Annotated in this window: 100 protein-coding genes and 2 pseudogenes (1 of these 102 cut by a window edge); 58 read left to right on the top strand and 44 right to left on the bottom strand. The window is 71.5% G+C overall.

The features are described 5' to 3' along the window. The 4 genes from poxB to ACWGJB_RS32320 all read left to right on the top strand — a co-directional run. Positions 1–1,569, top strand: partial view of a ubiquinone-dependent pyruvate dehydrogenase gene (poxB, locus tag ACWGJB_RS32335; protein ID WP_453383591.1) — the 3' portion only. Its footprint begins 255 nt before the window's first position; only the last 1,569 of its 1,824 coding nucleotides appear in the window; its start codon lies off the left edge, out of view; its stop codon occupies positions 1,567–1,569. A 211-nt stretch (positions 1,570–1,780) separates the two neighbouring features. Then, the gene (locus ACWGJB_RS32330; protein ID WP_453383590.1) at positions 1,781–2,251 is read left to right on the top strand and encodes an MEKHLA domain-containing protein; all 471 of its coding nucleotides are present in this window, start codon (positions 1,781–1,783) and stop codon (positions 2,249–2,251) included. A gap of 140 nt (positions 2,252–2,391) precedes the next feature. Beyond that, entirely contained in the window at positions 2,392–2,844 is a 453-nt protein-coding gene (locus ACWGJB_RS32325) for a MarR family winged helix-turn-helix transcriptional regulator (protein ID WP_453383589.1), read from the top strand. Between the two features lie 129 nt (positions 2,845–2,973). Then, complete coding sequence (locus tag ACWGJB_RS32320; RefSeq protein ID WP_453383588.1) at positions 2,974–4,194, top strand: low temperature requirement protein A; 1,221 nt, start codon at positions 2,974–2,976, stop codon at positions 4,192–4,194. A gap of 22 nt (positions 4,195–4,216) precedes the next feature. On the opposite strand, the gene ACWGJB_RS32315 is transcribed toward ACWGJB_RS32320, so the two are convergent. The 4 genes from ACWGJB_RS32315 to ACWGJB_RS32300 all read right to left on the bottom strand — a co-directional run bounded on the left by ACWGJB_RS32315 (position 4,217) and on the right by ACWGJB_RS32300 (position 10,351). Further along, positions 4,217–5,749, bottom strand: a complete 1,533-nt coding sequence (locus ACWGJB_RS32315) for a GMC family oxidoreductase (RefSeq protein ID WP_453383587.1) — start codon at positions 5,747–5,749, stop codon at positions 4,217–4,219. A gap of 75 nt (positions 5,750–5,824) precedes the next feature. Further along, positions 5,825–6,703: an LLM class F420-dependent oxidoreductase gene (locus tag ACWGJB_RS32310; RefSeq protein WP_453383586.1), complete on the bottom strand. Its 879-nt coding sequence runs from the start codon at positions 6,701–6,703 to the stop codon at positions 5,825–5,827. A 94-nt stretch (positions 6,704–6,797) separates the two neighbouring features. Then, the gene (locus ACWGJB_RS32305; protein ID WP_453383585.1) at positions 6,798–7,337 is read right to left on the bottom strand and encodes an HdeD family acid-resistance protein; all 540 of its coding nucleotides are present in this window, start codon (positions 7,335–7,337) and stop codon (positions 6,798–6,800) included. A gap of 140 nt (positions 7,338–7,477) precedes the next feature. After that, positions 7,478–10,351 (bottom strand): AAA family ATPase, encoded by a 2,874-nt coding sequence (locus tag ACWGJB_RS32300; RefSeq protein ID WP_453383584.1) that lies wholly within the window; start codon positions 10,349–10,351, stop codon positions 7,478–7,480. Positions 10,352–10,434: 83 nt separating this feature from the next. Here ACWGJB_RS32300 and ACWGJB_RS32295 point away from each other — a divergent pair, with 83 nt between their 5' ends. Continuing rightward, a complete protein-coding gene (locus ACWGJB_RS32295) occupies positions 10,435–10,884 on the top strand; it encodes a MarR family winged helix-turn-helix transcriptional regulator (protein WP_453383583.1) in 450 nt (149 codons plus the stop codon). A gap of 72 nt (positions 10,885–10,956) precedes the next feature. On the opposite strand, the gene ACWGJB_RS32290 is transcribed toward ACWGJB_RS32295, so the two are convergent. The 7 genes from ACWGJB_RS32290 to ACWGJB_RS32260 form a co-directional block, all read right to left on the bottom strand. After that, positions 10,957–11,553 carry a cysteine hydrolase family protein gene (locus ACWGJB_RS32290; protein WP_453383582.1) on the bottom strand — a complete coding sequence of 199 codons (597 nt, stop codon included), beginning with the start codon at positions 11,551–11,553 and terminating at the stop codon, positions 10,957–10,959. Between the two features lie 71 nt (positions 11,554–11,624). Continuing rightward, a complete protein-coding gene (locus ACWGJB_RS32285) occupies positions 11,625–13,064 on the bottom strand; it encodes an MFS transporter (RefSeq protein ID WP_453383581.1) in 1,440 nt (479 codons plus the stop codon). 185 nt (positions 13,065–13,249) lie between these two features. Further along, on the bottom strand, positions 13,250–14,167 hold the full coding sequence (locus ACWGJB_RS32280) for an NADP-dependent oxidoreductase (protein ID WP_453383580.1): 918 nt from the start codon (positions 14,165–14,167) through the stop codon (positions 13,250–13,252). A gap of 328 nt (positions 14,168–14,495) precedes the next feature. Then, positions 14,496–15,119 (bottom strand): DedA family protein, encoded by a 624-nt coding sequence (locus ACWGJB_RS32275; RefSeq protein ID WP_453383637.1) that lies wholly within the window; start codon positions 15,117–15,119, stop codon positions 14,496–14,498. A gap of 161 nt (positions 15,120–15,280) precedes the next feature. Next, positions 15,281–16,387 carry an NAD(P)/FAD-dependent oxidoreductase gene (locus ACWGJB_RS32270; RefSeq protein WP_453383579.1) on the bottom strand — a complete coding sequence of 369 codons (1,107 nt, stop codon included), beginning with the start codon at positions 16,385–16,387 and terminating at the stop codon, positions 15,281–15,283. 166 nt (positions 16,388–16,553) lie between these two features. Beyond that, positions 16,554–18,083 (bottom strand): glutamate decarboxylase, encoded by a 1,530-nt coding sequence (locus ACWGJB_RS32265; protein ID WP_453383578.1) that lies wholly within the window; start codon positions 18,081–18,083, stop codon positions 16,554–16,556. Between the two features lie 300 nt (positions 18,084–18,383). Continuing rightward, positions 18,384–18,980: a TetR/AcrR family transcriptional regulator gene (locus ACWGJB_RS32260; protein ID WP_453383577.1), complete on the bottom strand. Its 597-nt coding sequence runs from the start codon at positions 18,978–18,980 to the stop codon at positions 18,384–18,386. Positions 18,981–19,076: 96 nt separating this feature from the next. On the opposite strand from ACWGJB_RS32260, the gene ACWGJB_RS32255 reads away from it, so the two are divergent. Beyond that, positions 19,077–21,290, top strand: coding sequence for an MMPL family transporter (locus ACWGJB_RS32255; RefSeq protein WP_453383576.1), 2,214 nt, complete (start codon positions 19,077–19,079; stop codon positions 21,288–21,290). A 64-nt stretch (positions 21,291–21,354) separates the two neighbouring features. Here the strand turns inward: ACWGJB_RS32255 and ACWGJB_RS32250 are convergent, their stop codons facing one another. Further along, positions 21,355–21,819 (bottom strand): hypothetical protein, encoded by a 465-nt coding sequence (locus tag ACWGJB_RS32250; protein WP_453383575.1) that lies wholly within the window; start codon positions 21,817–21,819, stop codon positions 21,355–21,357. A gap of 534 nt (positions 21,820–22,353) precedes the next feature. Between ACWGJB_RS32250 and ACWGJB_RS32245 the strand changes: the two genes are divergently transcribed. After that, a complete protein-coding gene (locus ACWGJB_RS32245; RefSeq protein ID WP_453383636.1) occupies positions 22,354–23,322 on the top strand; it encodes a D-2-hydroxyacid dehydrogenase family protein in 969 nt (322 codons plus the stop codon). Positions 23,323–23,392: 70 nt separating this feature from the next. Here the strand turns inward: ACWGJB_RS32245 and dhaK are convergent, their stop codons facing one another. The 4 genes from dhaK to ACWGJB_RS32225 form a co-directional block, all read right to left on the bottom strand. Further along, entirely contained in the window at positions 23,393–24,388 is a 996-nt protein-coding gene (gene dhaK / locus ACWGJB_RS32240) for a dihydroxyacetone kinase subunit DhaK (protein ID WP_453383574.1), read from the bottom strand. A gap of 74 nt (positions 24,389–24,462) precedes the next feature. Further along, positions 24,463–25,119, bottom strand: a complete 657-nt coding sequence (dhaL, locus tag ACWGJB_RS32235; protein ID WP_453383573.1) for a dihydroxyacetone kinase subunit DhaL — start codon at positions 25,117–25,119, stop codon at positions 24,463–24,465. Positions 25,120–25,141: 22 nt separating this feature from the next. Continuing rightward, positions 25,142–26,005: an HAD-IA family hydrolase gene (locus ACWGJB_RS32230; protein ID WP_453383572.1), complete on the bottom strand. Its 864-nt coding sequence runs from the start codon at positions 26,003–26,005 to the stop codon at positions 25,142–25,144. A gap of 2 nt (positions 26,006–26,007) precedes the next feature. Beyond that, positions 26,008–26,868: a class II fructose-bisphosphate aldolase gene (locus ACWGJB_RS32225; protein ID WP_453383571.1), complete on the bottom strand. Its 861-nt coding sequence runs from the start codon at positions 26,866–26,868 to the stop codon at positions 26,008–26,010. A gap of 342 nt (positions 26,869–27,210) precedes the next feature. Here ACWGJB_RS32225 and ACWGJB_RS32220 point away from each other — a divergent pair, with 342 nt between their 5' ends. The 25 genes and pseudogenes from ACWGJB_RS32220 to ACWGJB_RS32100 all read left to right on the top strand — a co-directional run bounded on the left by ACWGJB_RS32220 (position 27,211) and on the right by ACWGJB_RS32100 (position 59,161). Further along, the gene (locus ACWGJB_RS32220; RefSeq protein WP_453383570.1) at positions 27,211–28,728 is read left to right on the top strand and encodes an FG-GAP repeat protein; all 1,518 of its coding nucleotides are present in this window, start codon (positions 27,211–27,213) and stop codon (positions 28,726–28,728) included. Between the two features lie 144 nt (positions 28,729–28,872). After that, on the top strand, positions 28,873–29,235 hold the full coding sequence (locus tag ACWGJB_RS32215) for a signal peptidase I (RefSeq protein WP_453383569.1): 363 nt from the start codon (positions 28,873–28,875) through the stop codon (positions 29,233–29,235). 490 nt (positions 29,236–29,725) lie between these two features. Continuing rightward, positions 29,726–30,040 (top strand): annotated as a pseudogene (locus ACWGJB_RS32210) (hypothetical protein); the annotation flags it as partial. Between the two features lie 25 nt (positions 30,041–30,065). After that, positions 30,066–30,611 carry a TauD/TfdA dioxygenase family protein gene (locus ACWGJB_RS32205; protein WP_453383568.1) on the top strand — a complete coding sequence of 182 codons (546 nt, stop codon included), beginning with the start codon at positions 30,066–30,068 and terminating at the stop codon, positions 30,609–30,611. Positions 30,612–31,564: 953 nt separating this feature from the next. Beyond that, positions 31,565–33,043: a sugar transferase gene (locus tag ACWGJB_RS32200; RefSeq protein ID WP_453383567.1), complete on the top strand. Its 1,479-nt coding sequence runs from the start codon at positions 31,565–31,567 to the stop codon at positions 33,041–33,043. A gap of 82 nt (positions 33,044–33,125) precedes the next feature. Continuing rightward, positions 33,126–34,451, top strand: coding sequence for a nucleotide sugar dehydrogenase (locus ACWGJB_RS32195; RefSeq protein WP_453383566.1), 1,326 nt, complete (start codon positions 33,126–33,128; stop codon positions 34,449–34,451). Beyond that, the gene (locus ACWGJB_RS32190; protein ID WP_453383565.1) at positions 34,441–35,706 is read left to right on the top strand and encodes a glycosyltransferase family 4 protein; all 1,266 of its coding nucleotides are present in this window, start codon (positions 34,441–34,443) and stop codon (positions 35,704–35,706) included. The genes ACWGJB_RS32195 and ACWGJB_RS32190 overlap by 11 nt, the downstream gene beginning before the upstream one ends. Further along, positions 35,703–37,073, top strand: a complete 1,371-nt coding sequence (locus ACWGJB_RS32185) for a Wzz/FepE/Etk N-terminal domain-containing protein (protein ID WP_453383564.1) — start codon at positions 35,703–35,705, stop codon at positions 37,071–37,073. Before ACWGJB_RS32190 ends, ACWGJB_RS32185 begins: the two co-directional genes overlap by 4 nt. Further along, the gene (locus ACWGJB_RS32180; protein WP_453383563.1) at positions 37,070–38,590 is read left to right on the top strand and encodes a Wzz/FepE/Etk N-terminal domain-containing protein; all 1,521 of its coding nucleotides are present in this window, start codon (positions 37,070–37,072) and stop codon (positions 38,588–38,590) included. Before ACWGJB_RS32185 ends, ACWGJB_RS32180 begins: the two co-directional genes overlap by 4 nt. A gap of 3 nt (positions 38,591–38,593) precedes the next feature. Beyond that, the gene (gene asnB, locus ACWGJB_RS32175) at positions 38,594–40,528 is read left to right on the top strand and encodes an asparagine synthase (glutamine-hydrolyzing) (RefSeq protein ID WP_453383562.1); all 1,935 of its coding nucleotides are present in this window, start codon (positions 38,594–38,596) and stop codon (positions 40,526–40,528) included. A gap of 15 nt (positions 40,529–40,543) precedes the next feature. Continuing rightward, positions 40,544–42,730 (top strand): bi-domain-containing oxidoreductase, encoded by a 2,187-nt coding sequence (locus tag ACWGJB_RS32170; protein WP_453383561.1) that lies wholly within the window; start codon positions 40,544–40,546, stop codon positions 42,728–42,730. Beyond that, positions 42,727–44,766 carry an alginate lyase family protein gene (locus ACWGJB_RS32165; RefSeq protein WP_453383560.1) on the top strand — a complete coding sequence of 680 codons (2,040 nt, stop codon included), beginning with the start codon at positions 42,727–42,729 and terminating at the stop codon, positions 44,764–44,766. Before ACWGJB_RS32170 ends, ACWGJB_RS32165 begins: the two co-directional genes overlap by 4 nt. 8 nt (positions 44,767–44,774) lie before the next feature. Beyond that, positions 44,775–46,307, top strand: a complete 1,533-nt coding sequence (locus ACWGJB_RS32160; RefSeq protein ID WP_453383559.1) for a right-handed parallel beta-helix repeat-containing protein — start codon at positions 44,775–44,777, stop codon at positions 46,305–46,307. Between the two features lies 1 nt (position 46,308). Continuing rightward, entirely contained in the window at positions 46,309–47,565 is a 1,257-nt protein-coding gene (locus ACWGJB_RS32155) for an O-antigen ligase domain-containing protein (protein WP_453383558.1), read from the top strand. Between the two features lie 2 nt (positions 47,566–47,567). Further along, positions 47,568–48,809 carry a glycosyltransferase gene (locus ACWGJB_RS32150; RefSeq protein ID WP_453383557.1) on the top strand — a complete coding sequence of 414 codons (1,242 nt, stop codon included), beginning with the start codon at positions 47,568–47,570 and terminating at the stop codon, positions 48,807–48,809. Beyond that, positions 48,806–50,056, top strand: a complete 1,251-nt coding sequence (locus ACWGJB_RS32145) for a class I SAM-dependent methyltransferase (protein ID WP_453383556.1) — start codon at positions 48,806–48,808, stop codon at positions 50,054–50,056. Before ACWGJB_RS32150 ends, ACWGJB_RS32145 begins: the two co-directional genes overlap by 4 nt. Next, positions 50,053–50,847: a sugar phosphate nucleotidyltransferase gene (locus tag ACWGJB_RS32140; protein WP_453383555.1), complete on the top strand. Its 795-nt coding sequence runs from the start codon at positions 50,053–50,055 to the stop codon at positions 50,845–50,847. Before ACWGJB_RS32145 ends, ACWGJB_RS32140 begins: the two co-directional genes overlap by 4 nt. Beyond that, positions 50,844–51,491 carry a PIG-L deacetylase family protein gene (locus ACWGJB_RS32135; RefSeq protein ID WP_453383554.1) on the top strand — a complete coding sequence of 216 codons (648 nt, stop codon included), beginning with the start codon at positions 50,844–50,846 and terminating at the stop codon, positions 51,489–51,491. The genes ACWGJB_RS32140 and ACWGJB_RS32135 overlap by 4 nt, the downstream gene beginning before the upstream one ends. 3 nt (positions 51,492–51,494) lie before the next feature. Further along, positions 51,495–52,520 (top strand): NAD-dependent epimerase/dehydratase family protein, encoded by a 1,026-nt coding sequence (locus ACWGJB_RS32130; protein ID WP_453383553.1) that lies wholly within the window; start codon positions 51,495–51,497, stop codon positions 52,518–52,520. Next, the gene (locus ACWGJB_RS32125; protein ID WP_453383552.1) at positions 52,508–53,791 is read left to right on the top strand and encodes a DUF4910 domain-containing protein; all 1,284 of its coding nucleotides are present in this window, start codon (positions 52,508–52,510) and stop codon (positions 53,789–53,791) included. The genes ACWGJB_RS32130 and ACWGJB_RS32125 overlap by 13 nt, the downstream gene beginning before the upstream one ends. Then, complete coding sequence (locus tag ACWGJB_RS32120; protein WP_453383551.1) at positions 53,788–55,095, top strand: hypothetical protein; 1,308 nt, start codon at positions 53,788–53,790, stop codon at positions 55,093–55,095. Before ACWGJB_RS32125 ends, ACWGJB_RS32120 begins: the two co-directional genes overlap by 4 nt. Beyond that, on the top strand, positions 55,092–56,039 hold the full coding sequence (locus ACWGJB_RS32115) for a glycosyltransferase family 2 protein (protein ID WP_453383550.1): 948 nt from the start codon (positions 55,092–55,094) through the stop codon (positions 56,037–56,039). Before ACWGJB_RS32120 ends, ACWGJB_RS32115 begins: the two co-directional genes overlap by 4 nt. Next, positions 56,036–57,280 (top strand): polysaccharide pyruvyl transferase family protein, encoded by a 1,245-nt coding sequence (locus tag ACWGJB_RS32110; protein ID WP_453383549.1) that lies wholly within the window; start codon positions 56,036–56,038, stop codon positions 57,278–57,280. The genes ACWGJB_RS32115 and ACWGJB_RS32110 overlap by 4 nt, the downstream gene beginning before the upstream one ends. Continuing rightward, complete coding sequence (locus ACWGJB_RS32105; protein ID WP_453383548.1) at positions 57,277–57,828, top strand: dTDP-4-dehydrorhamnose 3,5-epimerase family protein; 552 nt, start codon at positions 57,277–57,279, stop codon at positions 57,826–57,828. Before ACWGJB_RS32110 ends, ACWGJB_RS32105 begins: the two co-directional genes overlap by 4 nt. 7 nt (positions 57,829–57,835) lie before the next feature. Next, a complete protein-coding gene (locus ACWGJB_RS32100) occupies positions 57,836–59,161 on the top strand; it encodes a glutamate-1-semialdehyde 2,1-aminomutase (RefSeq protein WP_453383547.1) in 1,326 nt (441 codons plus the stop codon). A 7-nt stretch (positions 59,162–59,168) separates the two neighbouring features. On the opposite strand, the gene ACWGJB_RS32095 is transcribed toward ACWGJB_RS32100, so the two are convergent. The 8 genes from ACWGJB_RS32095 to xylB all read right to left on the bottom strand — a co-directional run bounded on the left by ACWGJB_RS32095 (position 59,169) and on the right by xylB (position 69,285). Next, on the bottom strand, positions 59,169–59,891 hold the full coding sequence (locus ACWGJB_RS32095) for a phosphatase PAP2 family protein (RefSeq protein WP_453383546.1): 723 nt from the start codon (positions 59,889–59,891) through the stop codon (positions 59,169–59,171). A 231-nt stretch (positions 59,892–60,122) separates the two neighbouring features. Next, on the bottom strand, positions 60,123–61,646 hold the full coding sequence (adh, locus tag ACWGJB_RS32090; RefSeq protein ID WP_453383545.1) for an aldehyde dehydrogenase: 1,524 nt from the start codon (positions 61,644–61,646) through the stop codon (positions 60,123–60,125). Positions 61,647–61,741: 95 nt separating this feature from the next. Then, on the bottom strand, positions 61,742–63,034 hold the full coding sequence (locus ACWGJB_RS32085; protein WP_453383544.1) for a GAF domain-containing protein: 1,293 nt from the start codon (positions 63,032–63,034) through the stop codon (positions 61,742–61,744). Positions 63,035–63,086: 52 nt separating this feature from the next. Next, positions 63,087–63,692, bottom strand: coding sequence for an N-acetylmuramoyl-L-alanine amidase (locus tag ACWGJB_RS32080; protein ID WP_453383543.1), 606 nt, complete (start codon positions 63,690–63,692; stop codon positions 63,087–63,089). A gap of 47 nt (positions 63,693–63,739) precedes the next feature. Beyond that, complete coding sequence (locus ACWGJB_RS32075) at positions 63,740–64,753, bottom strand: acetamidase/formamidase family protein (protein ID WP_453383542.1); 1,014 nt, start codon at positions 64,751–64,753, stop codon at positions 63,740–63,742. Further along, entirely contained in the window at positions 64,750–66,243 is a 1,494-nt protein-coding gene (locus tag ACWGJB_RS32070) for an APC family permease (RefSeq protein ID WP_453383635.1), read from the bottom strand. Before ACWGJB_RS32070 ends, ACWGJB_RS32075 begins: the two co-directional genes overlap by 4 nt. A gap of 333 nt (positions 66,244–66,576) precedes the next feature. After that, positions 66,577–67,785, bottom strand: a complete 1,209-nt coding sequence (locus ACWGJB_RS32065) for an ROK family protein (RefSeq protein WP_453383541.1) — start codon at positions 67,783–67,785, stop codon at positions 66,577–66,579. A gap of 54 nt (positions 67,786–67,839) precedes the next feature. Then, positions 67,840–69,285: a xylulokinase gene (gene xylB, locus ACWGJB_RS32060; RefSeq protein ID WP_453383540.1), complete on the bottom strand. Its 1,446-nt coding sequence runs from the start codon at positions 69,283–69,285 to the stop codon at positions 67,840–67,842. 231 nt (positions 69,286–69,516) lie between these two features. Between xylB and xylA the strand changes: the two genes are divergently transcribed. From xylA to ACWGJB_RS32045, 3 genes are all read left to right on the top strand, one after another. Next, complete coding sequence (xylA, locus tag ACWGJB_RS32055; protein ID WP_360494433.1) at positions 69,517–70,683, top strand: xylose isomerase; 1,167 nt, start codon at positions 69,517–69,519, stop codon at positions 70,681–70,683. A 221-nt stretch (positions 70,684–70,904) separates the two neighbouring features. Then, a complete protein-coding gene (locus tag ACWGJB_RS32050) occupies positions 70,905–71,363 on the top strand; it encodes a hypothetical protein (RefSeq protein WP_453383539.1) in 459 nt (152 codons plus the stop codon). Positions 71,364–71,602: 239 nt separating this feature from the next. Further along, the gene (locus ACWGJB_RS32045; protein WP_181809683.1) at positions 71,603–71,785 is read left to right on the top strand and encodes a hypothetical protein; all 183 of its coding nucleotides are present in this window, start codon (positions 71,603–71,605) and stop codon (positions 71,783–71,785) included. Between the two features lie 54 nt (positions 71,786–71,839). Here ACWGJB_RS32045 and ACWGJB_RS32040 read toward each other — a convergent pair whose 3' ends face one another. From ACWGJB_RS32040 to ACWGJB_RS32030, 3 genes are all read right to left on the bottom strand, one after another. Then, positions 71,840–72,682, bottom strand: a complete 843-nt coding sequence (locus tag ACWGJB_RS32040; RefSeq protein ID WP_453383538.1) for a hypothetical protein — start codon at positions 72,680–72,682, stop codon at positions 71,840–71,842. 134 nt (positions 72,683–72,816) lie between these two features. After that, positions 72,817–73,113: a hypothetical protein gene (locus ACWGJB_RS32035; protein ID WP_453383537.1), complete on the bottom strand. Its 297-nt coding sequence runs from the start codon at positions 73,111–73,113 to the stop codon at positions 72,817–72,819. A 102-nt stretch (positions 73,114–73,215) separates the two neighbouring features. Then, entirely contained in the window at positions 73,216–73,749 is a 534-nt protein-coding gene (locus ACWGJB_RS32030; RefSeq protein ID WP_453383536.1) for a PadR family transcriptional regulator, read from the bottom strand. A 117-nt stretch (positions 73,750–73,866) separates the two neighbouring features. On the opposite strand from ACWGJB_RS32030, the gene ACWGJB_RS32025 reads away from it, so the two are divergent. Continuing rightward, a complete protein-coding gene (locus ACWGJB_RS32025) occupies positions 73,867–74,616 on the top strand; it encodes an alpha/beta fold hydrolase (protein ID WP_453383634.1) in 750 nt (249 codons plus the stop codon). On the opposite strand, the gene ACWGJB_RS32020 is transcribed toward ACWGJB_RS32025, so the two are convergent. Next, entirely contained in the window at positions 74,613–75,212 is a 600-nt protein-coding gene (locus ACWGJB_RS32020) for a class I SAM-dependent methyltransferase (RefSeq protein WP_453383535.1), read from the bottom strand. The two genes, ACWGJB_RS32025 and ACWGJB_RS32020, sit on opposite strands and share 4 nt — an antisense overlap. 150 nt (positions 75,213–75,362) lie before the next feature. Between ACWGJB_RS32020 and ACWGJB_RS32015 the strand changes: the two genes are divergently transcribed. From ACWGJB_RS32015 to ACWGJB_RS31995, 5 genes are all read left to right on the top strand, one after another. Further along, on the top strand, positions 75,363–76,136 hold the full coding sequence (locus ACWGJB_RS32015; RefSeq protein WP_453383534.1) for an MHYT domain-containing protein: 774 nt from the start codon (positions 75,363–75,365) through the stop codon (positions 76,134–76,136). A gap of 86 nt (positions 76,137–76,222) precedes the next feature. Next, entirely contained in the window at positions 76,223–78,727 is a 2,505-nt protein-coding gene (locus ACWGJB_RS32010; RefSeq protein WP_453383533.1) for a sensor histidine kinase, read from the top strand. Next, complete coding sequence (locus tag ACWGJB_RS32005) at positions 78,724–79,161, top strand: roadblock/LC7 domain-containing protein (protein WP_453383532.1); 438 nt, start codon at positions 78,724–78,726, stop codon at positions 79,159–79,161. Before ACWGJB_RS32010 ends, ACWGJB_RS32005 begins: the two co-directional genes overlap by 4 nt. 16 nt (positions 79,162–79,177) lie before the next feature. Further along, entirely contained in the window at positions 79,178–79,591 is a 414-nt protein-coding gene (locus tag ACWGJB_RS32000; protein WP_453383531.1) for a DUF742 domain-containing protein, read from the top strand. Between the two features lie 227 nt (positions 79,592–79,818). Next, on the top strand, positions 79,819–80,424 hold the full coding sequence (locus tag ACWGJB_RS31995) for a GTP-binding protein (RefSeq protein WP_450764251.1): 606 nt from the start codon (positions 79,819–79,821) through the stop codon (positions 80,422–80,424). A 3-nt stretch (positions 80,425–80,427) separates the two neighbouring features. Here the strand turns inward: ACWGJB_RS31995 and ACWGJB_RS31990 are convergent, their stop codons facing one another. Beyond that, a complete protein-coding gene (locus ACWGJB_RS31990; protein ID WP_360494399.1) occupies positions 80,428–80,856 on the bottom strand; it encodes a PPOX class F420-dependent oxidoreductase in 429 nt (142 codons plus the stop codon). A 95-nt stretch (positions 80,857–80,951) separates the two neighbouring features. On the opposite strand from ACWGJB_RS31990, the gene ACWGJB_RS31985 reads away from it, so the two are divergent. Together ACWGJB_RS31985 and ACWGJB_RS31980 are read left to right on the top strand one after the other, a co-directional pair. Next, a complete protein-coding gene (locus tag ACWGJB_RS31985; protein WP_453383530.1) occupies positions 80,952–81,365 on the top strand; it encodes a roadblock/LC7 domain-containing protein in 414 nt (137 codons plus the stop codon). Between the two features lie 126 nt (positions 81,366–81,491). After that, entirely contained in the window at positions 81,492–82,424 is a 933-nt protein-coding gene (locus ACWGJB_RS31980) for a DUF6397 family protein (RefSeq protein WP_453383529.1), read from the top strand. Here ACWGJB_RS31980 and ACWGJB_RS31975 read toward each other — a convergent pair. Both ACWGJB_RS31975 and ACWGJB_RS31970 read right to left on the bottom strand, forming a co-directional pair. After that, positions 82,361–83,227: an acyl-CoA thioesterase gene (locus tag ACWGJB_RS31975; protein WP_360494390.1), complete on the bottom strand. Its 867-nt coding sequence runs from the start codon at positions 83,225–83,227 to the stop codon at positions 82,361–82,363. The genes ACWGJB_RS31980 and ACWGJB_RS31975 overlap by 64 nt on opposite strands. A 34-nt stretch (positions 83,228–83,261) precedes the next feature. Beyond that, positions 83,262–85,775, bottom strand: a complete 2,514-nt coding sequence (locus ACWGJB_RS31970; protein ID WP_453383528.1) for a DUF3516 domain-containing protein — start codon at positions 85,773–85,775, stop codon at positions 83,262–83,264. 145 nt (positions 85,776–85,920) lie between these two features. Here ACWGJB_RS31970 and ACWGJB_RS31965 point away from each other — a divergent pair, with 145 nt between their 5' ends. Beyond that, positions 85,921–86,715: a metal-dependent hydrolase gene (locus ACWGJB_RS31965; protein ID WP_351698647.1), complete on the top strand. Its 795-nt coding sequence runs from the start codon at positions 85,921–85,923 to the stop codon at positions 86,713–86,715. A 17-nt stretch (positions 86,716–86,732) separates the two neighbouring features. Here the strand turns inward: ACWGJB_RS31965 and ACWGJB_RS31960 are convergent, their stop codons facing one another. From ACWGJB_RS31960 to ACWGJB_RS31945, 4 genes are all read right to left on the bottom strand, one after another. Beyond that, the gene (locus ACWGJB_RS31960) at positions 86,733–86,993 is read right to left on the bottom strand and encodes a type B 50S ribosomal protein L31 (protein ID WP_360494384.1); all 261 of its coding nucleotides are present in this window, start codon (positions 86,991–86,993) and stop codon (positions 86,733–86,735) included. Positions 86,994–87,062: 69 nt separating this feature from the next. Then, positions 87,063–87,533: a DUF5709 domain-containing protein gene (locus ACWGJB_RS31955; RefSeq protein ID WP_360494381.1), complete on the bottom strand. Its 471-nt coding sequence runs from the start codon at positions 87,531–87,533 to the stop codon at positions 87,063–87,065. A gap of 195 nt (positions 87,534–87,728) precedes the next feature. Next, entirely contained in the window at positions 87,729–89,510 is a 1,782-nt protein-coding gene (locus tag ACWGJB_RS31950) for an ABC transporter ATP-binding protein (protein WP_453383527.1), read from the bottom strand. After that, positions 89,507–91,390, bottom strand: coding sequence for an ABC transporter transmembrane domain-containing protein (locus tag ACWGJB_RS31945; protein WP_453383526.1), 1,884 nt, complete (start codon positions 91,388–91,390; stop codon positions 89,507–89,509). Before ACWGJB_RS31945 ends, ACWGJB_RS31950 begins: the two co-directional genes overlap by 4 nt. Positions 91,391–91,649: 259 nt before the next feature. Here ACWGJB_RS31945 and ACWGJB_RS31940 point away from each other — a divergent pair, with 259 nt between their 5' ends. Continuing rightward, positions 91,650–92,363 carry a L,D-transpeptidase family protein gene (locus ACWGJB_RS31940; protein ID WP_453383633.1) on the top strand — a complete coding sequence of 238 codons (714 nt, stop codon included), beginning with the start codon at positions 91,650–91,652 and terminating at the stop codon, positions 92,361–92,363. A gap of 24 nt (positions 92,364–92,387) precedes the next feature. Here ACWGJB_RS31940 and ACWGJB_RS31935 read toward each other — a convergent pair whose 3' ends face one another. Together ACWGJB_RS31935 and ACWGJB_RS31930 are read right to left on the bottom strand one after the other, a co-directional pair. Continuing rightward, complete coding sequence (locus tag ACWGJB_RS31935; protein WP_453383525.1) at positions 92,388–94,379, bottom strand: N-acetylmuramoyl-L-alanine amidase; 1,992 nt, start codon at positions 94,377–94,379, stop codon at positions 92,388–92,390. 214 nt (positions 94,380–94,593) lie between these two features. Continuing rightward, entirely contained in the window at positions 94,594–96,114 is a 1,521-nt protein-coding gene (locus ACWGJB_RS31930) for a M1 family metallopeptidase (RefSeq protein WP_453383524.1), read from the bottom strand. Positions 96,115–96,244: 130 nt separating this feature from the next. On the opposite strand from ACWGJB_RS31930, the gene ACWGJB_RS31925 reads away from it, so the two are divergent. Both ACWGJB_RS31925 and ACWGJB_RS31920 read left to right on the top strand, forming a co-directional pair. After that, positions 96,245–97,849: a peptide-N4-asparagine amidase gene (locus tag ACWGJB_RS31925; RefSeq protein WP_453383523.1), complete on the top strand. Its 1,605-nt coding sequence runs from the start codon at positions 96,245–96,247 to the stop codon at positions 97,847–97,849. 186 nt (positions 97,850–98,035) lie between these two features. Next, a complete protein-coding gene (locus ACWGJB_RS31920) occupies positions 98,036–99,418 on the top strand; it encodes a cation:dicarboxylate symporter family transporter (RefSeq protein WP_453383522.1) in 1,383 nt (460 codons plus the stop codon). A gap of 59 nt (positions 99,419–99,477) precedes the next feature. On the opposite strand, the gene ACWGJB_RS31915 is transcribed toward ACWGJB_RS31920, so the two are convergent. Next, positions 99,478–99,930: a MarR family winged helix-turn-helix transcriptional regulator gene (locus ACWGJB_RS31915; protein WP_453383521.1), complete on the bottom strand. Its 453-nt coding sequence runs from the start codon at positions 99,928–99,930 to the stop codon at positions 99,478–99,480. A gap of 95 nt (positions 99,931–100,025) precedes the next feature. Between ACWGJB_RS31915 and ACWGJB_RS31910 the strand changes: the two are divergent. Beyond that, a pseudogene (locus ACWGJB_RS31910) lies at positions 100,026–101,813 on the top strand (ABC transporter ATP-binding protein); the annotation flags it as partial. Positions 101,814–102,047: 234 nt separating this feature from the next. Next, positions 102,048–102,980, top strand: a complete 933-nt coding sequence (mltG, locus tag ACWGJB_RS31905) for an endolytic transglycosylase MltG (RefSeq protein ID WP_453383520.1) — start codon at positions 102,048–102,050, stop codon at positions 102,978–102,980. 82 nt (positions 102,981–103,062) lie between these two features. Here the strand turns inward: mltG and ACWGJB_RS31900 are convergent, their stop codons facing one another. Then, positions 103,063–104,139 (bottom strand): NAD(P)-binding domain-containing protein, encoded by a 1,077-nt coding sequence (locus ACWGJB_RS31900; protein WP_453383519.1) that lies wholly within the window; start codon positions 104,137–104,139, stop codon positions 103,063–103,065. A gap of 85 nt (positions 104,140–104,224) precedes the next feature. Between ACWGJB_RS31900 and ACWGJB_RS31895 the strand changes: the two genes are divergently transcribed. Next, a complete protein-coding gene (locus ACWGJB_RS31895; protein WP_453383518.1) occupies positions 104,225–104,653 on the top strand; it encodes a secondary thiamine-phosphate synthase enzyme YjbQ in 429 nt (142 codons plus the stop codon). Between the two features lie 2 nt (positions 104,654–104,655). On the opposite strand, the gene ACWGJB_RS31890 is transcribed toward ACWGJB_RS31895, so the two are convergent. Continuing rightward, positions 104,656–105,291 (bottom strand): aminotransferase class I/II-fold pyridoxal phosphate-dependent enzyme, encoded by a 636-nt coding sequence (locus ACWGJB_RS31890; protein ID WP_453383517.1) that lies wholly within the window; start codon positions 105,289–105,291, stop codon positions 104,656–104,658. On the opposite strand from ACWGJB_RS31890, the gene ACWGJB_RS31885 reads away from it, so the two are divergent. The 6 genes from ACWGJB_RS31885 (at position 105,277) to ACWGJB_RS31860 (ending at position 110,194) form a co-directional block, all read left to right on the top strand. Next, positions 105,277–105,903 carry a LacI family DNA-binding transcriptional regulator gene (locus tag ACWGJB_RS31885; RefSeq protein WP_453383516.1) on the top strand — a complete coding sequence of 209 codons (627 nt, stop codon included), beginning with the start codon at positions 105,277–105,279 and terminating at the stop codon, positions 105,901–105,903. The genes ACWGJB_RS31890 and ACWGJB_RS31885 overlap by 15 nt on opposite strands. A 701-nt stretch (positions 105,904–106,604) precedes the next feature. Next, positions 106,605–106,934: an ArsR/SmtB family transcription factor gene (locus ACWGJB_RS31880; RefSeq protein WP_453383515.1), complete on the top strand. Its 330-nt coding sequence runs from the start codon at positions 106,605–106,607 to the stop codon at positions 106,932–106,934. Between the two features lie 113 nt (positions 106,935–107,047). Beyond that, complete coding sequence (locus ACWGJB_RS31875) at positions 107,048–108,055, top strand: zinc-dependent alcohol dehydrogenase family protein (protein ID WP_453383514.1); 1,008 nt, start codon at positions 107,048–107,050, stop codon at positions 108,053–108,055. A gap of 53 nt (positions 108,056–108,108) precedes the next feature. Continuing rightward, positions 108,109–109,032, top strand: a complete 924-nt coding sequence (locus ACWGJB_RS31870; RefSeq protein WP_453383513.1) for a LuxR C-terminal-related transcriptional regulator — start codon at positions 108,109–108,111, stop codon at positions 109,030–109,032. 305 nt (positions 109,033–109,337) lie between these two features. Next, the gene (locus tag ACWGJB_RS31865) at positions 109,338–109,991 is read left to right on the top strand and encodes an alpha/beta hydrolase fold domain-containing protein (RefSeq protein WP_453383512.1); all 654 of its coding nucleotides are present in this window, start codon (positions 109,338–109,340) and stop codon (positions 109,989–109,991) included. Next, positions 109,877–110,194, top strand: a complete 318-nt coding sequence (locus ACWGJB_RS31860) for an alpha/beta hydrolase family protein (RefSeq protein ID WP_453383511.1) — start codon at positions 109,877–109,879, stop codon at positions 110,192–110,194. The genes ACWGJB_RS31865 and ACWGJB_RS31860 overlap by 115 nt, the downstream gene beginning before the upstream one ends. Before the next feature lie 468 nt (positions 110,195–110,662). Here ACWGJB_RS31860 and ACWGJB_RS31855 read toward each other — a convergent pair whose 3' ends face one another. From ACWGJB_RS31855 to ACWGJB_RS31840, 4 genes are read right to left on the bottom strand one after another with little or no spacing between them, the layout of a single operon-like run. After that, the gene (locus tag ACWGJB_RS31855) at positions 110,663–110,935 is read right to left on the bottom strand and encodes a hypothetical protein (RefSeq protein WP_453383510.1); all 273 of its coding nucleotides are present in this window, start codon (positions 110,933–110,935) and stop codon (positions 110,663–110,665) included. Between the two features lie 21 nt (positions 110,936–110,956). Continuing rightward, complete coding sequence (locus ACWGJB_RS31850) at positions 110,957–111,409, bottom strand: hypothetical protein (RefSeq protein ID WP_453383509.1); 453 nt, start codon at positions 111,407–111,409, stop codon at positions 110,957–110,959. Further along, positions 111,406–112,410, bottom strand: a complete 1,005-nt coding sequence (locus ACWGJB_RS31845) for a metallophosphoesterase family protein (RefSeq protein WP_453383508.1) — start codon at positions 112,408–112,410, stop codon at positions 111,406–111,408. The genes ACWGJB_RS31850 and ACWGJB_RS31845 overlap by 4 nt, the downstream gene beginning before the upstream one ends. Next, complete coding sequence (locus ACWGJB_RS31840; protein ID WP_360497425.1) at positions 112,410–112,703, bottom strand: plastocyanin/azurin family copper-binding protein; 294 nt, start codon at positions 112,701–112,703, stop codon at positions 112,410–112,412. The genes ACWGJB_RS31845 and ACWGJB_RS31840 overlap by 1 nt, the downstream gene beginning before the upstream one ends. 629 nt (positions 112,704–113,332) lie before the next feature. Here ACWGJB_RS31840 and ACWGJB_RS31835 point away from each other — a divergent pair. Together ACWGJB_RS31835 and ACWGJB_RS31830 are read left to right on the top strand one after the other, a co-directional pair. Next, positions 113,333–113,935, top strand: a complete 603-nt coding sequence (locus tag ACWGJB_RS31835; protein WP_453383507.1) for a sigma-70 family RNA polymerase sigma factor — start codon at positions 113,333–113,335, stop codon at positions 113,933–113,935. A 25-nt stretch (positions 113,936–113,960) separates the two neighbouring features. Further along, the gene (locus tag ACWGJB_RS31830; RefSeq protein ID WP_453383506.1) at positions 113,961–114,749 is read left to right on the top strand and encodes a zf-HC2 domain-containing protein; all 789 of its coding nucleotides are present in this window, start codon (positions 113,961–113,963) and stop codon (positions 114,747–114,749) included. Positions 114,750–114,870: the final 121 nt, after the last annotated feature.

The following is a 114,870-nucleotide window of genomic DNA, read 5'->3' as shown; positions in this document are numbered from 1 at the left end:
GAAGCGCACCGCAGCCGGGTCCCCGTCCTCGCGATCGCCGCACACATCCCCGGCGCGGAGATCGGCACCGGGTACTTCCAGGAGACCCACCCCCAGGAGCTGTTCCGGGAGTGCAGCGACTTCTGCGAACTGGCCTCTACGCCCGAGCAGTTCCCTTACCTCCTCGACATCGCGCTGCGGACCGCCGTCGAGCGCAGCGGGGTGTCCGTCCTGGTGGTCCCGGGCGATGTGCTCCAGCACCGGCTCGACCATCCGCGCAGGGCGGCCACCGTACGGCCCACCACACCGGTGGTGCGCCCCGCCGACGCGGAGATCGAGCAGGCCGCCGCCCTTCTGAACCGGGCCGAGCGGATCACCGTCCTGGCCGGCGCGGGCTGCGCCGGCGCCCACGACCAACTCGTGCGGCTCGCCGGGGCGTTGCGGGCCCCGGTCGTGCACACCCTGCGCGGCAAGGAGTACGTGGAGTACGACAACCCGTACGACGTCGGCATGACCGGACTGCTCGGCTTCACCTCCGGCTACCGCGCGATGGAGGAGTGCGACACGCTCCTGATGCTCGGCACGGACTTCCCGTACCGGCAGTTCCTGCCCGAGCACGCCACCGTCGTGCAGGTGGACGTGCGAGGCGAGCAGATCGGCCGGCGCACCGGGGTCGACCTGGCCCTGGTCGGCACCGTGCGGGACACCGCCGAGGCCCTGCTCCCCAAGCTCGCGCCGAGGACCGACTCCGGGCACCTGGACGCGATGCGCGACCACTACGGCAGCGCCCGCACCCACCTCGACCGGCTCGCCGTCGACGACCGCAACCGCACCCCGATCCACCCGCAGTACCTGACCCGGGTCGTCGACGAACTGGCCGCCGACGACGCGGTGTTCATCCCGGACGTCGGCTCCCCGGTGATCTGGGCGGCGCGCTACCTGACGATGAACGGCCGCCGCCGGCTGATCGGTTCGTTCACCCACGGCAGCATGGCGAACGCGCTGCCCCAGGCGATCGGCGCCCAGTCCGCCTGTCCGGACCGGCAGGTGATCGCGCTGTCCGGGGACGGCGGTCTGGCCATGATGCTCGGCGACCTGATCACCCTGAAGCAGCAGCGGCACCCGGTGAAGATCGTGGTCTTCAACAACGGTGCCCTTGGCTTCGTGGAGCTGGAGATGAAGGCGGAGGGGATGGTGAACTTCGGCACCGACCTCGACAACCCGAACTTCGCGGACGTCGCCGAGTCCCTGGGCATCCACGGCAGCAGGGTGGAGCGCCCGGCCGACCTCGCCGACGCGCTGCGCACCGCGTTCGCCCATCCCGGGCCGGCTCTGGTGGAGGTGATGACCGCCCGGCAGGAACTGTCCGTCCCGCCGACGATCACCATCGACCAGGCCAGGGGCTTCGCCCTGTACGCCGCCCGTACCGTGCTCTCGGGACGCGGCGACGAACTCCTGGAACTGGCCCGCACGAACGTGGTGCGGCACCTGTCCTCCTGGGCGGCGCCGGGGGAGCCGGGGTCCGGGAAATCCGATCAGGCTCATCACGGCCCGCCGGACGCCCTCCAGGAGGACCGGCAGGTGTGGTGACACGGCGGCCGGGCGGCCGGCCTCGAACCGGCGGCCGTCCGGCGCCCGGTGACACCGGCGGAGCCGTGAACAGAGCCCGGTCCACGTCGTTCGGCGTCTCTTTCGGGGCCGGCTCGGTCAGCGGGTCGGCCGTCCCCCCACTGGTCGGTCGCCTTGGCCGCGCTGTGGAACCATCCCGTCGGGAAGCGACGAAAGGCGGTCACCGATGGTCATGAAGTTCCATGAAGAGCACCGGCAGGGCCCGGGCTTCGCACACCTTCTCCTCTCCAGCCATCAGCGGTTGACCGGCACCCCGCTGTGCCCCTCGGTGTTCCCCGACGCCGGGGAAGCGGCCCGCTGGCTCTACGAGTCCGCGTCCTTCGGGCTGCTCGCACACGACGCGGGCGCGGATCCGGTCTTCGTCTATGCGAACAGGACCGCGCAGAAGTGCTTCGAGTACGGCTGGGAGGAGTTCGTCCGGCTCCCGTCCCGGCTGTCCGCCGACCCGGACCGGCAGGGCGACAGGAACGCCCTCGTGCGATCGGTGACGGAGCACGGGTTCGCCTCCGGTTACCGAGGGTTGAGGATCGCCGGGTCTGGCCGCAGATTCTGGATAGAGGACGTCACGATGTGGAACCTCCTCGACTTGGACGGAACCTGCCACGGACAGGCGGCGGTCTTCCGCTCGTGGACGGACATCTGATGGGCCTCCAGGGTTCACACACTCGCCCGGAGGCGTCCGCCGTGCGCGCCGCCGCCGACGAGGTCCGGCCGGCCCCTGAACAGCCCCTGACGTGGTCCGTAAGGTTGAGACTCCTTGCTTGAGCACGCTACTGTGATGTGATGAGTGACGAGGATCCACTGACCGCCCAAGAAGAACGCTTCTGGCGTGCCCTGATGCGCGTCATCGTCGCGCTGCCGCGCTCGCTGGACGACGATCTGCTGCGGTCCACGGGGCTCACACTCACCGAGTACGTCGTCCTGATGAGCCTCTCCGAGGCCGAGAACCAGGAGCTCCGGATGACGGATCTCGCCTCTGCCACCGCCCTGTCGGCGAGCCGCATCACCCGGGTCGTGGAGGCGCTGCAGAACCGCGGCCAGGTCGTCAAGCGGCGCTACGAGGGTGACGCCCGCGGCAATGTCGCGACCCTGACCCCGGAAGGGCTCAAGCGCCTCCAGGACGCCTACCCGGTGCATCTGGCGAGCGCCCGCAAGCGGGTCGTCGACCTCCTCGACGGCAGGTCGGTGCCGGCCATGGTGCGGCAGTTCGAAGCAGTGGTGGAGAAGCTCGACTGACCTTCACGGGCCGGGGCGGCCACGCGCCGGACTGCTAATATACGGCTGTCAAACAGTGCCGGAAGCGCACCTCCAGCCCGTGACCCGGAGAGCAGTCATGCAGCAGCGACCTCGGCCGAGACCCCGGGCATGACCCCGCGACCGGAGAGCCAGGAGCGCTGGGCCCGCCTGCGACGCCAGTTGTGGCGGCCGCCGAGGGTCCACGGGGACCAGCCCCGGCACCGGGTGGTCGGCCCGCTGGAACTCTTCTACGACCTGATCGTCGTCGTCCTGGTCGCCCAGGCCGCCCACCACCTGGCGGCGCATCTCTCCTGGCACGGCCTCGGCGAGTTCGCCGCGGTGTTCGCGCTGGTGTGGATCGCCTGGCTCAACGGCACCCTCCACCACGATTTGCACGGCCACGACGACGCCCGGGGCCGCAGCCTCTTCCTCCTGCAGATCCTCGTCCTCGTCCCGCTGGGGGCCTTCATCCCCAAGGCCGGCGGCGCGGAGGGCGCCCACTTCGCGATCAACGCGGGCATCCTGTTCGCCGTCCTGGCCGCGCTCTGGTTCCTGGCCGGACGCGGCAGCTCCGCCGAGTTCCGCAGACCCACCCGGCTGTACGTGATCGGTACGGCGTCCTGCGCGGTCGTCCTCTTCGCCAGCGCCGGCCTGCCGGCCGACGCCCGCCTGCTGACCTGGGGACTGCTGGCCCTCGCCTTTGTCGCCGGGTTCGCCTGGATGCTCCTCGCGGCCGCTCCGGCCCAGGAAACGGCGCTCGCCCTCACCGACGCGCTCGTCGAGCGGTTCGGGCTGCTCATCATCATCGTGCTCGGCGAGACCGTGACCGGTGTCGTGGACGGGCTGGCGAGCGAGCCGACCACCGTCATGAGCCTCGCCGTCGGGCTCGTGGCGGTGGTGGTCGGATTCGGTGCCTGGTGGACGTACTTCGACTTCGCCGGCCACCGTCCGCCCCGGCGCACCCGCACGGTGACCCTCGGGTGGATGCTGACGCACCTGCCGCTGACGGCGGCGGTGACCGCCATGGGGGCCGCGATGGTCGGCCTGGTCGAGCACGCCCACGGTGACCGCACGCCCGTGGCGACGGCCTGGGTGCTGTGCGGGGGCGTGGCCGTCGTACTGGCCGCGACGATGCTGCTCGCGTCCGGCCTGGAGGCCTGGCGGGACGAGCGGGAGCTCTACCGTCCGCTCGCCGGCACCTGTGCCGCCGTGGCCCTCGCGGCCCTGGGCCTCGGCGCCGCCCGTCCCGCACCGCTCCTGCTCGGGTCGGCGCTCGTTGTCCTCCTGGGCATTCCCTGGGGCCTCGCCGTGGCCCGCCGGCTGGGCCGCGACGAGACACCGGCCCTGTGACCCGCGGGGGCCGACAGCGTCCTCAACCGCCGTACACCCGCCGGGCGATGTGCTCCGCGATCATGATCGTGGTCGCGTTGGTCACGGTCGACGGCACCTCCGGCATGATCGAGGCGTCCACCACCCGCAGTCCGGCCAGCCCCTTGACGGCACCGGTCTCGTCGACGACGGCCCAGCGGTCCTCGGGCCCGCCCATCGGAGCGGTGGACGTCGGATGGCCGTAGGTGGCGATACCGGTCCCGATCGCCGTCGCCAGCTCCTTGTCGCTGCCCACGGCATCGCCCGGTACCAGTTCCGCCGCCACCGCGCCCGCGAGGGGCGCGCTGCCCGCGAGGCGGCGCACCAGCCGCACCGCCTCCAGCATGCGACGCCGGTCCCGGTCCGTCGCCAGGTAGTTGTCGTCGATGACCGGGGCGGCGTACGGATCGCGGTCCGCCAGTCGCACCGAGCCGCGCGACTCCGGCCGGGTGACGGCCGCCGCCAGGACCATCGCCCCGCCGGTCGGGCTGAACGAGCCGTCCAGCAGATGGGTGCCCACGACGGCGATGTCCAGCTCACCGGGGAGCGCCTCCCTGGAGGCGAGCCACAGGTGGGCGGCGAACGCGGACGTCATGTCCTGGTGCCCGGGCGCGAGCGCGAACAGCGAGTGGAAGAACGGGTGGTCCTGGAGCCGGCGCCCGACGGGAAGGTCGGCGACCACGTCGATGCCGAGGTCCCGCAGATCCTCGGCCGGGCCGACGCCGGAGCGCAGCAGGATGGCCGGGCTGCCGTACGCCCCGGCGCTGAGCACCACCTCGCCGGCCCGGTGGACGGTGCCCGACGCGTCGACGACACCGCGCGCCCTGCCGTCCTCGACGAGCACCCTGTCGATCGTGATGTCGCTCAGCACCGTCAGATTGCGGCGGCCGCGCACCTGCGGCGTCAGATACGCCAGCGCGGTGTTCTGGCGCACCCCGTCGACGATGTTGACCGGGTAGGCGCCGGTGCCGTCCTGCCGGTCGCCGTTGAAGTCGTCGTTGCGCCGGAAGCCCAGGCTCGCGGCGCTGTCCACGAACGCCCGCATGGGGGAGGTGAGTTCCTCGTAGGTCCACTGGCGGATCGGGAAGGGGCCGGTCCGCCCGTGGTGGGCGTCGTCGCCGGACGGTGTGTTCTCCAGGTCCCGGAAGGCCGGCAGGACCTCCTCGTAGGACCAGCCCTTGATGCCGTACCGCTCGCCCCAGGCGGCGAAGTCCGCGGCCCGCGCCCGGATCGCCACGCCGGCGTTCACGGCGGAACTGCCGCCCATGGCCCGGCCGCGCGGCGCCGCGATGCGCGGGGCGTGGTCGGTGGCACGCGCGCTGTAGCCCCAGTCGTGGTCGGGGTCGGCCAGCAGGTGCGGGGTCAGCAGTCCCTCGGGGACCCGGTCGGCGGGGTAGTCAGGACCCGCCTCGATCAGCAGGACGGTGCGCCGCGGGTTCTCGCTGAGCCGGGCGGCGAGTACGGCGCCCGCGGAGCCGCCGCCGACGATGACGACATCGGTCTCGTGCCGGCCGGGGTGGTCGTTCGTGGTGGTCATCTGAATCTCCTGGTCCTATATATTGCTTCAGCAAGCAAATAAATGGCTGCAGTGCTCTCGCGGCGTGCCCGGTGGTCAGATCCGCGTCGCTTCCGGTACCACCCGCTCGCCCAGCAGCCGGAGCGCGGCCTGCTGGTCGGCGCCGCGGACCGGTCCGATGACATGGTCGATGCCGATGTGGTCCAGCCGCCGCAACTCCGCGAGCAGCGCCGGGACATGCTCTCCGTGCGCTCCGGGGTCGAGGGGGAGCAGGACCGTCTTCTCGATCTCGGCGTAGTCGCGCCCGACCTCGTCGCAGTGCCGGCGGAGAACGTCGAGTTTGCGCGCGAGGTCCGGGCCGTGGAACAGGTTGCAGGCGTTCCCGTACTCCGCGACCAGTCGCAGCGTCTTCCGCTCGCCGGAGCCGCCGATGAGGATCGGCGGGTGCGGCCGGCGCAGTGTGCGGGGGGAGTTGAGGGTGCGTTCGAGACGGTAGTGGCGGCCCGTGAAGGGCTTCTCGTCGTCGCTCCACATCTGCAGGCAGATCCGGAGGGTCTCCTCCAGCCGCTCGAACCGCTCCGCGACAGGCGGGAACGGCAGGCCGAGTCCGCGCGCCTCGGCGAGGTTGAAGCCCGCGCCGACCCCGATGCCCAGGGCGGCGCGGCCTTCGGAGAGCACGTCGAGCGTGGTGATCATCTTGGCCAGCAGGCCGGGTTCGCGGTAACCGGCCGAGGTCACCAGGGCGAGCAGTTCCGCCCGCTCGGTGGCCGCGGCCAGATAACCCAGCGTCGTGTACGCCTCCAGCATCTCCTGCTCGGCGGCGCCCACGATCCCGATCTGGAAGAGGTGGTCCATGACGGCGATCCTGGTGAAGCCGAACTCCTCGGCGCTACGGGCGAGTTGTGCCACGTGACGTGCGATGCCCGCCGGGCCGCCGGGCTGGGTGAAATCCGCGATGGCGATGCCGAGGTTCATGCGGGCCTTCCGTGCCGTGGGCCGCCAGGGTTGTCGCCATCGAGTATGCCGGGCGCACTATGTGCTTTGTCAAGCAAGGAAATTGGGCGATCGCTCAGCCGCCGAGCGGCTGCGTGCGGTGCCTGCGCCGTACCTCCGACGAGGCGAAGACCGCCGAGATGCCGTGGACGATGCTGAACAGACCGAAGACGGTGGCCAGCGAGACCGCTCCGATGTCCGGGCGCACGAACAGGACGAACCCGAGCGCCACCGACACCAGGCCGGTCAGCAGGAAGAGGGCCCGCTCACCCGCCGTCTCACCGCGCAGGAACGCGAGGGCGACCTCCATGGCACCGGTGGCCATCGCCCACGCGGCGACCCAGAGGGTGAGCACCAGTGCCGTGATGCCCGGCCAGGCCAGGGCGCTGACCCCGGCCACCACCGACAGCACGGCCAGCAGCAGCCGGCCGAGGACGGGACCCACCCGGTCGCTGCTGAAGGCGCGGACCCCGTCCATCACCGCGTACATGAACGCGTAGACGGCGAACAGGACGACGAACGCGCCGACGGTGATGCCCGGCCAGGAGACGGAGACGATGCCTATGACGACGGCCAGCAGGCCGCGCCAGAGCAGCGCGTTGGGCGAACTGAGCATGGAGTCCTCCGTGAACGAGAGTGCCGTGGCGCCGACTTCGCCTCGGCCTGGGAGCGCGTGACGGGCGGAGGCTATCGGCATCGCGGTCCGGTGCCACCCGTCATTCGACTGGTTCCGCTACTGCGACCGCGACGCGTGCGCTACGGCGTCTCGTCGTCCTGTTCCGGGGCGGACATCGCCTCCAGTGCGCCGCGGAGAGCGGCGCGTGAGGAGATGCCCAGCTTGGGATACACCCGGTACAGATGGGAGCCGACCGTGCGATGCGACAGGAACAGCCGCTCGCCGATCTGCTTGTTGCTCAGGCCGGTCGCCGCGAGCTCGGCGATCTGCAGTTCCTGGGCGGTGAGCTGCTCCGGCGCCGCGTCGGGCCGGGCGACGGAGACACCGGTGGCGCGCAGTTCGGCGGCGGCCCGCTGGGCCATCATCTCGGCGCCGATCCGGGCGAACGTCTCCAGGGCCGCGCCCAGTTGGGTCCGTGCCCCGGCCATGTCGTGGGTGCGGCGCAGCCACTGGCCGTACGCGAACTGGATGCGCGCGTGGTCCCAGGGCCAGCGCGCGGTGTCGGGAAGGGCGAGGGCGGCCTCGAACAGGGCGGCGGCCTCCGCGTCGTCGGCGGCCACGGCGGCCGCCCCCGCCGTGATCAGCTCGGTACGCGGCCCGATCCGCGGAATCCCGGCCTTCTGAGCGGCGCGCACATGCGCCCGGGCGTCCTCGACATGGCCGGTGCGGACCGCCGCCTCCACGAAGTCCAGGACCATCCACCGGCCCGGCACGCCGGGGGTGGGGGCACCGGGCGGCCCGAGCTGCGCCGCCTGGACGAGGGCCTCCTCGTAGTCGCCCTGCCCGATGGCCGCGAGATTGCGCGCCGACCGGGCGTAGCCCTCCGTCACGTCCATGCCGCGCGGCGCCGCCCAGGTCGTGGTCTCCTCGCTGCGGACACGGGCGAGATCCGCGTGGCCGCGCAGCGCCGCGCCCGAGGCCAGCACGGCCCTGAGCTGCCGCTCCCAGAACTGGTACCCGTACGCCGAAGCCAGGTCCAGCCCCTCCTGGGCGAGCCGTTCCGCCTCGTCCCACTGCCCGTGGACGTAGGAGTCCTGGCAGAGCAGCAGCAGCGCGGGGATCACCATGCCGATCGCGCCGCCGTCCCGCTCCCGTTCGATCATGCGCAGCAGCAGACACCGGTAGTCGGACAGGGCGTCCAGGGCGACGGCGGCGAAGCCCAGCGGGACGATCTGCCAGGGGGCCGCGTCGACGGGCAGCTCGGCGAACGCGTCCGCGAGCCCCTCCCGGATCGCGTCGGACTTGCGGGTGGGGTCGACATACGCGTCGTAGCACAGCCGGAACGTGCTGACCGCCTCCGGCGGGAACCGGGCCATCGCGGTGTCGAGCAGCTTCCACGGCTCGGGTCTGAGGGTGAAGAGGCTGACCAGCAGCAGGGTGTACAGGATCCCGAGCCGGTCCCAGTCGTCCTTCTCCGCCTCGCAGGCGACGTGGTCGAGGGCCTGTGCCAGCAGCCGGTAGGCGGTGTCGACATCGCCCCCGTCATGGGTGAGCAGATGGGCGGTGGCGGCGAAGACCAGCCCGGTCGGGGTGTCCGGGGTCTGCCCCGCGTCCGCCAACAGCCGGTTCACCTGGTCCAGTTGGCCGGTCATGGTGGCGAGGAAGGCGGCCTCGACCAGACGGCGGGACCGGTCGACCGGATGCGGACTGAGCTCGCCGGCCCGCACGAGCGCCGTGACCGCGGCGGACGCGGCGATCCGCCGCCGGTCGGAGAGCAGCGCCCCGACCGGGGCCGGCAGGTCGGCGGGGGATCCGGTGCCGCGCCGCCAGGCGGTCAGCGCGGCCTCGTCCAGCGCCCGCGCCACCGACTCGTCGGGCGCGGCGGCGGCCGCCGCGAGATGCCAGGCCCGGCGCTCGGGATCGTCGGCCAACGCGGTGGCCAGCGCCTCGTGCGCGGCCCGGCGTTCGCGCGGCGGGGCCAGCTCCATCAGGGCCGTGCCGATCAGCGGGTGGCAGAACGTGAGACCGCAGCCGGCCGCGGGCGCGCGGACCAGACCGGCCCGCTCGGCCGGGACCAGGTCGTCGAGGTCGGCCGAGCCCTGCGCCGCGGCGCGCAGCACAGTGAGCCCGGCATCCGCGTCCAGGGCGGCCAGCAGCATGAGCCTGCGGGTCGGCGCGGGCAGCTCGGCGAGCAGCCCGGCGCAGGTCGCCGCCAGGCGTCGGGACAGCGGGAGGCGGTCGGGCAGCGGGTCCTGGCCGGCGCGCTGCCGTTCGGTGAGCGGTACGGGCAACTCCTGGAGCGCCAGCGGGTTGCCGTCGGCCTCGGCCAGCAGGCGCCGGCGCACCACGGGGGCCAGCCCGGGGGAGTATGCGTCCAGGACGGCGCCCGCCGATCGGGTGTCGAGCGACTCGACCGTGCGCTCGGGCAGCCCGGACCGGCGGAAGAGGTCCTCGGTCCCGGTCCGGGAGGCGGCCAGGAAGACGATCGGGGCATCCGCGATCCGTCGTACGGCGAATCCCAGGACGGCCGCGCTGGCCTCGTCGAACCAGGCCATGTCGTCGGCGATCAGCAGCAGCCCGCGCTCCGCGGTGGTCAGCTCCAGGAGGGCGAGCAGCGCCGTCGCCACCAGGGGTTCCGGAGCCGGGCTCCGGGCCAGATCGAAGACCTGGTGGAGGGCGTCCCGATGGTGCTCGGTCAGCCGGTCGACGTCGTGGCGGACCGGGTAGAGCAGCTGGTGCAGTGCCGAGAACGCGATCTTGGCCTCGGCCTGTGATCCGGCGGCGCGCAGCACCCGCATCCCGTACGCCGTGGCCCGTGCCGCGGCGGCATCCAGCAGGGCCGTCTTTCCCACCCCCGGCTCGCCGTGCAGCAGCAGACCGGAGCTGCCCTGGCCGGGACCGGCGAGCAGCGAGTCGATCAGCGCCAGTTCGGCCTCACGCCCCAGCAGCTGGGCCCCGCTCGACGGCGATCGGCGCGGCTCCTCGGTCTGACGACGCCTTTCGGAGGTGCTCACCGTTTGAATATAGTCCCCGCAAAATGCTTGACGGCGCAAATAGTTGATTAAAATGCCGGGTGAGCGCTGGGTAGGGTGGACCGATGACCAGTGACCCAAGGCCCGAGGCCGAGGTCGCCGCCGAGTTGATGAAGGCGATGACCCGGCTGCGCGCCCGGCTGCGCACCGAGTCGGCCCCCAGTGACATGCGGTGGAGCTGGTCGCAGTTGACCACGCTGGGCCGCATCGTCGAGGAGGGCCCGGTCACCGCCAGCGAGCTGGCGCAGGCCGAGCACGTGCGCCGCCAGTCGATGGCCGAGACGCTCGCGTCGCTGCGTGCCGGGGGCCTGATCGCCAGCAGCAAGGACCCCGGCGACGGCCGTAAGACCCTCATCCACGCCACGACCGAGGGGCGGAATCTGTTCGGGATGATCCCGGTCGCGCGGGCGACCTGGCTCGGCGCGGCGATCGACGCGCATCTGCGGCCGGACGAGCGGGAGACCCTGCTCAAGGCCGCGGCGATCATGAACAGGATCGCGGACAGCGGGCGGTGACGGCCGAGCAGGGGGTTCGGGACATGGCAGAGGTGCCCCTCCGGACGGGAGGGGCACCTCTGCCGTCCGGCCTCAGGCGGACTTGGTCAGTGCCTGCAGCTCGCCGGTCTCGATGACGTGTGCCTGGTTCGGGAAGACCTTCTCCGTCAGGACCCGGTGGACCTCGGGGTCCGGGTCGCCGGTCGCGTCCTTGAGGACGTAGAGCCCGAAGTCGTCGTCGGCCGCCTGCCGAAGGGTGGTCAGCACCACTCCGCCGGTGGACAGTCCGGCGAGCACCAGGGTGTCTATGCCCTGCTTGCGCAGCAGTTCACGGACGTCGGTGGTGCTGGCGAAGGCGCTGATACGGGTCTTGCGCACGGTGATGTCCCGCTCCCGCACCTCGAACGACTCGTGCAGCGCGGCCTCGGGGCTGCCGTCGGCGAGGAACCCGCTCTGCGCGACGGGGGCGAAGGACTTGTTGAGCTCGGGTACGGCGGCGAAGTCCGCCGGGGCGAAGGCGACCCGGACATGGACGACCTGGACGTCGTTGGACCGGGCCCAGGACAGGGCCGCGTGGGCGCGGGAGAGCGCCTGGTCCGGGTCGGGCACGGCGGCGAGGACGGCCGGCTGGAAGTCCATGAGGAACAGGGCCGTGCGGGCGGGGTCGAGGTGCGGGGCGGTGGTGGTCATTACCTGAACTTTCTTGTCTTGCCGGGTGGTTCCGGATGGTCCCGGAGGGTTCGGACGGTTGGGGAGAGTGGTCACGGGGTGGGGTGCCGGTCGGTGTGCGCCAGCTGCCGGTCGAGGACCGTCATCACGAGGACGACGGCCGCGATGCCGACCAGCGCCCAGGAGATGTGCCGCAGGCCGGTGTCGTCGACGTGCGTGTGGAACGCGGTGCCGGTGATGGCCGCCGAGGCGATGGAGCCGATGTATCCGAAGGTGCGCAGCAGTCCGGACGCGGTGCCGACGCTGTCGTGCGGCGCCTCCTGGTACAGGACCGTCTGGTTCGCCACCGTGCCGGCCCCGGAGGTGAGGCCGAACACCGCGGTGATCGCGACCACCACGGCCACGGGCGTGCCGCCGTCCACGAACACGGTGGCCATGGCCCCCACGAGCAGCAGCACCGCGGAGACGACCAGCGGCGCGCGGACCCGGCCGCGCCGGGACACCACGCGGGCGGAGACCGCCGACAGGACACCCATCGGGATGAGGACCAGGCCCGACTGGTAGGCGGTGAGTCCCCGGGAGGCCTCCAACCACTGGGTGAGCCCGTAGAGGATCACGTAAGTACCCAGCAGGGTAAGGCCGTTGCGCAGGTAGGTGCGGGTGAGCGCGAGGTTCGAGGCGAGCAGCCGCACGTTCAGGAACGGGTTGGCGGCGCGCAGTTCCCAGGCCACGAGGACGGCGGCGATCACGACGGACACGCCGAGGGCGGGCCACTCCGGGGCGGGCAGCGAGGACAGGAACACCAGCAGCGCGGTGAGCGCCCCGCCGAAGCCGGCGATGCCGGCCAGGTCGAGACGGGAGACGAGGGCGCGCGCCGAGCGCCCGCGCCGCCGGTCGGTGTCCTGGGGGATCCAGACCGCGGCCATGACGAAGGCGACCACCGCGACGGGGACGTTGATCCAGAACGCCGTCTGCCAGCCGAGCCGGCCGACCAGCAGGCCGCCGATGGCGGGTCCGACGGCGACGGTGGCGGCGCCCGCGATCGCCAGGCCGCCGAGGACGTTGCCGGGCGGCTGCTGCATGCCGGTCGCCTTGGCCCGACGGCGGATCAGCAGCATCGCGGAGGGGTAGCCGGCGGAGGTGCCGGCCCCGATGAGTACCCGGGCCGCGACCAGCGACGGCATGTTCTGGGCGGCCGCGCCGAGGACACCGCCGACGAGGACGAGGAGGATGCCGGCGAAGAACACCCGCCGGGGCCCGAACTCCTCGGCCAGCCGGCCGGCCGCCGGCTGGGCTATCGCGCTGGTCAGATACAGGCTCGATATCAGGATCGCGGTGCCGCCCACGGAGGTGTGCATCGCGGCCGCGATCGCCACCAGGGCCGGTGCGATCACCGAGCTGTTGATCGGGTTGAGTACGGCGCCCATGTACAGCGGGGTCACGAAGGAGGCCCCGAAGGGCTTGCCCGGCGGAGACTTCTCCTGCTGTGCCTTCTCCTGCTGTACGGAGGCGGCGTCGGCGGTGGTTCCCAAGGTGCTGCTCCTCCCGTCCCGCGTGTGCGGCCCACAAAGTTAGGCAGGCTACCTGTCAAACTATAGCAGGCTGCCTGCCTATCTCGGTGGGGGAGGTGACCGGCCGTCCGCCGGTCCCGCGAGTGCGGGCCGGGTCCCGGCGGGGTCGGGGCCCGTCCGGCGGACCAGGTCGCAGGAGACAGGCCCTAGGGCCGGAGCACGATCTTGCCGTGGGTGTGCCGTTGTTCCAGGTCACGGAACGCGTCCCGCACCTGCGCCAGCGGGTAGACGCGGGCGATCGGCACCTCCAGCTCCCCGCGCGCCGCGAGCCGGGCGAGTTCGCCGACCACGACCGCGGACGCCGCCGAACCCTCCCCGTAGGTCCGCGCACCCACCTTGGCCGCGGCCTGCCAGTCCCGGATCGTGTTGATCCGCTCGGGCCGCACACCCAGCGCCACCGCCAGCTCCACATAGCCGTCGCCGAAGGTGTCGATGAAGGCGTCGATCTTCCCGCCCGCGGCCCGCCGGATCCGCTCGGCCACGCCTTCCCCGTACGTGACGGGGACGACGCCACGCTCCGTCAGCCAGGCGTGGTTCCGCTCGCCCGCCAGCCCGATCACCGTCGCGCCCCGCCGCCGCGCCAGCTGCACGGCCAGCGACCCCACGCCGCCCGCCGCACCGGAGACCACGACCGTGTCCACCGGCCCCGGATCCACCGCGAACACACTGGCGTACGCAGTCGTGCCGGCCACGTACAGCGACCCGGCCACGTCCCAGGACAGTCCCCGCGGACGGGAGACCACGTTCACGTCGTCGACCACGACGAACTCCGCGTGGCTCGCCCGGCCGTGGGTGAAGCCCAGGACTTCGTCGCCCACCGCGAAACCGCGCACCTCGGGGCCGACCCCGGTCACCACGCCGGCCAGATCGCTGCCCTGCCCGGAGGGGAACGCCGCCGGCCAGCGTCCGTGCCGTGCGCCTTCGCGGATCATCACCTCACCGGGCTGGATCCCGGCCGCGCGGACCTCGACCAGCAGCTGTCCGGGGCCGGGCTCCGGCCGCTCGACCTCCTCCACCCGCAGCACATCGATCCCGCCGTACGCGTGGAACCGCACCGCCTTCATCGTGTGATCACCGCTCTCCTCCGGTTCGGACAGGCCTCGACGGTCCTGTGCCGCATGCCGCACAGCGACCGTGCCGGCGCATTCAACGGCCCGGAGGCGCAGCTGTCTTCCCGGAAAGGTGATCCGATTCCGACCAGCGCCTCTTCTTCCTGCTGCCAGGCGCTGCCCACCGGCTGAACCGACCGAACGCGGGACCGGCGTACCCGACACGGCCCGGCCGGAGATCGACCGCTCCAACGCCGAGCTGCGCGCCCCGCTCGGCGCCGACCGTTTCACCGGCACCGCCGCGGCCCCGCAATGCCTGGCCCACTGGGAACCCTGAGCCGGGTCACCGGGGGCGCCGCGACCGGCGCGCCTCGGCCAGCGCGGGCAGCAGGGACAGTGCGACGATCACGCCGACCAGCGGTAGCAGATAGCGGTCGATGTGCGAGACCGACGAGCCCAGGGCGAACCCGGCGAGGACGAAGGTCTGCGACCAGAGCACACCACCGACGGCCTGCCAGAGGGTGAACGGCCGCACCGGCACCCCGAGCGCCCCGGCCGCCGGATGCAGCACCGACCGCAGCATCGGCACGAAGCGGCCGATCACCAGCGCCTTGCCGTACCCGTAGCGGGCCAGCAGCCGCTCCGCCCGGGCCGCCCCGGACTTCACCCGCCGACTGGAGGTCCGGGCCAGCAGCGGCCGCCCGCCGTGCCGCCCGATCAGATAGCCCACCTGGCCGCCCGCCACCGCCCCGACGGCCGCACAGACCAGCACCTGCCACAGCTCCAGCCGGGGCGGCTGGTCCGCGGTCGCCGCGCACAGCACGCCGGCCGGGAAGAGCAGGGTGTCACCCGGCAGGAAGAACCCGACGACCAGCAGCCCCGACTCGGCGAAGATCACCACCAGTACGGCCAGCGCACCGAAGGCGGCGAGCAAGGAGGCACTGTCCGTCGGATTGAAGGCGGCGATCACCGTCCTCGCCTCCCCGTCCCGTTCGCCGGTCGCTTTCCCTCAAGTGTCACGTGACGGCCGCCGGGGCGCCCGGACACGGGAGGGCGGCCGCCTCCGCCGGGGTCCACAGGGTGAGCGCGGGGCGGGTGCGGCGGCGCGGATACAACGCCCGGGCGCGGTCAGGCCGAGGGGTAGCCCAGCTGGCGTCTCATGTAGGGGGTCATCAGTGTCTTGGCCTTGGCCATGGCGGTGGCCCGGGTGCCGAGGACCGCGCTCTCGCCGAGCGGCACGGGCAGCACGGTCACCCCGTCGGCCGGGCCGAAGGGCACGATCAGCGGGGTGCGGCGGACGGCCCGGTAGGCGCGCGGCTTCTTGCTGTGCCGTCCCGAACTGCGCAGGTAGGAGAGGATGTTGTGGGCCGCGACCTCGGCCTGGGCAAGCGCGGCCGGGGTGACCTTGAGCTCGCTGACGTCGTTCACGTCACCGACCGCGAACACGTCCGGCCTGCCCTCGACCCGGAGCGTCCGGTCGACCTTGACGTGTCCCGTCCCGGTCAGCCAGTCGCCGTGCCCGGCCAGGCGCAGCCAGAGCGTGTTGGGGGTGGTGCCGGTCGCCCAGAAGGAGAGGTCGGCGGAGAGGACCTCGCCGTGGGCGTCGCGGTAGGTGCCGAAGTCGGTGCCGGGGGACATGAAGGCGTTCAGCCGGACCGTAACGTCGTGGGTCGCCAGCCAGGTCCGGGCCTTGCGGCCGGCGCGTGCGCTGCCCGTGGAGTGCAGCAGCTCCTGCCCGGAGTGCGCGAGGGTGACCCGGGCGTCCGGCCGGGCCAGCCGGATCTCGGCGCTGAGCTCGACACCGGAGGGGCCGCCGCCGACGACCAGGATGTGGTCGGCGGCGGCGATGTTGTGCTGGTGTTCGGCGAAGGACTTCGCGGCCTCGTCGGGGGTGGAGCCGACGAAGCGGGCCGGTTCGGGGTAGTCGGCGCCGGTGGCGACGACCAGCACGTCGTACGGCAGCCGGTCGCCCGTGGCGAGGGTGACCCGGCGTTCGACGGTGTCGATACGGACCGCCTTGCCCACCACCACACGGCCGTTGGCCAGCAGCCTGTCGTACGGGATGAACGGGGCGCCCGTCCACTCCGGGCGCACACCCGCGCGCAGGGAGGCGATGCGGTGGAAGAAGACCTCCTTGCGGTCCACGAGCGTGACATGTGCTGCCGTGTCCAGCTTTTTCGCCAGTCGTATGCCCGCGTAACCGCCGCCGATCACCACTACGTTGCCGTCCCGCACAGTGATTCTCCTGAGGCAGGTGGGGGGGATGGCCGCGAGCCTAACAGTTGAAACATCAAGTGCAGGGTGGGTTCTGTGAGAGTGCTGTAAAGACGCCCGCGACCGGTGCGGTCCGGCTGTCCGGCGGCGTCCGCCCGCCGTCAGGAACCGCCGTCTGGAACCGCCGTCAGGGGGCGGCCGGCACGGTCAGCGGCGGCGCGGGTGCCGGGCGGCCGCCGTGCAGCCGGCGGGTGACCTCGGTCAGGTCGGCGATGAACATGCCCGCGAGTTCGGCCGTGAACCCGGTGCGTACGACGAGACGCAGCACGGAGACGTCCTGGCAGGGCGCGGGGAAGGTGTACGCGGGCAGGTGCCAGCCGCGGGCGCGCATTGCCTGGGAGACGTCGAAGACGGTCAGGCCCTCGGTGCCGGGCGCCAGGCGGAAGGCGAAGGCGGGCAGTTCGGAGCCGTCGGTGACCAGTTCGTAGGGCGGGATGCCCTGGATGCGCATGGCCAGGGCACGGGCCGTCGTACGGTTCTGGGCCGCCAGGTTGCGCAGCCCCTCGAAGCCGTACCGCAGGAAGCTGTAGTACTGCGCGACGACGTGCGCGCCCGGGCGGGAGAAGTTGAGGGTGAAGCTGGGGGAGCGGCCGCCGAGGTAGTCGACCTCGAAGACCAGGTCGTCGGGGAGGGCCTCGGCGTTGCGCCACAGGGCCCAGCCCAGTCCGGGGAAGACGTGCCCGTACTTGTGCCCCGAGGTGTTGATGGAGGCGACGCGTTCGAGCTGGAAGTCCCAGAGCAGTCCCGGGTCGAGGAAGGGGGCCACCATGGCGCCGGACGCGCCGTCGACATGGACGGGGATGTCGGTGCCGGTGGCGGCCTGGTATCCGTCCAGGGCCAGGCAGATGTCCGAGACGGGCTCGTAGGAGCCGTCGAAGGTGGACCCGAGGACGGTGACGACACCGATCGTGTTGTCGTCGCAGTAGGCGGTGAGCGTGTCCGGCGTGAGGTGGTAGCGGCCCGGTTCCATCGGGACGTAACGCGGCTCCACCTCGAAGTAGTTGGCGAACTTCTTCCAGCACACCTGGACGTTCGCGCCCATCACGATGTTCGGGCGCGCGGTGTCCTTGCCCTGGGCCCGCCGGCGGTCCTGCCAGCGGCGCTTGAGCGCGAGGCCGCCGAGCATGGCCGCCTCGCTCGAACCGGTGGTGGAGCAGCCGCGGACCTGCTCCGGGTACGGCGCGTGCCAGAGCCGGGCGAGCATCCGAACGCAGCGCTCCTCCATGGCGGTGATCTGCGGGTACTCCGCGCGGTCCGCGAGGTTCTTCTCCGCGGTCTCCGCCATCAACTGCCGTGCCTGCGGCTCCATCCACGTGGTCACGAAGGTGGCGAGGTTGAGCCGTGCGTTGCCGTCGAGCATGAGCTCGTCGCGCACTCGGCGCCCGACCAGGTCCGGCGAGGACGCGTTCGCGGGCAGTTCGTCGACCGGCAGGAGCAGGTGGTCGACGGGCAGGAGCAGGTGGTCGACGGGCGGGAGTTGCTGGTCGGCGGACGGGAGCGGGCGGTCACCGAGCCCGAGGAGGCGGTTGACGGGCGGGAGCCGGTGGTCGGCGGGGGGGCGGGTGGTTTCGGGTTCAGGTTCGGGTTCGGGTTCGGGTGAAGCGGTCAGGGTGTCGAACTCGGGTGCGGTCATGACGTCGGTATGCGGGATGGGCATGAGTGCCTCGATGCCTTTCTGGTCCGTACGGCCCCGTGCACTCCGAAGCTAGATCGCTTTTCGGTCCGGCATCTGTGCCGATTACACCGATCCAGTGATCGATTTGCGGACTGATGAACTGGATTTTCCCATCCACATACTGGCCGGGTCGGCAGCGTGCCCCGACAGGCCGAACGGCGGTCCCGGCACCGGGACGCGGCCACGGCACGGCCGACCGCCCGCTTCGGACCGCTCCGTCGCACGACGTGGCCGGTCCCTGGCTCGGGATGACCCGGCGGGTCGTTCGCGCCGTGTCGGCGTTCAGGCGCTCGGGTCGGTGACCCGTCGGGGTGCGGGGAGGGCGGTGAGGCCGGCGCGCAGGAAGGACATCGCCGTCTCGATGTCGCGCTCCTGCGGGGCGTGGCACATCACCTCGCAGACGACGGCTGCCGCCGCGGCGGCAGCCATGCGCGGTCCGAAGTCGTCCGGCGCGTCCCCCCGCTCCTCGGCGAGGATGCGGGTGCCCTCCTGGATGACCTCCGTCAGGTGGGTGTTGGCGACGGCCTTGACCTGCGGGTTGAGATCGAGCATGCGGTCGTAGAGATCGTCAAGCTCGCTGTGGTCGGCGGCCTCGGCCCGCAGCCAGCGTTCCAGCGAGTCCACGATCGTGTGCCCCTCCGCGCGCTCCCGCAGCGCCGCGCCGAGCCGGTCGGTGAACGCGTCGAACCGCGAGGTGGCCAGCTCCAGCTTGGAGGGGAAGTACAGCGTGACCGTGCGCGGTGAGACCTCCGCCGCCTCGGCGATGTCGGCGATCGTCGTCGCCTCGAAGCCGCGATCGGCGAACAGCCGGTAGGCCGACCTGAGGATCGCCTCCCGGCGGCGTGCCTTGGAACGCTCTCGCAGACCCTCGCTCATCATGACCGGCACTTTACCATCGGACGCGTATTTACAGTCCACTGTAAAAATGCCGTACGTTGTCACTGGCCGAGTGATCGAGTGAGAGGGAAGGGAAACATGGCGTCACGCCTGTACACCTGGGGGCGATGGGCAGTACGCCGTCGCGGCGGGGTCATCGCGGTCTGGGTGCTTCTGCTCGCCGCCGTCGGTGGTCTCGGAATCACCCTGCACGGCAAGGCGACCACCGAGTTCTCGGTGCCCGGGATCGAGTCGCAGCAGGCCCAGGAGCTGCTGAAGAAGGAGTTCCCGCAGGCCTCGGGCGGCGTGGCCCGGGTGGTCTTCGCGGCCCCAGAGGGCGGGCGGCTCACCGCGCCCGGGACCGAGGCGGCCCTGGATGCGAGCCTGAAGAAGGCGGCACGGGTGCCCGGCGTCCTGGACGTCTCGGACCCGCTCAAGGCCAGGACGGTCGCCGCGGACCTGCGCATCGGCTACGCCGACGTCCGTTTCCGCCAGCAGGCCAGTGACGTGCCGCAGACATCCAAGGACGCCCTGGACCACGCGATGGCCCAGGCCCGCCACGCCGGTCTCACCGTCGAGTTCGGCGGCTCGGCGATGGACGCCAAGACCGAGGTCGGCGGACCGGCCGAGGTGGTCGGCGTCGTGGTCGCCTTCGCCGTACTGGCCCTGGCACTCGGCTCGCTCGTCGCCGCCGGACTGCCGCTGCTGACCGCCCTCGTGGGCGTGGCCATCGGTGTCCTCGGCGTGCAGTTCGTCTCCCGGTGGGTGGAGATGACCAGCACCGCCACCGTGCTCGCCCTGATGATCGGGCTGGCCGTGGGCATCGACTACGCGCTGTTCATCATCTCCCGCCACCGCGAGCAACTCGCCGACCCCGACCAGGAGGTGACGGACTCGATCGCGCGCGCCGTGGCCACGGCCGGCGGCGCGGTCGTCTTCGCGGGGGCGACGGTGATCATCGCGCTGGCCGCTCTCGCGGTCACCGGCATCCCGTTCCTGACCGTCATGGGCCTGGCCGCGGCGGCCACGGTGCTGCTCGCCGTACTCGTCGCCGTCAGCCTGGTACCCGCCGTCCTGAGCCTGTTCGGCGAACGGCTGCGTCCCCGCGCGCGGCGGACCGAGCCCGCCGACGGCCGCCCGGGGCGGCAGCGCATCCCCGGTTCCTGGGGTCTGGCCTGGGGCCGCGCGGTCACCCGCAAGCCCCTGCTCGTCCTCCTGGCCGGTACCGTCGGGCTGCTGGCACTCGCCGTGCCCGCCCGCGATCTGCGCCTCGGCCTGCCCAGCAACGCCTCGCAGCCCGTGGACAGCACCCAGCACAAGAGCTACGACCTGCTGACGGAGGGCTTCGGGCCCGGCTTCAACGCCACGCTGACCGCCGTGGTCGACATGAACGCAATCCCGGCCGCCGACCGCACGTCCACCGTGAAGTCGCTCAGCAAGACCCTCGCCGGTGACCGCGGGGTGGCCGTCGTCGCCCCGGCGGTCACCAACGCCGACTCGACCCTCGCCGTCGTCGCCGTGGTCCCCAAGACCGGTCCGGACGCCCAGGCGACCACCGATCTGGTGCACCGGCTGCGCGAGAACGCGTCCACCGTCGGCAAGGCGGGCGGCACTCTCTACATCGCGGGTACGACGGCCGCCGCGATAGACGTGGCGGGCAAACTGTCCGCCGCGCTCCCGCTGTTCGTCGCCATCATCGTGATCCTGGCGCTGCTCCTGCTGACCATCGCCTTCCGGTCCCTGCTCGTCCCCGTCAAGGCCGCCCTCGGTTTCCTGCTGTCGGTCGCCGCCTCCCTGGGCGCCACCGTGTGGGTCTTCCAGGAGGGCCACCTCAACGGCGTCCTCGACATCCCCTCGGCCGGCCCGGTGACCAGCTTCCTGCCGGTCCTGCTCATAGGCGTGCTCTTCGGACTGGCCATGGACTACGAGGTGTTCCTGGTCAGCCGCATGCGGGAGCACCACGAGCACACGGGGGACGCCGCCGAGGCGGTCACCCAGGGCGTGGCCCGCAGCGGCCGGGTGGTGAGTGCCGCCGCCCTCATCATGGTCGCGGTCTTCGGCGGGTTCGTCTTCAACCACGACCCGATCATCAAGTCCATCGGCTTCGCCCTGGCGTTCGGCGTCCTGGTCGACGCGTTCGTGGTCCGCATGACGCTCGTACCGGCGGTGATGGCCCTGCTCGGCCGCCGCGCCTGGGGCCTGCCCGGTTGGGTCGACCGCATCATGCCCGACGTGGACATCGAGGGCGCGAAGCTGCCGCGCCACGCACGGGTGGAACCCGAGCGCAAGGAGCACGAGGTGGCCGCGAGCTGACCCGAACTCCGAGGGTCCGCACCCCTGCGCAAGCATGGCAACCCGCCCGCCCGACAAGGGGAGTTCACCGAGTCGGCCCGGACGTCTCGGCCCGACGCCGTACGGCATGGAGCTGACGGGTCATCAGGGCGGCGTGCGCACCGGACGCGATGACGAGCTGCCGGTAGACCCAGCCCGCCGGCCCCGGGAACTCCGCGTACGTGCGCGCACCGAGCACCGTCCCGCCGTCCCGTTCCGCCAGGGCCAGGACCAGCGCGTACCGCGAGAACCGGTGCCGCCCGGTGAACCGGACCAGACGCCCGGGCGCCGACTCCGCCACCTCGAAGCCGGGCAGCGTCGAACCCTCGGCGAGCGGCTCCCCGGAGCACCGCCGTGGTTCGGCGCCCACCAGGTGCCCGTACACCTCCATCCCGGACGGACGTACGGACCCACGGCCGCCGTACACCGTCACGAGTGCCTGCCACACGACGGCGGAGGAGGCCTTCACGAACACGGTGTGCTCGTCGATGAACGGCGGTTCGTCGGCCATGGGCTGCGTCTCTCCAGCTCTGTCCGGGCACGGGGTGAGCCGAGCGGCTCTCGGACCGTGAGGGGCGTTTCGGACCGCTTCGGCGAGGAGGCCGCCACGGCGCTCGCGCCGACGTGGTCAGCCCATGGTCCATGACACCCGCATACCGGTGTAGATCGCATGTGTTCGTCGCCGCGTCGCCGTACGGCGCTCAGCTCCCACGGCTGCAGCATGACAGTGGTAGCCAACAACTTCCAAGAGCCTCCCCGTTCGTTCCCAGGCGTTCCCAGGCGTTCCCAGGCGTTCCCAGGAATTCCCAGGACTTCGCCAGGTGTTGCCGGGACTTCTCCCGGGCCGCCATGACGGGGGCCGACCGGCCGGCGGCTCGGTCCGTTCACCCCGTGGGCGGTGGGTACCCTGATTGCCGCGCAGATCATCGCCTTCGGCACGCTCTACGGTGGAGTCGCCAACCCCGCCCGCCGGTTCGGCCCCGCCGTGCTCGCGGGCGACACCCTGTTCCTGGCGGTGTACCTGCAGGAAAGGCAGAACGTCCGCATGACCCTTCGCTGTGCCGTACTGGACGACTACCAGGGCGCCGCTCTCGCCCTGGCGGACTGGAGCCCCCTCGACGGCCGTGTCGAGGTACGGACGGTCCGCGAGCACATCGCCGACCGGGACCGGCTCGTCGCCGAACTCACGGACTGCGAGATCGTCGTGATCATGCGTGAACGCACCCCATTCGACGCCGGCCTCCTGCACCGGCTGCCCCGGCTGCGTCTGCTGGTGACGACCGGCATGCGCAATGCCTCCATCGACCTGGCGGCCGCGGCGGCCCGTGGAGTGACGGTCTGCGGTACGGCCAGCAGTCCCACCCCGCCCGTCGAACTGACCTGGGCCCTGCTCCTCGGCCTGGCCCGGAACATCACGGCCGAGAACCGGTCGCTGCGCGAAGGCGGCCCCTGGCAGTCCACCGTGGGCCAGGATCTCCACGGCCGGACCCTGGGCCTGCTCGGACTCGGCAAGATCGGTACGCGGGTCGCACGGGTGGCCACCGCCTTCGGCATGGAGGTCCTCGCCTGGAGCGAGCACCTCACCGCCGAGCGCGCCGTCGACGCGGGAGCGCAACTCGCCCGGAGCAAGCAGGACCTGCTCGGCCGCAGCGACTTCGTCTCCGTCCATCTCGTGCTGTCCGAGCGGACTCGCGGCCTGCTCGGCGAGGCGGAGCTGCGCGCCATGCGGCCGCACGCCTACCTGGTCAACACCTCGCGCGCCGCCATCGTCGACCGGCCGGCGCTGCTGCGCGCGCTGCGCGGGAACTGGATCGCCGGGGCGGGGCTCGACGTGTTCGAAACCGAGCCGCTGCCCGCCGACGACCCCCTGCGTTCCCTGCCGAACGTACTCGCCACACCGCACCTGGGTTACGTCAGCGAGAGCAACTACCGCACCTTCTACTCGCAGGTGGTGGAGGACATCACCGCCTTCCTCGCCGGTACCCCCGTCCGGCAGCTGACGGCGTCGGCGTGACCGTGCAGGCGCCGGACGGGTCACGGTGGGTCCGGTTCAGGTCGTGGGCGCAGTCGTCGCCCGCACGAGTTCAGAAGACCCGGATCGGGATCTCGGCGGGGTCGGTGAGCAGATCGAAGATCTCGTCGTCCAGCCGGACAAGGGTGACGGATGCGCCGGCCATGTCGAGCGAGGTGCAGTACTCGCCCACGTAACTGCGCCCGACCTCGATGCCGAGCTCGGCCAGCTGTTTGTGGGCCAGGCCGTACACCAGGTACAGCTCGCCGATCGGGGTGCCGCCGAGGCCGTTGACCATCAGTGCGACGCGGTCACCGGAGGAGAACGGCAGGTCGTCCACGACCGCGCTGACCAGCTCGCGCACCATCGCGTCCGCCGGCTGCAGCTTCTCGCGCCTGCGGCCCGGTTCGCCGTGGATGCCGACGCCCATCTCGACGGAGTCGTCGGGCAGTTCGAACAGCGGTGAGCCCTTCGCGGGCGGTGTGCAGGCGGTGAGCGCCATGCCCATGGTGCGGGTGACGGAGTTGACCTTCTCCCCGATCCGGTACACCTCGTCGAGGTCCGCACCCCGCTCGGCCGCCGCACCGACGGCCTTCATCACGAAGAAGTTGCCGGCCACCCCGCGCCGGCCGACGGTGTACGTCGAGTCCTGTACGGCCACGTCGTCGTCGATGAAGAGGGTACGGACGGTCACCCCGTCGGCCTGGGACAGCTCCTCGGCCATCTCGAACGCCATGCGGTCCCCGGTGTAGTTGTTGACCAGCAGCAGCACACCCTTCGGGGTGGCGACCAGCTTGACCGTCTCGTAGACGAAGTCGGCGGGCGGCGCGGCGAACACGTCGCCCGGACAGGCGGCGTCGAGCATCCCCTTGCCGACGGTCATCACGTGCGCCGGCTCGTGACCGGATCCGGAGCCCTGCACGATCGAGACCTTGTTCTCCTGCGGGGCATCGGCACGCATGATCAGGTTGTACTCGGGCACGTACTTCAGGGTGCCGGGGTTGGCCAGGGCCAGTCCCTCCAGCATCTCCGCGACGTAGTCCTTCGGGTCGTTGACGAACTTCTTCATGCCGTAACTCCTCCTGGTCCTGCCGGTCCCGGGTGCCGGGCGGCGGTCCGGGCGCCCGGGTCCGGTGCCCGCGGTCAGTCGCGTGCGTCCCACTCGGCGGCGATGCGCTCCGCCATGACCGCGACCGCCACCGCACCCGGATCCGGCGAGCCGATGCTGCGCTCACCGGTGTAGCTCTGGCGGCCGCGTCGGGCCTGCATGGGTGCCGTCGCGTCGGCCGCGGCACGGGCGGTCGTGGCGGCCAGGGCGGCCAGCTCCGCACCGCCGGCCGCCGGTTCCCCGTCGGCCAGTCGCCGCTCCAGGGCGTCGGTCATCGGTATCAGCGCGTCGAGCAGCGTCTTGTCACCGACGTCGGACTTGCCCCGCGCCTTGATTCCCTCGGCGGCGGCCCGCAGCATGGCCACCGCGTCGGCGGCGTTCAGCTCCGGGCGGTCCTTCACGGCCCCGGCGGCCCGCAGGAAGGCGGTGCCCCAGAGCGGCCCCGAAGTGCCGCCCACCCGCTTGGAGATCACCAGAGCGACCTTCTTCAGGAGTTCGGCCGGCGTCTCCGAGACGAGGGAGTCCCAGTCGGCGAGCACGATCTCGAAACCGCGGGCGAGCGAGTATCCGAAGTCCCCGTCTCCCGCGACGGCGTCGAGGTCACTGAAGGACCTCTCGTTGTCCACCGCGGTCCGGGCCAGGGTCCGGACGACGAAGGCGAGGTCGTCGTCGGGCGTCGATGACGATGGCATGACTCTCCTGACTGCCGCGACGTCAGTGCGGTCGGGGACGGGTACCGGGTGGCCCGGGGGCCGGCGGGCCGTCGACGGGCGGATCCGCTGGGGCGGTGTCCGCGTCGCCACCGGTGCCGAGCAGGGCGGCGAGGTCCGCGAGCACCACCCAGGGCCCCGGGCGGACACCGAGCGGATCACTCAGCACGCGGCTGACGACCTCCTCCGGCGGCGGATCGCCCAGCGAGGTGACCACCAAGGAGGCCCCGGTGAAGTCCTCCTGGCCCGTGTAGGCGCTGGTCGTGACCGCGCAGGCGAGCCCGGCGCCGAGCGCGGCCAGCAGCCCGTTGCGGCTGTCCTCGATCACGACGACGGTCGCGGGATCCAGGTCGAGCCGGTCCAGGACGCATGCGTAGATGTCCGGGGCCGGCTTCTTCCGCTGGACCACGTCCCCGGCGAAAACGCCGAAGTGAGGGGTCAGTTCCGGACCCATGGCGAGTTCGAGCACGCTGCGGACGGATGCCTCCGCGGAGGTGGAGGCGACCGCGAGCGTCCACCCGGCCTCATGTGCCGCCGTGGCGACCCGCCGCACGCCGGGCCGGGGCGGAATGCTCCCGCCGCCGATGATGGCCGTGTAGATCTCCGTTTTGCGCCGGTGCCAGGCCGCGACCTGCTCGTCGAGTGCGGCCGGATCGGAGGGCAGACCGGCGGCGGCGACGAAGTCCGGGGTCAGCAGCGTGCGCATGCGCTCCTTGCCGCCGCCGATCCTCACCTTCTCCGCGTACTCCTCGTCGCTCCACCGCACCGGCAGGCCGAACTCCTCGAACGTCCTGTTGAATGCGGGCAGATGCCCGTCGCGTTCGGTGTCGGCGAGAACGCCGTCGCAGTCGAAGACGAGCGCGGGCACGGCTACCTCGCCTGCCCGGCGCTGCCGAAGAGCCTCATCAGCGAACCGGCCAAGTCGATGACGTCCTGGCGGACGTCCCGGAAGAGCGACGGCGGATCCCACTTCTGCCGCTCCTCCGCCGTCCGCAGGAAGGCCAGGTTCGACTTCATGTACGTCTCCTTGAGGGCGGTGGAGATGTTGACCTTCGCGCACCCCCGGGAGATCAGGTCGCGGAACTGCTCGTCGGAGAGCCCGCTGCCGCCGTGCAGGGCGATGGGCACGGGGTAGGCCGCCACGATGTCGGACACGCGCTGCGCGTCGAGCACCGGCGCCTGCTTGTACGACCCGTGCGCGTTGCCGATCGCCGGTGCGAAGACATCGACCTGCGTGGTCCTCAGGAACTCCAGCGCGACCGCGAGGTCCTGCTGCTCAGCGGCGGTGTCGCTGCCGACCCCGTCCTCCACACCGGTGATCGACTCGATCTCGCCCTCGACCGCGGCGCCGAACGTACGAGCCTCCGCGACGACCTCGACGGTCTGCCTCATGTTCTCCTCGACCGGCAGCTTGGAGGCGTCGAAGAGCACCGAGTTCCATCCCTGCCGCAGGCACTCGGTGATGACCTCGCGCTCCGGACAGTGATCCAGGTGCAGGGTCACGGGCACCTCGATGCCGGCGGTCATCGAGCTCCACATGGCATGGAGCACGTCGCTGCCGATGGACCTGACCGTCTTCACCGAGGTCTGCACGATGAGCGGCGACGCGTTCTCCACCGCGGCCGCCAGCACGGCCTCCAGCGTGAGGTCGTTGAACACGTTGATGGCCGGTACGGCGTAGCGCTCCTCGAAAGGCTTGGCGAGGATCTCGGTCAGCGGTGTCACACCCACGACGCCTCCACGTCTTCGCCCCCGCTCTCCCATTCCACGTCAGCCCCTCACCCGCCGCCACTTTTGGCCTGCGCGGCAGGCCCCGGCGAGCACGCCCCTGAGCCGCCGAAGCGCCCCTACGTCAGGCCCCACGCCGGCATCTCGTTCTCTCCGGCCGGTGGACCCGGGACGGCCTTGACGGGACCGAGCCGAGGTGCATCCGGTCTTCCAGGTCGGGCATGGCAGGGCACAACCTTTGGGCCCGGTCTCCGGTCCAACATCGCGGCGGTGGGCCACGGGCCCTCGCCGTACCCCCGCGACTCTTATCCCGACCGGCCATGCCGAGATCTGAGGAGCCACGAAGTGCGCAGTACGCGTTCCACCACGAGAACGTCCAGAACCATCCGCGGCCGAGCGAGCCTGCTGTCCGGGCCGGCCGCGGCGACCGTACTACTGACCATCGGCGCCACGATCACCGCGACGGCCACTCCGGCGCCCGCGGCTCCCGCGGCCGTGGCGGCGGCCCATGACGACTTCAACGGCGACGGCTACCCCGATGCCGTGATCTCCGCCCCCGGCGGCACCGTCAGTGCCCAGAAGGGTGCCGGCTACGTCGCCGTGCTCTACGGGTCCGCGAGCGGCCTGTCCACCTCCCGCCGGGCGACGTTCAGCCTGAGCACTCCCGGCATACCGGGTCTCGCCCAGACCGACGACGGTTTCGGACGGACCACCGCTTCCGGAGACCTGGACGGCGACGGCTACGCCGATCTCGTCGTCGGCATGCCCGGCAGGGACATCGGGACCACCACCGACGCCGGGGCGGCGGTCGTGCTGTGGGGCTCCGCGAACGGGCTGCAGGCCACCGGCGCTATTCTGTTGCAGGACAGCGCACCGTCGGTGCGCGGACACTTCGGACTGGGCCTGGCCACCGGCCGCTTCCACGGCACCCGCACCGAACTCGCCCTCCTGACCGGCAAGGCTCTGCAGACCTACGACTTCGAGGCCGGCACCGGCGGCACACACACCTTCCAGGCCACTGCCATGGACTGGAAATGGGCGGAGGACTTCACCCCCACCGGCCTCACCTCCGGTGACTACGACAAGAGCGGCTCCGACGACGTGGTCCTGCTCGGCACCTTCACCGTCTACGAAACGGTGAACCCCGTCGAGACGTTCGGTGCGGCCAGCTACCTTCCCGGCGGCCCCAACGGGCTGACGTACGGCCGCGGGCTGCGCGGCGGCCCGGTCGGCGACTCCGGCGACATCAACAACGACGGCTACACCGACGTGGTCTTCGGTTCCCCGGCCGACAGTGACGACCTCAACGACGTCCTGGTCGACGGCGGCACCGTCGACGTCTTCCTCGGCGGGCCCGGCGGCCTGAGTGGTCCGGACGCCGACCAGCACTTCGACCAGACGAGCATCGGCGCCTCCGGCGACGACAAGACGGGTGACCGCTTCGGCGGTGCGGTCACCGTGGCGGACGTGAACGGCGACGGCTACGCCGACGCGGCGATCGGCGCGCCGGCGAACGACATCAACAGCCTCACCGACCCGGGCACGGCGTGGGTGGTGCGCGGTACCACCCACGGACTCACCCCGCGAGGCCTCGTCAGCTACAGCCAGAGCACGCCGTCCGTTCCCGGGGACAACGAGGCCGGCGACTGGTTCGGCGGCGCCCTTCGGCTCATCGACGCCAACAAGGACGGCAAGGCCGAGCTGATCGCCTCCGCGCCCGGCGAGGACACCGACGACGGCGCCGCCTGGGTCTTCCCCGGCACGAGCAACGGCCCCGCCGGCAGCGGATCCTGGTCCTTCAACGGCGGCAACCTGAGCGCCCCCGTGCCCGACGCCCGTTTCGGGGAGACCTTGGCCCCGTAGCGGTGGCCGAAGCTCGATTCGACACCGTGCTCGGGCCAACAGCCTTGTGATGAGGGGGCCTCCCGCGTCGCGTTTCCGGGAGGCTGCCTTGTCCACATCGCCACGACGTCGGGGAGCCGGTGCCGGCTGCTAGCGTTCGGGCGCATGGAAGACGGCGTGTACGTGGGCAATGCGGGCAAGGACGCGACGGTGGACCGGGGATGGCTGCTCGGGCACTTCAAGGAGCACGGCGATCCTCGCCACAGCGACGCCGTCGAGGTCAAATGGGGTGTCCACCCACGTGGTGAGCGACGGGTCCAGTGGGTGAAGGGCGAGGTGCGGACAGCTCTCCTGGTTCTCATCACCGGCCGCTTCCGTGTGGAGTTCCGCGGTCGTAGCGTGCTGCTGGAGGAGCAAGGCGACTACGTCGTCTGGGGCCAGGGAGTGGATCACTCCTGGGCCGCCGAGGACGACTCCGTGGTCCTGACCCTGCGCTGGCCTTCTGTGTCCGGATACGCCGCACCATAGGTGGCCTGCAGAGCCTCACGTGCGTCACACCGCACAGCGAAAAGCCTCACTTCTGCACAAACGTTTGCGAAACCGAGGGCTGACGCCTGTTCGGGCATTGAGGGGACCCAAATTTTTTAGCAATGGCGTATTGTGGTCGGCTATTTTCGGGCCGGCCCTTAATGTCGCCCGCCGGCCGGACGCGGTGTCCCGCGCCGCCGAAAGAGTGTGGCGCGGGTCGCTGTTGACCGTCTAGATCGGTATCGATTTAATATCGGCGGAAATGAGCCACCGCAGGGGTGGCCGGAAAAATACGGACACTTTCTCAGCCACTCCTCCGCATGCATCTGACGCAGTTCTATGGAGTTCTGGCAAAGGAAAGGCGATACCCGCAAGCCCCCGCGAAGCGCCGCCGAACCCGTGAGGATATCGAGCCGAGACGCGGCGTGGGTCGCCGCACTTTTCGTTCATCGGCTCCGCAAGGGAATTGACCGCTCCGAATCGCTCGAAAATGGCCATGCCGGGCATACCCATGTCTTCCCCACGAAGCACAGTCACCCATCACTCGGACAAAGGAACATCTCCCGCGCCCCTGTCGCTGGCGCAGGAGCGACCGTGGGTCATGGCGCGCATGGACGGAGACGCCAGCGCCGCCTACAACGAGCCGATGCCCTTCGACATCCGGGGCCGCTGGACCGGGACCTGTTCATCCGGGCGCTGCACCTGCTCGCGGCCCGGCACGAGGCCCGCGATCGACAACGACGGTGCGGCGAAGATGAGTTACACCGCGCCGTCCCTGGCCGGGCAGCGCGAGGTGATCCGGACCGCCCTGGCCCGCGCCGGACGCACCGGTGCAGACCTCGGCTACGTGGAGGCGCACGGAAGGCGTCGACCTGTCGCAGGAGATCCCGGCGGAGCAACTCGACGAGATACGTACCGCGTTCCGCGATCACCACGTCCTCGTCTTCCGCGATCAGACGATCATCGCCGAGGACCACAGGCGTTTCGCCGCCGCCTTCGGTGAGCTGCGTCCCGTCAACCCGCCGCCGCCCGAGGGCGATCCCTACATCCTGGAGATCCGCACGACGTCGGCCGCGGCGGACGTGGCGGGCGACGGGTGGCACGCCGACGGCACCGCCGACGCCGAACCGCCGCTGGGATCGATGCTCTACATCACCGAGATCCCCGAGCCCGGCTGCGGCGGCGACACCCTCTTCGCCAACATGCACCTCGCCTACGACATGCTCTCGCCGGCCATGCGCACCCCTACGCCCGCCACGGCCAGCGCGTCGCCATCAACGGCGGCCCCGTCAAGGGCTGACGGCGCGACCAGAGGCGGCGTCGTGCCAGGCCTGCACCACACTCTGGTCCGAACGGGCCCAGCGGAAGGCGCCTGACCGGTAAAACCCAGGTCAGGCGCCTCTTCTTGCGCGCCTTGAAGAAGCCCAGCCTGTTCGGCGAGTACGAGACCAGGGGTTCCTGGTCCGATCGTGGCCCGGATCGTCGAAAATGACTCCTGACGTCCACCTGTTGCGCTCCCGTACCGGCGAAGACTCGCGGGCGGCGTGCCGGTGAGCGCGCGATCGCGGAGTCGACGGCCACGATCCGGTCGAGGTCGCCCTCGGTGTCTGCTCACGTGAGCAGAGTTGTGAAGATCCGTTCACACACGCCGTCGACCGCCCGCCTCGCAACCGCCACCCCGTCCTCACCGACGGAAATCCGCCGAACAGGCGCTGAGCGCAGCCGAGTTGGCAGGGCCGCAACGCCCCGGGGTGTTGCCGGTGCCGACAGCTCGGAGAACTCGCGTCGTCCAAGGTCACACGGCATGTCTTCCGTCGCCGAGGCGCCCATGGGCGGCTGTCTGTTCGTTGACCCGGCTTCAAATCTTGAGCACAAATTCCACACGGCCCTCTCTTCAGACGGGCCTTGATGGTCTAGATTGACCGTGCTTCGCATGCTGGGACACGAGGCGACAAATGATGATCTATGGGCCGGTCGATACAGACGGTCAGTGGCCGCGTGTCCGGCGCCAGACGTGGGGGTGATCAACTCCTGGGGCCCGAGAGGGGCTTCGGGTGCGGGGAGCACCCGAGGTTTCGACCGGCTCCCGCGCACCTCGGGAGCCTGGCACGGCATGCAAGTCCGCTGCGGCAAGGGCGGGTTGTTCAAGTAGCGCTGAAGTAGCCGGGATGTCACGTGCGGGGGGCGGGGGCCACCCGCGGGAGGAACGGCGCAGCGCGGGGAGCCGGGGGGCTCTTCGGGGGCGGAAGCGTGCGGGGGGAGGGGGCCTCCCGACGGTAGGAACCGTGTCAGGGCACCATGTCGAACCACTGGGGACCGGGGGGTTTCTGTGCGGCAGGGGGGACTAGTCGGCCCTTTTCCGTCGGCGCGCGGGCGTCTGGCGGGCGGGTCAATCAGCAGGCCGGCGATCGAGTGGGAGCAGCGATACCGCCGTACCGTGATCATCAGCGATACCGTGGCCACCGCCTTCGTGGTGGCGGGGATCGGCGAATTCTTCGGGGCTCGGGACGCGGCCAACTGGCACGAGAAGTGGGGGATTCTCGCATTCGGCACCGAGCTGCTGGTGCTGTCGGCGCTCGCGGTGGGCCGGTCGTGGGCTCCGGCCGTGCTCGGCCAGGGTGCCGAGGAATTCCGCCGGCTCGGACGCTCACTGTTCGCGGCGACCGTCGTACTCGCGCTCGGCGGGATCGCCCTCACCTCGCGCAACATCAAGCTCTGGATCTTCGTCGCGATCCCCGCGATCGCGCTCGTCACCATGACCGCGCGGTATCTGCTCCGCCTCTGTCTGCACAAACGGCGGAAGGAAGGGCGGTGCCTGAGACCGGTGCTCGCTGCCGGAAGCCCGGCCACCGTGTGCGACCTGATCACCCGAACCCGCAAGTACCCGCACATCGGCTGGCGGGTGGAGGCGGTGTGCACGGCGGACGGTCGCGGGCTCGACGGTGACGAAATGGACGGAGTGCCGGTCGTCGGCCGGCTGTCGGACGTCGCCAAGCACGTCCGCCACGACGGCTACCGTGTCGTCGCGGTCACACCGGATCCGCACTGGACACCGGAACGCTTGCAGCGACTGGCCTGGAACCTCGAGGGCAGCGATGCCGAGATGGTCGTGGCCCCGGTACTGATGGAGGTGGCCGGTCCGCGGCTGCACGTCGACGCGGTGCTCGGGATCCCGCTGCTGCGGGTCAGCCTGCCGACCTTCTCCGGGGGCCGCCGGGCCATCAAGGAGGTCGTCGACCGGGTGGGCGCGGCGGTCCTGCTGATGCTGTTCGCGCCGCTGATGGCGTTCGCCGCACTGCTCGTGCTGGTGGACAGCCGGGGCGGGGCCTTCTACCGCCAGCGCAGGGTCGGCAAGAACGGCCGGGAGTTCACGATTCTCAAATTCCGCACCATGGCCGTCGGGGCGCACCGGGCACGTGCCGAGCTGGCCGACCGCAACGAGGGCGCGGGACTGCTCTTCAAGCTCCGCCGGGATCCGCGGGTGACCCGGGTGGGAGCAGTGCTGCGCCGGTACTCGGTCGACGAACTCCCGCAGCTTTTCAACGTGCTCACCGGATCGATGTCGCTCGTCGGGCCGCGGCCTCCGTTGCCGGAGGAGTGCGCCGAGTACGGTCCGGACATCCGGCGGCGGCTGCTGGTCAAGCCCGGACTCACCGGCCTGTGGCAGATCAGCGGACGCAGCGACCTGCCGTGGGAGGAGGCGGTCCGCCTCGACCTGCGGTACGTGGAGGACTGGTCGCTCGCCCTCGACACGGTGATCTTGTGGAAGACGATGCGTGCGGTGCTCCATGGGCAGGGGGCCTACTGATGCGCGGGGGGCTGCGACTCAAGGGTCCCGACGACGCGCGGACCGCAGGCCACAAGGGCCTGCCTGGGGGGAGAGACGGGTCATGAGAGTCAGCGTTTTCGGGCTCGGCTACGTGGGCTGCGTATCAGCCGCGTGCCTGGCCGGCATGGGTCACGAGGTCATCGGGGTGGACGTGAACCAGGTGAAGGTCGACCTGGTCAACGACGGCAAGGCCCCGGTGGTGGAGGAACGTATCGGCGAGCTCATCGCCGAGGTCGTGCGGACCGGGGCGTTGCGCGCCACCTGCGACGTCCGCGAGGCGATCACGGGCAGCGAGGTGTCACTGGTCTGCGTGGGTACGCCGTCGGAGCCCAACGGCAGCCTGTGCACCACGTACTTGGAACGGGTCACCGAGCAGATCGGCGCCGCGCTGGCCGAGGGGGCCAAGCAGGGGGGCCGGCACACCGTCGTGTTCCGCAGCACCATGCTGCCGGGCACCTGCCTGAACCTGCTGGTACCGATCCTGGAGAAGAACGTCGGCGGCACGGCCGGGGTGGACTTCGGGGTCGCGGTCAACCCGGAGTTCCTGCGCGAGGGCACGAGCGTGCGGGACTTCTTCGACCCGCCCAAGACCGTCATCGGCGAGCTCGACCCGGCAAGCGGCGACACGGTGATGACGCTGTACGACGGCCTGCCCGGCGAGGTGTTCCGGGTGCCGGTCCCGACGGCCGAGGCGATCAAGTACGCGGACAACGCGTTCCACGGCCTCAAGATCGGCTTCGCGAACGAGCTGGGCGCGGTGTGCCAGGCGCTCGGGGTGGACTCGCACCAGGTGATGGACGTGTTCCTGGCCGACCGCAAACTGAACATCAGCCCCGCCTACCTGCGGCCCGGCTTCGCCTTCGGCGGCTCCTGCCTGCCCAAGGACCTGCGCAGCCTGGTCCACGCGGCACAGCGGGCCGACGTCTCGGTCCCCATCCTCGCCCACGTGCTGACCTCCAACTCCGACCATCTGCAGCGCGCGGTGGACCTGGTCGAGCGCACCGGCAGGCGCCGGGTGGGCCTGTTCGGGCTGTCCTTCAAACCCGGCACCGACGACCTCCGCGAAAGCCCGCTCGTCGAGCTGGCGGAGAGGCTCTTCGGCAAGGGTTACGACATCAAGATCTACGACGCCAACGTGAGCCTCTCCCGGCTGCTCGGCGCGAACCGCGAGTACATCGAGAGCCGGCTGCCGCACCTCGCGCAGCTGCTCGCGGACTCCGTCGACGAGGTGCTCGAACACGCCGAGGTGTGCCTGGTCGGGACCAGGGACCCGGCCGTGCTCTCGGCGCTGCCCCATGGCGAAGGACCGGTGATCGTCGACCTCATCCGCCTTCCCGACGCCGAGACGCGCCGGACCGAACCGGGGTACATGGGCCTTGCTTGGTAACGCAATCAGCGGCGACGGTTCCGGCCGGCGCGCGCTGATCCTGGTGGAGAACCTGTCGGTGCCCTTCGACCGGCGGGTGTGGCAGGAGTGCACGACGCTGCGCGACGCGGGCTGGACGGTGCACGTCATCTGTCCGCAGGGGAGCAAACGAGACACGGAGCCGGAGGTGGAGATCGACGGGGTGCGGATCCACCGCTACCCGTTGCGCGCGGCCACCGGAGGGCCGGCCGGCTACCTGAAGGAGTACGGATCGGCGTTGTGGCACACGGCCCGGCTGGCCCGCAAGGTCGGCCCGGTCGACGTGGTCCATGCATGCAACCCGCCCGACCTGTTGTTCCTGCCGGCACGGTGGCTGAAGCGGCGCGGTGCACGGTTCGTCTTCGACCAGCACGACCTGGTACCCGAGCTGTACCTCTCCCGGTTCGGCCGCGGTGAGGATCTGCTCTACCGCGCCGTGTGCGCACTGGAACGGCGGACCTACCGGGCCGCGGACGTCGTCCTCGCCACGAACGAGAGCTACCGGGACGTCGCGGTGCGCCGTGGCGGCCGGCGGCCGGAGGACGTCTTCGTGGTGCGCAGCGCACCCGCGATCGACCGGTTCCAACCGGTGCCACCGGAGCCGGAGTTGAAGCGCGGCAAGCCTCATCTGCTGTGCTACCTCGGCGTCATGGGCCCTCAGGACGGCGTCGACTACGCCTTGCGGGCCCTTGCGAAGCTCCGCGACGGGCTCGGGCGGACCGACTGGCACGCGGTGTTCGTCGGCTCCGGCGACGCCTTCGACGCGATGGTGGAGCTGTCCCGGCGGCTCGGGCTCGGTGACCAGGTCCAGTTCACCGGGCGCATCCCGGACGACGAACTGGTGCGCTACCTGTCGACCGCGGACGTCTGCCTTTCCCCCGACCCGCGCAATCCGCTCAACGACGTGTCGACCATGAACAAGGTCCTCGAGTACATGGCGATGGGCCGGCCGATCGTCTCGTTCGACCTGAAGGAGGCGCGCGTCTCCGCCGGAGAGGCCGCCGTCTACGCGCCTGCCAACGACGAGGCCGAGTTCGCCGAGCTCATCGCGCTGCTCCTGGACGATCCGGAGAAGCGGGCCCGGATGGGCAAGATCGGCCAGGAGCGGGTCAGCGGGCCGCTCTCCTGGCAGAACTCGCAAGCGTCGCTGCTCGCCGCCTACGCCGCCGCCTGCCGTGACCACCCCCCGGTGCCGGCGGCCGATCCGGTTCGAACAGGGAAGAGGCAGCGCAGTTGAGCGAGGAATCGATACGTCTGGTCACCATCGGGCGGGTATTCCGTCGGCGCTGGCGGCTTCTCGCCGTCTTCGCCGTCGTGGGCGCGCTCGTCGGCTACGGCGCCTCGGTGGTGTTTCCGCCGCGGTACACGACGTCGGCGTCGGTCCTGCTGCCGGGGCAGTGGGAAGAGCGCGAGCTGCTGACCCAGGTCGACGTTGCGACCAGTTCGACGGTGGGCGACCGTGCGGCCGCCTCGCTCGGCTGGAAGGGCGTCAGCGGTGCCGAGCTGCGCGATCGCGTGACCGCCGCGGCCGCCGACGGGAACATCATCAAGATCTCGGGTACGGCCGACACCCCGAAGCGCGCGCAGCAGCTGTCCGACCAAGTCGCCCAGCAGTTCGTCAAGTTCGCCGCGCGGATCGTGGGCGGCGGTACCGATTCCGCGGCTGCCACGGAGTCCGAGGCGCTGCGGAAGCAGGTCGAGGAGACCAACCGCCGCATCACCGACCTGGCCGACGCGGCCGATCCGGGGCAGACCGTGGAGGGCGTGCAGGCCCGGACAGAGCTGGAGAAGCTGAGCACCTCGCTGGAGGAGGCCATGACGAAGCTGGACGAGGCCGACCCGGCGACCAACAAGGCCGGCATGGTCGTCATGGGGCCGGCGGCCCGGCCGACCGGCGAGGCGCCGCCGACCAGGATCCAGCTCATCGTCGCAGGAGCGCTGCTGTTCTTCCTGCTCGCGGTCATCGGCCATCTGGCCGCCGCACGGATGAACCGCCGACTGCGCACCGAACCGGAGATCGCCGCGGCGCTGGGCTCGACGCTGCTGGGCACCGTCGACGTGCCCGGTGAACGGCGCGGCGCGCACCGGCCGGACGGCAGTGGCCGACCGGGCTGGATCCGCCGACTCCTCGGCGTCGGCACCCCGTGGGATCTGCCGACCCCGCAGCGGTCCGACGACGAGGCCGGCCGACGGATCCGTTACCGACGGGTGTGCGCTCGCCTCCGGGACCAACTGCCCGCCCCCCGGCGGCTGCTGGTGGTCGTACCGGGCGGCGACGAGATCGCCCGCCGGGCCGCCGGACAGCTCGTCGCCGAGGCCAAGGGCGATCCGCAGCTGCGGGTGGTGGAGGTTTCGGCCGACCGGCCGATCGTCCCGGACCGCGACACCGAGTCCGGTGCCCTGGTCGTCCTCAGCCCGGGCAGCTGGACCTCGGAGGAGCTCGCCGGGATCGCCGAGGCATGTGCGGACGGCAGGCACGAGGTCCTCGGCATCGTCGTCGCCGACACGGTCCGCGCCCGTGAGACGCGGTCTGCCGGCCCTCCTCCGGACGACGCCACTCTCGCGCTCGCGGTGCGCGGCCCTGCAACGGGAGGTTCAGCGTGACGACTGGCACGACTGCGGAGTCGTCGGCCGCCACTCCGCTTCTCGACCTGCAGGCGCTGGTGGTGGCGGTGCGCAGGCGCCGCCGCCTCTGGTACGCCATGGCGCTCCTCGGCCTGCTGGCCGGCGCCGCGCTGGCGGTCCTGATGCCGCCGTCGCCGACCGCGGTGACCGAAGTGCTGGTGGCGCACGCGGAGGACCAGCCGAACGACACCGGAACCCTGATCCGCACCGACGTCCAGCTGCTGCAGACCACACAGATCGCCGGCAAGGCCCTGCAGTCCCTCAAGTCCCCGGAGAGACCCGAGGACTTCATGCGGGACTACCGAGGCACCGGGCTGACCAACAACCTGCTGCAGATCTCCGTGACAGGCGACAGCGACGCCCAGGCGGTGGCCCGCGCCAAGGCGCTGGCCGACGCGTTCGTCGCGGACCATGTGCAGCGGATGGAGAAAACCGCGCAGGCCGAAGCCCAGGCCCTGCTCGACCAGCGTGACCGCATGCGGGACGAGCTCGCCCAGGTCAACAAGGAGATCGGAAGCCAATCGGCGGACAGCGACCCGAAAGCGTCGGCGAGCCTCGAGTCGCTCTTCGCCCGCCGCGCCGAACTCGACTCGCGCATCTCCGATTTCGACGAGCGGGCCGCGGACGCGCGGACCGGCACACCCCAGGTCGTCGCCGGCACACAGATCGTGGACACCCCGCGCGCGCTGCGACACTCCCTGCCCAAGGCCCTGGTCACCGACGCCGCGATCGGGCTGGTCCTCGGACTCGTCCTCGGCCTCGCGCTGGCCGCGGTCGGCACGGTGGTGGCGGACCGCCCCGTGCTGCGCCGGGACATCGCGGCGAACCTGGGCGCCTCGGTCATCGCGGAGCTGCCCCGCCGGAAGGGCAGGCCCTGGCAGCGCCGCCGCACCCGGTTGACCCGCGAACGGCTCACCGCGACCCTGGCCCGCACCACACGCGGCTCCACGGAACCGGTGTCGCTGCTGGAACTGGGCTGTGCGCGCAGCACGAGCGTGCTCGCCCTGGACCTTGCCAGGACCATGGCGGCGGAGGGACCGGTGACCGTCATCGACGGTCTGCCCAGCCCGCAGCTCGCAGGCCGCCGACAGAAGCCAGGAGACCCGACCGTGGTCAGCGGCGAGCGTGCCGCGACCGTGTCGCCTGAGGAGCGCCGGATCGGCCTCGGCTCGGTGGCACCCGGGACGGCGTGGACCGACCTCCAGTACCTCGGCACCCGGACCGTGCTCGTGGTGCGTGCCGGACACGGGAGCGCCGCATGGCTGCACACCGTGGCGCGACAGCTCGCGGACCAGCGCATTCCGGTGATCGGCGTGGTGCTGATCGACCCCGATCCGCGTGACCGGACCGACGGCACCCTGTGGGACGGGCTGCAGACCGCGCTGCGCGGCCGGAGCGAGCGGCCGGCCCGGCAGGCGGGGACGGGCCGGCGGCGGACGGAGCGGCAGCCGGTGTGGGCCGCCCGGGGCCCGGACAACGACCAGGGGGTGCGGTAGGACATGTGTGGCATCGCAGGCACCTACCGATGGCCGGACGGAAAGGTCGTGACCGACCGGCTCACCGACACCCTCGCCCACCGCGGTCCGGACGGGGCGGGCCGGTACAGCCACCCCGTCCGTGACGGCGAAGTGCATCTCGGGCACCGCCGGCTGGCCATCATCGACCTGTCCGACACCGGCGCCCAGCCGATGGTCTCGGACGGCCTCGTCCTGACGTACAACGGCGAGCTGTACAACGCCCCCGAGCTGCGTGCCGAGCTGGCAGCCACCGGGGTGCGCTTCCGCGGTACCTCCGACACCGAGGTACTCCTGGAGGCCTGGCGGCGCTGGGGCACGGACTGTCTGCCCCGGCTGCGCGGCATGTTCGCGTTCGGCATCTTCGACGAGCGCACCGGTGACCTGGTGCTCGCCCGCGACCAGCTGGGCATCAAGCCGCTGTTCCTGCTCCGGCGCGGTGGGGGCCTGGTGTTCGCCTCCGAGCTCAAGGCGCTCGCCGTCGCGACCGGCCGGCCGCTGGAGGTGGACCAGGCGGCGCTGGTGGCCTCGCTGCTGTACTACTGGGTGCCGGACTCACGGTGCGCGTTCCGCGAAGCGGAGAAGCTGCCGCCGGGGAGCTGGCTGAGGTGCCGGCCCGACGGCCGGGTGGAGCGCGGCCGGTTCTGGAACCTGAAGGACGTCGCCGCCGAGGGCCAGGAACGGGCCCGGGCCGGCGAACAGCCGGACCTGGCCGCCATCGTCGAGGAGTCGACCCGGCGTCACCTGCTCTCCGACGTACCCGTGGCGACCTTCCTCTCCGGCGGCCTCGACTCCAGCTACCTGACCGCGCTGGCGGCCCGCCACCAGCCGGGGATCTCCGCCTACACGATCGGGTTCCGCGCCGAGGACGCCAAGTTCGAGGCGATGCCGGACGACCTGCGCTATGCCCGGCAGGTGGCCGAGCGGTTCGGCGTCGACCTGCACGAGATCGAGATCGCGCCGAACGTGCTCGACCTGCTGCCGCAGATGACGTACCACCTGGACGAGCCGATCGGCGACCCCGCCGCGATCAACACCTACCTGATCTGCATGGCCGCACGAGAGGCTGGGGTGAAGGTGATGCTCTCGGGGATGGGCGCGGACGAGCTGTTCGCCGGGTACCGCAAGCACCTGGCCAACCTGATCGCGCTGCGCTACCAGCGCGTCCCGCGGCCCCTGCGGCGCGGGGTGTCCGCGGCCGTGGACCGGCTCCCCGTCGCCACGGCCCGCCGGGGGTACCGGTCGGTGCGGTTCGCGAAGCGGTTCCTCTCCTTCGCCGATCTGCCGGAGGAGACCGCCTTCCGGCGCAGCTACACCATGTACGACCAGGACGAGTTGCTCGCCCTTCTCGACCCGGACCTGGCCGGGACGGTCCAGGACGTGCTGACCGAGCACGCGGACGTCTACCAGGACAACGACCTCGACGACTTCGTCAACCGCATGTGCCTCACCGACGCCCGGATGTTCCTGCCGGGCCTGAACCTCACCTACACGGACCGTTCCAGCATGGCCGCCTCGACCGAGGTACGCGTGCCGTACGTGGACGTCGAGGTCGTCAAGGCGGCGTTCGCGGTGCCCGGCGATCGCAAGATCGTCGGACGGCAGGGCAAGGCCGTCCTCAAGGAGGCGGCCACCTCGATCCTGCCCCGGGAGATCGTGTACCGGCCCAAGGGCCTGTTCAGCGCCCCGCTGCGGGCCTGGATGAGCCGGGATCTGGCACCGCTGGTGCGCGAGGTGGTCGACGACGGTGTGCTGGTCAATTCCGGGTTCCTGCGCCGCGAAGCGCTGGCGCGCATGGTCGCCGAGGACGCCGCCGGGCAGCGGGACTTCTCCAAACATCTGTGGCACGTACTGACCCTCGAGTACTGGTATCGCGACGCGACCTCCGGGTCCGGCCAGAGCACTCGGTTGACGGCTTAGGAATCAGGAGTTCGGGTGAAGCAGGTCGTACAGAACTACAAGAGCGGCGAGCTGGCGGTGCTCGACGTTCCGGTGCCGGGGTGCAAGCCGGGCGGCGTGCTGGTCCGCAGCGCCTACTCGCTGATCTCCACCGGCACCGAGCTCATGAAGGTGTCCGAGGCCGGGATGTCGATGCTGGGCAAGGCCCGCTCACGGCCGGACCAGGTGGCCAAGGTCATGCAGAGCGTGGCCACCAACGGGGTGCCCGCCACCTACCGCAAGGTGATGGGCAAGCTGGACTCCTACACGCCGCTGGGCTACTCGCTGTGCGGGGTGGTCGAGCAGGTCGGCGCCGGTATCGACGACGTGAAGGTCGGCGACCTCGTGGCGTGCGCCGGCAACGAGCACGCGCTGCACGCCGAGTTGAACTGGGTGCCGAAGAACCTCTACACGCCGGTGCCGGACGGCCTCGCGCCGCGCCACGCCGCCTTCGGCACCGTCGGGTCGATCGCGATGCAGGGCGTCCGCCGGGGCGAGCCGCAGCTCGGCGAGGTGGCCCTGGTCATCGGCCTGGGCCTGATCGGCCAGCTGGTGGTCCAGCTCCTCGCCGCCTCCGGAGTCCGTGTCGTCGGCGCCGACCCCGATCCGGCGCGCTGCGAACTAGCCGCGCGCCTGGGCGCCGCGGCCTGCGGCGACCCCGCGTCCGCGGCCGTGGAGGCCGCCGTCGCCGAACTCACCGACGGGCACGGCGTGGACCAGGTGTACCTGGCCGCCGGCGGCGGCAGCAACCAGCCCGTCGAGCTGGCCGCCCGGCTCTGCCGGGACCGCGGCCGGGTCGTCGACATCGGCAAGTGCCGCCTGGACCTGCCGTGGAACGCGTACTACGAGAAGGAGCTCGACGTCCGGTTCTCCCGCAGTTACGGCCCCGGGCGCTATGACCCGGAGTACGAGCTGGAGGGGCGCGACTACCCGATCGGCTACGTGCGCTGGACCGAGCGCCGTAACCTGGCGTGCTTCCTCGACCTCGTCGCCCGCGGCAGCGTCGACGTGGAGCCCCTGGTCTCCCACGTCGCCGACTTCGACGACGCGGTCGAGACGTACCAGCGGCTGAAGGACGGCGAGTTGAAGGCCGTGGCCGTGCTCTTCCGGTATCCCGAAACGGCGGCGGAAGGGGAGGCGGAGGCCCCGTCGGTGGCCGTGCCCGCGGTGCGCCGCAGCGGGGGAGCGTCCGCCCCGGCCCGGGCAGCCAAGTCACCGGTGCGCCTCGCGTTCGTAGGCGCGGGGAACTACGCGACGTCGATGCTGCTGCCGCACCTGGCACAGCGCGACGGCGTCGAGCTGTCGACAGTCGTCACCACGACGGCGCTCTCCGCGGCCAACGCGCAGCGGAAGTTCGGCTTCGCCGAGTCGACCACCGACCTCGACGCCGTGCTCGGCGACAAGTCCGTCGACGCGGTGTTCGTGGTCACCCGGCACAGCTCGCACGCCGAACTGACCCGAAAGGCACTGCTGGCCGGCAAGACGGTGTTCGTGGAGAAGCCCCTGGCCCTCACCGAGGACGAACTGGCCGGCGTGCTCGCGGCGGTGGAGGAGTCCGGCAACGACCGGCTGCAGGTGGGCTTCAACCGCCGGTTCGCACCGCTGCTGCAGGAGGCCAGAGAGCGGTTCGGCGTCCGGACCGGTCCGGCGAGCCTGCGCTACCTGGTCAACGCGGGCCGGCTGCAGCAGGGCAGTTGGTACCTCCAACAGGGCACCGAGGGCTCGCGGTTCGCCGGCGAGGGCGGCCACTTCATCGACACGGCGAGCTGGCTGCTCGACGCCGACCCGGTCTCGGTGTATGCGACGGCCGCGCCCGGCAACGAGGACCTCCAGGTCGTGCTGCGCTACCCGGACGGATCCACCGCCACCATCAGCTACGTCACCACCGGCGCGCCCGGCTTCCCCAAGGAGACGCTGGACCTGGTCGCGGACGGCAAGGTGCTGCGGCTCGACGACTTCGTCCGCGCCTCGGTGTACAGCCGCAAGCGGTGGGTCAGTTCGCGGCTGCCCAAGGCCCGGGACAAGGGGCAGAACGCCGAACTCGCCGCGTTCATCAAGGCCGTGCGGACCGGCGGGCCGATGCCGGTGCCGCTCGAATCGCTGGTCGCGACCACGGCGGCCACCCTCGCCGTGCGGACCGGCCTGGCCGGCGGTGCGCCGGTGACGTTGGCGAGGGCGCGATGACTGTGAGCTCGGGGAGTGCGGGCTGGTACCTGCGGCGGCTGTCCCGGATGGGGCCGCGGGAGGTCGCGGGCCGGGCGGGCGACACGGTGCGCAGACGGCGGTGGCGGTCCGCGCGGCCGGACTGCCCGAGCGTGACCGGCGCCCGGTTCACGGCAGTACTGCCCGCCGGGACGATCGCCGCAGTGCCGTCGGACGCCGCGAAACGTCTCGTCGCCGAGGCGGACCGGCTGATGTACGGGCACGTCGAGTATTTCGGGGTGGTCCGCGACGACCTCGCCGACCCTGACTGGTGGTGCGACCCGAAGACCGGGCGCCGGGCTCCGTGGGGCTACGCCTTCGACGTGCCGTACCGGAACGAGGACGTGGTCGGGGACATCAAGCAGATCTGGGAGCTGTCCCGGCACCAGTACCTCACCGTGCTCGCCGCCGCCTACGCGGTCACCGGGAACGAGCGGTACGCCGAGCGTGTGGCCGAGCATCTGCGGTCGTGGTGGACGGCCAACCCCCCGCTGCGGGGCGTGCACTGGATCAGCGGCATCGAGCTGGGTATCCGGCTGGTGTCCTGGGTGTGGATCCGCCGGCTGCTCGACGACTGGCCGGGCGCGGCCGGGCTGTTCGAGGACAACCCGGTGGCGCTGAACCAGATCTGGCACCACCAGCGCTGGCTGGCCGCCTTCCCCAGCCGAGGGTCCTCGGCGAACAACCACGTCATCGCCGAGGCCGCCGGGCAGTTCGCGGCGGCCTGCGCGTTCGGCTGGTTCCCCTCCTCGGGGCGCTGGCGGGCCGACGCGCTGCGGTCGCTGGAGCGGCACCTGCGAAGCAACACCTTCACCTCCGGCCTCAACCGCGAGCTGGCCACCGAGTATCACGGACTCGTGCTGGAACTCGGCCTGGCCGCGGTGGCCGAGGCCGACGCCGCAGGCGTGCCGGTCCCCCCGTCCGTCCGGCTGGTGCTGCTGCGGATGACCGACGCACTCGCGGCCGTCGTGGACAGCCGGCTGCGGCCGCCGCGCCAGGGGGACGCGGACGACGGGCACGGTCTGGTCGTGGACGGCTCGGGCACCGACCGCTGGGCCTCGCTGCTTGCCACCGGCGACGCCGTGTTCGGCCGGCTCGCCTGGTGGCCGGCGGTGACCGGCACCGATGTGCGCACCCCGCTGCTGGCCGCGCTCATCCGGCCGTACGCGAAGAACGGAACCGCACCGGCCGTGTCCCGCCCGGCTCGCCGGCCGGCCCACTTCGCCGACGCGGGGCTCACCATCCTGCGCGGTCCGGGAGAGATCTGGTGCCGCTGCGACGGTGGTCCGCACGGCTTCCTGTCCATCGCCGCACATGCCCACGCGGACGCGCTGTCCGTGGAGGTCCGGCACGACGGGGTCGACGTGCTCGCCGACCCGGGGACGTTCTGCTATCACGGGCAGCCCGCGTGGCGGCAGTACTTCCGGTCCACCCTCGGCCACAACACGCTGCAGTTGGACGGCAGTGACCAGTCCGTCTCCGGCGGCCCGTTCCTGTGGACCCGGCATGCCCGCACCCGCGTCCTGGCCGCGGACACATCCGGCGAGGGCGTGGCTCGCTGGTGTGCCGAGCACGACGGGTACCAGGGTTCCGTGCATCGCCGCCGGGTGGAGCTGACGGCCGCGAGCCAGGAGCTGAGGGTGGTCGACGAGGTGCGCGGTCCGCGCCGGGCCGTGCAGCTGGCGTTCCACCTCGGCCCGGCGATCGCCGCCGACCTGGTGGGGAACCGCGCGGTGCTCACCTGGATCCGGGACGGCGAGGGGCGTTCCGCGGTGCTCGACCTGCCCGGCCAGCTGTCCTGGCGGGCGCATCGCGGCGAGACCGACCCGCCGCTGGGCTGGTACTCCGCGGGATTCGGGCGCAAGGAACCCATCACAACGCTGGTCGGCACCGGCACCGGCACCGGCACCGGCACCGGCACCGGCACCGGCACCGGCACCGGCACCGGCACCGGCACCGGCACCGGCTCCGCCGACGGCGCGGACGGGTTCACCACCGTGCTCAGGTTCCGCGGCTAGGGGGAGGCGTGGGGATCAAGAGGCGGCACTGGGCGCTGGCTGCGGCACCGCTGGCGCTGGCCCTGCTGACGGCGACCGGCTGCGAGAGCACGTCGGGCGCCCCGGCAGCGGAGCCGACCGCCGCGCCGACCACGTCCGCGGCCCGATCCGTGGCCCGGGTCTGCGCCAACCCCGCGGCCGGGCCGGCGAAGGCGCCGGCGGGCGCCGTGACGGTCGACCCCGCGGTCGTCGGTGACCTGGCATCGAAGACCAAGAGCAGCCCTGCGAACACCACGTTCTGGCTTCGACCCGGCAAGCACAGGCTCGACCCGGACCGCTACGCCCAGGTCATCCCCAAGAAGGGGGACCGCTACCTCGGTGCGCCGGGCGCGGTGCTCGACGGCGGGAAGAAGAACCAGTACGCGTTCGCGGGCACCGCCCGCGACGTCACCATCCGCTACCTGACCGTGCAGCGTTTCGTCGCGCCGCAGAACGAGGGCGTGGTCAACCACGACTCGGCCGACGGGTGGGTGATCGAGCACGCGACGATCCAGCACAACTCCGGGGCGGGGCTGATGGCCGGCGCCCACCAGCGGGTCCGCGCCAGCTGCCTGCGCGACAACGGGCAGTACGGAATGAACGCGTACAAGAGCGGCGGTATCAGCGACCTGGTGGTCGAGGACAACGAGATCGTGGGCAACAACACCGACGACTGGGAGCGGCGGCAGCAGGGCTGCGGCTGCACCGGAGGCATCAAGTTCTGGGCCGTCAACGGCGCTGACGTACGCGGCAACAGGGTGCACGACAACCGCGGAGCAGGGTTGTGGGCGGACACGAACAACAACGACTTCCTGATCGAGAACAACGTGATCGAGGCCAATGACGGTGCCGCGCTGATCTACGAGACCAGCTACAACGCGGTCATCCGGAACAACACGATCCGGCGGAACAACTGGGTCGAGGGCCGCAGGTACGCCGACCGCGGCGACAACTTCCCGTACGCGACCGTCTACCTGTCCGAGTCCGGCGGCGAACCACGGATCCGGGCCCGCACCGACAAGATCAAGATCTATCGGAACGTGCTGGAGAACAACTGGTCCGGGATCACCCTGTGGGAGAACGCCGACCGCTTCTGCAACAGTCCGGCCAACACCTCGTCCGGTGACTGCACGCTGCTGGTGAAGAACGCCGACCGCTGCGCGAAGCCGGCGATCGCCAAGGCACCGCTCTACGCCGACTGCCGGTGGAAGACCCAGCGGGTGGACATCCACGACAACCGCTTCGTGCTCGACGAGTCCGTGGTCAAGTGCACGGAGATGTGCGACCGCATGGCGGTGCTGTCCAACTACGGCACCTACCCCGACTGGTCGCCGTACAAGGGCGAGAAGGTGGCTGAGGCGATCACCCACAAGCAGGACAACCGCTGGCACGACAACACCTACCTCGGACCGTGGAAGTTCGTCGCCTACGACCCGAGCCGGGTGCTCGACTTCGGGGAGTGGCAGGGCACGGACTACCGGCAGGACGCGGGCAGCACCGTCGACCCACGGGCCGGTGGTTGAGATGGACACGCAGACGGACACGCAGTCCGGTGCCGGACCGGGCGCCGCCGGCACACCGAGGATCGTCGGGGTCGTCTGGGGGCTGCTGGTCCTCAACACGCTGGGCTCCGCCGGGGCGAAGACCATCGTCCCGCTGCCGCGCTCCCTCATCCAGATGGTCACCATGGGCGCCCTGGTCGCCGCGTTCGCGCTGGCGCTCGCGGTCAATCTCCGGCTGCGCATCCGGCCCAGCGCCTACCTGCTCCTGCTCACCCTGCTGCTGGTGACGAGCGTGATCTCCAGCGCCAACCTGGAGTCCGGGTTCGGCGCCCTGTTCCGCTGCTTCCGGCTGGCTCTCTTCGTCGGCACCCTGTGGTTGCTCAGCCGCTGGTGGGACGGCAGTCCGACGTTCGTCCGGTACCACATCCGGGCGTACTTCGCGGTGCTCGGATCGGTGGCCGCCGGCCTGGTCGTCTCACCGGGGAAGGCCCTGCCCGACCTCTACGGCGGACGCCTGGTCGGCGCGCTGTGGCCGCTCACCCCGCCGCAGATCGGGCAGTACGCAGCGGTGATCATCGGGCTCACCGCGCTGCTCCTGCTGGGCCGCCGGACCGACAGGACCAGCGCCGTGGTGGTCATCGTGCCGTCCTTCGTGCTGCTCGCGCTGACCCATACCCGGACGGCCACGCTCGGCCTGTTCATCGGGCTGGCGCTGGCGATCGGTTCGCTCATCCTGACCAGCGCGGCAGCCCGCCGGTTCTTCACCTGGGCGGTGCTGTGCGCCGTGGTGGCCGCGGTGGGGTTCGCCTCCGCCCTGCAGACGTGGTTCCTGCGCGGACAGAGCAAGGAGAACTTCTCCAGCCTCACCGGTCGCGCCAAGGTCTGGGACGCCCTCCTTGCCGCGCCCCGGTCGACCTCGGAGAAGTTCCTCGGCGTGGGCCTGGGCGACAAGTCGTTCGGCGGGCTGCCGATCGACAACAGCTGGCTGGCCGTCTACAACGAGCAGGGGCTGATCGGCGTCTCCCTCGTCGCGGTGATCATCATCGTGCTGGGCGCCGTCGCGCTGCTGCGGCCACCGTCGCTCCAGAGGGCCTGCGCGATCTTCCTGATCAGCTACTGCGCGGTCGCCTCGTACACCGAGGCCGGTCTCGGCGACGCCTCGCCGTATCTGCTGCATCTGGCCGTGGCCGCCTCGCTGCTGGCGGCACCCGCCGCGACGACGCTCCCCGCCACGCCCGAACTCCCCCGACAACACAGCCAGGGATCGGAGGTGAGCTGAGCATGCACGTCCTCGTGGTGCACAACCGCTACGCCTCGGCACAGCCGAGCGGCGAGAACAAGGTCGTCGACCAGGAGGTGGAACTGCTGCGCGCGGCCGGCCACCGGGTCGGGGTGTTCGAGCGGCGCAGCGACGACATCGCCGGCCGGTCCCTCCTCGGCAAGGTCGCGGTGCCGCTCCTGGTGCCGTGGAACCCGGCGGTCCGTACGGAACTCGCCGCCCGGCTGCGCACCGAGCGGCCGGACGTGGTGCACGTCCACAACGTCTTCCCGCTCCTGTCGCCCGCGGTCCTGGCCGCGTGCGCCGACGCCGGTGTGCCCGCCGTCGCCACGCTGCACAACTACACCCAGGTCTGCCCGCCCGGCACGCTGCAGCGGGACGGCCGGCCGTGCACCGAGTGCGTCGGCTCCGCACCACTGCCCGCCGTCCGGCACGGCTGCTACCGCAACTCCCGCCTCGCGACGGTGCCGCTCACGGTCAGTCTGTCGGCCAACCGGCGGCGGTGGTGGTCCGGCGTGGAGCGGTTCTTCTGCATATCCGCGGCACAGCGCGACGTCCTGGTGCGGTCCGGCATGCCGGCCGAGCGGCTGGCGGTGAAGCACAACTTCGTGCCCGACCCGGGCACTTGCCGAGTGGGCGGGGGAGAGCAGTTGCTCTATCTCGGCCGGCTCGCGGAGGCCAAGGGCGTACGGCTGCTCATGGCCGCGTGGGACGAGATCGCAGCGGGCGGCGGTGTGGGCGTACCGCTCGTGATCGCCGGCACGGGGCCGCTGGAACGAGAGGTGACCGCCTGGGCGGCGGGCCGGGACGACGTGCGCTACGTCGGCCTGCTGGATGCGGCGGAGTGCCGGAAGGCCATCACGCGGTCGGTCGCCGTGGTGGCTCCCTCGACGTGGCTGGAGGCGTTCGGGCTGGTGGTCGTGGAGGCCATGGCGGCCGGGGTCCCGACCGTCGCCGCCGGCCACGGCGCCTTCGTCGAACTCGTCGAGGACGGTGTCACCGGACTGCTGCACGAGCCCGGCGAGGCGGGCTCGCTCGCGTCCTGCATACGCCGGATCGCGGCCGAACCGGACCGCAACCGGGAGATGGGCCAGGCGGCCCGCCGCCGCTACGAGCAGGGATTCAGCCCGGCCGTCGGCCTGGAGCGCCTGCTGGAGGAGTACCGCACCGCGATCGCGGGACGGTCGGCACAGGCTCGCGGCGGGGACACCCGCGTGAGCAGGGGGGATGGGGACAGCAGATGACACGATGCCGACTCTGCGGCTCGGAAGCGATGGCGAGCGTCGTCGACCTGGGGGCGACGCCGCCGTGTGAGAGCTTTCTCGCCGCGGACCAACTGGATCAGCCGGAGCCGGCGTACCCGCTGCACCTGCGGGTCTGCACCGACTGCTGGCTGGCGCAGATCCCTCCGCTGATCACGCCGGAGGAGACGTTCAAGGAGTACGCGTACTTCTCCTCCTACTCGACCTCCTGGGTGGAGCACGCGCGCACCTTCGTCGCCGGCGCCGTCGAGCGGCTTCCGCTCGGCCCGGACGCCTTCGTGGTCGAGGTGGCGAGCAACGACGGGTACCTGCTGAGGCACGTCGTGGACCAGGGGATCCGCTGCCTCGGCATCGAGCCGTCGGTGAACGTCGGCGCCACGGCACGGGAGGCGGGCGTGCCCACGCTCACGGAGTTCCTCTCCCCGGACACCGGTGCGGCCGTCCGCGCCGAGCACGGCCCGGCGGACCTGGTCGTGGCCAACAACGTGTACGCGCACATCCCCGACGTGGTCGGGTTCACCAAGGGGCTGCGCGCCCTGGTCGCCGACGACGGCTGGGTCTCCATCGAGGTGCAGCACCTGCTGACCCTGATCGAGGAGAACCAGTACGACACGATCTACCACGAGCACTTCCAGTACTACACGGTCGCCTCCGCGATCCGGGCGCTGGCGAGCGGCGGACTCGCGCTCGTGGACGTCGAGTTGCTGCCCACGCACGGCGGCTCCATCCGGCTGTGGGCCCGCCCGGCCGAGGCGGCCGGCGAACCGACGCAGCGGGTGGCCGACGTACTGGACCGGGAGAAGGCCGCCGGGCTCCAGGAGCTGTCCGGGTACGCCGAGTTCTCCGCCCGGGTGGCCAAGGTCCGCCGGGACCTGCTGCGGTTCCTCATCGAGGCGGCCGAGCGCGGTGAGACGGTCGTCGGCTACGGCGCCCCGGGCAAGGGCAACACCCTGCTCAACCACTGCGGCATCCGCCCCGACCTGCTCACCTACACCGTCGACCGCAACCCCTACAAGCACGGCAGGTTCACCCCGGGCACCCGCATCCCGATCCTGCCGCCCGAGCGGATAGCCGCCGACAAGCCGGACTACGTCCTCGTCCTCCCGTGGAACCTGCGGGCCGAACTCGTCGAGCAACTGTCCTTCGTGCACGAGTGGGGCGGCCGGCTGGTCTTTCCCATCCCGGAACTGAGCATTGTCGAGGGCGTCTTGAAAGAGGTCACAGCATGAAGGTCGTCCTGTTCTGCGGCGGTTACGGGATGCGGATGCGCAACGGAACCTCCGACGACGTGCCCAAACCGATGGCGATGGTCGGCCCGCGACCGCTGATCTGGCATGTCATGCGCTACTACGCGTACTTCGGGCACAAGGAGTTCATCCTGTGCCTCGGGTACGGGGCCCACCACATCAAGGACTTCTTCCTCAACTACGAGGAGACGACGTCCAACGACTTCGTCCTGCGGGGCGGGCGGACCGAGTTGCTGTCCACCGACATCGCCGACTGGACGATCACGTTCGCGCAGACCGGCATCGAGTCACCCATCGGGGAGCGGCTGCGCCGGGTGCGCCACCACCTGCACGGCGACGAGATGTTCCTCGCCAACTACGCCGACGTGCTCACCGACGCCCCGCTGCCGGAGATGATCGACCGGTTCGCCCGGCGCGACGCCGGGGCGTCGATGATGGTGGTGCCGCCGCAGTCGTCGTTCCACTGTGTGGAGCTGGGCGAGGACGGCCTGGTGGGCGGCATCACCGCGGTGAGCGAACTGCCGCTGTGGGAGAACGGAGGCTACTTCGTGCTCCGCCAGGAGGTCTTCGACCACATACCGGAGAACGGGGACCTGGTCGCCGACGGATGCGCCCAACTGGCCAAACGGGGGCGGCTGGTGGCGCATCAGCACCGCGGCTTCTGGAAGCCGACCGACACCGTGAAGGAGCGGGCCGCGCTCGACGAGGCCTACTCCCGGGGCGACCGTCCGTGGGCCGTGTGGGAACGGGACGTCGCGGGGGTGCGTGCGTGATCCGGCTCGGGGCCGGTCCTCTTGACCGGATCGTCGTGGTGGGCGCGCACTGCGACGACATCGCCATCGGCGCCGGAGGCACGCTGCTGACGCTGTGCCTCGCGCGGCCGGGTGTCCGCGTCGACGCGCTGGTGCTCTCCGGCGGCGGCAGCGAGCGCGAGCAGGAGGAGCAGGCCGCGCTCGCCGCCTTCTGCCCGGGCGCCGACCTGCGCCTGACCGTGCACAAGCTGCCGGACGGCCGGCTGCCGGCGCACTGGGAGGAGGCCAAGGCCGCGGTCGAGGAACTGCGTGCGCAGACCGAGCCGGAGCTGGCCCTCGCGCCGCGCACCGATGACGCGCACCAGGATCACCGCGGCCTGGCGAAGCTGATGACCACCGCGTTCCGCGACCATCTCGTGCTCGGCTACGAGATCGTCAAGTGGGACGGCGATCTGGGCCGGCCGGCGGCGTACCAGCCACTGGTGCCGGAGATCGCCGAACAGAAGGTGCGGCTGCTGCAGGAGCACTACCCCTCGCAGCGGCACCGGGCCTGGTACGACCGGGAGGCGTTCCTCGGCCTGGCCCGGATCCGCGGCATCGAATGCCACGCGCGCTACGCCGAGGCCTTCGCCGTCACCAAACTCACGCTCAACCTGGGGGGTTGAACCTTGCGCGTACTACTGACCGGACACCAGGGCTATCTGGGCTCCGTGATGGCCCCGGTCCTCAGGGCCGCCGGGCACGAAGTCGTCGGCCTCGACGCCGGCCTGTTCGCCGACTGCGTCCTTGGCCCGCAGCCCGCGGACCCGCCGGGGCAGCGGGTGGACCTGCGCGACGTCACGGCCGACCACGTGGCCGGGGTGGACGCCGTGATCCACCTGGCCGCGCTGTCCAACGACCCGCTCGGCTCGCTGGCGCCCGAGCTCACCTACGACATCAACCACCACGCGTCCGTGCGGCTGGCCCGACTGGCCCGCGACGCCGGAGTACGGCGCTTCCTGTACGCGTCGACCTGCTCGGTCTACGGCGCCGCCGGCGGCGACGGCCTGGTGGCCGAGGACGCCCCGCTGCGCCCGGTGACGCCGTACGCGGAGTCGAAGGTGCGGGTGGAGGACGACCTGCACGTGCTGGCCGACGGCGACTTCACCCCGGTGTTCATGCGCAACGCCACCGCCTTCGGCTACTCGCCCCGGCTGCGCGCCGACATCGTGCTGAACAACCTGGTGGGCCACGCCCTCCTGTCCGGCGAGGTGTTGGTGCTCTCCGACGGCACGCCCTGGCGCCCGCTGGTGCACGCCGCCGACATCGCGCGGGCCTTCACGGCCGCGCTGACCGCGCCGCGCGAGGCGGTGCACGACCGGGCGTTCAACATCGGCAGCGAGATCAACAACGTCACCGTCGCCGAGATCGCCGAACAGGTCGCCGAGGCGGTGTCCGGCGCGAAGGTGGTGATCACCGGGGAGAACGGTGCCGATCCGAGGTCGTACCGGGTGGACTTCTCCCGGTTCCGCGCCGCGGTGCCCGGCTTCGACTGCGAGTGGACGGTGAAGCAGGGCGCGCTCGAACTCGCCGACGCCTACCGGAAGTTCGGGCTGACCCGGGAGGACTTCGAGCAGCGCTACACCCGGCTCGCCGTGCTGCGCGCGGCGTCCGAGGCCGGCACCGTCGACGACACCCTCAGGTGGCGCAGGTGACCGACGTGAGCGAGGAGATGTACGCGCTGGTGGAGCGGATGTACCCGCTCTGCCGCAGCATCACCGGCGACGGTGTGCGCGCCACTCTGGACATCGTCGGGGAGTACATCCCGCTGCAGGTGTACGAGGTGCCGACCGGGACGCAGGTGCTCGACTGGACGGTTCCGCAGGAGTGGAACATCAGGGACGCGTACATCGCCGACACCGCAGGCCACCGGGTCGTCGACTTCGCCGCGTCCAGCCTGCACGTGCTCGGCTACAGCGTGCCGGTGTCGGCGACCATGCCGCTCGCCGAGCTGCGCGGTCACCTGCACACCCTGCCGGACCACCCGTCCTGGGTGCCGTACCGCACCAGCTACTACAAGCCGGACTGGGGGTTCTGCCTGGCCCAGGAGACCCTGGACGCGCTGCCGGACGGCGAGTACGAGGTGCGCATCGACTCCACCCTTGCGGACGGCCACCTCACCTACGCCGAGTACGTGGTCCCCGGGCAGGTCGCCGACGAGGTGATCGTCTCCTGCCACGTCTGCCACCCGTCGCTGGCCAACGACAACCTGGCCGGCATCGCCGTGGCCACCTTTCTGGCCCGGGCCCTTGCGGAGCAGCCGGCGTACTACACCTACCGGTTCCTGTTCGCGCCCGGCACCATCGGGGCGATCACCTGGCTGGCCCGCAACGCGGAGCGGGTGGACCGGGTCAAGCACGGCCTCGTGCTGGCCTGCGCCGGGGACCCCGGCCAATTGACGTACAAACAGAGCAGGCGCGGTGACGCGGAGATAGACCGGGTGCTGCGGCACGTGCTGACCGCGTCCGAACGCCCGCACCAGGTAACCGAGTTCACTCCGTACGGCTACGACGAGCGGCAGTTCTGCTCGCCCGGGTTCAATCTGGGCGTGGGCTCGCTCACCCGGACCCCGTACGCCGGCTACCCCGAGTACCACACCTCGGCGGACAACCTGGACTTCGTCTCCCCGGAGGCGATGGCGGACACCCTCGCTGTCTGCCGCGAGGCGTTCGCCGTCCTCGACCGCAACCGGCGGTACCTCAACCTAAGCCCCTACGGCGAACCGCAACTGGGCCGGCGCGGGCTGTACGACGCGCTCGGCGGCCGCAGCGACACCAAGCAGGCCCAGATGGCCATGCTCTGGGTGCTCAACCTCTCCGACGGAGAGCACAGTCTGCTGGACGTCGCCGAGCGGTCCGGGCTGCCGTTCGACACCGTCGCCGCCGCGGCCGGCGCGCTGCTCGGCGCCGGGCTGATCAAGGAATGACGCGGATGACCACCGAGGGGGAGAACCCGCAGAAGACGGCGCCACCGGCCGGGTCCGCCAAGCGGGCCCTCGTCGGCCGGCTGTCCTGGGGACTGGCCGACCAGGCGGCTTCCAGCATCAGCAACTTCGCGGTGGGCATCTACGTGGCCCGCTCGCTCGGGGTGACCGCGTTCGGCGTGTTCAGCCTGGCCTGGGTGACCTACGGCGTGGTGCTCAACGTCTCCCGCGGCCTTGCCACCGACCCACTCGTGGTGCGTTTCAGCGGCGTGCCGGACGTGTCCTGGCGCGGGGCGGTGGCCCGGTCGACCGGGACCGCGATCGGCGTCGGATCCGCCATCGGCGTGGTGTGTCTGGTGGCCGGACTCGGTCTCGGCGGCGGTCTGGGGGCCGCGTTCGCCTGCCTCGGCGTCATGTTGCCGGGGCTGCTGCTCCAGGACGCCTGGCGGTTCTCGTTCTTCGCCGCCGGGGCCGGGCGGAAGGCGTTCGTGAACGACGTGGTGTGGGGGGTCGCGCTCGTCCCGGCCATGGTGGTGGCGGCCCATGTGGGCAGCGTGGCCGCCTTCGTGCTGGCCTGGGGCGCGTCCGCCACGGTGGCGGCGGGGTACGGCTACCTCCAGTCCGGCATCCGGCCCCGGACGGCGCAGGCCCGCGGGTGGCTTCGCGAGCAGCGTGATCTCGGCTACCGGTATCTGGTCGAGAACGTCAGCCTCAGTGGCGCGAGCCAACTGCGGGCGTACGGGCTCGGCGCGATCGTCGGGGTGAGCGCGGTGGGCGCGGTGCGGGGCGCCGAGCTCCTGCTGGGCCCGTTCCTCGCCGTGCTGATGGGGCTTTCGCTGGTCACCGTCCCGGAGGCGGCACGGGTGCTGCGGCAGGCCCCGCATCAACTGGGCAGGTTCTGCCTCCTCCTCGGCGGGGGGCAGGCCACCGGAGCGCTGCTCTGGGGCTCGGCGCTGCTGCTCATGCCGGACCGGCTCGGCGAGCTGGTGCTCGGCGACGTCTGGCACTCCTCCTCGCAGCTCATCGTGCAGATCACCCTCAGCGTCGCGGGAGCGGGCCTCGGGACCGGCGCGGCGGCCGGGCTGCGCGCGCTCGGCGCGGCCCGGCGCAGCCTGCGCTGCCAGCTGTTCGCCTCCGCCTGCTATGTCGGCGGCGGCCTCGGCGGGGCGGCCGTCGCCGGCACGGCCGGCTCGGCCTGGGGCGTCGCCGCCGCGACCGTCAGCGGCTCGGCCGTGTGGTGGCTGCAACTGCGGTCCGCCCTGCGCGAGCACCACCACAACCCCATCCCCGAAGTGAGGACCTCATGACCGCCCGACCCAGGCTGAGCATCGGCCTGCCCGTGTACAACGGCGAGGAGTACCTGGCCGAGTCGTTCGACGCCCTGCTCGGCCAGACCTATGAGGACTTCGAACTGGTCGTCTCCGACAACGCCTCGACCGACGGGACCCAGGACATCTGCCGCAAGTACGCCGCGCAGGACTCACGCATCCGGTATCTCCGGCTGCCCCGGAACATCGGAGCCACGCCGAACCACAACCATGTGCTGGCCGAGTCCCGCGGCGAGCTGTTCAAGTGGGCCTCGCACGACGACCTGTACGGCCGGGACCTGCTGCGGCGCTGCGTGGAGGCGCTGGACGAGCGGCCGGACGTGATCCTCGCGCACACCGGCCAGGCGGTCATCGACGGCGACGGCCAGGTGACGGTCCCCTACGAGTACACGCTCGCCACCGACTCGCCGCACGCGCCGGAGCGCTTCCGCAGTCTGCTGTTCGAGCCGGGGGGCGACGACTTCTACGGGGTGATGCGGGCCGACATGCTGCGCCGGGTGAAACCGATGGACAGCTATCACCACGCGGACCGCACGTACGTCGCCGAGATCACCCTGCACGGGCCCTTCCACCAGGTGCCGGAGCTGCTGTACTTCCGCCGCGACCACCCCACCCGCGCCGAGCGGGCGAACCCGTCCAAGCGCTCCCGGTGCGTCAACCTGGACCCGCGCCGGGCAGGCCCGCTGCACCCGACGCCCCGGCTGCTCGCCGAGTACGTCTGGGGCTTCGCCGCGGCGATCCGGCGGGCGCCGCTCGCCCCGGCCGACCGGCGCGCGTGCTACGGCCACCTGGCCGCGTGGCTGACCAGCCGGGTCCGGCCGGGCGCCGGCGAGCGGGTCGAGGACCGCGCCCCGGTCGACCCGGCCCTGCTCACGGTCTCCGTCGACGCCCTCGTCGCCGGCCGTGAGGGGAGGCAGGCATGACGTCCGCGGACGGAACGCCGGTGCGCGTCGGGGTGTTCGGCCTGCTCGGCTCCGGCAACCTCGGCAACGACGGGTCGCTCGAGGCCGTCCTCGGGTACCTCCGCGCCGAGCATCCGGAGGCGGTCGTGGACGCGCTGTGCGGCGGGCCCGAGGCCGTGACGACCCGGTTCGGGATCCCCGCCACGCGGCTGCACTGGAACCGCGCGGAATACCGGACCGCGTCACGTGCGGGCGCGGTCGCGGCGAAGGGGCTCGGCAAACTCGTCGACGTCTTCCGCACCGCCGCCTGGGTGCGCCGGCACGACGTGGTGATCGTGCCGGGCATGGGCGTCCTGGAGGCGACCCTTCCGCTGCGGCCGTGGGGCTTCCCGTATTCGCTGTTCCTGCTCTGCGCGAGCGGCCGGCTGCTGGGCACCCGGGTCGCGCTGGTCAGCGTCGGCGCCGCCGAGATCGGCAACCGGCCCACCCGGGCCCTGGTGCGCTGGTCGGGGCGCCTGGCCGCCTACCGGTCCTACCGGGACGCCCAATCCAGGGACGCGATGCGGGCGATGGGCGTGGACACCGCGCGCGACGAGGTCTACCCGGACCTGGCCTTCTCCCTGCCCACGCCGCCGGTGAGCGCGCCCTCGGGCTCGCCGGGCCCGGTCTGCGTCGGCGTCATGGACTTCCATGGCGGCAACGACGACCGCGCCCGGGCCGACGAGATCTACCGGCGCTACCTCGACGGGACGATCCGGTTCGTCCGCGTCCTGGTCGAGGAGGGCAGGCCGGTCCGGCTGCTCACCGGCGACCGGTGCGACGCCACGGTGGTCGAGGCGATCCTCGACGCCGTGGACTCACCGCTGGTCACCGCCGCCGAACCGGCCTCACTCGCCGACCTGATGAAGGAGATGGCGGCCGCCGACACCGTCGTGGCCGTCCGCTACCACAACCTGATCTGCGCGCTGAAGACCGGAACACCGGTGCTCGCCCTCAGCTACGCGGCGAAGAGCGACGCGCTCATGGCCGGGATGGGCCTCGGCGCGTACTGTCACCCGGCGCGCGAGGTCGACGCCGACCGGCTGCTGGAACAGTTCCGGACGCTGGAGAAGCGATCGGCCGAACTGCGGGGGACCCTCGCCGAGCGGAACCTGGCCGCCGCCCGGCAACTCGACGACCAGTTCACCGCCTTGACCGCGGCCCTGTTCCCGGCGACCGTCCACACTCACGCCCACACCCGCCCTCGGCAGGAGTCTCCATGAAAGCGACCGAAGTCCCGGAGATCGCCGGCGCGTACCTGTTCGAGCCGACGCCGTACGCCGACGAGCGCGGCTTCTTCTGCCGCACCTTCGACGCCGACGTGATCCGCTCGGTGGGCCTCGACCCGAACGCCTTCGTCCAGGACAGCGTGTCCCGCTCGGTCCGCGGCGTGCTGCGCGGCCTCCACCTGCGCTCCGGCGCCGGCGAGGCCAAGCTGGTGCGGTGCTCGTACGGGAGGATCTTCGACGTCGTCGCGGACCTGCGGACGGACTCGCCGACCTACCGAAACCGCGCCTTCTTCGAGCTGTCCGGCGAGACGCAAACGACTCTGTACATCCCTGCGGGGTGTGCGCACGGCTTCCAGGCACTGACCGAGACCGCCGACACCTCCTACCGGATCGACCGCCCGCACGATCCGGCCGAGGACGTGACGATCGCCTTCGACGACCCGGAGCTCGCCGTTCCGTGGCCGTTGCCGGCCACATCGATGTCCCAGCGGGACCGGGAGGCGCCGAGCCTCGCCGAGGTCCTGAAGCACAGAGAAAGTTGAGGTCCCCGTGGACACCGAAGAGCTTCACCTGCCCCTGTCGCGGACAGCCAACGAGCGGCTGCACGCCATGATCCCCGGGGGCGCGCACACCTATGCCAAGGGCGACGACCAGTACCCCGAGAACCTGGCCCCGGTCATCAGCCACGGCAGCGGTGCCCACGTGTGGGACGTCGACGGCAACCGGTACATCGAGTACGGGTCCGGCCTGCGGTCGGTCAGCCTCGGCCACGCCCACCCACGCGTGCTCGAGGCGGTGCGCCGGGAACTCGGCCGCGGCAGCAACTTCGTCCGCCCGTCCATCGTGGAGGTCGAGGCCGCGGAACGCTTCCTGGCCACGGTGCCGACCGCCGAGATGGTGAAGTTCGCGAAGAACGGCTCCGACGCCACCACCGCCGCGGTACGCCTCGCCCGTGCCGTCACCGGGCGCCCGCGGGTGGCCATCTGCGGCGACCATCCGTTCTTCTCCGTCGACGACTGGTTCATCGGCACCACGCCGATGTCCGCCGGCATTCCGGCGGCGACCAACGAGCTCACCGTGACATTCCCCTACGGAGACATGGCCGCCACGGAGGAGGTGCTCACCCGGTACCCGGACGACATCGCCTGCCTGATCCTGGAACCCGCCACCCACGCCGAGCCGCCGCCCGGGTACCTCGCCGGCCTGCGCGAGCTGGCCGACCGGCACGGCTGCGTGCTGATCTTCGATGAGATGATCACCGGCTTCCGCTGGTCCGAGGCGGGTGCCCAGGGCCTGTACGGCGTCGTCCCCGACCTCTCCACGTTCGGCAAGGCGCTGGGCAACGGATTCGCCGTCTCCGCGCTGGCCGGACGCCGCGACCTGATGGAGCGGGGCGGACTGCGTGGCTCCGGCGACCGGGTGTTCCTGCTGTCCACCACGCACGGTGCGGAAACGCACTCCCTGGCAGCCGCGATGGCCGTGCAGACCACCTACGCCGAGGAGGACGTCACCGCGCGGCTGCACGCCCTCGGCGAGCGGTTGGCCGCCGGCGTCCGCGACGCCGCGGCCGCCATGGGCGTCGGCGACCACGTCGTCGTCCGGGGCCGGCCCAGCAACCTGGTCTTCGCCACCCTCGACGAGAACCTGCAGCCGTCGCAGCAGTACCGCACCCTGTTCCTGCGGCGGCTCCTCGCGGGCGGGGTGCTCGCCCCGTCGTTCGTGGTGAGCAGCGCACTCGACGACGCGGACATCGAACGCACCATCGACGTGGTGGCCCAGGCATGCGGGGTGTACCGGAAGGCACTGGACGCCGCCGACCCCACCCCCTGGGTGTCCGGGCGAGCGGTGAAGCCCGTATTCCGCCGCTTGGCGTGACCTGACGTCAGCGGCGCTCCCGCCGGCCCACGCCGGTCGTCCGGTCGGTCACCTGGTCGGCTGTCCGGTCGGTCGTCCGGTCGGTCATCCTGTCGAACGCCCGGTCGACCAGCCACGCGGTCGCCGGTATCACCGCCAGCGCGGTGCACCAGCCGCCGAGGGCGTCGGTCGGGTAGTGCGCGCCCAGGCCGACCTCCGCCCAGCCCATGGTGGCGCCGGCAACCAGCGCTGCGGCGAGCACGAGTGACGTGCCGGCCGTCCTGCCGAGGCCGAGCCGACCGGTCGCGAGCAGCGCCGCCATGAGGGCGAGCGCCGTGAAGAAGGCAGTGTGCCCGCTCGGGTAGGACAGGTTGCCGGCGCCGTGGATGGTGCGTCCCACCAGGTGCTTGAGCAGCGTGGTCGTCCCCACGGCCATGCCGGCGCCGGCAACGACGAGCACCGCCGCGCGGGGACGCCGAAGCAGCAGGCAACCCACCACACCGGCCACGATCAGCATCGCCGATCCCGCGGGTTCCCCCAAGAAGTCCAAGGCCAGAGCGACTTGGCGCCACGGCGGCCGCACACTGTCCGCCGTCGGCCGGATGATCCACCTGTCCACCCTGCTGGGCTCGCTGTGGCCGGCGAACAGGACCCCGAGCGCGACGACCACCAGCGTGGCGAGCGCCGCGATCAGCCCCAGCCAGGTGCGCAGCGACGGGGGCAGCACCGCGCGCGCCGACCGGCCGGTCACAGGCCCACCGCGCGGTGACCGGCTGCATGGCGGCGGTCAAGCCCCGCGAGAACTGTCCGCAACGCGAGCCCCCCCGGTTGTGTCCGACTACCCTCCAGCGACCACAACCGCCCCGCATCAGGCTCTGCTCTTCACCCTAACCAACAATCCGCGGAGACATACGAGCAGTGCCAGAACAACTCCGCGGTGCCCGGAGGGGCAAAGCTCCCTCCGGGCAACCGACTCGAGGCCCTAGAAGAACCCGAGCTTCTTCGGGCTGTAGGAGGTGAGAATGTTCTTCGTCTGCTGGTAGTGGTCCAGCATCATCTTGTGGGTCTCGCGGCCGATCCCGGACTGCTTGTAGCCGCCGAACGCCGCGTGCGCCGGGTACGCGTGGTAGCAGTTCGTCCACACCCGGCCCGCCTGGATCGCACGGCCCGCGCGGTACGCGGTGTTGGCGTCGCGGGTCCACACGCCCGCGCCGAGACCGTACAACGTGTCGTTGGCGATTTTGATCGCGTCGTCGAAGTCGTCGAAGGACGTCACCGACACGACCGGGCCGAAGATCTCCTCCTGGAAGATCCGCATCCGGTTGTCGCCCTCGAAGATCGTCGGCTGGACGTAGTAGCCGCCCTTCAACTCGCCGTCGTACTCCACACGTTCGCCGCCCGTGAGGACCTTCGCGCCCTCCTGCCGGCCGATGTCCAGGTAGGAGAGGATCTTCTCCAACTGGTCGTTGGAGGCCTGCGCGCCGATCATCGTGTCGGTGTCGAGGGGGTGGCCCGGCTTGATCTGCTGGGTGCGGGCGACCGCCGCCGCCATGAACTCGGCGTAGTGGCCGCGCTGGACGACGGCCCGGGACGGGCAGGTGCAGACCTCGCCCTGGTTGAGCGCGAACATCGTGAAGCCTTCGAGGGCCTTGTCACGGAAGTCGTCGTCGTGCGCCCAGACGTCGTCGAAGAAGATGTTCGGGGACTTGCCGCCCAGCTCGAGGGTGACCGGCTTGATGTTCTCCGAGGCGTACTGCATGATCAGCCGCCCGGTTGTGGTCTCCCCGGTGAACGCCACCTTCGCCACCCGCGGGCTGGACGCCAGCGGCTTGCCCGCCTCCACGCCGAAGCCGTTGACGATGTTCACCACGCCCGGCGGCAGCAGGTCCGCGATCAGGCTCATCCAGTAGTGGATGGAGGTGGGGGTCTGTTCGGCCGGCTTGATGACGACGGCGTTGCCGGCGGCCAGTGCGGGCGCCAGCTTCCAAGTGGCCATCAGGATCGGGAAGTTCCACGGGATGATCTGCGCCACGACCCCGAGCGGCTCATGGAAGTGGTACGCCACCGTGTCGTCGTCGATCTCGCTCAGCGAACCCTCCTGCGCGCGGATCGCCCCCGCGAAGTAGCGGAAGTGGTCGATGGCGAGGGGGATGTCCGCGGCCAGCGTCTCCCGCACCGGCTTGCCGTTCTCCCAGCTCTCGGCGACCGCGAGCGGTTCGAGGTAGGCCTCCATCCGGTCGGCGATCTTGAGGAGGATGTCGGAGCGCTCCGTCACCGACGTACGGCCCCAGCCCGGCGCGGCCGCGTGCGCCGCGTCCAGCGCCCGCTCCACGTCCTCGGCGGTGCCCCGCGCGACCTCGGTGAACGGCTGCCCGTTCACCGGCGACGGGTTCTCGAAGTACTGCCCCCGGGCCGGCGGCACATACTCGCCGCCGATGAAGTGGTCGTAGCGCGCCTGGTAGGAGACGATCGCGCCCTCGGTGCCGGGCGCCGCGTAACGGGTCATGGTGGCCTGCCTCCTCGCAGATGCGCTGCCCGCCGTTGGGCAGCTCCGGCGCGCAGGCTAGACAAGCGGAGGTTGCGCCCACGTTGCACCGCAGGTCAGCGCGCCGGCGCCGCCAACTCGGACTCCAGCGCGGTCAACCGGCTGCGGACGACCGCCGTCGGCCGCACCGCCGCGAGGGCCCGCCACACCTCGACATCGTCCTCGCCCCACGGAGCGTGCGCCCAGTCCGCGAGCAGATCGGGGTCACGGCGCGCGATCAGCGCGGCCCGCAGACCGTCCGCCAGCCGCTGCCTGAGCAGTACGACCGCCGGCGCCTGCGAACCGGGCAGCAACGGACCCGGGTACGCCGTCACGGCCGCCGTCACCGCCCCCGCCTCCAGCCGCCGCTCCACGACGCTCGCGTCGGACTCGACCGGACTGGTCAGCCGGTACGGCCGGGAGGCGAGCAGCCCGGGGCCCAGCAGCCGCCGCAGCCGGGCCAGTTCGGCCCGCAGCGTCACCGGTGTCACCGACTCGTCCTCGTACAGCGCGCACAGCAACTCGTCGCCGGTCAGCCCCTCCGGGTGGCGGGACAACAGCACCAGCAGCTCGCTGTGCCGACGGCCGAGCCTGATCCGGTGCCCGTCCAGCCGGAGTTCGGCCTCGTCACGGCCGAGCGCCGTCAGCGCGGGCGCCTCGTCGGCGGGCGTCGGCGGATCCAGCAGCGCCAGCTGCGACTCGGCGGCCCGCGCCACCGCCTGTACGAAGCCCAGGCTGTGCGGATGCGCCAGCCGGTCGCCGCCGGTGATGTCGACGGCACCGAGCACCCGCCCGGTGCGCGGATCGTGCACCGGCGCCGCCGCACACGTCCACGGCTGCACCTGGCGGATGAAGTGCTCCGCGGCGAACACCTGCACCGGCCGGTCCACGGCCACCGCCGTCCCCGGCGCGTTGGTGCCGACCGCGGTCTCCGACCAGCGCGCGCCCGGCACGAAGTTCATCCGGTCCGCCCGGCGCCGGGTCGCCGGATGCCCCTCCACCCACAGCAGCCTGCCGTCCGCGTCGCACACCGCCAGCAGATGCTCGCCGTCCGCAGCGAACGTGCCCATCAGCTCCCGGACCAGGGGCATCACTCTGGCCAGCGGATGCTCCGCCCGATAGGCCCCGAGGTCGCCGTCCGTCAGCTCCACCCGTGCCGCGCCGTCCGGTCCCACCCCGGCCCGTGCCGAACGCCGCCACGACTCGGCCACCACAGACCGCACCGGGCGCGGCACGGTACCCGCCGTGGTGAACGTCTCATGCGCCCGGCGCAGCACCCGGACGCGCTCGGCAGGGTCGGCCCCCGGCTCCAGGGCCACCCACGGATCGGTCAACTCGTCCTCCCCGGACGGCGATGCGGCTGGGGACATCGTCACTCGGGGTGTTCGCGCCGACAACCGTTTCGACCGCCTTGACTCGCTCTCACTCCGAGGACAGGCCGACCAGTCTCATGTACCGGACCCAGTCCCAGTACTTTCCCGGATCCGTGTGGTCGGTCCCCGGCACCTCGACATGGCCGATGATGTGGTCGCGGTCCTTCGGGATGCCGTACCTGTCGCAGATCGACGCCGTCAGCCGCGCCGACTCCGCGTACAGGGCGTCGGTGAAGTACTCCGGCTTGGTCACCCAGCCCTCGTGCTCGATGCCGACACTGCGTGTGTTGTAGTCCCAGTTCCCCGCGTGCCAGGCGACGTCCGACTCCCTGACACACTGCGCCACATGGCCGTCGGCCGAACGCACCAGATAGTGCGCGGACACCCGCTTCTTCGGGTTCTGGAAGATGGACAGGGTGCCGGCGTACGACTGCTGTGTGACATGGATGATCACCCGGTCGATGTCGTACTCGTCGGGGCGCTGGGCGGACGTACGGTTCTCACCGCTCGCCGCCTGCCACTCGGCCTTCGGGTAGTCGACGACTCCGGTGCGCGCGCCCGCGCGGCTCGCGGGGAGCAGCGCGTACGGGACCGCGGTGAGGGCCGCGCCCTTCAGGAGCAGTCGCCTGCTGGGGAGCGGTCGTGCCCGGTCCATGGATGAGGTGCCTTTCGGAAGCGTGCCTGAAGCATGGGGAGTCGCGGTCAGCGGTGCAGGGCCGCCGCGGTCTCGCGCAGCCGCGCGTGCAGTCCGCGGTAAGTCTCGCGCGCGGGCAGCCACTCCTTGCGGAGCTTGGCCACACACGTGTAGTTGGTGTCGCACACGTTGGCCAACGGCGATTCCACCGTCTGAGTCGCGTACTGGTAGGCGTCCAGTTCGGCGAATCCGTAGTCGCGCACCAGCCACTGCACCAGGTCGAGCTGCGATATCCGGAAGGCGTCCTCCAGCGGACGCGCCGACCCCGTCGAGACGATGTGCGTGTCCGACTCCAGCCGGGGCCAGGGCGTCGCGATCCCCTTCAGCAGCTCGACGATCACCACGGTGTTCATCGCGCACTCGACGGCCACCCCGCAGGTCTCGCCCTCGCCCTGCCGGGCGTGCCCGTCGCCGAGACTGAGCAGCGCGCCCTCCACGTTCACCCCGAGATAGCAGGTGACACCCGCCCGCATCTCGGGCGTGTCCATGTTCCCGCCGTGTGCGTCGGGCACCAGGGCCGAGCGGACCTCCAGGTTGGCGGGGGCCACGCCGACCGTTCCGTGCATCGGGTCCAGCGGCAGCTCCAGCTCGATATCGCCCTCGTGGGCCCGGAACAGGGCGGTGCGCCGGCTCCGGTCCAGCTGCCAGATCCAGACCTTCTCCGGGAGCGGCGGCTGCAGGGTGGCCGTGGTGTGCGTCGAGGTGAGGGCGCCGAACAGGGGGACCGTCGTGGACGCCGCCCAGTCCCGCGCCGGTTCGATGGACACGAAGTGCACGGCCACGGTGTCCCCGGGCTCCGCGCCCTCGATGTGGAAGGGCCCGGTCTGCGGGTTGAGGAACGGGAACTCGCACACCTCGGACACCAGGTCCTTCTCGGACCGCACCCGTCCGGCGAAGCAGTCCTCCGTGTACAGGTCGAGCACGGTGCCGGGCGCGATCCGCGCCACCGGCGGCGCTCCGCCGAACGTCCACGCGTACTCGCCCGGTCCGGGCCGGACGGTGAGGATGAGGGGGTCGGTCATCGCGGGAGGTCTCCGTTCCGCCGGTCGACGGCGTCTGCTCGGTCGTCGCCTTCTTCGAGATGGACACGCGCCGTCTCGGCTATGCGCTCGGGGTGACGGCGTATCAGCACCAGGAGCACGACCACTCCGGCCGCCATCCAGACACCGACCACCGGACCGGCGTACGACACCGGGGCGGTCAGCTTCGTCACGAAGTCGAAGACGGGCAGACCGGCGGCGGTGAGCAGGGCGGGCACGAAGGCCACGATGCCCAGCAGCGGCAGGAGCAGGTGCCGTACCGGTCGGAGGGACTCGCGACCGCGGCGCAGGAAGTAGCCCGCACAGGCGAGGTTGACGACGATGTAGACGCCGATGACCACCGTGACGATCACCGTGGCCAGCAGCAGGAACGCGGTCACCGGGTCGTAACCGAAGCCCAGTCCCAGCACGGCGCCGACCGCCACGACCGTCTGGACGGCGATACCGGCGACGGGGGAGCGGTACCGGGGGTGGAGCGTGGCGAGGACGCGCGGCAGCACCCGGATGCGGGCCAGCGCGAAGGCCGTCCGCGTGGACACGTTGGCACAGGCATTGGCGTTGGCGATCGTCGAGTTGACCACGGCGAGGAACACCAGCACCCAGAAGAGCCCGAAGGAGGCCCGGGCGACACCTTCCCAGGACGCGTCGCCCGCCGCGCCGAAGCCGGCGAACCGGTCCGGCCCGAAGTACACGGTCATCGCATAGGTCGTCACCACGTAGAACAGGCCGATCCCCAGGGCCGCGCCGAGCACCGCGCGGTGCATCGTGCGGCGCGGGTCGCGGGTCTCCTCGGCGAGTGGCGCGGCCGCCTCGAAACCGGCGAACGCCAGCACGGTGTAGACGGAACCGGCGAACACCCCGCTGACGCCCCCGTACCCCTTCGCCGTGTGCGAGGTACCGAATACGGAGAGGGTGTTGTGTGAACCGGCCTTTCCGATCAGCCAGATGGCGAAGACGAGGAAGACCGCGATCTCGAAGACCCCGAGGACCGTCCCGAAACGCGCCGAGGCACGCACCCCCAGATACCCGGTGACGGCTATGACGGCGGCGCCGGCCAGCGACCACGGCCACCACAGATCGGCCGGCCAGGAGGCCCACTCCTCGTGCAGGGTGCCCGCCGCGGTGAACCCGAGCTGGAGCAGCAGCAACGGCGGTACCAGCGCCTCCACGAACACATAGCCCCAGCCGACCAGGAACCCCACGGCCGGATGCAGCCCGCGCGCCGCGTACGTGGCCACCGAGCCCGCCGCAGGCAACTCCCGGGCCAGCTCGGCCACACAGGACGCGGTGAACAGACAGGCCACCAGAGCGATGACCACCGCCAGCGGCAGACTGCCTCCGGCGAAGGCCGCCCCCGACGGAATGGACGCGGCGACGGCAGCCGCGGGCGCCATCGCCGTGACGCTCTGGAACAGAACCTCCCGCAGCCCGACCGCGTCCCGCCGCAGCCCCGCGTCCGCCGCTCCGGCCATCTTCTCGGTCATACACACCCCCCGACGTGCGTGAACCCTTCGGTCGCACGGACCGCTTCGCGTGAATCACGGTACGGCGCTGGCGGGTTGGGCAGAAGAGCGCCGAGTGATTCCGTGGACAGGGCGGCGGTTGTGGAAAACCTCGCCACCCGAACGGGTGAGGCAAGAAGCGCGGGACACCTGGTCGATCGCAGGTAACCGCCGGTCGGCCAGGCTTCGGACCGGCTCGGCGGAGGCTTCGGACCGGCTGGGCGGCCAGGCCTCGGACCGGCCGGCCGGCCAGATCGCACCGGCCGGACGGCCCGTGCTCGGATCGGCTGGGGCAGCCGGTCCTCAGACCCGTTCCGCCACCGTCGCCGGGTCGTCCAGTACGGCACGGACCACCGAGTGGGCTGCGCCCAGGAGGGGGCCCTCGGAGCCGAGGCGGGAGACGGTGACCGGGCAGGCCGGGCCGGTTGTGCGGTCGGCCAGTTCGGTCTCCAGGGACGGGAGGAGCCACGGGGCGAGGCCGGCCAGGGCACCGCCCAGGACCACCGACTCGGGGTCGAGGAGGTTGACGGCGCCGGTCAGGGCGATACCCAGGGCCGTACCGGCGTCGTACAGGGCGCGCCGTACTCCCTCGTGGTCCTCGCCCGCCCGCCGCGCGAGCAGGCCCACCGCGTCCTCGCGGGGTTCGAGACCGGCCGCGCGCAGCACCGCTTCCTCGCCGGCGTACTGCTCCAGGCACCCGCGCCCGCCGCACGCGCACTGCGGCCCGTCGGGGTGGACCGGCACATGGCCGAGCTCGCCCGCGAAACCCCGCTTCCCGCGCAGCAACTGACCGTCCACGACGACCGCCGCGCCGATACCGATCTCCGCGGACACATGCAGGAAATCCGGTGGGGTGGCATCGCCGAGCCACAGCTCCGCCAGGGCGCCGAAGTTGGCCTCGTTGTCCACCGTCGGCGGGAGGTCCGCGGGCAGCAGCGCGCCGAGGTCGGTGTCGTGCCAGTCGAGGTTCGGGGCGTGCACGACCGTGTGCCCGTCACGGGCCACCAGGCCGGGGACGGCGACCGCGAGACCGGCCGGCCACAGGCCTTCCCGTTCCGCGTCCGCCACGACCCGGCGGACCAGCGCGGTCAGCTCCTCGACCACCGGCTTGGGCGCCCGGCCCCGATTCGCGCCGTGCCGCACGGCACGCGCGCGTACCTCGCCGCGCAGATCCACCGCGCACACGGCGAGATGGTCGACCCCGACCTCCGCCCCGATACCGGCCGGGCCGCGCCGGCTCACCGCGAGCGCCGAGCCCGGCCGTCCGACGCGGCTGGGCCGCTCGGGGCCCAGTTCCTCCAGGAGCCCCCAGCGGATCAACTCGTCGACGAGGGTCGACACGGCCGCTCTGGTGAGGCCGATGCGGGAGGCGACCGCGGCCCGCGACAGCGAACCCTCGGCGCTGACCGCGTGCATCACGCGCGCGAGGTTGCGCCGACGCATGCCCTGCTGGGTGTCCGGCAGGGCACGGCCGGTCGCCGTCGGGCGGCCCTCGTGCAGCGGTGCGGTCATGCGTTGATCAATCCTCGGTCCCCTGGACGGTCCTGCGACCTGCCTCCCGTGCGGTCAGCGGTCCTCCGGCGCCCGCTCCAGCAGCGGGGCCGCGTCGGAGAGTACCCCGGAGATCCTGGCCAGCGTCGCCGCGTCCGGCTCCACCGCGTCCAGCACCGGTCCCGCCGCCGTGTTCCAGCGCCGGGCCACCGCCGCCGGGTCCTCGCCGGTCAGCAGCCCGGCCGCCTGCGCGGCGGCGCCGAGGGCGACCAGCTCCTTCGCCTCGGGCACCTGCACCGGGCGCCCCGACAACCGCCGTACCGTCTCCTGCCACGCCCGGCCCCGGGCGCCGCCGCCGATCAGCAGCAGCGGCGTGGTCCGGTCGGCGTCCGCGTCCAGCACCAGGTCCAGGGCGCCGAGCAGGGCGTGCACGGCGCCGTCGTAGGCGGCCTGCAGCAGCTGCCCGGCGGTGGTGTCGTGGCGCAGGCCGTGCAGCAGCCCGGAGGCGTTCGGCAGGTTGGGGGTGCGCTCGCCGTCCAGGTACGGGAGCAGCGTGACCGAGGTGCCGGGCTCGACGGCCTCGCGGTCCAGGCCGAGCAGCGCCGCGACCCGGTCGACCGCGAGGGTGCAGTTCAGCGTGCAGGCGAGCGGCAGCCAGTCGCCGTGCGCGTCGGCGAAGCCCGCGACGGTACCGGTCGGGTCGGCGGGGCGGTGCTTCGAGACGGCGTACACCGTGCCCGACGTGCCGAGGCTCAGCACCGGGGTGCCCGGACGCAGCCCGAGCCCCAGCGCGGCCGCCGCGTTGTCGCCCGTACCCGGCGCGACCAGGGTGCCCTTGGAGAACGGCAGCTCGTGGCTGTCGCGCACGGTGCCGGCGATCTCGCCGGGGCGGACCACCCGGGGCAGGAACGCCGGGTCCAGGCCCACGTGTGCGAGGGTCTCTTCGTCGTACGCCTCGGTCGCCGACGCCCACCAGCCGGTGCCGGAGGCGTCACCGCGGTCGGTCGTGCCCTGCCCGGTGAGGCGCTCGGTGAGGTAGTCGTGGGGGAGCCGCACGGCCCTGGTCGCACGGACCGCCTCCGGCTCGTGCTCCGTCAGCCAGGCCCACTTGGTGACCGTGAACGACGCGCCCGGAACACTGCCGGTGCGCTCCGCCCAGGCCTTCGGACCGCCCAGCTCCTCGATCAGCCGCTGCGCCTGGGGTGCCGAACGGACGTCGTTCCACAGCATGGCCGGCCGCACCGGCTCGCCCCGCTCGTCGAGCGTGACCAGACCGTGCTGCTGCCCGCCGATCGACACGGCCGCCGCCTCGTGCGCCGCGTCCCCGCACTGGCGCAGTGCCTCGCACAGCGCGTCCCACCACTGACGCGGATCGCTCTCCCGGCCCGCGCCGGAGGACACGGCGTGCGGCGCCTGGCCGCTCGCCACGACCTGGCCGGTGGACGCGTCGACCACCAGCGCCTTGGTGGACTGGGTGGACGTGTCCACGCCGACGACGAGCGGACCCTCGGCTGCTGACATCGGGCTCTCTCCCTTTTTCCGCGTCTCGCGGTCTGGCCTGACCTGCAGTTTTCCTGGTTCACCGGGGTGTCGCGACCCGGATTTCATCCCTCGGGGACAGGGTGACCCTTCCCAGGGATGCGTCGGCATACTAATTTGTAAACGGCCATGACGAAATAGTCGGCCCGACCGTGTGTCCGACCGACGTCGAGCACACTCATCAAGCACAGGCATCAAGCAAGGAGCCGCGGCATGAGCTTCCAGCCCACCCCCGAGGACAGGTTCACCTTCGGCCTGTGGACCGTCGGCTGGCAGGGAAGGGACCCGTTCGGCGACGCCACCCGCCGCGCCCTCGACCCGGTCGAGACGGTGCAGCGCCTGTCCGAACTGGGCGCCTACGGTGTGACGTTCCACGACGACGACCTGATCCCCTTCGGGTCCTCGGACACCGAGCGCGAATCGCACATCAAGCGCTTCCGCCAGGCCCTCGACGCGACCGGTATGACCGTGCCGATGGCCACCACCAACCTCTTCACCCATCCGGTCTTCAAGGACGGCGCGTTCACCGCGAACGACCGTGACGTGCGCCGTTACGCGCTGCGCAAGACCGTCCGCAACATCGACCTGGCCGCCGAGCTGGGCGCGAAGACGTACGTCGCCTGGGGCGGCCGTGAGGGCGCGGAGTCCGGTGCCGCCAAGGACGTGCGCGTCGCTCTCGACCGCATGAAGGAGGCCTTCGACCTCCTCGGCGAGTACGTCACCTCCCAGGGCTACGACCTGCGCTTCGCCATCGAGCCCAAGCCGAACGAGCCCCGCGGCGACATCCTGCTCCCCACCGTCGGCCACGCGCTCGCCTTCATCGAGCGCCTGGAGCGCCCCGAGCTGTACGGCGTCAACCCCGAGGTGGGCCACGAGCAGATGGCCGGGCTGAACTTCCCGCACGGCATCGCGCAGGCCCTGTGGGCGGGCAAGCTCTTCCACATCGACCTCAACGGTCAGTCCGGCATCAAGTACGACCAGGACCTGCGCTTCGGCGCCGGCGACCTGCGGGCCGCCTTCTGGCTGGTCGACCTGCTGGAGAGTGCCGGCTACGAGGGGCCGAAGCACTTCGACTTCAAGCCGCCGCGCACCGAGGACCTCGACGGCGTGTGGGCCTCGGCCGCCGGCTGTATGCGCAACTACCTGATCCTCAAGGAGCGCGCGGCCGCCTTCCGCGCTGACCCGGAGGTTCAGGAGGCCCTGCGCGCCTCCCGCCTGGACCAGCTGGCCCAGCCGACGGCCGCGGACGGCATTCAGGCGCTCCTCGCCGACCGCACGGCCTTCGAGGAGTTCGACGCGGACGCGGTCGCCGCGCGCGGGATGGCCTTCGAGCAGCTCGACCAGCTGGCGATGGACCACCTGCTGGGCGCCCGCGGCTGAACACGTACGCGCGCGTGGGGGCGGCTCTCGGACCGAACGCCCGCACGCGCGCTTGTCGTTGCGTTGCCGTCGTTGTGTTGCCCGCAGCCGTACGAGTTGCCCGCACCGGCACGACCGTCCGCGCGGGAAATGCTCCGGAATCGTGCGATCCGTTGCATGGGTCCGTATCAACTCCCGCGCGGGGCTCGCGCGGTGACCGGTACGCGGTGACTCTTGGCGGTATGGCCATGCCACCCGTACCGCCCCGCCCGCCCGGCCCGCCGAACGGCACCCCGCCCCCGGACGGCGGCTACGACCCGCCCCCGTACGGAGGTTTCGGACCACCCTCGGGAGGGGGCTTCGGGGACTACGACCCGCCCACCGCCGTCGGCTGGACGCCGGAGCCGCCCCGCCGACGCAGGGGCCCGCTGTACGCCGTCCTGGTCTTGCTGGTGGCCGCCGTGGCCGTCGTCACCGTCGTCCTGATGATGTCCGGCGGCGACGGTTCCCCCGGCGACAGGTCCACCACGAGCAGCCCGACCTCATCCGGCACCTCGCGGCCCTCCTTCAGCCTCCCGACGGAGCTGCCCAGCAGCCTGCCGTCGGGACTGCCGAGCAACCTCCCTACGGACTGGCCGTCGGAACTCCCCAGCCGGCTGCCGAGCGGTCTGGAGTCACTGCTGCCCTCGCTGCCGGGGTGACCACAACCGGCTGGTGATCGTTTTCCGCGGACCGGCAGTCGGGGGAATCGCGCATCCCGGCAGCCGGCCGGGAGTGGCTACGCTGAAGCGGGACTGCTTCACAAACTGTTCGACCCGGTATCAGGGACCAGTAGGGGTCGCTCGTCAGGGATGTCTCAGGGGCGCGGTCCGGAACCGCGGGAGGCTCGGGCCCGTTTTCAGATCAGAGAGCGGCAGTGGCCGCGAAGGAGGCGACGCTGATGTCGAAGAACGCGAAGATCGCCGCAGGAGGTGTGGCGGTCGGGCTCATCCTGCTGATATGGCTGCCCTGGTGGGTGACGTTCCTGATCGTGGTCGGCGTCCCGGTGGCCGCCTACCTCACCCTCGACCCCTCGCAGCGGCGCAGGCTGCGCAGGGTCACGCGCAAGGAGATCGGCCGCTGAGGCACCCGCCCGAGGCCGCGGACCCCCCTCGGCGGGGATGCGGCCCGGGAGGGCTCACAGAGGCCGTACGGCCATCTTGTCGAGGGCTTCCAGGAGGCCGGGGAGCTCGGGGCCCCGGCCCACGGGCAGGACCTCGCCGGGCTCCTCGTCGAGAAGCACGAAGGCGATGTCGTCGGTGCGGGCCACCAACGACCAGCCGGGCCCGTCGGCGCGCAGCGTGCGGGCGTCGCCCGGGGCGAACGACGAGCGGACCCGGCCGAGCGGCGGAGGCGTGTCCACATAGGCCCGCGCCTCGGCCAGTACACGCCGGATCCCGAGGTGACCCTTCGGGGCCGCCTCGCCCTCCCCAGGGGCGTCCTCGGCGGCTTCCGGCGCTGCGGCTGTCGGTGCCGGGAAGTGGTCGTCGCCGATCTGTTCCCGCCAGACCGCCCACTGGAGGGCGATCTCGTCCGCGCCCAGCCGCCGCTGCGCCGGGCCCCAGAAACTGGTGTCCGGCGGGGCCAGCGGGACACGGTCCGCCATCTCCGGGCCGGGGTCGTGCGGAGCGGGCACGTTCGGGGCCGCCACGGCGACCGCGAGCGGCCAGCCGGGCAGGGCGGCGATCACCGTGCGCTCGTCCGGGGAGAGGTCGTGCTCCATGCCGCAGTCCCAGGACGCGATCGCGACGGCGACCAGCGAGACGTCGTCGACGACGACCGTCCAGCGCGCCCCGCCACCGTCCTGGCCGAGCACCAGTCCGTAGCCGTCGGCGCGCGGCGCCAGCTCCAGCGCCGCGCAAGCCTCCGGGTAGTCGTCGCCCAGCACGCTCGGAAACTGCGCCGGCGTCAACAACACCGCAGTGAGCACGTACAGCGCCTCGTCCGCGGCGGCGAGGGCCTCCTCGTCCGTCCCGGCCATGCCTGCCTCCCAGTCGTTCGTCCAACGGCGCGCACCCTAGTGCGAGCGGAAGGCCGTTGTCACGACCGGCCACCACACCCGGAGCTGCAGTTTTCCACCGGGAGGGGACGAAACGACCTCGGCGGGGCGAAGCTTCAGGCGACCGGCAGCCCGAGGAGGTCGCGCGCAACCGCCCGTGGCGACTCCTCGCGCTCCCGCGCCAGTGCGACGACGGCGCGGCAGGCCAGTTCGCTCACCCCGAACGACAGCGCCTCCGGGGACACCCAGCCCGCCGCCTCCTCGATCCGGTCCTGGTCGTCCTCGGCGCGGGCCGCGACATAGGCGGCCGCGGCCTCGAACAAGTTGTGCGCACGCTTCTTGCGCCGCTCCGGCGGTTCCGCGCCCCCGGTGCCACGAAATCTGTCCGCGTACTTGCGCATCCGGTCGAACACGCCGGCCACCTTTCCTGTCGGCTGTCGCTTGCGAACATTCGTCGTTCCCTACCGAACGTAGAGTTGAAGTCCCGGCGACAGAAGAGGGCCCGCTCGGGACACTCAGCCGGCCTCGGCCTCCAGGGAGGCGACGGTGGCGCGCAGCCAGGCGAGTTCGGCGCGGCTCGTGGCGCGCGCGATGGTGAGGATGCCGCGCCGGAACGGATCGTCCACCTCTTCGGCGCGCACCGGCCGGTCGCCGTCGTAGAAGAAGCTGGAGGGTTCCTCCAGGAAGGCCAGCCGCCGGCTCAGTACGGCCGCCTGGGCGGCGGGGTCGTCGAGGTGACGGAGGAAGGCGAGCACCGTGAACCAGCGGTTCTCGTCGGTGATGTCGCGCTCCTCCGGTTCGGCCAGGCGTCGGCGCAGCTCGCTCCTGCCGTCCGCGGTGAGTGTGAGCACGTGACGTGGTGCGGCCACGGAGCCTGGCTCGGTGGCCCGGGCCAGCAGACCCGCCTTCTCGAGGCGCTTGATCGCCGGATACAGCGTGCCTTCGGCGACGGGCCGCACATGCCCGGTCAGTGCCGCGATGTGCTTGCGCAGGACATAGCCGTGCAAGGGGGCGTCGTACAGGAATCCGAGGATGGCGAGTTCCAGCATGCGGGCATTGTTCCGCACTCCCGCTGTACATCCTTCCTCGGATACATCGTACTTGTAATACCTCGGGTTCGATGTATTGTCTGAGATGTGCGCGGTGACGTCATCGGGGAGGGTGCTGTGCGGCAGGCCGAGTTCGACGGCAGGGGAAGTTGCATCCGCTGGACGGAGTCGCCCGGCGCGGAACCCGCGCGCGTGTATGTCCACGGGCTCGGGGCGGCATCGGCCGTGTACCACGCGCATATCGCGGCCCGGCCCGAACTCTCCGGCAGACGCAGCCTGTTCGTCGATCTGCCCGGACACGGCATCAGCGACCGGCCCGCCCACTTCGGGTACACGCTGGACGGCCATGCCGCAGCGCTGGCCGCCGCCCTGGATGCGGCGGGAGTAGCCGGGGCCGAGTTGATCGCGCACAGCATGGGCGGTTCCGTCGCCGTAGTGCTGGCCCACCGGCGCCCGGACCTGGTCTCGCGGCTGGTGCTCACGGAGGCGAACCTGGACGCGTATCCGCCGCCGACCGCGGGCAGCAGCGGAATCGCCACCTATGAGGAGGACGAGTTCGTCGACAGCGGCCACGCGCGCGTGCTCGACACGGTGGGGCCCGTCTGGACGGCGACCATGCGGCTCGCCGACCCGCGCGCCCTGCACCGCAGCGCCGTGGGCCTCCGGAGCGGCTCGGATCCTGTCATGCGCACCCTCCTGGAGGGGCTGACGGTCGACCGGGTCTACCTCCAGGGCGAGCTCAGCGGTGAACTCGCCGGGCGGGGCCGGCTGGAGGCGTCCGGAGTGCGGGTGGTGACGGTGCCAGGCGCCGGGCACAACATCATGTTCGATCGTCCCGACGCCTTCGCCGCTGCGGTCGCCGGCTAGCCCCCGCGGACCGCCAGTGCGAGGAATCGGGCGTCCTCGTCCACGTACGAGGCCATGCGCCAGCCCGAGCCGGCGAGCAGCGGGCCGAGGTTGCCCTCCGCGCGCAGGTCGTCGGATGTGATCCGCCGTCCCTGACGCGCCGCCAGGGCGGCCCGGCCGATGGGGTGGAACAGGGCGAGCGTGCCGCCGGGGCGGACCACGCGCGCCAACTCCCGCAGGTTCCGGGCGGGCCGGGGCAGGTGAGCGATCAGACCCGCGGCGAACACGGCGTCGAGGGACTTCGAGCGCACCGGCAGCGCGGCCGCGTCGGCGAGCAGCAAGCGCCCGTCACGGTGCCGGCCGGCCCGCACGGCGGCCTGGAGCATCGCCGGGGTCAGGTCCATCCCGAGGACCGCGCCCGAGGGCCCCACGGCCGCGCGCAGCGGTGGCAGCGCGCGGCCCGTGCCGCAGCCCGCGTCGAGCACCCGGTCACCCGCGCGCAGCCCCAACTCGGTCACGGCCGCCGCGTACGCGGGACCGTCGTCGGGGAACTTGGTGTCCCAGTCGGCCGCTCGCGCGGTGAAGAACTCCTGGACGTGCGTGTGGTCATCGCTCATGTTCCGCATGTTCCCTCACCGTCACGGACGACGAACCTGTGCGCATGTTCGAGCCGGACCCGATCGTTCCGACACATCTCCGGGTCATATTGCAACACCTTTCGAAATGCGCCCCCTTTGTGCTTCCGTGCCCCCTAGCGTCCCTTGGCCATGGGACACCTGGACCACGCCACCTTCGGCTGGCTGACCCCCGTGCTGTCGTACGTCATGGCCTGCATAGGCGCCGCACTGGGTCTGCGCTGTACCGTCCGCGCGCTCGGCAGCACCGGCCGCGCGCGCCGCAACTGGCTCCTGACCGCGGCCTCCGCGCTCGGCACCGGCATCTGGACCATGCACTTCGTGGCCATGCTCGGCTTCGGCGTCAGCGGCACCGACATCCGCTACGACGTGCCGCTGACCATCCTCAGCCTGCTCGTCGCCGTCATCGTGGTCACCGCCGGCGTCTTCGCCGTCGGCTACAGCCGTGACCGCAACCGAGCACTTCTGCTGGGCGGGCTCACCACCGGTCTGGGCGTCGCCAGCATGCATTACCTCGGCATGGCGGCGGTCCGGCTGCACGGTGACGTGCACTACGACCCGATGCTCGTCGGGCTCTCCGTGCTCATCGCGGTGGTCGCCGCGACCGCGGCCCTGTGGGCGGCGCTCAACATCAAGTCACCCGTGGCGGTCACCATCGCCTCCCTGGTCATGGGGGCGGCCGTCAGCAGCATGCACTACACCGGGATGTTCGCGGTCAGCGTGCACGTCACGCCCTCCGGTACCCCGCTGCCCGGGGCGACGGCGATGCAGTTCATCTTCCCCCTCGCCGTCGGCCTCGGCTCCTATCTGTTCCTCACCTCGGCCTTCGTCGCACTCTCGCCCACGGCCGGGGAGCGCGAAGCGTCCGCCTCGGCCCAGCGGCCCGTCACCAGCGCCGCACGCTGACCCGGCCCGCGGCGCGTCGGCCCAGCGCCGCACGCCGACCGGCACCGGCCCCGATGCGCCCCGACCCACTCCCGAGCGAGGAGGCCATGCGTACACCCCGTAGGACCCCCACAGCAGGCCCGCAGACACCGTCCCCGCGCCCGCCGCGCGGCCGTCGCGCACACGCCGGACCACCCGCCGAGGAACCGGTCGACGACGTCGTCGGCACCGCGGCCGACAACGCGCCCGGCGGAGGCTGGCGAATTCGCCCCCGGACCGTGCGGGCCAAGGTCGTCTGCCTGCTCATGGTGCCGGTCATGTCCCTGCTCGCCCTGTGGGCGTACGCCACGGTCACCACCGCACAGGACGTCTCCCGGCTGCGCCAGTCCCAGCGCGTCGACACCGCGTTGCGGACCCCGGTCGCCGCCGCCGTCGCCGCGCTCCAGGCCGAGCGCACCGCCGCCGTCCGGTACGCGACCGACCCCACCGCCGAACAGGCCGGCGACCTCAAGAGCCTCGGCGCCCGTACCGACCAGGCCGTTGCCGAACTGCGGCTCGGCAGGGGCAGCACCGTCGCCGACAGCGAGGAACTGCCCTCCGGTGTCGCCCTGCGCCTAGGGACCTTCGTCACCGGCGCCGAGCAACTGCGCACCCTGCGGACGGCGGTTCGGAACCGGGGCGCCGGCTGGGACGAGACCTACGAGCGGTACACACAGACCATCGACACGGCCTTCGCCGTGGACGGTGCCCTCACCGGCGTCCAGGCCGACGACATGGGCGCCGACGCGCGCGTGCTGCTCGAATTCTCCCGCGCGGGAGAGGCGTTGGCCCAGGAGGACGCGGTTCTCGCCGGCGCCCGGCAGACCGGCGGCCTGGACGGCGAGCGGCTGCGCCTGTTCTCCGGCGCCGTCGGCACCCGCCGTGTCCTGACCGACGCTGCCGTCGCCGACCTGCCCGGCGCACAGCGCACCGCCTGGCGCCGGCTCGCCGCCGGCGACGACTACACCGCGCTGGGCGCCGCCGAGGACAGGATCCTCACGAGCCAACCCGGAGCCAAGGCGCTCGACGCGGCCCCGGAAGCAACCTGGAACACCGCGCACGCACGCGTGCAGGACGGAATGCGGACCATCCAGACCGGCACGGCACACGTGGTCGCGGGCCGGGCCGATCCGTTCGCGCGCGGTCTGCTCACCCCCGCCGGAGCGGCCGTCCTCCTCGGTCTCCTCGCGGTGGCCGCCTCGCTCGTCATCTCCGTACGCATCGGACGCGGCCTCGTGGTCGAGCTGGTGAGCCTGCGCAACAGCGCTCTGGAGATCGCTCGGCGCAAGCTCCCCGAGGCGATGCGCAGACTGCGCGGCGGCGAGGAGATCGACATCCGCGCGGAGGCACCCTCGGGGCCGCCCGCGGAGGACGAGACCGGACAGGTGGCGGAGGCCCTCGGCACCGTCCACCGCGCCGCCCTGCGCGCCGCAGTGGAGCGCGCCGAACTCGCCAGCGGCATCTCGGGCGTGTTCGTCAACCTCGCCCGCCGCAGCCAGGTCCTGGTCCACCGCCAGCTGAGCCTGCTGGACAGCATGGAACGCCGCTCCGACGACCCCAACGAGCTGAGCGACCTCTTCCGCCTGGACCACCTCACCACCCGTATGCGCCGCCACGCGGAGAGCCTGATCATCCTCTCCGGGGCGGCACCCGGCCGGGCCTGGCGCATGCCGGTCTCCCTGACCAACGTCGTACGGGCCGCGGTGTCGGAAGTCGAGGACTACGCGCGCGTGGAGGTACGCCAGCTCCCCGAAGCGGCCGTCATCGGCGCGGCCGTGGCCGACCTCACCCATCTGCTCGCCGAGGTCGTCGAGAACGCCGCCCAGTTCTCACCGCCGCACACGCGCGTGCGCGTCTCCGGGGAACCCGTCGGCAACGGCTACGCCCTGGAGGTCGAGGACCGCGGACTCGGCATGGGCCAGGAGACCCTCGCCGAGGCCAACCGGCGCATCGAGCAGTCCGAGGCCCTCGACCTGTTCGACAGCGACCGGCTCGGCCTCTTCGTCGTCAGCCGGCTCGCGGCCCGCCATGGCATCAAGGTGCACCTGCGCACCTCTCCCTACGGCGGCACCACCGCGGTGGTGCTGCTGCCGAAGGCCCTGCTGCACGGTGGTACGGCGGAGCGTTCCGGCCGTCCGGTGGCCGGCATCGAACAGGCACCGGAACGCGAGTACGCGCGCGTGCCGGGCACCGCCCTTCCACAGGCCGCCGGCCCAGCCGCCCGTCCCGCCCTCGCCACCACCCACACCACCCCGCACCCGGCGCCCGAGCCACCACCCCCGGGAGTCACGACCTTGAGGCCGCACCACCGCCCACCGCACGACTCCGAACCCAACGACGACGACCTCCCGCGCCGGGTGCGGCAGGCGAGCCTCGCCCCCCAACTGCGCGATCCACGCACCGAGCAACCCGCGCCCGCCCGGCGGGAGGACGAGCGCACCCCCGAAGCCGTCCGCGACCGCATGACGGCCTACCGCGACGGCTGGGCGCGCGGCGGCGGCAGACAACCCGGCCGCGCAGCCGTTCCGGAACCCGAAGAGGGCACCGACAGCACCGAAGGAGACCGCGCATGATCCAGGACCCGAGCATGAGGGCCGACCGCCGCTCCGGCGAACTCGACTGGTTGCTGGACGACATGGTGCTGCGTGTCGAAGAAGTACGGCATGCGGTGGTGCTGTCCAACGACGGCCTGGCCGTCGGCGCCTCGACCGCCCTCGGGCGTGAGGACGCCGAGCACCTCGCCGCCGTCGCCTCCGGCTTCAACAGCCTCGCCAAGGGCACGGGACGGCACTTCGGGGCAGGCGGGGTGCGCCAGACCATGGTCGAGATGGACGACGCCTTCCTCTTCGTGGCCGCCGCCGGCGACGGCTCCTGCCTCGCCGTGCTCACCGCCGTCACCGCCGACATCGGCCTGGTCGCCTATGAGATGGCACGCCTGGTCAAGCGCGTCGGCGAGCACCTCTTCACAGCGCCGCGGGTCGCCGCCCGGCCGCCCGCCGCCGGATGAGCCGGAAGCGTCACCGATGACCGAGTACACGACCGACGCGGCGCGCGAGCCGGGCAGCCAGTGGTACGACGGCGAGGCCGGGCCCCTCGTCCGTCCCTACGCCATGACCGGCGGCCGCACCAAACCCGGCCCCACCGGAGTGCGGTTCGACCTGATCGCCCTGGTCACGCTGGACCCGGGCGCGCCCGGCGTCGACGACGACACCGCGCTCGGCCCCGAACACCGGGCGCTGATCGACCTGTGCCGGGTCGAGACGCAGTCCGTCGCCGAACTCGCCGCCGGCGCGGACCTTCCGGTGGGCGTGGTCCGGGTGCTCCTGGGTGATCTGCTGGAACTGGGCAGCGTCACCGTGAGCCGTCCGGTGCCGCCGGCCCAGCTTCCCGACGAACGGATTCTGCGCGAGGTCATCGCGGGATTGCGGGCACTGTAGATGAGCATCCGGAACCAACCGGGCGCGCCCCGGTCAGAACAGACGCGTTCCGGTCCAACCGCCCGCGAAGGGGCCACGGTTGTCATGATGCTGGCTTCGCGTCCCGACCGGACCGACCGGCGTCGCGCGAAGCCCGAGCAGCGCCTCGCGAAGCCCGAGCGGTGTCCCTGGCCCTCCGAGCCTTCTGAGCATGTCGTCCGTAGCCGGCCCTCACGAGAGAAGTGATCATGGTCTCCGAGTACTCCGAGCCCGCCGACGACGACACGTCGGCCATGGCGCTCAAGATATTGGTCGCCGGCGGCTTCGGCGTCGGGAAGACGACCCTGGTCGGCGCCGTCAGCGAGATCCGGCCGCTGCGCACCGAGGAAATGCTCAGCGAAGCGGGCCAGCTGGTGGACGACACGGACGGGGTGGACCAGAAGGTCACCACCACCGTCGCCATGGACTTCGGCCGCATCACCATCCGCTCCGGGCTCTCCCTCTACCTCTTCGGCACCCCGGGCCAGGACCGCTTCTGGTTCCTCTGGGACGAGCTGTCGCAGGGAGCCCTCGGGGCCGTCGTCCTCGCCGACACCCGCCGCCTGGAGGACTGCTTCCCGGCGGTCGACTACTTCGAGCACCGGCACATCCCGTTCGTCGTCGCCGTCAACTGCTTCGTCGGCGCCCGGAGCTACGGCGCGCGTGACGTCTCCCGCGCCCTGGACCTGGACCAGGGCACGCCCGTGGTGCTGTGCGACGCCCGCGACCGGGACTCCGGTAAGGAGGTGCTGATCCGACTCGTCGAGTACGCCGGGCGGATGCACACCGCCCGGCTCCTCGACTCGGTGGGCTGAGTGTCAGCCCGTGAGGTCCTTGAGCGCCACCACTTTCTCCACCGTGACCCGGACCAGCAGCTCGCCCGGGACGCCGTTGCGGGCGCCGAACTCCTCCGCGCTGTCCTCTCCCATGTAACGGGCCGCGATCCGGGTGGCCCAGTCACGCAACGGCCCCGGTTCCTCCGACAGCCGGGCGCGCCCGTTCAGCACCACGAAATGGAAGGGGGGCCGGTCGTCGTCCACGCACAGGGCGACCCGCCCGTCGCGGGTCAGATTGCGCCCCTTCACGGTGTCCTTGCCGGTGTTGAAGACCAGGTCGTCCCCATCCAGCAGGAACCAGACGGGGGCCACGTGCGGGCTGCCGTCGGCGTTGACGGTGGACAGCTTGCCGGTGCGGGTGCCGTGCGAGACGAACGCCCGCCATTCCTCGTCGGTCATCTTCTGTGCCATGTCTCCATCCTCCTTGCCCGGACGCCGGTGGTGGGGAAGGCTGGCGAGGAGATCCTCCAGCCAGGGGGAGACGGCACACGGGGAGACGCTACGACATGGCGCAGAACCAGGGACTCGGCTGGCTGCTCGACGACCTGACCGAGCGCGTGGAGCACGTACGGCACGCGCTGGTCCTGTCGAACGACGGGCTGGTCACGGGAGCGAGCACCGGCCTTCGCCGGGAGGACGCGGAGCATCTGGCCGCCGTCGCCTCCGGGCTGCACAGCCTCGCCAAGGGCTCCGGACGGCACTTCGGCGCGGGCCAGGTCCGCCAGACGATGATCGAGTACGACGACGCGGTCCTGTTCGTCACCGCCGCCGGAACCGGCAGCTGTCTGTGCGTGCTCAGCGGCGCGGAGGCGGACATCGGCCAGATCGCCTACGAGATGACGCTGCTCGTCAACCGGGTCGGCGAACACCTCGGCGTGGACGCCCGGCAACCGGAGCGTTCCTCCACAGTGGACCTCTGACCTGCTGTTTCATCCTCTGTCGCGGAGTTGTCCACAGGCCCGCCAGAAGATCCGCCGGAGCGGCTACGGTTTTTCCACGGCGAGCGCATCCGGCGCGAGCCACCCGCTCCACGGGGGAGTACGACCATGGCCGGCACCACCATCGCCCGACCCCGCCCGCTCAGCTGCACGTTCAGCCGCGCCGCCCGTGAACTGGGCCTCAGGCGAGGCGAGTTCGACCTCGCGGTACATCTTGGCCGGATCCGCACAGTGCCCGACGAGGGCGGCGGCGGAGGCCGCCGCGTCACCCGGGCCGAGATCGAGCGGCTCCAGGACCGGGCGGAATCCCTCCGCGAGAGCGTGCGAGCGGTCGGGACCACCGAGGGCGCGGCCCTGATGGAGATCCCGGCGGGCAGGTTCACCCGCTTCGCGAAACTCGGCCTGGTGACCCCCGTGAACTGGTACCCGAACCGCTACCGGGCCGTGGTCTGGCTCTACCTGGCCGAGGAGCTACGGCGGTTCGCGGCCGACGAGAAGAACGCACCGCTGCTCACCGGCCGTACGCCCGAGGAGTTGCGTGGCCGGCTCAGGGCGGGAGCGGACCAGCGGGCCCGCAACTGGCGCGGACGCCACTGCGGTCTCCTGCTGAGGGCGGCGGACGGGCCGTGGGAGCGGGCCGGGGCGGTGGCCGGCTTTCTGGACCCCGACGAGATCGACGACGCTCTGACGGATCCTCACGAGCGTGCGTATGTGAAGGCCCTCCGGCCGGCCCCGCCCGCCCACGGCTCACCGGGCTCGCCTACCGCGCTGCTCGCCGAGGAGCTGATGACGGCGGACGAGCCCGACGAGATCGACTGGTTCCGCAACGACCTGGCACGGGCGGTGGCGGAGGCCCGTACGTTCCGGCCCGCGCGCCGCCCTGCCGAGCAGCCGCACACCGCCGCCACGCGATCGCAGCACCCGGCACCGGCACCACCGGTGCGGCCGCGCGGCATGCGCCGCTGGCTGCATCTATACTACAAGGCCCTGAACAGCCCCTCCTGGACGACCGACACCAGCAGCCGCCCCTCCAGGTCGTAGACCCGCCCGCGGGCCAGTCCCAGGCCACCCGTGGCGATGGGGGACTCCTGCTCGTACAGGAACCACTCGTCGGCGCGGAACGGCCGGTGGAACCACATGGCGTGGTCCAGCGAGGCCATGTCGAAGTTCCGTGGCCCCCACAGGGGCTCGACAGGGACCCGCACCGCATCCAGAAGGGTCATGTCGCTGGCGTAGGTCAGCGCGCAGGTGTGCACCAGCGGATCGTCACCCAGCGGACCGACCGCGCGCATCCACACCGCGCTGCGCGGCTCGGCGCCCGCTATCTCCTCGTGATTCCAGCGCAGCCGGTCGACATAACGGATGTCGAAGGGCTGGCGGCGCGCCATCCGCTCCAACTGCTCCGGCAGCTCTCCCAGATACTTGCGGATCTCCTCGGCGAGCGTCGGCAGCGACTCCGGGTGCGGCACCTCACGGGCCGGCGGCAGCTGGTGCTCGAAAGCTCCCACCTCAGGCTTGTGGAAGGAGGCGGTCAGATTGAAGATCGTGCGGCCCTGCTGCACGGCGGTGACCCGGCGCGTCGTGAACGACCGCCCGTCCCGGATCCGTTCGACCTGGTACACGATCGGCACGCCTGGCCGGCCCGGTCGCAGGAAGTACGCGTGCAGCGAGTGCACCGGGCGGTCGCCCTCAGTGGTGCGGCCGGCGGCGACCAGCGCCTGGCCCGCCACCTGGCCGCCGAAGACCCGTTGGATGGACTCCTGGGGACTGCGGCCACGGAAGATGTTGACCTCGATCTGCTCGAGGTCGAGCAGGTCGACCAGTCTCTCGGCCGGGTTGGTCATGGGTGAGGTTCTCCTGTGGTCGGAACGGGCCGGGTCAGAGCTGGCCGACATCGGTGACGCGGACGACCGCGCGGCCTTCGGCGTCGGAGGCCGTCAGGTCGACCTCCGCGCTGATGCCCCAGTCGTGGTCGTCGTTCGGGTCGTCGAAGATCTGCCGGACGCGCCACAGCGCGTTCTGCGGCTCCTCCTGGATCACGAGCAGCTTGGGGCCGCGCGCGTCGGGACCGGTGCCCAGGTCCTCGTACTCGTCCCAGTACTTGTCCATCGCCTCGCCCCAGGCATCGGCGTCCCAGCCGGACTCCGCGTCCATCTCGCCCAGCTCGTCGACGTGGTCGAGGGCGGCCAGCTCCACGCGGCGGAACATCGCGTTGCGGACCAGGACCCGGAAGGCGCGCGCGTTGGCGGTGACCGGCTTGACCTCGTCGGCCTTCTCCTGGGCCTCCTCGGCCGTCATCTCCTCCGGGTTGGCGAGCTGTTCCCACTCGTCCAGCAGACTGGAGTCGACCTGGCGGACCATCTCGCCCAGCCACTCGATCAGGTCCTGCAGATCCTCGGACTTGAGGTCGTCGGGGATGTTGTGGTCCAGCGTCTTGTACGCGCTCGCCAGGTAGCGCAGCACGATGCCCTCGGTGCGGGCCAGTTCGTAGAAGGACACCAACTCGGTGAAGGACATCGCCCGTTCGTACATGTCCCGGATGACCGACTTCGGCGACAGCGGATGGTCGCCGACCCAGGGGTGGCTCTTGCGGTAGGTGTCGTACGCGTGGAAGAGCAGCTCTTCCATGGGCTTCGGGTAGGTGACGTCCTGGAGGCGCTCCATGCGCTCCTCGTACTCGACGCCGTCCGCCTTCATCGCGGCCACCGCCTCGCCCTTCGCCTTGTTCAGCTGGGCGACCAGGATCTGCCGCGGGTCGTCCAGGGTGGACTCGACGACGGACACCATGTCGAGGGCGTAGGACGGCGATTCGGGGTCGAGGAGTTCGAACGCGGCGAGGGCGAACGTGGACAGCGGCTGGTTGAGCGCGAAGTCCTGCTGGAGGTCGACCGTGAGACGGACGATACGGCCGGTCGGGTCCGGCTCGTCCAGCTTCTCGACGATGCCGCCGTCGAGGAGCGAACGGTAGATGGCGATCGCCCGGCGGATGTGCCGCAGCTGCTGCTTGCGCGGCTCGTGGTTGTCCTCCAGCAGATGACGCATCGCCTCGAAGGCGTTGCCCGGGCGGGCGATCACCGACAGCAGCATCGTGTGCGTCACCCGGAAACGCGACGTCAGCGGCTCCGGCTCGGACGCGATCAGCTTCTCGAACGTGGTCTCCGACCAGGCGACGAAGCCCTCCGGCGCCTTCTTGCGCACCACCTTGCGCCGCTTCTTCGGGTCGTCGCCCGCCTTCGCCAGCGCCTTCTCGTTCTCGATGACGTGCTCGGGCGCCTGCGCGACCACCAGACCGGCCGTGTCGAATCCGGCCCGGCCCGCCCGGCCGGCGATCTGGTGGAACTCACGGGCGCGCAGCGTGCGCACCCGGTTGCCGTCGTACTTGGTGAGGGCGGTGAACAACACCGTGCGGATGGGCACGTTGACGCCCACACCCAGGGTGTCGGTGCCGCAGATGACCTTGAGCAGACCGGCCTGCGCGAGCTTCTCCACCAGCCGCCGGTACTTGGGCAGCATGCCGGCGTGGTGGACGCCGATGCCGTGCCGGACGTACCGGGAGAGGTTGCGGCCGAACTTGGTGGTGAAGCGGAAGTTGCCGATCAGTTCGGCGATCTGCTCCTTCTCCTCCTTCGAGCACATGTTGATGCTCATCAGCGCCTGCGCCCGCTCCACCGCCTGCGCCTGGGTGAAGTGCACGATGTACACCGGCGCCTGCCTGCTCTCCAGCAGTTCGGTGAGCGTTTCGGTGAGCGGGGTGAACTTGTACTCGTAGGACAGCGGCACCGGGCGGGTCGCCGAGCGGACCACCGAGGTGGGACGGCCGGTGCGGCGGGCGAGGTCCTTCTCGAAGAAGGAGACGTCGCCGAGGGTGGCGGACATCAGGATGAACTGCGCCTGCGGCAGTTCCAGGAGCGGGATCTGCCAGGCCCAGCCGCGGTCGCCCTCGGCGTAGAAGTGGAACTCGTCCATGACGACCTGGCCGACGTCCGCCTGCTTGCCGTCGCGCAGGGCGATGGAGGCGAGCACCTCGGCGGTGCAGCAGATGACGGGTGCGTCGGAGTTCACGGAGGCGTCGCCGGTGAGCATGCCGACGTTCTCGGTGCCGAAGATCTTGCACAGCTCGAAGAACTTCTCCGACACCAGCGCCTTGATCGGCGCCGTGTAGAAGGTGACCTCGTCCCGGGCCAGGGCGGCGAAGTGCGCGCCCGCGGCGATCATGCTCTTGCCGGAGCCGGTCGGTGTCGACACGATCACGTTCGCCCCGGAGACCGCCTCGATCAGCGCCTCCTCCTGGTGGGGGTAGAGCGTGAGACCGCGCTCCTGCGCCCACGACTCGAAGGCTTCGTACAGGGCGTCGGGGTCGGCGGTCGGCGGCAGTCGATCGATGAGGGTCACGCACCCATCTTGCCTGGCCCGACCCCCGAGGGGGGAATCGGCTACGACGCCGATGATCAAGACCCCTATGCTGTGTCGCCGACGGAGCGTCATCGCACCCGGTCAACTGGACAGCGGCACACGAGGAATGGGGCGCACAGCGGCCATGATGGGACCTGCACACTCACTGTCGGGAGCCGCCGCCTGGCTCGGCGTCGGAGCCGCGGCCGCCGCGGCCGGGCACGGGATGCCCTGGCCGGTGCTCCTGGTCGGGGCACTGATCTGCGCCGGCGCCGCGCTCGCCCCGGACCTCGACCACAAGGCCGCCACCATCTCGCGCGCCTTCGGACCGCTGTCACGCTGGGTCTGCGAGATCGTCGACAAGCTCTCCTACGCCGTCTACAAGGCGACCCGGAAGCCGGGCGACCCGCGACGCAACGGTGGGCACCGGACGCTGACCCACACCTGGGTGTGGGCGGTGCTGATCGGCGGGGGCTGTTCCGCCGCGGCGATCCTCGGCGGCCGCTGGGCGGTGCTGGCGATCCTCTTCGCGCACATGGTGCTGGCGATCGAGGGCCTGCTGTGGCGGGCCGCCCGCGGCTCCAGCAGCGACATACTGGTGTGGCTGCTCGCGGGGACCAGCGCCTGGATCCTGGCGGGCGTCCTGGACAAGCCGGGCAACGGCTCGGACTGGCTGTTCACCCAGCCCGGCCAGGAGTACCTGTGGCTGGGGCTGCCGGTGGTGCTGGGGGCGCTGGTGCACGACATCGGGGACGCGCTGACCGTCTCCGGCTGCCCGATCCTGTGGCCCATCCCGATCGGCCGCAAGCGCTGGTACCCGCTGGGCCCGCCGAAGGTCATGCGGTTCCGCGCGGGCAGCTGGGTCGAGCTCAAGGTGCTGATGCCCGTGTTCATGGTGCTGGGCGGCATAGGCTGCGCGGCCGCCCTGAACGTGATCTGACCGCGGGGGCTCCGGGGTCAGCCGGTCTGCCCCGAGCCACCCCCGTAGCGCCGTTCGAACGCGGCGACGCGGCCCTCGGTGTCCACCGTGCGGGCCTTCCCGGTGTAGAAGGGGTGGCTCTCCGAGGAGATCTCCACGTCGACCACCGGGTAGGTCTCGCCGTCGTCCCAGTCGATGGTCTGGTCGCTGGTCGCGGTGGACCGGGTCAGGAAGGCGTATCCGGCGGCGCGGTCGCGGAAGACCACGGGGTGGTAGTCGGGGTGCTTGTCCTGCTGCATGGCGGCTCCTCGAACAAGGCGGACAACGCGGACAGGGCGGTCGGGGCGGCCGAGCAGGGGGATGCGGCGTCAGCCGTAGGCGGTGTCCTCGTCGACGATGTGCATTGCGGCCTCCTCGGCGGAGGCCCCGGCGCCGTCGATGCCGACGTCGGTGGCGACGAGACCGTTCTCGTCGTCCTCGTGCGCCCCCTCGTCGGGTGCCACAAGGCGGCCGGAGCGCAGATCGCCGACCTCGTTGTCCAGGAGTTCGCCGTCGCTGCCCTGACAGTCGCCGATGCCGTCGCCGTCGGGCGCGGCCGGATCGGGCAGCTCCTCGGCGAGCCGCTGGTCCAGGGTCTCGCCCCGGTGGCCCTCCGCCGCGGTGACCCCGGTGTGCTCCACGGCCCAGGGCCGCTCGGGCGGGGACCAGCCCCGGTCCAGGGGATCGCTGACGCCGTCGGACTCCAGCGTGTCCTCCACGTCGAGCAGTCCCGTGTCCTCGCGGATCTCGGATCCGTCGGGCTGGTAGACGTCGTCCCCCCATCCGTCGGCGGTGGTCACGGCTACCTCCAGGGGGTGAGGCGGCGGTCCGAGGGGCGGGCCGCCGGCACGCTCGGCACGGGCCTCACGCGCCGCGAACCCTCCGGTTCCCGGCCCGTCCCCGAACCGGTGCCGCTCTCCAGCCTTCCACCCCTGCTCGTACCCGCGCAACGGCACGGGGCGCGACCTGCGGCGCGCACCCCGTGCCACGGCCGGTCACCCGTGCCACGACCGCCACAGCGCCGCGTAGGCGCCGTCGGCCGCCACCAGCTCGTCATGGCTGCCGAGCTCGCTGATCCGGCCGTTCTCGACCACGGCGATGACATCCGCGTCATGGGCGGTGTGCAGCCGGTGCGCGATGGCGACCACCGTGCGGCCGTCGAGGACCCGGGCCAGGGACCGCTCCAGGTGGCGGGCCGCGCGCGGGTCCAGCAGCGAGGTCGCCTCGTCCAGGACGAGGGTGTGCGGGTCGGCCAGGACCAGCCGGGCCAGCGCGATCTGCTGGGCCTGCGCCGGGGTCAGCGTGAGGCCCCCCGAGCCCACCTCGGTCTCCAGGCCCTGCTCCAGGGCCCGCGCCCAGCCGTCCGCGTCCACCGCGCCCAGGGCCGCCCACAGCTCGGCGTCCTCGGCGCCGGTCCGGGCGAGCAGCAGGTTGTCGCGCAGGGAGCCCACGAAGACGTGGTGCTCCTGGTTGACGAGGGCGACATGGGAGCGGACGCGTTCGGCGGTCATCCGGGACAGCTCGGCGCCGCCGAGGGTGATCCGGCCGTCGCGGGGCGCGTAGATCCCGGCGAGCAGCCGGCCCAGGGTGGACTTGCCCGCACCCGAGGGCCCGACCAGGGCAAGGCGGGTGCCGGGCGCGACCTCCAGGGAGACCTGGCGCAGCACGTCGACGCCCTGCAGGTAGCCGAAGCGGACCTCGTCCGCGTGCACCTCGCGGCCCTCGGGAGCCAGCGAGGCGTCACCGGCTTCCGGCTCGATGTCCCGGACGCCGACCAGCCGGGCCAGCGACACCTGGGCGACCTGGACCTCGTCGTACCAGCGCAGGATCAGGTTCACCGGCTCGACGAGCATCTGGGCGATGAGTGCCCCCGTCGTCAGCTGGCCCACGTCGAGCCGGCCGTCGAGGACGAGGGCGCCGCCGATCATCAGCACCGAGCCGAGCACGGTGGTGTGCGTGGCGTTCATGGCCGGGAAGAGCACCGACCGCAGCCACAGCGTGTAGCGCTCCCATGCCGTCCACTCCTTGACCCGGCGTTCGGACAGGGCGATGCGCCGGGCACCGAGCCGGTGTGCCTCGACGGTGTGCCCGGCGTCCACGGACTCCGCGAGGGCGGCGGCCACCGACGCGTACCCGGCGGCCTCGGAGCGGTAGCCGGCGGGCGCCCGCTTGAAGTACCAGCGGCAGACGATCACCAGGATCGGCAGGGCGAGCAGCACGGCGGCGGCCAGCGGCGGCGCCGTGACCACGAGGCCGCCGAGCAGCAGCACCACCCACACGACGCCGATCGACAGCTGTGGCACGGCCTCCCGCATGGCGTTGGCGAGCCGGTCGATGTCGGTGGTGATCCGGGACAGCAGATCACCCGTGCCCGCCCGCTCCAGGACGCCCGGCGGCAGCCCGACGGACCGGACGAGGAAGTCCTCGCGCAGGTCGGCCAGCATCCGCTCGCCGAGCACGGCGCCCCGCAGCCGTACCTCGCGCATGAAGACGGCCTGGACGGCGAGCGCGAGCACGAACAGGCCGATGGTCAGGCCCAGATGGAGGTCACGGGCACCGTCCGACACCCGCTCGATCAGTCCGCCGAGCAGGTACGGGCCGACCATGGAAGCGATCACGGCCACGGTGTTGACCAGGACGAGGACGCAGAAGGCCCGGCGATGCCGGCGGAACAGTTCGGCCACGTAGGCGCGCACGGTCGAGGTGGCGCCTACGGGCAGGGTGGTGGCCGTCGTCGGGGCCGCCGGGTCGTACGCCGGTGGTGCGACGCCGATCATGCGCTTTCCTCGATCTCTTCCAGCGCGCTGCCTCGCAGCGCGGCTTCTTTCGACTCGGGCGTGCCGCCTGGCAGCGCGACCTCCGTCTCCTCGAGCGCGCCGCCTCGCAGGGCGACGTCCTCGTCCCTCGTGTTCCGGAGGGCGGCTTCGTCGTCCGTCTCCCGGGTCACCACCGCCCGGTACCGGGGCTCGGTGCGCACCAGTTCGCGGTGCACGCCGACCACCTCGACCTCGCCCTCGTGGACGAGGACGACCCGATCGGCCCGGTCGAGCAGTAGCGGCGAGGAGGTGAACAGCACGGTCGTACGGCCGGACCGCACCTCGCGGATGCCCTCCGCGATCCGCGCCTCGGTGTGCGAGTCGACGGCGGAGGTCGGCTCGTCCAGGACGAGCACCTCGGGGTCGGTGATCAGTGACCGGGCCAGCGCGAGCCGCTGGCGCTGGCCGCCCGACAGGGAGCGGCCCCGCTCGGTGATCCGGGCGTCCAGCGGGTCGGTGACGTCCAACGATCCCTGGACCAGGGCCTCCAGGACGTCCGCGCACTGGGCGGCGGCCAGCGCCTCCTCGGCCCGCACGGCGCCGGAGGCCGGCACGTCGAGCAGGTCGCGCAGCGAACCGGAGAGCAGCACCGGGTCCTTGTCCTGGACGAGCACCGCGGTACGGGCGGTCTCCAGGGGCAGTTCGTCGAGCGGTACACCGCCGAGCAGCACGGAGGTGGCGGCCTCGGCGGGGTGGCCGCCCAGCCGTTCGGCGAGGTGGCCGGCCGCGTCGGGGTCGCCGCAGACCACGGCGGTCAGCCGGCCCGCGGGCGCCAGCAGACCGGTGTCCGGGTCGTACAGGTCACCGTCCGGCACCGCGTCCGCGCGCGAGCCGCCGGTGTCGGTGGCCCGCTCCAGGGAGAGCACCCGGGCGGCCCGTTTCGCCGAGGGGCGCGAGAAGGAGTACGCCATGGCGATCTCGGTGAAGTGCTGCAACGGATAGTTGAGGATCATGACCGAGCTGTAGACGGTGACCAGTTCGCCGACGGTGACCCGGCCCTGCCGGGCGAGGTGGACGCCGTGCCAGACCACCGCGATCAGCAACAGCCCGGGCACCAGCACCTGGATCGCGGCGATCAGGGACCACATCCGGGCGCTGCGCACGGCGGCCCGGCGCACCTCCTGGGAGGCACGGCGGTAGCGGTCGAGGAAGAGGTCCTCGCCGCCGATGCCGCGCAGTACCCGTAGCCCCGCCACGGTGTCCGAGGCCAACTCGGTGGCCCGGCCGGCCTTGGCGCGCTGGAAGTCGGCGCGCCGGGTCGCCCGGGGCAGCAGCGGCAGCACGGCCAGCGCCACCAGCGGCAGCCCCGCGGCGACCACCCAGCCGAGCGCGGGCTGGTAGAAGAGCAGGCCGACGCCGACCACGACGACCGTCAGGGCGGCCGCGGTGAACCGGGAGACCGCCTCGACGAACCAGCCGATCTTCTCGACGTCGCCGGTGGAGACGGCGACCACCTCGCCGGCCGCCACCCTCCGGGTCAGCGCCGAGCCCAGCTGGGCGGCCTTGCGGGCGAGCAGCTGCTGGACGCGGGCGGCCGCGGTGATCCAGTTGGTGACGGCGGCCCGGTGCAGGAAGGTGTCGCCGACGGCGATCGCCGCACCGCACAGCACGAGCAGACCGCCCGTCAGCACCAGACGGGTGCCGGAGCGGTCGACGACGGCCTGGACGGCGAACCCCACGCAGAAGGGCAGCGCGGAGACGGCCACGAAGTGCAGCAGTCCCCAGGCCAGCGCCTTGAGCTGGCCACCCAGTTGGTTCCGCCCGAGCCACCACAGGAATCGGGGACCCGAACGTGCGTCCGGCACGCCCGGATCGGAATACGGAAGATCTTGAATTTGCATGACGTCCCAGCGGCTCGTGTCGGGGGAAGGTGGCGACAAGCCGTGAAAGGTTCGCGTCGGAGCGTGGTCGAAATCAAACGGTTTTCCCGGACGGTCGGTGAAATCCGCCGCCTTCCGGTCAGGGCCCGCCGTCCAACACGCGGTCTATGTTCGTAAAGTCAATCAATGTGTCGATATGTGATGTCAGGATGTCCGGGTGCAGATCAAGAGCGTTCGGTGTGCGACGGCCGTGACGGCGCTGGCCTACGCAACCGTCCTGATGGCCCTGGCCGGCTGTGGGGGACCGGAGAGCGGCGGCGGTGCGAAGAACGGCGTATCAGGGGTGCCCGGCGCGGCCGCCCGGGCGAGCAGGGTCCCGCAGCCGTGGCCGGCTGTTTCCGTCGGCGACGCGACCGCGCTGCCCGGCGTCGGCGAGCGGCTGCACGCGGAGATCCCGGCCGACTCCGGCCAGGTCCTGGCCGTGTACGGCGAGGGCGGGGACTCGGCCGACGCCACGGCCGTGCTCTACAGCCTGCGGGACGACGGCTGGCGCCCGGTGGGCAGCTGGCCCGCCCACAACGGGCGGAACGGCTGGACCACCGACCACTACGCGGGCGACGGACGCAGCCCGGTCGGCGTGTTCACGGTCACCGACGCGGGCGGTGTGCTCCCCGACCCGGGCACCCGGCTCTCCTACACCCACGACGAGACCGCCTACGCGCCCCCGTCCTACTGGAGCCCGGCGTACCGGCACGACTTCGACTACGTCATCGCCATCGACTACAACCGGCTGCGGGGCGCACCGCCGCACGACGTCACCCGGCCCTGGGGCGCCGAACGGGGCGGCAAGATCTGGCTGCACCTCGACCACGGCAGCGGCACCTCGGCCTGCATCGGCCTCTCCGAGGAGGCCATGCGGTTCCTGCTCCGCACGCTCGACCCCCACCGCGATCCCGTCGTGGTGATGGGAGACCGGGCGGACCTGCTGGCCTAGCGAGACCCCGGGGGCCGCGCGGGGTCACCGGCCGGCCGCGCCGGGCTGCTGCTCGGGTGCCCCGGCCGAGCCGGTACTCGCGTGCACCAGGTCCACGTCGTTCGCCCGGACGTAGGCCAGCCGGTGGCCGAACTGGATCTCGTAGTACCTCTCCTGGCCCAGTACCACGGGCTGGGGCGTACCGGAGAAGGTCGATCTGTCGACATAGGAACTGCCGACACCGGACTGTGTCACATAACGCTGGCCCGCCCGCAGGGTGTACGGGAGCGGCGAGTCGGTCTCCTCCTCCATTCCCTCCGGGTAGGCCTCCTCCTCGGGCAGGGCACGCCCGTACACCGGGATCTCGTCCAGGCCCTCCTTCGGTGTCACCATGCGGCCGCTCGCGCCGACCGCCGTCGGGTGGTCCTTGGGGTTCTTGAACCAGGCCTTGTTGCCCTGGAACCAGATCGCCGTCCACTCGCCCCTGCGGTCGGCGACGGCGAAGGTCTGGCCGGTGGAGACACGCGAACCGAGGTCACTGACGTCCTCGGTGGACTCGTCGCCGTCCGGCCTGCGGCCCGGGTCCTGGATCAGCGGGGCGTCGTCGGCCGGTCGGGTGTGCAGGCGGACGGCGCTGGAGCCGTGCGGCTGGCACCGCTTCCCGGCGCCGTCGCACCCGGTGTACCGCGGCTTGTGGGTGGCGTAGTCCGGCAGGATCATCACCATGTCGCTGTTCGGTCCGGCCGTGGCCTTCAACGGCGCGCCGAGCAGGTCGAAGTAGTGTCGCCAGTCCCAGAAGGGACCGGGGTCCTCGTGCATCTCGGGGATGCTGTCGCCGGTCGGGGCCGGCACGTTGTCGTGGCCGAAGATGTGCTGCCGGTCCATCGGGACGCCGTACTTCTTCGCCAGGAAGCGCACCAGGCGGGCCGAGGACCGGTACATCTGCTCCGTGTACCAGGTGCCGGGGTGGGCGAGGAACCCCTCGTGTTCGATGCCGATCGAACGGCCGTTGACGAACTTGCTGCCCGAGTGCCAGGCCTCGTCCTTGGTCCTGACGTGCTGGGTGACGTGGCCGTCGCTGGAGCGGATCGAGTAGTGCCAGGACGCCTCGGTCGGGTCCTGCACGGTCTTGAACATGTTCGGCAGTGTCGACTCGGTGTCGTGGATGACGATGTACTCGATCTTCTGGTCCCGGGGCCGGTCGGCCAGGTCGTGGTTGCCGTAGTCGCCGTCCTCGTCGATCTCCTCGTAGGGCGCGGCGAGCCAGTCACAGGACAGCTCCCGAGGGCACTCGACCTCCTTGGGCCGGTGCGGGACCTGCGGTCCGGGGTGCGAGCGGACGCCGGGGGAGGCGGAGAGCGTGACCTCCTGGCCTTCGGCGGTGGTGCGGTGCGCTCCCCGGCGGATCAGGGTGAAGACGTCGTCGGCGTACGTCGTGGCCGTGGTGACGTCACGGGTGCCGGGGAAACGTTCCACCGCCTGCCACCAGTCCTCCGGGTCCTTGCTGAGCGGCTTGCCGAGATGCCGTTGTGCGGCGGCCAGCAGGGCCGCGCCACCGCGTACGTTGGCGACGGCGTCCGTCCGCAGCGCCGCGGGCGGGACCTTGATCAGCCGTGCGGCGCGTTCCAGGTCCGCCGGCTGCACGGCGTGCCCGCCCGCGGCGAACACCGTCCCCGCGAGGGGGCTGTTCTTACGGCCGTCCGGCGCCGCCGGTGCCGCCCCCGGTGCGGGGGCGCGGCCGCCGCCGGTCTCCACCAGGTGCATCGGCCCGTAGCCGCCCGCGACGCTGGGGGTGCCCGGGTGGGCGTCCCAGCGCGACTGCATGTAGGACACGCTCAGGAGCACACTGCGCGGCACGTGGAACTCGCGGGCGGCATCGGTGAAGGCGTTCTGCAGGCGCTGGTCCTCCGCCTCGTCGGCGCCCGACGCCGGGAGGATCAGCAGCGGTGGCAGCAGCGCGGCCGTCGCGAGCAGACAGGCCGTCAGTCGGCAGTTCCGCAGGGCGCCGGGCACACGTGGGGCGACAGTTCTTCTCATACCGGAGGGTCTCCAACCGCTTGCTGAGGGTCTCCAACCACGCTCGTCGCAACCAGGGCAAATGGATCGCCCTTAACGTCACCCCCTGTACGTTTCCGTGTCCGGCGCGGCACGGCGCGCCGAACGTCAACCGGGTGGACCAGCGGTCCGGCAGAGGCCACCCGGTCGGCGGCAGCGGATCGGCGTCCGAGGGACGGTCGCCGACCGTCCCGACTCAGTCCTCGACCGGGTCCACCCGCCAGTCGGGATGTCCGGGCATCGGTGGGGTGTCCGGCCCGTACAGCCAGGGCGTCAGAAAGGGCGTCAGATCCTCGCCCGCGACCTCGGAGGCGAGCGCGACGAAGTCCTTGGTGCCGGCCGCGCGGCCCCGGTACCGGGTCACCCAGGTGCGCTCGATCCGGTCGAACGTTTCGTCACCGACCTTCTCCCGCAGGGCGTACAGCACCAGCGCCGAGCCGTCGTACCGCATCACCTTGAACAGCGTCGGCTCCGTCGGCTCGGCGGGGGCTCCGTCGTCGTGGCGCCACTGGTCGTGCTGCTCGTACGCGTCCCGCATGGCGTCCTCCATGCGGACGCCGCCGTGCTCCTCGGAGTACAGCCGCTCGTAGAACCGGGCATGACCCTCACTCAGCCACAGGTCGGACCACCGCCGGATGGCGACGCTGTCCCCGGTCCAGTGGTGGGTCAGCTCGTGGACGAGATTGCGTTCGGCGTCGACCCGGTCGCCGAGCAGGTCGTCCTTGGGCACGACGGACAGCGACTGCGTCTCCAGCGCCACCGGCAGGTCGGTGTCCCCGACCAGCACGCCGTAGCGGCGGAACGGGTACGGGCCGAGCCGGCGTTCCAGCCAGGCGAGGTGTTCTGGAGTGAGCGCGCGGTCGGCCTCGGTGTCCGCGACCAGACCGTCCGGCACCACGTCCCGCACGGGCAGTCCGCGTGGGCCCGTGCTGTCGACGACCGTGAGCTTCCCGATCGCCATCTGGATCAGCTGGGCCGCGATGGGCTCCTCGGAGTCGTACGTCCAGCGCACGCGTCCGCCCGGCCGCTGGACACGGTCGACGAGCCGGCCGTTGGCCACCGCGCGGAGCCCCGCGGGGGTGGTGATGCGGAAGGTGACCGGCGCCCGCAGGCTGGGGTGGTCGTCCACCGGGAAGACCAGTTTGGCGCCGTCGGGCTGCGCACAGAGCAGGGTGCCGTCGGCGGTGGGCACCCAGCCGTACTCCCGGATCGCGTCGCCGCGCTGCCGGCGCTGGGTGGGGTCGGCGGTGTAGGTGACGCGGACGGCGAACGCGTGGCCGCGGGGGATCGGTCGCGCGGGCGTGACGACGAGTTCGTCGCCGTCCCGTACGGCGGTGGCCGGTGCGCCGTCGACGGTGACCTTGTGCAGGGTGTTGCCGGCGAAGTCCAGGTCGAAGCGGGACAGGGCCTGAGTGGCGGTGGCGCTGATGGTGGCGCCCGCCTCGAACGGCGTCCCGGGCGCCTGCCAGTCGAAGTCGAGCGTGTAACGGCGCACCGTGTAGCCGCCGTTGCCGTCCAGCGGCATCAGCGGGTCGCCGATGCCCGGGGCGCCGGGGGCCGGGGCCGGTTCGGAGGCGGCGGCCGAGGGGCCGGGGGCGGGGGAGCCGTGGCTCCGTTGCGGGAGGCCGGCGAGCACGGCGTCGCAGGTGAGGGCGACGGCACCGCCGAGGGCGAGGGCGAGGGCCGCGCGACGGACGCGAGCGGTCGTGATCTCCATGGGAGCACTGTGGCAGTAAGATCCGCTTATAGCACTTTTTGTTCCTCTGGTGTGGGTCCGCGTAGGTCACGGAGCGGTCGGCCGATCTCCTCATTGCGGCCGGCGGTCAACTCCCCGTAGAACACCGGCCATGAGAAGACGGATCGTCATGTCCATGCTTGCCGGGCTGGCCGGGGTGCCCCTCCTGGTGAGCGCGCTCCTCGGTACGGGTGCCTCCGCCGCCGTAGCCGCCGACGTCCCGGCGGAGTTCGGCACCGACTGGCACGACCCGGTGACCGCCGCCCCGCCGGTGTCCGTGCCCAAGGGCGCGAAGTCCTGCCAAGTCACCCTGGCCGAAGCCCAGTTCCGTGACTTCACGCCCTACCGGGGCACCTACGCGCCGCCCCAGGGCTGCGGCGACCGCTGGAGCAAGGTGGTGCTGCGGCTCGACGGCAAGGTGAAGGGCCGTCAGTACGACCGGCTCGGCTATCTGCACGTCGGAGGCGTCGAGGTGCTGCGCACCTCCACCCCCGAGCCCTCGCCCGACGGCATCGAGTGGCACGTGGAGAAGGACGTCACCCGCTACAGCGACACCTTCCGGGGCGCACAGGACGTCGAGATGCTGATCGGCAACGTCGTCGACGACACGTACACCGGCGTCATCGACGTCAAGGTCACGCTCACGTTCTACGCGGGGCGCCCCCAGGCCGCGGTCCCCGACAAGGTGCTCACCCTGGACGGCGGTACCACCCTCACCACCCCGCGCAACAGCGAGCGGATCGTCGCCGAGGTGCACGCCACCGGATCCGGCGGTGGCTGCGAGGAGTTCTGGTATCTGACGGTGGCCGACCCGGCGTCGTACTCCTGCAAGGCGGACAAGGGGCCGTACCGCGAGGTGCAGATCAACGTGGACGGCCGGCCGGCCGGAATCGCCGCGCCGTTCCCGAACGTGTGGACCGGCGGCTGGTCCAACCCCTTCCTCTGGTACGTCGTTCCGGGCCCCCGCGCCTTCGACGTCAAGCCGATCGAATACGACCTGACGCCGTTCGCCGGGCTTCTCAACGACGGCCGCCCGCACCAGGTCGAGGTCTCCGTCGCCGGGGTGCCCGAGGGCCAGGCCGGCTGGAGCGCCCCCGTGAACGTGCTGGTCTGGCAGGACGCGCACCGCGCCCACGTCACCGGCCGGCTCACCGCGGACAGGGCCTCCGACCCCGTCAACTCCTCGGTGTACACCCCGGGTTCGGGGGAGTACCGGGTCGACACCGACGCCGGGCACCGGCTGACGGTCTCCGGATATGTCGACACCTCGCACGGCCGGGTGACCACCACCGTCAGCCGGACGCTGGCCAACACCTCCGCGCACCGCTGGAACGACGGTGAGACGACGGACGCGCTCGACGCCGTCTGGACGGACGACCAGAACGTCACGGTGAAGGCGGGCGGGGCGTCCCGGACGACACGCACCGACCGGACGTACACGATGAACGGCGCCATCACCGTCGGTACCGACGATCGGCTGCGTACCGAACTCACCCTCGGTGACCGGGCGGCGGTCAGCCGGCCCGGGCGCGGGTGGTCGCGGCTGGACGACACCTACCGCGGTGACGCGACGTACACCCTCAATGTGCCGCGCGACCAGCGGCACGCGGTCGGCACGTCGAGCGAGCGCTACCGGCTGTACGGGTCCGGCGGGTGCTACGACCGTTCGCTCGCCACCGAACAGGGGGTGCTGACGGAGGACCGCGGCGGCTGCTGAGCCGAGTTGCGTGCGATGCGTCACCAGGCGCGTGATTTACGCGGCTGATACACGGTGGTCTCGGACGGGATCAAGAAGGCCTCCAGAGTGATCGACACGGAAACCGCTTTCCGTATGGCAGAAGTCCCGCTGTCGCGGAAGTCCCGCTCGGCTTCCGCGAGTCGAACCCCCACACCAGGAGTGCCCGTGCCGCAGCCCCTACCGTCCCTGCCGCGACGCGTCGCACGCATACTGCGTACCTCTCTCTTCGCGCAGGTCGCCTGCGCGCTCGTGCTCGGAATCGTCGTCGGGAAGCTGTGGCCCGGCTTCGCCTCGGACCTGCAGCCGCTCGGCGACGGTTTCACCCGGCTCATCAAGACGATCATCTCCCCGCTGGTGTTCTGCGTGGTCGTCGTCGGCATCGCCAAGGCCGGTGACCTGAAGGCCTTCGGGCGGATCGGGCTCAAGGCCCTGATCTGGTTCGAGGTGGCGAGCACGCTCGCGCTGGTCATCGGCCTGGTCGCCGCCAACGTCGTCCAGCCCGGCTCCGGAATGCATGTCGACCCGGCCACGCTGAGCGCGAAGGCGGTCGACGCGAAGACGGGCGGCGGCTCGCTGCCCTCGACGACCGAGTTCGTCCTCGAAGCCCTGCCCACCAGTTTCATCGGCGCCTTCGCCGACAACTCCCTGCTCCAGGTGCTGGTTCTGGCCTGCCTGGTGGGCGCGGCCCTGCTCCACCTCGGCCACACCAGGGTGCCGCAGGTGCTGCCGGCCATCGAGCAGGCGCAGGAGATCATCTTCGCGATCGTCGGGTTCGTGATGCGCCTCGCCCCGATCGCCGTCTTCGGTGCGATGGCCGTGCTGATCGGCCAGTACGGCCTCGGTGTCATCGAGACCTACGCCAAGCTGATCGTCCTGTGCTACGCGGCCGCCGCGCTCTTCGTCGCCCTGCTGGCGGTGGCCCTGAAGGCGGTCACCGGGCTCAGCCTCTGGAAGTTCGTCCGCTACATCCGCGAGGAGCTGCTGCTGGCGCTGGGCACCGCCTCCACGGAGTCCGTGCTGCCGCGCGTGATGCAGAAGCTGCGCAAGGCGGGCGCCCGCGACGACGCCGTCGGCCTGGTGCTGCCCACCGGGTACTCCTTCAACCTCGACGGTGCCTCTCTCTACCTCTCCATCGGCACCCTGTTCATCGCCCAGGCCGTGGGTGTCGACCTGAGTCTGGGTCAGCAGATCACCGTGGTCCTGGTGCTGATGCTCACCAGCAAGGGCATGGCCGGCATCCCCGGTTCGGCCTTCCTCGCCCTGTCCGCGACCGCCTCCTCGCTCGGGGCGATCCCGGCCGGTGCCGTCGCCCTGCTGCTCGGCGTCGACCGCATCATGGACTCGATGCGCGTCGTCACCAACCTGCTCGGCAACTGCGTCGCCGTCTTCGCCGTCTCCCGCTGGGAGGGCGCGCTGGACGTCGAGCGGGCGAAGAAGGTGCTGGGCGCCGAGGTCGCGGCCATCGAGGTGGCGCCCGCCGAGGTCGCGGCCACCGAGGCCGAGCTGCCCGCGCAGGTGCCGGACAAGGAGTCCGTGTCCGAACGCTGACGTGCGGAAGCAGAGCGGCTCCCCTCCGGAGTCCCGGAGGGGAGCCGCTTCGTCCTGTCTCAGCAGCTCTTCGCGACCGCCGCCCCGTCGACCAGAGTGTCCAGCAGGCCGCCCAGCACCTCCCGCTGCTCCTCCGACAGCGGAGCCAGGATCTCCTCGGCCGCGGACCTCCGGGCCGCCCGCAGCTCGCGCAGGGTCTCGTGCCCCTCGTCCGTGATCTCGATCCGGGTCACCCGGCGGTTCGTCGGATCCGGCACCCGGCACACCTTGCCGCTCGCTTCCAGGCCGTCGACCAGCGTCGTCACCGCGCGCGGCACCACCTCCAGCCGCTCGGCGAGGTCGGCCATGCGCGGGGGGGTGTCGTAGTGCGCGAGGGTGCGCAGCAGCCGAGACTGGGCCGGGGTGACGCCCAGATCCCGCGCCTGCAGATGGCGCTTCTGGATACGCCACACCCGGCGGGTCAGGCGTAGCAACTGCTCGGCGAGCGGGCCGTCGGAGTCGGGGGTGCTCATACGGGAACAATATCAGGACTATGTTCATTGTGAGTATAGGTAACAGTGAGCTATGCTCCGTGAGTCCGTACACACCACACCCATCCGTAGGAGCCATGCCCCGAGACGAGATCAACTGGACCCCCGACGGCACTTCGGCCGGACAACCCCGCCAGGTGCGCCGTATCCTCAGCCTCTTCCGCCCCTACCGCGGCCGGCTCGCGATCGTCGGCCTGCTGGTCGGCGCCGCCTCGCTGGTCTCGGTCGCCACCCCCTTCCTCCTGAAGGCGATTCTCGACACCGCGATCCCGCAGGGCCGCACCGGACTGCTCAGCCTGCTGGCCCTGGGCATGATCCTCAGTGCTGTCCTCACCAGCATCTTCGGTGTCCTGCAGACGCTGATATCCACCACCGTCGGCCAGCGCGTCATGCACGACCTGCGCACCGCCGTCTACGGCCGCCTCCAGCGCATGTCGCTCGCCTTCTTCACCCGCACCCGCACCGGCGAGGTGCAGTCCCGCATAGCCAACGACATCGGCGGCATGCAGGCCACCGTCACCTCGACGGCCACCTCCCTGGTCTCCAACCTGACCAGTGTGGTCGCCACGATCATCGCGATGATCGCCCTCGACTGGCGGCTCACCATCGTCTCGATGGTCCTGCTCCCGGCCTTCGTGTGGATCAGCCGCCGGGTCGGCAACGAGCGCAAGAAGATCACCACCGAACGCCAGAAGCAGATGGCCGCGATGGCCGCCACGGTCACCGAGTCGCTCTCCGTCAGCGGCATCCTTCTAGGCCGGACCATGGGCCGCGCCGACTCGCTCACCGCCTCCTTCTCGGACGAGTCCGAGCAGCTCGTCGACCTGGAAGTACGCTCCAACATGGCCGGCCGCTGGCGGATGGCCGTGATCACGATCGTGATGGCCGCGATGCCCGCCGTCATCTACTGGACCGCCGGCATGGCCCTCCATCTGGGCGGCTCGCAGATCTCGCTCGGCACCATCGTCGCCTTCGTCTCGCTCCAGCAGGGCCTGTTCCGCCCGGCCGTGAGCCTGCTGCAGACCGGCGTCCAGATCCAGACCTCGCTCGCCCTCTTCCAGCGCATCTTCGAGTACCTCGACCTGCCCATCGACATCACCGAGCGGGACGAGCCGGTCCACCTCGACCGGGTGAAGGGCGAGGTGCGCTTCGAGAAGGTCGAGTTCCGCTACGACGACAAGAGCGGCCCCGTCCTCGACGGCATCGACCTCACCGTCCCGGCCGGCGGCAGCCTGGCGGTCGTCGGCCCGACCGGCGCCGGCAAGTCCACGCTCGGCTACCTGGTGCCCCGGCTCTACGACGTCACCGGCGGCCGGGTCACCCTGGACGGCGTCGACGTCCGTGACCTCGACTTCGACACCCTCGCCCGCGCGGTCGGCGTCGTCTCCCAGGAGACGTACCTCTTCCACGCCTCGGTCGCCGACAACCTGCGCTTCGCCAAGCCGGACGCCACCGACGAGGAACTCCACGCGGCCGCCCGCGCGGCCCAGATCCACGACCACATCGCCGCCCTGCCCGACGGCTACGACACCGTCGTCGGCGAACGCGGTCACCGCTTCTCCGGCGGTGAGAAGCAGCGGCTGGCCATCGCGCGCACCATCCTGCGTGACCCGCCGGTCCTCATCCTCGACGAGGCGACCAGCGCCCTGGACAACCGCACCGAACGCGCCGTCCAGGAAGCCATCGACGCCCTGTCGGCCAACCGGACGACCGTCACCATCGCCCACCGGCTGTCCACCATCCGCGGCGCCGACCAGATCGTCGTCCTCGACTCCGGCCAGGTGGCCGAACGGGGCACGCACGAGGAGCTGCTGGAACTCGACGGACGGTACGCGGCGCTGGTGCGCCGGGACGCCCGCGAGGAGACGGCGGCGGCAGCGGAGACGGCGGGGGAGGGGCCGGCCGGAACCGACGAGGCGGCTCAGTGGGAGGCGGTGAGACGGCCGGGGCGCCGACGGGGCGACCGGGGGCGTCAGTGGGTGACTCCGCCGACGAGCTGAAGCCGTCGCGTCGAAGTCGGCAAGCCGAAGTCAACAAGATGGAGTCGACAAGCTGACGATATGTCGGGTTTGGGGCTGTGTGCGGGCTAACGTTCCCGCATGCAGATGAACACTCCGCGACGGAAAGCGGTCCGAGGGAGCGCGGTCCGACGGAACACGATCAGGCCGGGGGTGATCCGGCGGAACAGGATCCGGCTGACGCGTCGGGGCAGGCTCCTCCTCGTCGCGGCCGGCGCCGTCGTGGCGGGCGCCGCCGTGACGGTGCCGCTGCTGTTCCTGGCCCACGGCGCGGCCGTCAGGTCCGCCACCCTGGTCATCCCGGAGGGCTGGCGCGCGTCGCAGATCTACGACGCCGTCGACAAGGCGCTCGCCCTGCCCGCCGGCAGCACCAAGCGGTCCGTGGGCACCGCGAGCCTCAAACTGCCCGGCGACGCCGGGGGCAACCCCGAGGGCTACCTCTTCCCGGCCACCTATCCCCTGGAGAAGGACGCCACCCCGCAGTCCGTGCTGCGGTTCATGGTCGACACCGCCAACCAGCGGTTCGACGGGGCGCCCGTCGCGGCCGGTGCACAGCGCGACGCGATGAACGTCTACCAGGCGGTGACCATCGCCAGCATCGTCCAGGCCGAGGCGGCGAACAAGGCCGACATGGGGAAGGTGGCCCGGGTCGTCTTCAACCGGCTGCAGAGCGGCATGCCGCTGCAGATGGACTCCACCCTCAACTACGGCCTCAACCGCAGCACCCTCGACACCACGGCGGACGACACCCGTGTCGAGAACCCGTATAACTCCTACCAGCGCATGGGCCTGCCGCCCAGCCCGATCGACAACCCGGGTGAGGACGCGATGCGCGCCGCGATGAACCCGACGCCGGGGAACTGGCTGTACTTCGTCACGGTCAAGCCGGGGGACACGCGGTTCACCGCCGACTACGCCGAGCACCAGCGCAATGTCGCGGAGTTCAATGCGGAGCGGAAGAACAAGGCCCAGCCGTCGACGCAGTCGCCGCAGGCCTCACCATCGTCCGGCTGAGGCGCCGGCACGTCACGCGCAAGGCGCAACGCGTCACGCGCAGGGCGTTACGCACAACGCGTCACGCACAAGACCGCACGCCTCACGCGGCGACCGGCTCCCCCGCGAGCAGTCGCCTGATGTCCCGGACCGCTGCGCGGCCCGCGCGGTTGGCGCCGATGGTGCTGGCCGAGGGGCCGTACCCCACGAGGTGGACCCGCGGATCCACGACCGAACGGGTCCCCTCGACGCGGATCCCGCCGCCCGGCTCGCGCAGCCGCAGCGGCGTCAGATGGTCTAGGGCGGCGCGGAAACCGGTCGCCCAGAGGATGACGTCGGCGTCGACGTGCCGGCCGTCGTTCCATGCCACCCCGTCCGCAGTGAGGCGGTCGAACATCGGCTGCCGGTCCAGGACACCGTCCTTCAGGCCCTGCCGGATCGCGTCGTTGAGGGGCAGTCCGGTCACCGAGACCACGCTCCGCGGCGGCAGCCCCTGCCGTACCCGTTCCTCCACCAGGGCCACCGCGGCCCGGCCCACGCCCTCGTCGAAGGGCCCCTCACGGAAGACCGGCGGCCGCCGGGTGACCCAGGTGGTGGCGGCCGCGTACGGGGCGAGCTCCAGCAGATGCTGGGTGCCGGAGGCCCCACCGCCCACGACCACCACCCGCTTCCCGGCGAACTCCTCGGGCCCGGCGTACTGCGCGGTGTGCAACTGCCGCCCGCGGAATGTCTCCTGGCCCGGGTAACGCGGCCAGAACGGCCGGTCCCAGGTGCCGGTGGCGTTGATCAGCGCCCGCGCCGACCAGTCCCCGGCGTCCGTCTCCACGAGCAGCCGTCCGCCCTCGCCCTCGCGTACCGCGCGGACGTTCACGGGTCGCCGTACCCGCAGGTCGAAGGTGCGCTCGTAGGCCGCGAAGTAGTCACCGATGACCTCGGCGGACGGCCGCCCGGGGTCGGCCCCGGTCAGCTCCATGCCCGGCAGCGCGTGCATCCCGTGGACCTTGCCGTACGTCAGCGACGGCCACCGGAACTGCCAGGCGCCGCCCGGGGCGGGGGAGTGGTCCAGGACCACGAAGTCGCGGTCCGGCTCGAAACCGGTGCGGCGCAGGTGATAGGCGCTGGACAGACCTGCCTGACCAGCGCCTATGACGACTACCTCGACCTCGCGCAAGTTGTTCACGCTTCCACTAACAGAGGGTCGGGCGGGGATCTTCCCGGCATGGCCGCCGGCGCCGGCGGCCCGGTGGATGGGCGAGGATGGGGGCATGTCGGATGCCTTCACCACACGAGTGCTCCAAGTCGCCACCGGGACTCGCGAGCGGGTCGTCGACCTGACCGCCGACTGCGAGGCCTTCCTGCGCGAGGCCGCGGCCGGCCGCGACGGCCTGCTGAACATCTTCACGCCCCACGCGACGGCCGGGATCGCGGTCATCGAGACCGGCGCCGGCAGCGACGACGACCTGCTGGCCGCCCTGCACACCCTGCTCCCCGCCGACGACCGCTGGCAGCACCGGCACGGCAGTCCCGGCCACGGCCGCGACCACGTCCTCCCGGCCTTGGTACCCCCGCACGCCACCCTTCCGGTGATCGACGGCCACCTGGCACTGGGCACCTGGCAGTCGGTGTGCCTGGTCGACACGAACAGGGATAATCCGTCACGACAGGTTCGTTTCACCTTTCTCGCGGGTTCCTGACCTCATCCCTGATCGCTTGGTGTGCTGTGAAGGTCGGCGATGACCTGGGCCGCATCGGCGAAGCGGCTTTGCGGGTGCCATACGGGCAGTCGTACGAAGGTGCGGTGCCCGCCGTGCGGAGAGAACGCCGGTCCGGCGGTGAGACGGATTCCGCGTGCCAGAGCGCGCTGTGCGAGGGCCACCGCGTCCTGACCCGTGTCGGTCCAGAGACCTGATCCGCCTACCGGAGTGCTCCACCGCCAGCGGGGCAACACGGTTCGGAGGATCTCCGCGGTGACCGCGAACTGCCGTGCCAGGAACTCGCGGCGCAGTTCCCGTTGCCGATCCGCCTGAGGCAGCAGTTGCAGTGCCGCCAACTGGTCGGCGACCGGTCCGCCGAGGTCGATGCCGCCGCGCAGCGCCGCGAGCCGTCCGACGATCTCCCGCGGCCCTCGTACCCGTCCCACGCGCAGCCCGCCCCAGAACAGCTTCGACAGGGTGCCCACGATCAGCAGCCGTTCGGGGTCGGCCATCCGTTCCAGCCCCGGCAGCGGGTCGGAGCGGAACCAGCCGAGCTCCGACTGCGACTGGTCGTCGACCACGAGAGTGCCGTGCCGGGTCGCGATGTCGTCCTGGTGGACAACGTGCGCGGTGCCCACCGGGCCACCGAACATCTGCTCCGCCACGGACGCCGCCGGATCGGCTGCATCGCGGGGCAGTTGGGCCTGCGCCCCACCACGGACCGGGTGACCGGCTGGCGCACCGCGCTGGAGGCGGCCGGGCTCAGGGCGGGCTCGGGCTCGGGAGGCCGCACCGGCTGGCAGGCCCGGCCGGCCGCCGCCCCGCTGCTGCACGGCGCCTACGGACGCCTTGAGGGATACCGCGCCGCACTCGCTCTACTGGCTCATGACCGGTTGGTGGACGGCCTGTTCGTCACCTCCGACGAGCAGGCCGCCGGGGTACAGCGCGCCGCGCACCAGCTGGGCATCCGGATCCCGGACGATCTCGCGGTGGTCTCCTTCGACGGCACCACGAGCAGCGCGTACAGCGCCCCGACCCTGTCGACGATGCGCCAGCCCGTCGAACAGCTGGCCCGTACCGCGATGGTGCGGCTCACCGATCTGATGCGGGACCCGGACCAGCCGCCCGGACGCGACGTGCTGCCCGCGGAACTGCTGGTCCGCGGATCCTGCGGCTGCTCGGCCCCGGAAGGCGCCCCACCGTCACCCCCTGAAGAACTCTCGGCGGTTCAGGACCCCCAAATGGCTTGAGAACAAGACCCGTTGATCCCGTTGACAACTACAGTCCCGCCGTTTGACCCAGGACACACCCCACTCCCAGTCCCCCGATTCCACCCCCCACCCGCACGGTCCGTCGAGGCGCAGGGTGCTGCTGGCCGGCGGCGCGGGCCTCGCGGTTGCCGGCCTCGCGGCATCCGCCTCCGCGCCCTCGGCATCGGCGTCATCGGCGTCGGCCGAGACCACTGCGCCGGCCTGCTACGCGCTCGCCCCCGAGGCCATCGAGGGCCCGTACTTTCTCGACTACGACCTGTTCCGACGCGACCTGACGGAAGACCGCACCGGCATCCCGTTCACCCTCCGGCTCACCTTTACGAGAGCGGAGAGGTCTGCCACACCGGCCAGCTGTACTTCACCGAGGACGCCGTACTCGCCAGCGCCGACGTCGCCCCGTACGACACCAACAGACTCACGCGCACGACTCTTGACCAGGACGGGTTCTACGGCGGGGGCGGCGCCGTGGACGGCCTGCTCGATCTGTCGTACCGCGCGGGGGCGATCGAGGACGGGGTCCGCGGCAGCCTGGTCGTGGGCGTGGACCCGAGCACGACACCGGCGACGTCGGCTTCGTAGCCGATCGCGGTTCGACCGAGGGCGGGCCTTGGGCAACGGGTCCTTTTCGATGGCGATCGTACGATGGGCTGAGCGCATCGACGTCATCGCAAGGAGTCACCGTGGCCCGCCCCCGTACCGTCGCCCGGACAGTGGAGCACCCCGAGCTGTCGGAGGTTTCGCTTCAGCAGGTCCTGGATGCGCTGGTGGATCCGGTGCGGCGCATGGTGGTGTCCCAGCTGGTCCGCGCCGGTGAGGACCTGAGTTGCGGCACCTTCGAGGCTCCGGTGTCGCCCTCGACGCTGACGCACCACTTCAACGTGCTGCGCGAGGCCGGCGTGGTCCGGCAGTACTACATCGGGACGTCGAAGATGAACACGCTGCGTACGGACGAGATGGAGGATCGGTTCCCCGGCCTGCTGTCGGCCGTGATGGCCGCCTCCGCCGAATGATTACTTCGATGACCATCAAGATTTGACGGTCATCGAACCTTGGGGCAAGGTGAACATCGGCACCGGGCAGGTTCGGTGCACGTCCCCATTCCCGCTCCCAGGACGGATGCGTCATGGCAAAACTCGTACAGTTCGACCGGCTCGGCGGCCCCGAGGTCCTGACCCTCCGTCACGTCGAAGTGGGCGCCCCCGGCGCGGGGGAAGTACGGATCCGCGTCGACGCGCTCGGCCTGAACCGGGCCGAGATCATGTTCCGCAAGGGCAGTTACTTCGACCAGCCGCGCTTCCCCTCCACACTCGGCTATGAGGCCGCGGGCGTGGTCGACGCGGTCGGCGAGGGCGTGAACGGTTTCACCGAGGGCGACCCGGTCGCGGTCGTGCCGGCGTTTCTGCAGAGCGAGTACGGCACCTACGGCGACCACGTCGTCGTTCCGGCCTCGGCCGTGGTGCCGCGCGCCGCGGACGTCGAGCCCGTCCGGGCGGCGGCCGTGTGGATGGCCTACATCACCGCCTACGGCCCCCTCGCCGAGAGCGGCCGGGTGCGGCCCGGGGACCATGTCCTGATCACGGCGGCCTCCAGCAGTGTCGGCCTGGCCGCCCTCCAGATCGCCCGCCACGTCGGCGCGATCCCGATCGCCACCACGCGCCGCGCGGACAAGAAGCAGCGTCTCCTGGACGCGGGTGCGGCCCATGTGATCGTCACCGACGACGAGGACCTGCCCGCGAGGATCAAGGAGATCACCGGCGGCGAGGGCGTCCGCCTGGCCTTCGACCCGGTCGCCGGCCCCGGCGTCGAGACCCTCGCCCAGGGCATCGCCCCCGGCGGGTTCCTGGTGGTCTACGGCGCCCTCGACCCGCGCCCCACCCCGCTGCCCAACGCGCACTCCTACCCGGCGCTGACCAGCAGCACGTACACCCTCTTCGAGATCACCACGGACCCCGAGCGGCTGCGCCGCGCCGTCGCGTTCGTCAACGCCGGTCTGGCCTCGGGCTCCTTCACGCCGGTCGTGGACCGCACCTTCGACCTCGCGGACATCGCCGAGGCCCACCGCTACATGGCGGCCAACGGCCATGTCGGCAAGATCGTCGTCACGGTCACCCACGACGACACGGGGGCGTGAATCCGACCGCATCAGGAGGGGGCCCGAACCGAGCTGTCCGGGAGGCGCAGTACATGACCGATCCCGCCATCACCGCAGCGCAGTCGTCAGCGTTCACCATGCTGCTCCACGACGTGCGCCGCGTGGCGGGCGTCGACCTCGCCGTGGGCGCACTCATGGTCGCCGACGCCGACCTCTTCGTCATCGACCGGCTCGTGGGTGTGACCACCGAGGGCCTGCGCGACCTGCGCATCTCCGTCGGCGCGGGGCTGGGCGGCAAGGCGATGCTGCTGGCCAGACCGGTACAGGTCCAGGACTACTGTCGGGCGAGCGGGATCACCCACGACTACGACGACGCCGTGCGCCGGGAACGGATCCGCGCTTCCTTCGCCGTCCCGATCCGGGTGCCCCGGGGCCCTCGGGGCGTGCTCTGGGGTGGCCTGCGCCATGAGTGCGTCTTCGGCGACCGGGTCATAGGCGATGTCATGACGGTCGTACGTGCCCTGGAGCGGGACCTGGCCGAGGACCTGGCGCTGAGCCGCCGCCTGGACAACCTGCGGGTGGCGGCCGGAGGGACGGTCGTGGACGGCAGGCGGGCGGCCGATGCGACGACGAGCGTGGCCGAGCGCCGTCGGCTCGTCGGCATCTGCGCGGAACTCGTGCACATCGCGTCCTCGATTCCCGACGGGCCACAGCGGCAGCAACTCGACGCCCTCGTCCGGCGGTTGACCGGCGAGGCCGTGGGTGGCGTACCGGCCGATCCGTCCGTGGCCGCGGCGCCCGGCGGTCGACAGGCGGCAGGTGCGGGCCTGACCGCCCGTGAACGGGAGATCCTCGCCGAGGTCGCGCTCGGCGCGACGAACCGGGAGATCGCCGCGAAGCTCGGCATCGGCGCCGAGACCGTGAAGTCGAGCCTCACCTCCAGCATGCGCAAGCTCGGCGTGCCCAACCGTGCGGCTCTGGTGGCCGTCGCCCTCGGCCGGGAACGCCGGCGCTGACCCCCCGTTCGGGGGGTGCGCGCCCACGGCTTGTTGCCGTCGTACCGGTCGACTCCCATGCTGATCACCACCCCCACCCAACCGCTGTCAGTTCTGCTCTGGTCAGCACCACGAGAGACGCGAACCACCATGCGCAACGATCTCGAAGGTTCCGCAACCACCACCGCCGTATCCCTGTCACCAGGACGAGGCCGGACGGGCCGCACGAGGTCGCGCGGCGCCCTCGCTGGTCGCATCGCCGCGGGGCGCTCCTGGCGGCGGTCCTGATCCTCGCCCTGTTCCTCCTGCTCGGTCAGCTCCAGGCGGTGCTGCCGGTCAGCTGGTGGTCGCCGTTCCTGCACGTCTTTCCGATCGAGATCTTTCTGCTCGTCGTCGCCATAGCCCGGGACGCCCTCGGGTCCTGGGACCTGCTGCCGGCTGCCCTGGCTCTGGCCGCGGGCGTGTTCGTTCTGCACCGCCGCGGCCGGCGCCGGATGCCCCTCGCCCTCTCGGCGATCAGCGGGACGGCTCTGCTGCTGGCCCTGGTCACCACCACCGTGCAGGTCGTCTCGGTACACGGCGCCACCGGCCAGTGGTTCCTGTTCTCGCCGGCCACCCCCGCGAGCGCGCTCGGCCGAGACCCCGACCGGACCGTCACCTACGCCACCCTCGGCGGCGAGCGGATGAAGGCGGATCTGTACCTGCCCGAGACCGCGTCGAAGGCGTCGGCCCCACTGGTCGTCAGCATCCACGGCGGCGGCTTCATCAGTGGCAGCCGCGGCCCCACCGTCTACACGAGCTGGCTGGCCGACCACGGGTACGCCGTCCTCGACGTCGACTACCGGCTGGCCGCCACCGAGCACACGTGGAACACCGCCGACGCCGACGTCGGCTGTGCCATGACCTGGGCCACCGAGCATGCTTCTACGAAGCCGTCGACTCCGCGAACCAGATCAGCAAGGTCGCCCCGCCGACCCTGATCCTCCAGGGCTTCCGCGACCACCTCGTCTTCGCCGACCACACCGAGGCCTTCGCCGACAAGCTGACGACGGCAGGCGTCACCCATGACTACGTCGAACTCCCCTTCCTGGACCACGCCTACGACAGTGTCTCCGCCGACATCGGCACCAAGGCCACGCGGGCGCTGACGCTGCCGTGGCTCCAGGAGTACATCGGAGGCTGACGAACTCCTGCTCCCCTGGGCCACGGACCTCAGTAGACCGCGCCCGACCTTGCGCCCGCCGACGTCAACGGCATGTCCGATGAACCCCGATGACTCAAACGGGATCCGGATACCGTGCACTGCTTGTCACCGCCGAGGCCCTCCTGCGAGCACCTGAACCCTTCCGTTGGAACGTCCGGCGGCCGACCCCGCCCGTCCGCCGGACACCAGGGCCGCCGCCGCGACCGTCCCCCGCAGCGCGGCGGCGGCTCGGCTACTTCTGCCATCGGTCACCGGGAAACCGCCCATGCTCAACATCGTCGACACACCGCGCCGTTGGTCGACGAAGCCCGGCTTGGGCCGTCGGCGGATGGATGAGGAAGTCCGACGCCGTGGGCCCCGCGGCGGGTTCTCCTCGACGGTGTCCCTGCGTTCGGGGCACCGCCGGGAGTCGTTGCGGGGATGTCGGCAGGTCGGACTCGGTTCCCGTCAGTTCGGCGGGTGGGGGAGGAGCGCGGCTCGTAGAACCCGCTCGGTGATCTGGTCGGGAGGACGGTGGAGAGTCCAGCGGTGTGCCTCGCCGTCCATGGGCAGCACGGCGACGACGGTCTTCCGTGGTGGACGGCCGGGTTCGGCGTACTGGAACTGGCGGATCACGACGGCTGTGTCGTCGTCCAGGCCGAGCAGGGCGCGCACGCTGTCCCTCAGCCTGCGCAGGTGCGGGCTCGGTCCGGTGGTTGCCGGGTGTGGTTGCGGTGACATGGGGGAGACTCCTTGGTTCCGTCACTTGGGTGGTGTGTGGAGGGTGACCCGGTCCCAGACGGGTGGCCTGAGGGGAGGCCGGGCAGCACGGCGCCGTCTGGTCACGCTTGCCTGCCGGACGGCTAGGAGCAGCAGGGTCCCGGTTTCGGCAAGGAGACTGAGCAGGGCCTGTGGGGCGGGCTGCAGACCGTGTTCGGTGAATCCGAAGACGCCTACGGTGCGTGAGGCGGCGAATCCGCCGAGGGCACCCAGCGCCACACCGCCGGCGGCGACGCTCAGCAGCGGAGGCATCCCGATCAGCAGCAGGGCGGCGACCGCGAAGGACACGCTCGCCTGGACCAGGAACAGGGGGCCGACGATGTGGATGAAGTGGTACCCGTCGGCGTAGAGCCGGGCGTGGATGTACCCGCTCGCGGCGAGTGTGCCGGCGGTCGCCACACGCAGGGCCGGGTCGAGGAGCCTTTCGAGCGTCATGTCAGCCTCTTGTCCTTGATCGCCAGCTCCCGGTCGCCCTGCCGGTAGCCGACGGAGCGAATGCCGAGTGCGTCCTTGAGCTGTCGGGCGGGGACGACCTGAGGGGTGGGGGCGGGGGCCCGGCCGGGCTTCGGCAGCGGGTAGGCCGTGGTGGTGGCGGAGTGGAAGGTGATGTTGCCGTCCGTCTTCGTGAACAGCTGGTGGACATGCCCGTTGAGACAGGTGACGGAGGAGAAGCGGCGCAGGAGCGCGATGACCTTCAACGCGTCGTCCGTACTCCAGCCCCACCGCGGGTACATGGCGAACAGCGGAATGTGGCTGAAGACCACGATGGGCGTGTCCGACGACAGTCCCCTGAGGTCCCTGCGCACGAACTCGATCTGTTCGTTGCCCAGATGACCGAGCTTCTCCAGGCTCAGGGTGTTGACCAGGGCGATGAAGTGCACGCCGTGGGTGTCGAAGCTGTACCAGCCGTCGCCGAGCGTGCCCTTGCCGAAGGTCCGCCGGTAGGCGCGGCCCGCATCGCCGATGGAGTCGTGCTCGCCGGGCACGGTGAAGACGCGGTCGGTCTCCATGCCGGTCATCATCTGTCTGACCTGGTCGAACTGTGCCGCCGTGGAAAGGTGGGTGAGATCGCCGCTGTGCATGACGAAGTCGGGCCGGAAACCGAGCGAGTTGACCTGGTGGATCGCTTCGTTGAAGGAGCCGGTCACGTCCGTGTTCGCCGGACCCTGGAAGCCGATGTGGCTGTCGGAGACCTGCACGAATCGCAGTGCGCCGTTCGCTGTCGTGCCGCGTGCCACCGGGGCGGCCCCGGCGGCGGTGTCCCGGGGGCCGGCGATGTGACTGACCACCTCTCCACCGGCCACGGTCAGCACCACGGCCCCGCCGAACCATCCTGCGTGCCGGAGGAGTTGGCGCCGGTTCATGTCGTGTTCCCGGGCGGGCCGCTCGGAGTCGCCGATCGGTGCTGCTTGGTGAGGATCGAGGTACTCGGTCATCAGGTCACCTCCACGGTGGCGGTCATGAACGGATGGATGGTGCAGAGGTAGGCGTAGGTGCCGGGCTTGGTGAACCTGTAGCTGTAGGAGGCGTGGGTGGTCAGGGCGGCCGAATGCAACGGGCCGCCCGTTCTGGCGCTGGTGACGGTGTGGGGGTCGGTGTCCTGGTTGGTCCAGGTCACCGTCGTGCCCGCCTTGACCTTCACGGTGGCCGGGGAGAACGCGAAGTTCTTGATCGCTACGGCGTTCCCGGCCACCGGCGCGGTCGACGTCCCGGTGCTCGGGGAGCTCATGGGCATGCTCATGTTGGGCATGGGTGAGGCGCCGGGAGCGGAGTCTGCCGCGTTTTCCGGTCCGGAGGCACCGGGCATCCCGGCCGTCCGATGCTGACCCCCTCCCGGTGTGATGGCGACGGCGCCGGTGGATGAGGAATGCGACGACTGACCGCATGCGCTCAGGAGAACCAGCGCGCCGGCGGTGGCGGCGGTGGCGACGGCGAGCCCGGCCGCGGTGCGTGACCGCCGGCCTGGTGTACGAAGGTGCGGATACATGCTGCTCCTTCCTCGTGATCGGGTTGGGATGGGCGGTGCGCCGACGGAGTGCGCGGACGAAGCGAAGTCCCGGGCGGTACGCGGCAGTTCCCTGTCAGAGGGCCGGGATCGGCCCGAGGTGCGAACAAGGCGTGCCGCCTACGTCGGCTCTTGTCTGACTCCACGGGCGACGGGGGCGAACGGTTCGGTCGGTTCGCACCTTTTTGTGCTGCTTTCGTGCGGTCGCCTTTGTGGCGCTTTCTTGTGGTCGCCGCGGGCCGGTCGGGCCTCCGGTGTCCCGCATGCGCGAGCCTGGCGGCGCTCACGGAGAGTGGCGGTGCGGGTGCGGTGCATCACAGGACAAAGCCGTAAGTGTGCGCGATGATCGCCTTATGTCCTGGCGTTCCCGAAAACGTGGCCCGAGGACCGATCCGGATCGCTCCGCGGACCGTGTCTCTGGTACAGGGACACTTTCGACCACGGACGAGGAACTGCTGCGCACCCTGTATGCCGAGCACGCGGGACCCCTGTTCCACTACGCGCTCCGGCTGACCTCGGGTGACCGGCAATGGGCGGAGGACGTCGTGCAGGAGACGTTGCTGCGAGCATGGCAGCATCCCGACGCGTTCGAGCCCGCACGAGGCCCGGCCCGGGCGTGGCTGTGCACGGTCGCCCGGCACCTGGTCATCGATGCCCACCGGGCCCGGCAGGCCAGGCCGGCCGAGGTCGGCGGCGAGGCGCTCGACCGGGTCGCGGAGCAGGCGCCGGGCCAGGACGAGATCGAGCAGGCGCTGCAGAGCTGGGCGGTGGCCGACGCCCTCCGGGCGCTGTCCCCGGACCACCGCGCGGTCCTGTTGGAGACCTACTACCGCGGCCGGACCATGGCGGAGGCCGCGCGGGTGCTGGGCATCCCGCTGGGCACCGTGAAGTCGCGGACGTACTACGCCCTGCACGCCCTGCGGCTGGCGCTGCGGGAACGGGGCATTGAGCCATGATCATGCCGTGCGGGAGGTGGCGACCATGAGTGCGCATTGCGACGCCCTCCGGCTGGCGCTGGGAGGGTACGTCCTGGGCACGCTGCCTCCGGCTGAGATGGAACAGGTGCGTGACCATCTCGCGGGATGCGCCGAGTGCCGGGCGGAACACGCACAGTTGGCGGGACTGCCCGCACTGCTGGCGACGGTGACCGCGACGGAAGCCGCGGGCCGGACGGTGCCGGCTGCCGATGAGGACCTGGCGGGTCGGCTGGTGGCCCGGGCGGCCGAGAGCGCGCAGGGCACTCCGCCCGCGCGGCCTGCTGCGGCCGGGGCGCCGCAGGCGCGCGAGGCGGGGGTGCTGGAAAGGCTGCTGCGGCAGGCCGCGGCCCGGCGCCGCAGGACGTGGCGGCTGCAGTTGGCGGGCGCCGCCGCCTCCGTGATGCTCATGGCGGGAGCGGCCGCCGGCACCTGGTTGGCGACCGCCGGGTCCCTGAGCAGTGAGGCGAAGCAGCCGGGACCGACCGCGCCTGCTCCCGCGCGCACCTTCTCCGGAAACGATCCCACCACTGGCGTCACCGCCTCGGTGAAGGTCTCGCCCTCTGCCTGGGGCAGCGTCCTGCTGGTCTCCGCCAAGGGGGCACCCGCCGGGATCACCTGCCGGCTGCAGGCGGTCGGGCGTGGCGGGGTCAGGGCGGACGGCGCCACCTGGCGGGCGGGCGAATACCCTCCTGGCACCACGGTCCCAGGTGCGGTCCCCATGTCTCCGAGTGCCATCGAGCACTTCGAGATCGTCGCCGGCAACGGTCAGAAGCTCGTCACGATCCGGGCGTGAGGTCACAAGGAGTCCGCCCGACCCTGGGTAGGGGGGGCTCAGAAGCACCGGGGCAAGGTAGTTGAAGGGTCTCCGGCCCGCGCGCCTCCAGCGGGGGCCGCGGCGGTGTTCGCCGGCCCCG

Source organism: Streptomyces sp. NPDC054813 (genome assembly GCF_053611365.1).
This window is presented reverse-complemented; position numbering and strand designations above follow the sequence as displayed.

Excerpts from the sequence above, each read along its gene's own strand:
- ACWGJB_RS31850 (WP_453383509.1), bottom strand. The coding sequence starts at position 111,409 with ATGACGCTCGAAAGGCTCCTCGACCCGGCCCTGCGTGTGGCGACCGCC.
- ACWGJB_RS31895 (WP_453383518.1), top strand. The coding sequence starts at position 104,225 with ATGTCGGATGCCTTCACCACACGAGTGCTCCAAGTCGCCACCGGGACT.
- mltG (WP_453383520.1), top strand. The coding sequence starts at position 102,048 with ATGCAGATGAACACTCCGCGACGGAAAGCGGTCCGAGGGAGCGCGGTC.
- ACWGJB_RS31945 (WP_453383526.1), bottom strand. The coding sequence starts at position 91,390 with ATGCAAATTCAAGATCTTCCGTATTCCGATCCGGGCGTGCCGGACGCA.
- ACWGJB_RS32010 (WP_453383533.1), top strand. The coding sequence starts at position 76,223 with ATGCGTACACCCCGTAGGACCCCCACAGCAGGCCCGCAGACACCGTCC.
- ACWGJB_RS31935 (WP_453383525.1), bottom strand. The coding sequence starts at position 94,379 with ATGAGAAGAACTGTCGCCCCACGTGTGCCCGGCGCCCTGCGGAACTGC.
- ACWGJB_RS32065 (WP_453383541.1), bottom strand. The coding sequence starts at position 67,785 with ATGACCGCACCGCTGCACGAGGGCCGCCCGACGGCGACCGGCCGTGCC.
- ACWGJB_RS32250 (WP_453383575.1), bottom strand. The coding sequence starts at position 21,819 with ATGGCCGACGAACCGCCGTTCATCGACGAGCACACCGTGTTCGTGAAG.
- ACWGJB_RS31940 (WP_453383633.1), top strand. The coding sequence starts at position 91,650 with ATGGCCCTGGCCGGCTGTGGGGGACCGGAGAGCGGCGGCGGTGCGAAG.
- ACWGJB_RS32030 (WP_453383536.1), bottom strand. The coding sequence starts at position 73,749 with ATGCTGGAACTCGCCATCCTCGGATTCCTGTACGACGCCCCCTTGCAC.
- xylA (WP_360494433.1), top strand. The coding sequence starts at position 69,517 with ATGAGCTTCCAGCCCACCCCCGAGGACAGGTTCACCTTCGGCCTGTGG.
- ACWGJB_RS31915 (WP_453383521.1), bottom strand. The coding sequence starts at position 99,930 with ATGAGCACCCCCGACTCCGACGGCCCGCTCGCCGAGCAGTTGCTACGC.
- ACWGJB_RS32050 (WP_453383539.1), top strand. The coding sequence starts at position 70,905 with ATGGCCATGCCACCCGTACCGCCCCGCCCGCCCGGCCCGCCGAACGGC.
- asnB (WP_453383562.1), top strand. The coding sequence starts at position 38,594 with ATGTGTGGCATCGCAGGCACCTACCGATGGCCGGACGGAAAGGTCGTG.
- ACWGJB_RS31845 (WP_453383508.1), bottom strand. The coding sequence starts at position 112,410 with ATGACCGAGTACCTCGATCCTCACCAAGCAGCACCGATCGGCGACTCC.
- ACWGJB_RS32315 (WP_453383587.1), bottom strand. The coding sequence starts at position 5,749 with ATGACCACCACGAACGACCACCCCGGCCGGCACGAGACCGATGTCGTC.
- ACWGJB_RS31975 (WP_360494390.1), bottom strand. The coding sequence starts at position 83,227 with ATGACCAACCCGGCCGAGAGACTGGTCGACCTGCTCGACCTCGAGCAG.
- ACWGJB_RS32080 (WP_453383543.1), bottom strand. The coding sequence starts at position 63,692 with ATGGACCGGGCACGACCGCTCCCCAGCAGGCGACTGCTCCTGAAGGGC.
- ACWGJB_RS32040 (WP_453383538.1), bottom strand. The coding sequence starts at position 72,682 with ATGGCCGGGACGGACGAGGAGGCCCTCGCCGCCGCGGACGAGGCGCTG.
- ACWGJB_RS31950 (WP_453383527.1), bottom strand. The coding sequence starts at position 89,510 with ATGATCGGCGTCGCACCACCGGCGTACGACCCGGCGGCCCCGACGACG.
- ACWGJB_RS32290 (WP_453383582.1), bottom strand. The coding sequence starts at position 11,553 with ATGACCACCACCGCCCCGCACCTCGACCCCGCCCGCACGGCCCTGTTC.
- ACWGJB_RS31925 (WP_453383523.1), top strand. The coding sequence starts at position 96,245 with ATGAGAAGACGGATCGTCATGTCCATGCTTGCCGGGCTGGCCGGGGTG.
- ACWGJB_RS31930 (WP_453383524.1), bottom strand. The coding sequence starts at position 96,114 with ATGGAGATCACGACCGCTCGCGTCCGTCGCGCGGCCCTCGCCCTCGCC.
- ACWGJB_RS32115 (WP_453383550.1), top strand. The coding sequence starts at position 55,092 with ATGACCGCCCGACCCAGGCTGAGCATCGGCCTGCCCGTGTACAACGGC.
- ACWGJB_RS32330 (WP_453383590.1), top strand. The coding sequence starts at position 1,781 with ATGAAGTTCCATGAAGAGCACCGGCAGGGCCCGGGCTTCGCACACCTT.
- ACWGJB_RS31960 (WP_360494384.1), bottom strand. The coding sequence starts at position 86,993 with ATGCAGCAGGACAAGCACCCCGACTACCACCCCGTGGTCTTCCGCGAC.
- ACWGJB_RS32075 (WP_453383542.1), bottom strand. The coding sequence starts at position 64,753 with ATGACCGACCCCCTCATCCTCACCGTCCGGCCCGGACCGGGCGAGTAC.
- ACWGJB_RS32000 (WP_453383531.1), top strand. The coding sequence starts at position 79,178 with ATGACCGAGTACACGACCGACGCGGCGCGCGAGCCGGGCAGCCAGTGG.
- ACWGJB_RS32020 (WP_453383535.1), bottom strand. The coding sequence starts at position 75,212 with ATGAGCGATGACCACACGCACGTCCAGGAGTTCTTCACCGCGCGAGCG.
- ACWGJB_RS31980 (WP_453383529.1), top strand. The coding sequence starts at position 81,492 with ATGGCCGGCACCACCATCGCCCGACCCCGCCCGCTCAGCTGCACGTTC.
- ACWGJB_RS32325 (WP_453383589.1), top strand. The coding sequence starts at position 2,392 with ATGAGTGACGAGGATCCACTGACCGCCCAAGAAGAACGCTTCTGGCGT.
- ACWGJB_RS32245 (WP_453383636.1), top strand. The coding sequence starts at position 22,354 with ATGACCCTTCGCTGTGCCGTACTGGACGACTACCAGGGCGCCGCTCTC.
- ACWGJB_RS32255 (WP_453383576.1), top strand. The coding sequence starts at position 19,077 with ATGGCGTCACGCCTGTACACCTGGGGGCGATGGGCAGTACGCCGTCGC.
- ACWGJB_RS31965 (WP_351698647.1), top strand. The coding sequence starts at position 85,921 with ATGATGGGACCTGCACACTCACTGTCGGGAGCCGCCGCCTGGCTCGGC.
- ACWGJB_RS31830 (WP_453383506.1), top strand. The coding sequence starts at position 113,961 with ATGAGTGCGCATTGCGACGCCCTCCGGCTGGCGCTGGGAGGGTACGTC.
- ACWGJB_RS32165 (WP_453383560.1), top strand. The coding sequence starts at position 42,727 with ATGACTGTGAGCTCGGGGAGTGCGGGCTGGTACCTGCGGCGGCTGTCC.
- ACWGJB_RS31875 (WP_453383514.1), top strand. The coding sequence starts at position 107,048 with ATGGCAAAACTCGTACAGTTCGACCGGCTCGGCGGCCCCGAGGTCCTG.
- ACWGJB_RS32085 (WP_453383544.1), bottom strand. The coding sequence starts at position 63,034 with ATGTCCCCAGCCGCATCGCCGTCCGGGGAGGACGAGTTGACCGATCCG.
- ACWGJB_RS32260 (WP_453383577.1), bottom strand. The coding sequence starts at position 18,980 with ATGATGAGCGAGGGTCTGCGAGAGCGTTCCAAGGCACGCCGCCGGGAG.
- ACWGJB_RS32150 (WP_453383557.1), top strand. The coding sequence starts at position 47,568 with ATGCACGTCCTCGTGGTGCACAACCGCTACGCCTCGGCACAGCCGAGC.
- dhaL (WP_453383573.1), bottom strand. The coding sequence starts at position 25,119 with ATGCCATCGTCATCGACGCCCGACGACGACCTCGCCTTCGTCGTCCGG.
- ACWGJB_RS31855 (WP_453383510.1), bottom strand. The coding sequence starts at position 110,935 with ATGTCACCGCAACCACACCCGGCAACCACCGGACCGAGCCCGCACCTG.
- ACWGJB_RS32045 (WP_181809683.1), top strand. The coding sequence starts at position 71,603 with ATGTCGAAGAACGCGAAGATCGCCGCAGGAGGTGTGGCGGTCGGGCTC.
- ACWGJB_RS31985 (WP_453383530.1), top strand. The coding sequence starts at position 80,952 with ATGGCGCAGAACCAGGGACTCGGCTGGCTGCTCGACGACCTGACCGAG.
- ACWGJB_RS32120 (WP_453383551.1), top strand. The coding sequence starts at position 53,788 with ATGACGCGGATGACCACCGAGGGGGAGAACCCGCAGAAGACGGCGCCA.
- ACWGJB_RS32155 (WP_453383558.1), top strand. The coding sequence starts at position 46,309 with ATGGACACGCAGACGGACACGCAGTCCGGTGCCGGACCGGGCGCCGCC.
- ACWGJB_RS32320 (WP_453383588.1), top strand. The coding sequence starts at position 2,974 with ATGACCCCGCGACCGGAGAGCCAGGAGCGCTGGGCCCGCCTGCGACGC.
- ACWGJB_RS32005 (WP_453383532.1), top strand. The coding sequence starts at position 78,724 with ATGATCCAGGACCCGAGCATGAGGGCCGACCGCCGCTCCGGCGAACTC.
- ACWGJB_RS32305 (WP_453383585.1), bottom strand. The coding sequence starts at position 7,337 with ATGCTCAGTTCGCCCAACGCGCTGCTCTGGCGCGGCCTGCTGGCCGTC.
- ACWGJB_RS32280 (WP_453383580.1), bottom strand. The coding sequence starts at position 14,167 with ATGAAGGCGGTGCGGTTCCACGCGTACGGCGGGATCGATGTGCTGCGG.
- ACWGJB_RS31870 (WP_453383513.1), top strand. The coding sequence starts at position 108,109 with ATGACCGATCCCGCCATCACCGCAGCGCAGTCGTCAGCGTTCACCATG.
- adh (WP_453383545.1), bottom strand. The coding sequence starts at position 61,646 with ATGACCCGTTACGCGGCGCCCGGCACCGAGGGCGCGATCGTCTCCTAC.
- ACWGJB_RS32105 (WP_453383548.1), top strand. The coding sequence starts at position 57,277 with ATGAAAGCGACCGAAGTCCCGGAGATCGCCGGCGCGTACCTGTTCGAG.
- ACWGJB_RS32295 (WP_453383583.1), top strand. The coding sequence starts at position 10,435 with ATGACCAGTGACCCAAGGCCCGAGGCCGAGGTCGCCGCCGAGTTGATG.
- xylB (WP_453383540.1), bottom strand. The coding sequence starts at position 69,285 with ATGTCAGCAGCCGAGGGTCCGCTCGTCGTCGGCGTGGACACGTCCACC.
- ACWGJB_RS31835 (WP_453383507.1), top strand. The coding sequence starts at position 113,333 with ATGTCCTGGCGTTCCCGAAAACGTGGCCCGAGGACCGATCCGGATCGC.
- ACWGJB_RS32145 (WP_453383556.1), top strand. The coding sequence starts at position 48,806 with ATGACACGATGCCGACTCTGCGGCTCGGAAGCGATGGCGAGCGTCGTC.
- ACWGJB_RS32070 (WP_453383635.1), bottom strand. The coding sequence starts at position 66,243 with ATGGCCGGAGCGGCGGACGCGGGGCTGCGGCGGGACGCGGTCGGGCTG.
- ACWGJB_RS32195 (WP_453383566.1), top strand. The coding sequence starts at position 33,126 with ATGAGAGTCAGCGTTTTCGGGCTCGGCTACGTGGGCTGCGTATCAGCC.
- ACWGJB_RS32140 (WP_453383555.1), top strand. The coding sequence starts at position 50,053 with ATGAAGGTCGTCCTGTTCTGCGGCGGTTACGGGATGCGGATGCGCAAC.
- ACWGJB_RS31840 (WP_360497425.1), bottom strand. The coding sequence starts at position 112,703 with ATGAGCTCCCCGAGCACCGGGACGTCGACCGCGCCGGTGGCCGGGAAC.
- dhaK (WP_453383574.1), bottom strand. The coding sequence starts at position 24,388 with ATGAAGAAGTTCGTCAACGACCCGAAGGACTACGTCGCGGAGATGCTG.
- ACWGJB_RS32265 (WP_453383578.1), bottom strand. The coding sequence starts at position 18,083 with ATGCCCATCCCGCATACCGACGTCATGACCGCACCCGAGTTCGACACC.
- ACWGJB_RS31990 (WP_360494399.1), bottom strand. The coding sequence starts at position 80,856 with ATGGCACAGAAGATGACCGACGAGGAATGGCGGGCGTTCGTCTCGCAC.
- ACWGJB_RS32110 (WP_453383549.1), top strand. The coding sequence starts at position 56,036 with ATGACGTCCGCGGACGGAACGCCGGTGCGCGTCGGGGTGTTCGGCCTG.
- ACWGJB_RS32215 (WP_453383569.1), top strand. The coding sequence starts at position 28,873 with ATGGAAGACGGCGTGTACGTGGGCAATGCGGGCAAGGACGCGACGGTG.
- ACWGJB_RS31995 (WP_450764251.1), top strand. The coding sequence starts at position 79,819 with ATGGTCTCCGAGTACTCCGAGCCCGCCGACGACGACACGTCGGCCATG.
- ACWGJB_RS32015 (WP_453383534.1), top strand. The coding sequence starts at position 75,363 with ATGGGACACCTGGACCACGCCACCTTCGGCTGGCTGACCCCCGTGCTG.
- ACWGJB_RS32310 (WP_453383586.1), bottom strand. The coding sequence starts at position 6,703 with ATGAACCTCGGCATCGCCATCGCGGATTTCACCCAGCCCGGCGGCCCG.